Here is a 115343-nt window from a genome sequence, read left to right on the forward strand (position 1 = left end):
GAGTTTTTCAACACAATCGACCCATTGCGGACATTAGGTGATTGGAGCACTCTGGCCGGATGCGCGGACTGGTCGTCGTTATCTGCATGACAGTAGCTGCTATCATCGGAGGCCTATGGTGGGCCGATGAGCGCTCGTTGAATGACAGTGAACGGGATCTTTTTGATCGGCTAGGGAGCGTCATTGGAAAAAGCGCCCCGTCTTCATCTCGCATCATGAGTGCGTTCGAGCTGCCAGCCAAATGTAAAGAATTGACATGCTTTTTTAGGTATCCGGAGTTTCGTAGCCCCAGTTCCCCGGCCGGGAATCTCCGCCCCGATCAAGACGGATTAGTTTTCGTGCTAGAAAAGGCTCAGGGGGAGTGCATTCGTCTCGATAAGGCCAGGAGCCGATTCGGTCCAGGCGAGGTCGTGCAGGCATGCGCTCATGGAGGGTGCTGGTACTTGGAGGCTCAGCATGACTGGGGCATATTGGCGTTCGGGATCGAGCAGCGAGACGCGACGTGTATAAGCTCGGTCGTGATAAACAGTCTGCCGTATCAGCGTCGCAAGAACGTCATGTGATAGGCCATTCCTGTTGCCCGCTTTCCACCCTTTGTGGACATTAGCCATCTTCGGGAGGGAGCGTTTGGCTGGAGGCGTAAGCCGCCACTATCTCGACTTCCTTCGCTTCCGTCGCGACGTGCACAATCACAGTGTCGCCCAGTTCGATGTGCGGGTGGAACGCGTTTTGACCCGCAAACCACATTGCCTCTGACAGCGGTTCGCCAGCGTGCCAAGTCGTCATGACGAACCTGTCATCTGGAATATCACCGAAGTCGAACTCTTCAAGGTTGGTCCAGTCCACGGTGTCGTGCCAGTTTTCACATTCAACACCCCAAGCGACCAAGTAGAGGCATCCGCTCTTTAACAGCCAGTGAGCAATGCGATTACGCCACTCCTGTGCGACCTCAACTTCCGAGATAATCAACGCACGAAACGCACCGCACCGTAGCTCGGGGGGATGTTGGTCCGGCGACAAATGAAGATACGTTAGTCCCATGAAGTAAAGCTTACGGAGAATGTTCCCAGCGGCAATGGCAATGTCCGGTTTCACTCGTTCGAGACATTCCCTGGCGTCACAGCTCCCCACTTGGCCAAACTCTGTTCGTGGACCTTTGAGCTGCTGCCGGTCTGATGGACGCTGAGATAGGCTACGCTACCTCAGACTGTTTCTCGAAGTCGATGGGGCTGAGGTACCCCAAGGTCGAGTGCCGGCGCCTCGGATTGTAGAAGCGCTCGATATAGTCGAACACATCGGCCTGGGCCTGGTCGCGTGTGCGATAGACCTTTCTGGCGACGCGCTCGGTCTTGAGCGAGGAGAAGAAGCTCTCCATCGCCGCATTGTCCCAGACGTTGCCGGAGCGGCTCATCGAGCAGGTGACGCCGTTATCGGCCATCAGCCGCTGGAACTGCTCGCTCGTATATTGGCTACCCTGGTCCGAGTGATGCAACAGGGCATCGGGCTTGCCNCCCTGAGCCTCGACGCCGCCGACACGGACTCGCGCAAGGGCATCTGCCGGTTGTTGACGGCGACCCGCCCCGACACCCCCGAAGCACGAGCCGCCTGCGGCCATTGAGGCGCGCGGGGGTAAGGCGCTCCTCGTCGGGGCAGGCACCCGAAGGCTCGATCCGTTCAAAATTGAGTAGCTAGACCTTGGCCCGTTAGAGAACATAGTCGAGCCATTGCAGACCTTAGCCGGGCAGTAGGATAGTGGGGATGACAAGCGCCGTTCACTCCTGGAAGCAGATTGGGCGGGCCTTCATTTGGCAATACCCGCTGCACAAGAAGAAGCACCGAGGTTGGCACTTTACCTGTGACGATGCCGCTTGCGACAGTCTCACCATGCTCATGGAAGCCATGCGGACCGAGGGTGCGCCGAGTAAGCGCAGCATTTCGCTAGCCCGCGTAACGCCCGAGGTGTGGGCGGTCCCTAACTTCGGCGCGCCACTTCGAGAGAGCTATCAAACGATGGTACTCGAATACGACCCGAACTTTAGTGATTTGCGTCTGAATGAGGACGAGGGTCGCCTTTGGCTTCATGTCGGGGATGCGAGCGCGACCACGCTGGTTAAGGCTCTGGCAGATTTGAAGGCAGGAGGCGGAGACTATTCCCTGCCGTCGAAGGACACGGACGCCCCACCAATCTGGATTTGGTGGATGCTACGGTCGAAACAGTAGTATCCTGGTCGCCGCAACACAGCTTCCAACACCGCCTACCCGATCGACAGCGCCCGACAAGACCTCCACGCATCACCTGTCCCCCGACGGGATCAGGCCCCGCGCCGACCTGGCGATCCGCCGGAGCGGTTCGGTGAATCTCCATGATCTGCTCCGGACGATCGCGTCGAAATCCCTCCTTGCCTCCTGGCGGATCCGTTCCTCCTGCGCGCGCGCCCTATCCTGTGCCGCGACGGCGAAGCGGAGCAGGGCGTCCCGGTGCAATTCCTCGGCGGGCCATTTCAAGGCCGCGGGGGCAGGGGCGAACCGGTCGTCGATCGCGCCCGCGCGGAAGAAGGCCAGCGGCCGTTCGGTACAGGTCAGCACGATCAGGCCGCCATCGGGTGAAATGTCGATCCCCTTGGGGCCGCCTTCGACATGATTGTAATTGCCGCGATCATAGGTGGCGTCGTCCATGATCGGGATCGACCTTGCGGGCCGCTGCCGATCGCACCAGCCATCGTCGCCGCTATCGAAGACGTGGAGCAAGGGCGCTCCCGCGTCCGCGACCAGCAGCGAAGCTTCGTCGGGCGTGAACTTCAAGCCGTGGGGATAGCGAATGCCGTGGAGCGTCGCGTCGGGCGCGCGGCTCGGACACAGATGCCTGTCGTTGCGGTAGAGGAGCACGGCCTGCGCTTCATGATTGCTGACGGCGATCCAGCGGCCGGACGCGCTGTGCGCGACACCGTCGGGCAGTCTCAATCCCTCCATCAGCAGGATCTCGCTCGAAAGAGCGGAATAACCAGCCCGGCCGTCGAGCAGGTGGCGCGACAGGGTGTTCGCATAATTGTTGCAGACCAGCAGCTCCACCAGCCCACCGCCCAGGCCGATGGCCGATACCGATCCGGGCGTGTGGATCGGCGCATGCGCCGCGCTTGCCAGCACGGCCGTGGGTTCGAGCCCAACCGGGGAAACCGGATGCCCGCGCGGCGGGACTTCGAACAGCACGATCCCGCCCGCCCTGTTCGCCACGACGAGCATGCGGTCGTCGATCCAGCAAAGGCCGTGCGGATGCGCCAGATGGTGTGAATGGGCTTCGACGCAATGGCTCACAGCCAGCTGCTCTGGCAATTTTTCCGGAAACTCTCCTGCCTGCCGGTCGAGGTCGAGAAGCAGGATCCTGTTTTCCAACAGGCCGGCGATCGCGATCCGGTCGCCGGATGGCGAGAAGCCTATGTCTTCGGTGCGCCCGATCCGGGACAGCGCGTCGCGGACCAGCGGCGGCGCGGAAAAATCGATCTCCATTGTCCGGATTGCTACCCCATCTCGTTCAAGGCGAAAGCTTCGAGCGGCCTGCTTCCCTGCGATGGATTTGCCCAACATGCCGCGCGCTTACGGGGAAGGGGCGAACAGGCCCTGGCGCGCATGCCACCTGGCGCTTCGATCCCGAACCGCAGTGGCCGCGAGAGGGCGTCGATCCCCGCATCGTGACTCGCACCTTGTACCGGGCGGAAGTTCCGGCGGGGGCCGGCCGATCGGCTTCTGCCGGAGGGACTCGGTGCGGTCATGCTCCGGACCGGAAGCGCCCGGATTTCGGCATGGTCGTTTCGCCGCCGCATCGACGCGCGTCCGATTGACCATATCCGCATCGGTCTGCCGCAGAAGGCACTCCCATTAACCATATCCCGCCCCGCATGGCCGAAGTCGTTCATCTGCGCGAAAGCTTTGGCTCAACACGTCAGCCAGTTCCACGGCGGCCAGGTGAAGCGACATATCGCGCATCTGTTGACGTCGCTTGGAGGGGTTCCGGCAGCCGGTCACAAGGGTGGCGGTCGGACGAAAAGCTGCAATCACGCAGGCCCGACCAGACGAGTTCGAAGGATTAATATAGTGACTATCATTGCCAAAAGTCCAGCAATTTCCGTATTCCTCGCCATGCTTGCCGGGACGGCCTCGGTCGCCCTCGCCGCGCAGCCGCAGGACCAGTCCCAAGCAGATATGTCTCAGGCCGATATGTCCCAGGCCGATGTGTCGGCGACCGTCTATGCCGCGTCTCTCCCGGATCCGGCCGACATGACCGAAGGGCCCGAGATCGAAGGCATCATCTCCGCGCGCCACGACGGCCGGATGCAGGTGACCACCGCCGACGGCGCCGAAACCATGCTGTTCCTGACGGACGCCACGACCATCAAGTCCAGCGGCGGTTTCCTCGGCCTCGACCGCGACAGGCTCGCCCCGGATCAGCTGCTCAACGGCCTCCCGGTCAAGGTCGAGACCTTGCAGGCGGGCGATATCCTGGTGGCGCGCCGGATCGATCTCAAGAACAAGGATCTCAGGACCGCGTCCATGATCCGCACCGGCACCGACCAGCGCTTCGCCCAACAGACGGCGGCAACGGAAGCGCTGCGCGGCCGCGTGGGCGATCTCGATCAATATAATGTCAAAGCCACGACGAACGTGAACTTCGACACCGGCAAGGCGGTGCTGTCCGCCGAGGCGAAGCAGGAGCTCTGCGCGACGGCGGCCACGGCCGACGGGATGGAGAATGCTTTGTTGCTCGTCGTCGGCTATACCGACGCCACCGGACCCCAGGAATTCAACCAGGTGCTGAGCGAAAGGCGCGCCGGCAGCGTCGTCAACCATCTCCAGCAGGCCTGCGGCTGGAAACCCTATCGCATGCTGACCCCGACCGGCATGGCCGAGGCGGACCCGGTGGCGGACAATGAAACCTTCGAAGGCAAATCGCAAAATCGCCGCGTCGCGGTGAATATCCTGGTCAGCAAGGGCCTGGACGGCATCTGAGGCGTGCGGGGCGGGGTGGGCTTTGCCCACCCCGTTACGTCCTGGTGAATCGATCCTAGCCCCTCCGCCTTCAGGGGAGGGGTTGGGGTGGGGGTTGTAGTTCAATCAAAGCCGTCATTTGCAAGGCGTGGTCACGCTTCAGCATGAAAACAGGCTTCTGCTGAAACATTTGCGCGACAGGATCATTGGTTCGGAGAGCAGGCAGGGAAGGACTGCCATGTCCGACGACCAGAACAAGGATGATGGAAGCCGCGGCGGCATGAGCATGTACGTGCGCTTCATGGCGATGATCGCCACGAGCACGATCGTGATGTTCGCGCTCATGTATGTGAATACTTATAACATAGATCATGTTTTCTGGAGCGAGACGCGCTTCTGGATGGCCTTTGTCATGGGCGCGGCGATGATGGTCGTGATGCTCCTTTTCATGTGGAGCATGTACAAGAGCAACACGAAGAACTTCATCATCCTGGGCACGGCCGCCATGGTCTTCGCGCTCGGCCTATGGCTGGTGCGCAGCCAGACGACGATCACGGACACCGAATATATGGCTGCGATGATCCCCCATCATTCGATCGCCATCATGACCAGCGAGCGCGCGCACATCCGCGATCCTCGCGTGCGCAAGCTGGCGCACGATATCATCCTCGCCCAGCGGCGCGAGATCGCCCAGATGCGCTACCTGATCGACGACATCCGCAAGAACGGGGTGCGCATGACCGAGCGGGTGCCGGAGGAGGCGCAGCGATGAGGAGGCTGCAGGTCCTTTGCTTGCTGTCCATCCTCGTGGCGCTTTCCGGGTGCAACCGCAACGCATCGTCGGGCAACGACCGCGAAGCGCGGCTCGACGCCGTGCCCACCGCTTCTCCCAGGATGGGAGCAGCCGCCGCGCTTCAGAACGTCGCCCCCGAAGCGATCAAGCCGGAAACCATGTCCCAGGCGGACATCGCGTCCTTGGGTGGCCTGGCCGGAAAGTGCGCTCTCCGGCTCACCGAAGTCGCCCACCCGACATTCATCTACCAGGAGGGCCGAAGCGGCGCCATCAAGCTCAACGGCAAGCTCATCATGCTTCCGTCGACGCGGGACGATCGCTTCGCCGAGGACGGCCTCAGCGTCACGCTTTCTCCCAAGGGTGAGCGAGGAGACGCGGGATTGCGGGGCATCGACATGATCATCGTCTTGCCGGGGGCGAAGGACGAACTCGGATATTCGGGGTTCGTCGACTGCCGCGAGGGAGACGCGAAATGACCTCCACCGTCAAACATGTGCTGATCGGCGCAGTCGGCGCGCTTCTGCTGCTGCTTCTCGTCGGTCTGGCTGTCATACTGTCGGGCGGATATGATGTTGCCGCGACCGAGAGGCACACCAGCTTGGGGGCGTGGGCGCTCGACACCAACTTCAGGAATTCGATTCAGGGACATGCGGAAGATGTGACCGCGCCCGAACTGACACCGGCAATGGTCTCGGCCGGGGCCCCGGAATATAAGGCGATGTGTGCCCATTGTCATGGCGGGGTCGGAGAGAGCCGCGCCGAATGGGCGGAAGGAATGCGCCCCAAGCCGCCTGCTCTCGCCGCCGCCGCCAGGGAGTGGAGCGCCGCGGAGATCTTCTGGCTGGTCAAGCATGGCGCGAAGATGACCGGCATGCCGGCTTTCGGGCCGACCCACGAGGACCGCAAGATCTGGCACATCGCCGCCTTCGTCAAAGCCATGCCGGAAATGACCCGGGACCAATATGCCGGTTACCGCGCCGAACATGGCGAAGACGCTCACAGTCACGCTGGGGACGGCGGGGCGTCCGCTCCGGAGCATTGAAGGGCCGGTCGAACCGATTGATCGCTGCCGGACAATGCCCTCCGGGCCTATAGATCATTCGCCCTGTCATTCGGAAGCACGATCACAGCTTCCTCCTCGTCGATCATCAGCAGACGTGGTGGCTGCGGCAGGCGCAGCTCCGCCGCCATGGCGTCTTCCGCATCGCGCAGCTCGCGCGCAGCCAGCTTCAGGCGCCGGCGGACGAGGGGCTTCAGGTCCGTGAACCGGTGCTGATCGTGCCGGCGCGTCAGCATTCGCTCGATCCAGTGCATCATCCTCACCATCCGGCTCGATGGAAAGGAAGAATGAGGAAGGCCACAGCCTGGATCAGGAGCGACAAGAGGATGAGACGCAAGGCCCAGGTCCGCCGTCGGGCGCTGTCCGTATTGCCTCTCAGATACTGTTCATAGGCAACGGCGTAGCTGGCGACCAGCAGTCCGCGGATGCGAGCCTCGGCGTCGGCCTCCCCATCTTCTTCCGCATGGTCGAGCAGGTCCGGAACGCGAGGGGGATCATGATAGACGAACAGCCATTCCGACATCACGACCTGGTAGGCCGAGGTGAACAGGGCAAGCACGGCCGCCGTCTCGAGCAAGATCAATGTCAGGGCAGACCATTGCCGCCAATGCTCGACATCCATCTGGACCGAGAGGCTGCTGAGCGCGAACACGGCGAAGGAGATGGCCGCCACGGGCGTGCTGAGGCTGGCGCGCATGCTTTCACGCCGGGACCGTTCACTGAGGAAGAGATTCCGGGCATGCTCCAGATGAAGTTCGGAGATATGCGTCATGACGCGGATCTGCTCATCATTCTATCCGCCGCGCGTGACGAAATCGAGCGTAGCGGTTCAGGAGGTCGTTGATGAGCTGGTCGAGGTCATAGCCCGTCACGTCGTGAGATTGATCGCTGTTCGAGGAGGAGGCCACGGCGCGATAATGCAGGCGCTCCGAATCCTGCGCTCTGCGCGTCTCTGCCCAGACGAAGCTCGGTGCCCGGAAGCTGCGCATGCGGATCGTGTAATGATACGCCCCGCGTGCGGCGTGGGGAACGATGAGGGCGAGCCGGTCTTCTTCCTGCTCGACAGCCGGTGTCAGGCCGCGCGCGCGCATCTGGTCCGCGACCGCGTCGAGCGCCTTCCGGGCGGTGCCGCCCAGGAAGTCGGCGACTTCTTCCCGTTCATGATAGCGCAGAATGCTGCCGAGCCGCTGCTGCCACCCCACTTCGTCGTCGGCGCTCGCAATATCGGCTTCCGAAATATCGATCGGGCTACCCTTGCTCTCCATTTGAAGCGCACGAAGCAGGCCATAGCAGACGAAGATCATGACGAGCGTGAATGGCAGGGCGCTGGCGATCGCCGCGGTCTGCAGCGCTTGAAGCCCGCCGGCGAGCAAAAGCACGGCCGCCACGACGCCAGCCGTGACGGCCCAGAAGACACGCTGCCAGACCGGCGAATCCGGAGCATCCCCGGACGTGATCGTATCGATTACCAGCGCACCTGAATCCGCCGACGTGACGAAGAAGGTGATGACCAGCAGTGTCGCCATTCCCGATGCGATGAACGAAAGCGGCAGATTCTCGAGCGTCTCGAACAGCGCCACCGGCATGTTGTTCACGGCCACCGCGGCAATGTCGGCGGCGCCGCTCAGGTCCATCTGGATTGCGGTGTTCCCGAAGACCGTCATCCAGAGGAAAGTGAAGAGCGACGGTACCAGCAGCACGCCCGTGACAAATTCACGGATCGTGCGACCCCGCGAAATGCGGGCGATGAACATGCCCACGAAGGGTGACCATGAGATCCACCAGCCCCAGTAGAACAGCGTCCAGTCGCCGAACCAGGCGTTCGGCTCATAGGCGTACATGCGAAAGGTGCGCTGAACGAGACTGCCGAGATAGGCGCCGACATTCTGCACATAGGCCTGCAACAGGAACACGGTCGAGCCGGCGATCAGTACGAAGAGGAGCAACCCCACTGCCAGGATGATGTTGAGTTCCGACAGTCGCTTGATGCCCTTGTCGAGCCCCGCGACGGCCGAGAGCGTAGCCATGCCGGTGATGACGGCGATCAGCACGATCTGAACCGTTGCATTCGTTGGCATTCCGAACAAATGCGCGAAGCCGGCATTGACCTGCAGGACCCCGAAGCCGAGCGAGGTCGCCACGCCGAACATCGTGCCGATCACTGCAAAGATGTCGATCGCATGGCCGATCGGACCGTGGATGCGCTTGCCGATCAGCGGATAAAGCGAGGAGCGGATGGTGAGCGGCAGGCCGCGGCGGAAAGCGAAATAGGCCAGCGCCAGCCCCACCACGATGTAGATCGCCCAGGCGTGCAGTCCCCAGTGGAAGAAGGTCAGCACCATGGCCTGACGTGCGGATTCGATCGTGCGGCCCTCGCCGACGGGCGGCTGGGCATAGTGCTGAATGGGCTCGGCGACACCGAAGAATAGCAGGCCGATGCCCATGCCTGCGCTGAACAGCATCGCGAACCAGGACAGGTAGCCATATTCTGGCTCGCAATCGTCCGGCCCCAGCTTCACATCGCCGTAGCGGCTCATCATCAGAAAAAGCACGAACAGCAGGAAACCTGCGACGGCCACGACGTAGAACCACCCGAAATCGACGATGATGAGTGCCTGAGTGGCGGCAAACAGCCCCTCCGCTTGCTCTGCGAAAAGCGAGCCGAACAGCACGAAGCCGAGGATCAGAGCCGCCGACACGAAGAAGACCGGCGGGTTGACCTGCATCCTCCATCCGTCCCGGGGTGCTGCGGGTATTGGCGTGGGGTCGATCTTTGCCTCCTGCCGATCACGGTGAATCAATGCGCCGTCCCAAGCAACGTGCCGGAACGGCGAGAGTTGCCAATCTTGCGTTGGCCTTCGAAGGCAGATCGCAAAATCGCCGCGCCGCGGTGAATATCCTGGTCAGCAAGGGGCTGGATGGCATCTGGGGCGTGCAGGGGGGCGTAACCGGCGGCTCGCAACGCGTCTTGTAAAGGCATGGTGACGAGAAGATCGTCCTCGGCCAACATGATGGCGATGGCCGCTTACAAACCCTGCGCCGACTGTCAGGCGCCCATTCGGTTGTCGGTTGCCCATGAACTCGTCTCGTGACCGACGCTGATCGCAGAGCGCGGAACGCCGGATGGGCCGTCGCTCTCCGTGCTTGAAATTATCTGCGACGACAGGATCGAGCAAATACATGCCTCCCTGGCGTCTTCCGCATGCTTGAAGGCCATCACCGCCGCGAAAGGAACTTCGCTGATCGGCCGTCCTTCATCATCGGCCAGAATGATCGACTGCCGAAGATCAATCGCACCCTCGATCACGTCCGCCGCAAGCAGGTGCCGCGCGATACGCCTGCATTCCGCGAGAGCCTGGTCCAACGTGTCGTGGTCCGCTCCCTCCTCATCGAGCAGAAGCTCCTCCCGGCCTCGAAGATGAAACAGGAAATGGGGCATAACCTATGTTAACCTCCTGAACTGAAAAGGTTTTGTAGATCAGCCGCCTTCGCTTTGCGAAGGGTCCAAGATTGGCCTAACATCGGTCAGGCCATGGGAGAGTCCAATATTGGACCCTTCTGCGAACGTGCCGAACAGCTAAACCATTCACCACGTTCAACTTTATTGTGTCGCCCCGGCATCGATTCACAACCGCCGCCTAGGGTAGGACATACCGTCGGGGATGAGGAACGAGCAAATAATGTTCGTAGATTGCTTGCACTGCCCCTTGCGATTGTCTGCCGCTTTTCGCGATATGTCGCACGACGAGCTTCAGTTCGTGCGCGCCATCAAGACGGGCGAGCGGCTCATACCCGCTCGGGCCAATATCATGGCCGAAGACGATCCCGATCCTGGGATTTCCACCATCTTTTCGGGCTGGGCCATTCGCTACAAGACGATCGGCCATGGCCGGCGTCAGGTGCTCGACATCCTGCTCCCCGGCGACCTGATCGGCCTTCAGTCGGAGATGACGGGCAAGATGCGACATTCGATACGGGCCGTGACGGAGGTTAGAGTCTGCAGCCTGAACAGCGCACGCTTTCACGACATGTTCACGGTCCAGCCGGCTTTGTCCGAGGCGCTCGTGGCGACGCTGCTCGTCGAAGAGCATCGTGCGGATACGCGCCTGCTTCTTCTGGGGCAGCAACGGCCGACGGAGCGTTTGGGCTGGTTCCTGCTGGAGCTTCGTGAGCGTCTCCAGCGACGTGGCGAGATGGTGGACGAAGGGTTTGATCTTCCTCTTTCCTATGAACAGCTTTCCGACACGATCGGCGTGTCGCGATCGCAGATCGGCGCCAGCTTGCGGGATATGAAATCACGCGGATGGGCGCGCCTCCAGGATCGAAGGCTGACCTTTGTGGACGCTGCCAAGATGACTCGCGAGTGCGAATATTCGGAACTTCCAGATCCTTCCACGAGAACATTGATCTAGGATCCGGACCCTGGCAGCCTGCTGAAACATCCCGCAATCCAGCGAGGTCTTCATGGCCTTCGGCGGTTTGGCGGGGTCGGCCGTGAAAAGTCCGCAGCGCTTGCCTGCAACTCAGGACATGGCCGTGCGTCTCCGCGACCGGCGATTTCGAACGCGACGCTGCTAAAACACCCATCCGGGCGCGCTCCGGCGCCCCGGAAAGGAGGGCCTCAGCCTGCCGCCAGCTTGACCATGATCGGCAATTTTGTTCTACCTCCGATACCTGAGAAACTGGGCGACTTCATGAATGCGCTCGAAGCGAATTTCAGCATTGCCGAATTTTCCGAAGGGATGCAGCAGTCGAAGGACTTTTCGGAACGCTGGGACAGCCTGGTGAAGCATCTTGGTGCCTATGGCGCTGACCAGATCAATTACGGTGTCCTCGATAACATAAGCTTCAAGATGGCCGAGGCGCCTGTCACCTTCATTTCGACGATGGATCCGGAATGGATCGGATATTATGGCGAGAGCCGGTTCGACCTGCATGATCCGCATGTCAATTTCGTACGTCAGGGACGGCTGGCGCCATATAGATGGAGCGAGGAAATTCTGCCGCGCATCGATGATGATCTCGCGCGAGATGTCGTCGTGCAGACGGTCGATGCGGGCCTGCGGTCGCAGATCAACATGATTGCGCCCGACCCGTTGGGAATATCCAGCCCCATTGGAGGCATGACGATCGGCTCCTCGTTGCGATCCCGGGAGTTTTTCGGATGTGTTGGCGGTGGGGATCTGATGCTGGTGACAGCCGCATCGATCTTCCATCATCATTCCATCGGTGAGATGCGGCGGCAGCAGGTCGGTGCGAGGCCGCTCTCGACGCGCGAACGGGACTGCATGTCCTACATCGCCCTGGGGCTGAGAATAACAGGGATCGCGGACAAGATGGGGCTGAACGCGGTGACCGTGGAAATGCATCTGCGAAATGCCCGGAAGAAGCTTCGTGCGAAGACCACGCCGCAGGCCATCGCCCGTGCGATGATGTTCGGCGACATCGCACTCTGAGGTGAATGTCGATGGCCGGCCCTCCGACAATGACCAATGCGCTGAACGGCTTCCTCGAGGCGCTGCAGGCAGCTGACGGCCTCGACATGAAATGGGGGCGTTTGACGGAATTCATGGGCGGATATGGCGCCGATGTGATCAACTATGCGGTATTGAATGTGCTGGAGGTTTCCCGAGAGGAAGCATCGGTCACCCAGTTTTCGAACATGTCTTCCGAATGGATCGACTATTATCTCGATCAACGCATGGACTTGTCCGATCCCCATGTGCGTTACGTTCGCCGGGGTGGCATGGCGCCCTATCGGTGGAACGAGCAGCGCACCATCGCGCTGACGAGCGACGACGAACGAAAGGTCCTCCTGCTCGCCAAGGAAGCCGGCTTGCGTTCCCAGATCAGCATGGTTGCACCAGATCCACTGGGATTGGCGGACCCGATCGGAGGAATGACGATCGGCTCGTCGTTGAAAGGCGGCGAATATTTCCGTGCCGTGACCCGGAAGGAAGATATGCTCGTCGCGGCCGCCATGTTGTTTCACAATCATGCGATCGGCGAAATCGGCAGGCAGCAGGTCGGCGCAAGGCCGCTGACCGATCGCGAACGGGATTGCATTGCCTATGTCGCATCCGGGTTGAGGACGGCACGGATTGCCGAGAGGCTGGGCGTGAGCGAAGTGACCGTCGAAATGCACCTGCAGAACGTCCGGAAGAAACTACGCGCCAGGACCACCCCGCAGGCGGTTGCCCGCGCCATGATCTTCGGCGATATCAGCTTGTGACCATCCTCCAGAGCGCGCTGCGTTAGACGTGACGCAATTCGCACGCTCTAAACCTTTGTCATCGCATCGTGAAAAGCTGAAAGCCGGTACCCGCTTTTCAGCACGATGCTTTAGCCGTAAGGGCTGATGGCCCCCTTTCGTATGGCGATGGCGACGGCTTCGGCGGTAGTGGAGGCGCCTAATTTGGCGCGCACATTCTTGAGGTGAAGTTCCACCGTCACGGGAGCGATCAGCAGGGCAGAGGCTATGGCTTGCACGCGCTTTCCACGCGCTATCCCTTCGAGACATTCCCGTTCTCGAGCAGAAAGTATCGGTTGATCAAGCATAGAAGTTTCGCGAGTTCCAGAAGGTAGGCCGGAAGGCAGGAAAAGTTCCCCAGCCCGGCCGGTTGATATGCCGGGGCAGGGCGGCCCGTTCCACCTATGGATATCCATAGATTGTCGCACGCGATCTACCTTCGCTAATGCCCCATAATCAAAGGAAATCGCGCTTGCGGGTTGGCGCGCAAGGCTTGCCTTTCAGTGGGGGACGACATGAATCGGTTTCGTAATAGGTCGCGTCGCGCGGTCGTGGCGGGAATTAGCATCTATGCGCTGTCAGTCGCCCAATCTGCAATGGCTCAGTCGACATGCGGCGACGGCAGTCCAGGTCCGGTCTGCCAGATCACCAACACCGGTGCGAGCGGTCCGATCGTCGGGACGGCGGGGACGGCGACGATCATCACCAATAGCGGTTCGATCACCGGATCGCCTGCGATCGGCCAGGGTCAATCCGTCGCGCTCTACATCGACAACCAGGAAAATGGCACGATCGAAGGTGCTGTCGAAGGCAATTCGCTGTTCCTTTTCGGTGTCCGCAATGCCGGAGAAATCAACGGCTCGGTCGTGGTCAACGATACTTCTCCGAACGTCTTCACGGGCAAGGCGATTTACTACATCGCCGATGGCGGGACCGTGGACGGCGCGGTCCAGCTTGGCACGACCGGCTATACTACGGCGAATTTCATACAGCGCGGCGTCGATGATGGCGTGTCGGGGAGCATTACCGCCGGCAGCGGTCTCGACATCTATACGAAGAGCTATGCCGCGACCCAGTCGGTCGAACTGGGGCAATATTCCCTTCCGGCGACCTTCGAACTCGAAGGCTATGAGATCCTCGGAGAGACTAACACCCTGACGCTCACCGGGACAGGCGAAACGATCGTCCTGATGGGCGACGGCCATGTCGTGAACGAGGCCGAGATCAACCTTGTCGACACGACGAATGTCTATCCCGTCGAGGTCGTGCCGGCAGCGGTTTCGACCTACAATATGCAGTTTGCGACCTATCAGCGGCAGAACCCGCCACAAGGCCAGCCGGGCTTATATGCCATTCCGGTCGGCAATGAGCTTGCGAGCTTCACGAATGATGGCGTGATCAACGGAGATGTGCGGGTGGCGACCGCCAGCTTCACCAATAATGGCGAGGTGAATCTCCTCAGCCATGCGCCGGGCACGGTCATTCGCAGCGCGGCCGACCAGGATTTCCTGTTCCGCAACAATGGCTCGATCGTCATGACCGACAACGGCGCGCGACTTGCCCAAGCCGCTATCGAGGACGAGTTCGAAGGTGGAACATTTGGCGCCGTCCGCCTGACGACGGCCGTGGATGCCACGGGACTGAACGGGGTCGTGATCGAGAATGGCGAAAATGGCCTGATCTCGGGCGGTCTGCACTTCGCCGGCGTCGCCTCGGATTTCACCTTCACCAATGATGGTGAAATCGAGATCGGCGACAATCCATTCGAGATCGACCGCGCGGTCGCGATCGATCTCGGCAATTTCGAGGTCGCGCAGAACCCCGCCTTGCGCGAAGACGCCGTTGCCGACAGCGTGACCATCACCAACAATGGCACGCTCGACGGCGGCATCGAGGCCGAAGTCACGACCCGCACGCTCAGTTTCACCAATAACGGTCATATCAACGCGGATGTGACCGATGCGCAGGCGGCGGCCGTCGAGCTGGCGACCGACGATTGGGCGGACACGCCGGGCGGTGCGGACGTGAATGATGCGGAGAGCGTCACTTTCCTGAACAGCGCCAGCGGCACGATCGACGGATCGGTCGAGCTGGAAGCCAAGGCCAGCTTCGTCTCGATCACCAACGACGGATCGATCACCCAGGCGCTCCGGTCCGATCACGGAGTGACGGTCGGCGCAAATGCCGAGGGCAATCTTGCCGAGGCTCTTTCGGTCCGGCAGGAGACGGCGCTGGGTGCAGATCTCGTCTTCAGCAATACGGGCACGATCAACAATGCGGATTATGCGGGCGGCGCTGTACATCTGGAACTCGAAGCCGGCGACATAAGCTCGGGCCTGCCCGGCGCGGCCGATGCGGATGCGAGCGTCACGGTCAACAATAGCGGCTCGATAACGGCTTCGGGCGGGAATTATCTGACGTTCCCGCCGGCGGTCGGCTTGACGCAGGGACAGGTGGGTATCGACTTCAGCACCGCTCTTGTGGTGGCGGCTGAAGCGGAAGGAACTTCCACCGTCACGATCAACAACCAGCAGGGCGGTCTGATCGACGCGCGCGGTACGGCGCACATGTGGACCGGCAGTGTCCAGGTGGTGCCCGATCAGCAGCCGAACAGCGGCGGCATTGCGATCGCGGTGGCAGATGCCGCTGCCGTGACGATCGTGAACGACGGAACCATACGCGGCGGGCCAGGCGGTCCGCTTGTCCTTCCCAACGGCAACACGCTGGTGCCCATCAACGCCGAAGCCGATTTCGAAGGCGTCTGGGGTGGGGCGATCGATACGTTCGGCGCCGGCGCAGACAATGTCACCAACTCCTCGACCGGCGTGATCGAGGGGGGCGTCGCCTTGCGCTCCGGCGACGACCGGTTCGAGAATTACGGCACCATGGATGGCAATCTGTATCTGGGCGAGGGCGACGATACTTTCGTCCAGGCCTGGGACGCGACCTTCACCGGCACGGCCGATGGCGGGTCCGGCACCGATACCTTCGTGCTGGATCTCGATGGCAGCACAGCCAATGACACGGTGGATCTGGCGATCTACGATCAGCTCGTCAGCTTCGAGATTCTGCAGACCCAGGGCACCGGTGGCGGCGTCACCGGCGGATCGGGCGACGACAATGTCAACAATACCGGCACGCTCAACGGCCCGGTCGACCTTGGCGAAGGCGACAATCAGTTCACCAACGCATCCGGCGGCACGATCAACAATAATGTGACTGCCGGTTCCGGCGATGATGCCGTCGGGAACCAGGGGACCATCAATGGCGCGGTCGATCTCGGCGAAGGCGACAACCAGTTCGCCAATGCGGGAGGCGCCACGATCAACGGCAATGTCCAGACGGGTACCGGAAGCGATGCGGTCGATAACCAGGGCACGATAAACGGCTCGGTGGATCTGGGCGACGGCGACAATCAGTTCGCCAACGCCTCCGGCGGCACGATCGCGGGGGACGTCGCGACGGGCACCGGAAATGACGCGGTCGACAATCAGGGGACGATCGACGGCTCGGTAGATCTGGGCGACGGCGACAATGAATTCGCCAATGCCTCCGGCGGCACCATCGCGGGAGACGTCGAGACGGGTACCGGAAATGACGCGGTCGATAATCAGGGGACGATCGATGGTTCGGTAGATCTGGGCGACGGCGACAATCAATTCGCCAATGCCTCAGGCGGCGCGATCGCGGGAGACGTCCAGACCGGCGCCGGCAATGATGCGATCGACAATCAGGGCATGGTGGAAGGCGATATCGTGCTCGATGGCGAGAGCGCCGCGCCTCCTGTCCAGACCTTCTCGCTGCAGGCCGCATCCAGTGCAGCCGCTGTCGTCCCGGCTCCCACCGGAGGGGATGATGTGCTCGCCAATGATGGCAATGTGATCGGCAGCATCTACGCGGGCGGCGGCAACGACGTGCTGACCAACAGCGGCAGCGTCGGGGGAAATGTGGATCTCGGCGACGGCGACGATCGGCTGATTCTCGAAGGCGACTGGACCATCGGCGGCGGGGTGAGCGGTGGCGACGGCGTCGATGCCGTGCAGGTCACCTTTGCCGATGCCGCGTCGGAGACGAATCTTCCGGTTCTCGACCTGTCCGGCTTCACCGGCATCGAGCAGTTCCAGGTCGATGGCGGCACCGGCAAGGTCGGTGGCGAAGTGACGTTCGATGAAATCACCATCACGTCCGGGCGCCTGATCGGGGCTGCGGCTTCCGTCATCACCGCGGATGTGAACGTCGGCAATGGCGGCACGTTCGGCAGCGCGGGGACCGTGATCGGCGATATCGCGATTGCTTCGGGCGGCGGGCTTTCGCCCGGCGCATCGCCGGCCGTGATGCGCGTGGTGGGCGATGTCTCGCTGGCCGGCGGCTCCACGACCACCTTCGAATTCGTGCCCGCGCCGGGCCAGAGCGACCAGCTGCTCATTGATGGCGATCTTGCGATCGCGCCGGGCGCTGTCCTCAATATCGAAGGCAATCGGCCGCCGGCGCCGGGCGTCGCCTACGACATGATCGTGGCGGACGAGATAGATGGCGAATTCACGATCGGCACCTGGGACCATGCGGCGGTGGCCGGCTTCCTGCGTTATGTGGACGGGCCGACCGAAGACCGCCTTCAGCTCCTCGGCACCTTCCTGGCCGCCGATGATGCTTCACCGCAAACGGCACTGGGCATCGGCTATGTCAACGCCCTGCTGATCTCCGGTGAGGCAAGCAACGCATTGCTCGGGTCGATCCCCACCCTGCTGGATGCGAATGGCTATGCAAGTTCCGCAGCCTTCGCCCGTATCTTCCCCGAACCCTATGCCGGCGCATCGCAGCTGGGCGTGGAGAATGGTCTCAGCCTCGCCAGGACGATCCGGTCCGGTATTGCCGTTCCAACGCACAGCGATCCCGCGCTCTTCGCGTTCGGCAGCGCCAGCGGCACCTGGCGCGCATTGGGATCGGATCGCGACACGGGCACCTCTCGCGCCAAGAGCAGGAGCTTCGGCGTCCTCGGCGGGCTGGGTTATGGCAGCGACAGCGCGTCCATCGCGGCCTTTGTCGGCCATCTCGACGGCAGGCAGCGGATCGCGGCGCTCGACGCGCGGACCGATGCCGATGGCCTTGTCGGTGGCGTCACCGGTCATGTGGCCGCTGGCGGCTTCGATCTCAACGCGCTGATCGCCTATGACTGGAGCGATGCGAAGACCATGCGTGCCGTTCCCGGCGCAAATGTCACGTCGTCGGAATATGATCTGCGCAGCCTGACGCTCGACGTGTCGGCCGCTTATGCCTTTGCGCTGTCCGAAGCCTGGGCGCTCCAGCCCGGGGTCGGCCTCACCCATATCTCGAACCGGCGCGGCTCTGCCTCGGAGACGGGCAGCACCGCCTTTGCGCTCGATGTCGAAGGGCGCCGGACGAAGGCAACCTTCGTGGACGGTTCGTTCGTCCTTCGCGGCGGGCAGAACGAAGGCGCGACGATCCGTCCCTTCGTGCAGCTGGGCGTCCGGCACCAGCTTGCAGGCGATCTTGTTCATGCCACCGGCAGCTTTGTCGGCATGGGGACGCGCTTCACTGTCCTGGGCGCGCCGCGCAAGGAAACCATGATCACGGCCGGGGCTGGCTTCAGCGCGGAGATTGCGCCCGGTATCGGCTTGTTCGCCGCCTATCAGGGCGAATTTGGCGGTGGCGGCGGCACCCTGGTCAATGCCGGATTCCGGATCGGGTTCTAAAAGCATCGTGCTGAAAAGTGGGCACCGGTTTTCAGCTTTTCACGATGCGGTAACGAAGGTCTAAAAGCATCGTGCTGAAAAGTGGGTACCGGTTTTCAGCCTTTCACGATGCGATAACGGCGGTCCGTTCAGTCTCCCTTGTCAGAAACTGGCGTGCCGGGCGGCGCTTCGACGCCCGCGAGTCGATCGAGGTTTGCGATCAGGCGCGTGAGTAGGGCAATGAGCTGCGCGGCTTCCTCGTCCGTGAAGTCGCGCAGTGCCTCATGATTGCCTCGGAGTAAGACAGCAAGCGCGTCCGGCAGGCGCGCTTCTGCCACCTTTGTCAGTGTGATGCGGCTGCTACGCCCATCCACCGGGTCAGGCACGCGCTCAATCAGCCCGTCTCGCTCCATGCGGGCGAGCATCTGCGCCATCGGCGGCTGCTCGATCTTGGCGAAACGGGCGAGATCGCGTTGCGTGCTTGCCCGGCCATCCTGAAGCGCCACCAGCACAGGCAATTGTCCAACGCCGAAGCCAAGCGGCTTGAGCCGCGCTGCGCTGAGCTGGACGAAGCCGCGCGCCGCGAGGCTGATCAGGTGCCCAGGCGTCGAGAGCACATCCAGGTCCATCGTATTTCATCCCTTGCGTCCAGCATTGCCTGATATATACGCACATATATAAATGCGTCGGCCTTCAGCGCAACATCCGTATTGTTCAAGGAGAGGTCCAGTGGACGATGACGTCAAAGTCCTCGAACGCATCTATGATCGCTTTAACGCGCGGGACATAGACGGCGTGATGACCGCGCTCACCGACGATGTCGCTTGGGCCAATGCTATGGATGGCGGCTACGTTCACGGGCGCGAGGCCGTGCGCGACTATTGGACGCGCCAGTGGGCCATGGTCAGTCCGCACGTCGAGCCTGTGGGCTTTTATCCAACTGCGGATGGCGCGATCATCGCAGAAGTCAGGCAGACCGTCCGCGACCTGGAAGGCAAACCGATCCAGGGGCAGACGCACATGCTTGAAGACAAGACGGTCGGACACGTTTTCCGTCTTCGAGAAGGCAAGGTGGCTCGTTTCGACATCCAGGATGCTACCTAGAGCCAAAAAGTGCCGACCCGGCCGAAGAAGCTTCTCCCGCCTGATGGCGTAAGCCCGCTGCCTGCGCTAGGAAGCGAAGGATGAAGGCGTCTGCAGCGGTCGAACGTGCGTTCAATCTTGCTCGATCGGGGCAGTGCCGCAGCGTCGCGGAGATTATCCGGCGGCTGCCCGAAGCGGATCGGCCGGCGGTGGAAGCCTATCTGGATGGCCCGTCGGCACGACGGGAGCTGATCCTGATATGCAGCGACGCCTGGCTGGCGGCGCGATAAGCGCCGCCCGCTGCCAGGCCGAAGCTCAAGCCGCCTCTAACCGTCGCACCGAACCCTTCCGGCGCAGAAGCTGGAGCAGCTCGTCCAGCGGCATCGGCCGCCCGTACAGATATCCTTGTGCACAGCCGACGTGCAGGCCCTTCAATATTCGCTCCTGCCGCTTCGTCTCTATGCCTTCGGCTATCACCTGCAGGTTCAGGTCCTTGGCGATCTCGATGATCCGAGCGGCAACCTGGCTTGTCGGGGAATCCGTGCCGAGCGCCTGGACGAACAGTTTGTCGATCTTGAGATAATCGACATGAAGCTGGGCCAGATAACCCAGGCTGGAATAGCCGGTGCCGAAATCGTCTATCGCCACCCTGATTCCGGCCGCGCGCATCTGCCGCATCGTCTCGCCCGCCAGGTTGACGTCGACCAGGCTGCGTTCGGTGACCTCGATCACCAGATTGTCGAGCGCGATGCCCGATTGTGAGGCGAAGCGGCGCACCTCCTCGACGACGCCAGGGCGATGCATGTCGCCTGCGGAGAAATTGACCGCGAAGTGGAAGAACGGCCTCTCGCTCAGTATGTGCGGGGCGTCCTCGGCCAGCAATCTGAACACGCGCGCGGTGATCAGCGATATGATCCCGGCCTGTTCCGCTACGGGTATGAAGGTCTCCGGAGGAACGAAATCCTTTCCGTTGCGGCGCCAGCGGATCAGGGCCTCGACCCCCATCATCGTTCCGGACGAAAGATCGACCACAGGCTGATAGAGGAGATTGAATTCCGATCCTTTCAGCCCGTTGCGGATCATCGTCGGCATCGACATTCGGGTACGGACGACGAAAATGAGGATGGCGGAAAGCAGCAGCCCGACGAATATGCCGATCGGGATGAGGATGATTGCGGATTCACGGATGAAACCGGATGAGAAAGCGAGCGGAAGGGCAGCCATTGCGCCCTGGTCGTAGCGGCTGGATCGCACGATCGCGACGATATGGCTGCCGGTGCGAAAGACAATATCGCCATCAGCCTCGGCGCGGAACCAGCGGGAATCTATATTCCCGCGGCTGATGAGTGGCTGTCGATGCGACCATGAGAAGATGCTGAAGCCCAGTCCGGGCGTGTCATCGAGGAAACTGAGCGCCAGATCCTTGTGGACGATGCCGACAAATGCGCCGCGGGAAACCGCGAGATAGGGCAGATCGGGATCCAGCAGCCGCACGTCGGTGCGGATCGCGGCATTGGTGCGCGACTGGAAATCGGGCAAGCCGAGATTCCGCGGCTTGTTGCCGCCGAATGACGAGCAGATCATGACATCGCCCTCGATATAGCCGGCCGCCTGCAACAGGGTCGAGCTGAGGTCGATTCGACGCAGCAGATCGATTCCCTCGTCCGAACATGCCTGCTGACGTGTCAGTCCCCCCACCAGCCGTCCCCCTGCGCTCAGCTGGTCGGCGGTTATCTCTGCTCTTGAAAGGGCGGCGCGGGCAAGGCCGGTGACATGCGCGTCCTCACGCTCGAGGGCCTGTTGGCGCACGAGGGCGATCGCCGCCAGGATCGGCAAAGCGGTGGTCAAGCACACGCCAATGATGATGAACGCCGTCAGGCGATCGATGATCTTCATCCACGCTCCCCATCCACACCGTGGCATGAGAAGGCGACTTTTTAGTTAAGGCGTAACCTGGACATTTGCATGGAGCCTGATTGGGCGGCGGCGTCATAGGCGCGCAGACGCCATGGCTTGGTCATGTCTGCTTCTTCCTTCGACACCCGGGGATCGGCTTTCATCCGCGGTTATTTGCCGCCTGAAGCCTCCTCCACCAGAAGTTCGTCGAGCATCGTCACGAGTTCATCCCGCGTCAGGGCATAAGCCGGCTGGCTGGCATTGAGCTGCGCGATCCGGCGCAGCGCCGCGCGATAGACCATGTCGACCGTCTTCTTGTCGGGGGACGCCATGTAACGGACGCGCGGCGTGTCGCTGGTGAGGAAATGATAGACCTGCTCGGCGACTTCGATCGGTTCCTTTCTCTTGTCTTCCGTCGCCCGGACCCCGGCGATGATCTTTTCCTGCTCGGGGGTGAGCTTGGCGTTGAGATCCCATTCTCCGGTCAGCATCTTGATCGCGACCCTCTCCCGGCCGCGCGCGCGAAACGAGCCCGGGTCGACGATCCCGGCCTTCACGCCTTCGCCCGCCAGCTCCATGGCCAGCGTCTCCGCATAGGCCTCGGTGGCGAATTTGGTCATGCTGAACGCACCGCCCCCCGGGCCGGTGACGAAACCTGAAAGCGACCCGATCACCAAGGTTCGCCCCTTGCTCTCCTTCAGCAGCGGCAGGAAGGCGCGATCCACGCGCATCGCGCCCAGTATATTGATGTCATGCTGCCAAAGGATATCTTCCTCCGAAATCTTCATCAGCTCGCCGACGGCCGCGACCCCGGCATTGTTGACGACGCCATGGAGCCCGCGGCCCTGGGCCCTGACGAAGGCCACCGCCGCGTCGATTTCCGCCTGCTTGGTGATGTCGAGCCGCACCGCGCTGACATTGTCCATCGCTTCGAGGCGCTTCAGATCTTCTTCCTTGCGCGCGCCCGCATAGACATAGAAGCCGCGCTGGGAGAGATATTCGGCGAGCGTCGCGCCGATGCCCGTGCTGGCGCCGGTCACCAGCACTGCCTTCTGTTTCCCTGGCGCCTGCGCCAGTGCGGCCTGCGAAAAAAGCAGCGCGGCGATCGTGAATATGAACAGCTTCACTCTATGCATTGGAGCACGTCCTTCAATGTGGCTGAAAATCATGTTGTGGCAGAGGTCCGCCCAGCGGGCATTTCGTCGAATTTCTTTAAACGATTGGCCATGACCATATTGTCTACGCCGAAGCACGTCGGATGCACAACGCTCCCGAAGGCGGAGCATGGCGCGCTCGATCTCGATCCAAGCCTCTCTGGCAATGGGGCCGATCTCGGGTTGGCGGGGAAGGGCGGACAAGGGGTGCTAGCGGTCCCGGATCAGGCCCCACCCAGCCAGCCCACACCCGAGCAAGAATGCCAAAATGCTGATAAGAACAAATACGTGTGTTCCTCGAGAGCCTATGGCTTGCTCGAAATGCTTTTTCATGGTCGCTTCGAGGACTTCGATACGGGGACCATCATTAGCCACAGACAACCAGTAGGCCAGCATCGTCCCAGCGCCGGCGGTCACGCGCTTGAAGGAGAAAAGCGACCAGCATCCCGCTCCGATGGCCGCCAAGATGCCGATTAGAAAAGCTGAGGCGCTGCCCAGCTTTGCTGCCGGCGCGAACTTGAGGGAAAGCATTGAAATCGCCGCCGCTCCATTGATTGCCACGAGCGTTGCCAGGAGCCAGCGGGAGAGGCTCCCTGCTTCCCGGAGACCATCGTGGAACGCTTCGACCATCATCGGCATGAAGGTTTCCGCTGCCAGCCGGTTGGAGGCGCTCTCCTGCTCGTCATCCATGCACGCCATTCCCCTTTACTCGACAAACTGGGTGAGCGGCTTTCCCTTGACCAGCACGTAGGTCGCAAGCTCGGCAGCCGGGACGCTGCTACGGTTGCGGGCGGCATGCACCCCGCCATCGGGCACAAAAAGGACATCACCCTTCTTCAACATGATCCAGCCCTTGCCCGGGAGCTCATATTCCAGCGTTCCTTCGATGACATAGATGATTTCTTCACCGGGATGTTTGTGGCGCGGGAACGATGAGCCGGGTGCGAAGTCGACGCGCGCCTGCAGCACCTCGCGGCCTGAGGCACTGAGATCATGCCGCTGGAGGTCGCTACGGGTTGTGCCTGATGGACGGGGCTGCGAGGGTGCCGGGCCCACGATGACGAAGAGCCCCACGACTGCGGCCGCGCGTAGGATGGTGTTGGACGACATACAGCCTCCTCATTTGGACATGAACGACAAGGCGGAGCGGCGAATTGCACGCCGCTCCGCCCTAGGCAGTCAGATGCGAACCGACTTGAACGCGGTCCTTAGTTCGTCGACCAGCAATTGCGGCTGCTCGAAGGCGGCAAAGTGCCCGCCTTCGGGCTTCTGGCCGTAATGAATGAGCTTGGAATAGGTTCGTTCTGCCCAGCTGCGCGGCACCGGGTAAAGCTCATCGGGGAACTGGCTGACGGCGGTTGGAACATTGACGCCGAACGGCTCGAAGAAGTGGACGTTATTGCGTTCTATGCCGAAGCCGGACGAGGCCCGCGGCATCGCCTCCCAGTAGAGCCGGGCCCCAGAGATGGCCGTATTGGTAAGCCAGGCAATGGTGATATTGTCGAGCAGGTCGTCGCGCGACATGCCCTCTGGCTCGCCGTCGATGGCCCGCACGATCATGCGGTAACTCAAGATGTCATGGTCCATGAACCAGGCGGCGAGCCCTACAGGGGAATCGGCGATTCCGTACAATGTTTGCGGGCGGTGGCCCATCTGGTTGGCATATGCGAGGCCGTGGACGAAAAAGGTCTCGAGCCGCTCATAGGCGCGCAGTTCCTCGGCCGACAGGTCGGCAGGTGGGCCGCTGCCGTCCCGCAACGCCTTGTAGATTTCCGGCGGCACCGTGGAGGGCATATTGGTGTGTATGGCGAGCAATTGCGGGGGAGCCATGACGCCGAGGATTTCGGTCATGAGCGCGCCCCAGTCGCCGCCATGCGCGAGGAAGCGATCATAGCCGAGGCGCTTCATCAAGGTCAGCCAGGCTTGAGCGATCCTGGGCGGACCCCATCCTGTCTCCGTTGGCCGGCCGGAAAACCCATAGCCAGGCATGGAGGGGATGACGACGTCGAACGCGTCCTGCGCGCTTCCCCCAAACGCCGTTGGATTGGTCAGCGGCTCGATGATCTTCAGCTGCTCGATTATCGATCCCGGCCAGCCATGGGTGATGATGATCGGCAAGGCGTTTTCATGTTTCGACCGGACGTGGATGAAGTGAATATCGAGTCCGTCGATGGTGGTGACGAAATTGGGGAAGGAGTTCAGCCGTTCCTCGATCTTCCGCCAGTCATATTCGTTGGCCCAATAGTCGGCGAGCTTCTGCATGGCGGCCAGCTGGACCCCTTGAGAATCATCATCGACCGTTTCGCGGTCGGGCCATCGGGTCGCCATGATACGACGCCTGAGGTCCGTCAGATCCTCCTCGGAGGCCTTGTAATGGAACGGACGGAGGGCTTCGCTTTCCTCCGGAATTACGATGAGCGTCTCCGTCGGCTCCAGGTCGACGAGAGTGGTTGAAGATCCAGGGGAAGGCTCGGACGACGGCTTTGAAATTGGCGTTGTGGTGCTTCCTTGCGACATGACATGACTCCTCATCTGAAGAGTCGGCAGCCTGCCCACACTCAGACGGTATAGGGTCCGGCCGTCAGGGTCGGCGCTGCTGTTTCGATAGTCAAAATGGCGGGCGGTACACGTCCGTCGAAGCAACTCGACTCGGTCGCGAAACGAAAGACTCGCTACGCCTTTATCGAGCGTGTCACCAGCATCAACTGAGGTCGCTCAACGAGCATTTTGTCGAATTCTTTGATGCGATTGGCATGACCATATTGTCTTCGCCGAAGCGCGTCGGATGCACAACGCTCCCGAAGTAGGAGCATGGTGCGCGTCTGGACTGCCGTCCGTTTCGTGGCGCGCGACCATCTCTCTCGGCGGCCCGCTTATGACGCAGGCTCAGGTTTCTACTGAAATCGGCTGGATGGCAGCTGTGCGCCAATCGCGGTAGTTCAGGGCGCGATCTGCTCATCCCAAAAGCGGACACTTGCGGGCACGCGCCCTTGACCGACATGCGCCCTATGCAGCCACCCGCCTTCGCCTGGCCAGCGACGGAACTTGGAATGGCAATCACATTGCACGAGATAAATGAGTCATAGCTGATATAGGTCACTGCCGGGGTTGTCACGGACGCAAGCCAGACGTGGCGGCAGGTGATGCCTACATGAGAGGGGTTGGTCTAGTGCGCACAATCGGTTTCCACGCTTCTAAAGGAACCGTAAGGTTCGTTGTTCTTGAAGGCCAGACTTCAAGCCCTGTCGTTGTTCAGCACGAACGTCGACCTTTGACGTTGATCGACGATCGACCAGAGTTCATTCAAAATGCGAGAAATCTTTTCGGAAACGTAATATCGACATACTCGCCCGATCGTCTTGCATACGTGCTTAGCATGAATGCTGAAACTCATGACCAAGTAGCGGGGATTGTTCTTCCATTTGGAGCTCTGAATGTCTGTGCACGGGACAGCTCTCTGTCGTGTGAAGAATTCATCGCCCCGAACTTCTCAAAGACTTTCTTCACGAACCGAGGCACCAGTTGGCTTACGAACCGCTACAAAAGCGCTGACGCGGTACTAGGAACCCACCCACCCAATTGGACCGACAGCGAGCGACTGGCAGCCCTTGCCGCCTGGGCCGTGCTGTGAGCCGGCCGGATTTAAGCGGCACGACGGTCGGCGGACATTTTGCCCTCAAAAAGCGCCTTGGAAGCGGCCACTTCGGCGATGTTTATCTGTGCGACAACACGATGATGGCGCACATATCCGCTCTGAAGGTTGTCCCGATTGACCCAGCCAATAGCAACGCTCCGGAACTTGAAGCGCAATTACTCAACCTTTCCCATCACGCGCACATCGTTGCAGTGCGATCCGCGGCGGTTTGGGAGGACAGCGCAGGACACAAATACCTTCTTATCGAAATGGAATACGTTCCTGGCGGCAGTTTGGAGGATGTCATCAAGAAAGAGATTCCACTCGGCGAACTGGTATCTCTGATGAAGAACGTTTTGTTCGGGCTCGATCATGCTCATCCAAGGGTCGTCCACCGCGACGTTAAGCCAGCCAACATTCTCTTGGGCGGCGGTGGGCAGCTTTCCGACTTCGGAATTGCGATGGTCGTCGCCACTGGTGCGTCCGTGAGTAACCTCCAGTATGTGCTAAATCGCGCGCCCGAGTGCTTTCCGCCAACGCCAACGTACGACGTGTCGACTGACATTTTTGCGGCAGGTCTGACACTATTCCGTGCTCTCAACTTGATCGCCAATTGGAAAGCGACCCTGCTTACCGCCTTCGGAAGTCCGGGGGGCGTGCTCAGTCGAATGCAGGCCGGCACTTTAGTGGACGGCTTGGGGTTCCATCCACGAGTGCCGAAACGGCTGCAAAAGGTGGTGAAGACGGCATGCGCTAAGCAGCCGTCGAAGAGATACCCCACCGCGGCTGCGTTCCGCGATGCCCTTGAGGGACTTAAGATCGCTCGTGACTGGCGAAGGATTGCCCCAGACACGTGGGAGTGCCTTTACAACGGATCGTCTGAGCAATTGATCATCACTTCGAAGGGCACGACTTGGGAGGTCGACTATAGGAGAAATGGTCGACGCAAGACAGCAAGTCATCGAACTGGTTTGAGTCAAAGCGATGCGCTCAAGTACGTGTATCAGCTCATTGCCGAGACTACCTTGTGGGCCTAGGATCTGCTCCTGAGCGGCAGCTACGGGCGTCAAGCAGTCGCGACGGGTAGCGCTCATAGCAGCCACCGCGCTCATCGGAATTGCGGCTAAGGGCGCATGCCGGACGACCGATCATGACCGAAGAAAGGTCCGCTTGCGCAGTTTGGCTGCGGAAAGCGGCCAGTCGCCTTCCGGCCCACAATCAGCCATTTAGCTGCGCCGGCGACGGCACTAACATAATTGCTCACTATCGCACAGCGGGGGCGTTTGTCCGGCGAACGGGAATGCTTGACGATCCCGCCAAGCCGCTGATGGGGGAAGCGGCGGACGGCTAGAAAGGAAGTTCCAAATGCTTGGCGCTCCGCACCACCTAGCATTGCGCGAGCGTGCCGAGCGCGGTGAGATCGTGTCTCCACGACTCTATACATCCGGCCCTTCGTTCAATGGCAACAGCGTCGCGACGCCTGCAGATGGTCGCCGGATGGTCGCCGAACAGAAAGCGGCAGGCTATGATTTCCTGAAAATCCATCCTGGCCTTGATCGTGCCCGCTACGACGCGATCGCCAGCGCAGCGAGAGAGGTCGGCATACCCTTCGGCGGCCATGTTCCCGTTGAGGTAGGCCTGAACCGCGCCCTGGAAGCACGCCAGGCGACAATTGATCATCTCGATGAGTTCGTGACGGCCCTTCTGCCCGAAGGCGCTGCGTCAGCCGGGCCCGGAGGCTTCTTCGGCATCAAACATGTCGATGCTGCCGACGAGGCACGTGTCCCGATCTTGATCGAGCGCATCCGCGCTTCCGGGGCATGGAACGTTCCAACCGAAAGCCTCATCCATCAAATGCTTCTCCCCAGTCCGACGACAGAGCAACTGCTCGCGCGCCCGGAAATAGCCTACATTCCGCCTGCCATGCGAGCCGAGTGGGCCAAGGCGCGCAGCGGCCTTCAGGCCCAGCCTGAACATAATGCGGCGGACGTCCGGCGCTTCGTCGAGCTTCGCGCACGATTGATCCGGGCATTACATGACGGGGGCGCCGGCCTTCTTCTCGGCTCCGATGCGCCGCAGATCTTCCAAGTGCCGGGCTTCTCAATTCATCACGAGTTGCGCGTGCTCGTTGCGGCCGGTCTGAGCCCCTATCAAGCGCTCGCCACCGGAACGGGCAATGTTGCAGCTTTCCTTGGCGAACAAGGGCATGCTGGCACGGTCGGTGTCGGCCACCGCGCTGATCTCATCTTGCTCAACGGCGATCCGCTTGCGGACGTCGCGAACGTTCAGCGGCGCGCGGGGGTGATGGTAAATGGTCGCTGGCTTTCCGAAGAGGAGATCCAGAAGCGCCTCGCGGCGATCGCAGCGCGCCATCGGGGATTATCCCCTGCCTCTTGACCCGATCAGCCGATTGCTGGCGATACAGAACCCGAATTCAAATCAGCCCGCACAACCTTCACATAACTGTTCTCGTCATTGCACGCCGGGCCATTTCCTATAAGGTCGCTCAGCGCCCCTTAACTCACTTCGTCTACTCAGCTTTTTCCGGCGGACCCGTCGTCTGGCAAGACTGCCGTAAGCGAGCCCCCGCCGACAGCAACCGCTAGCGCGGCGGTTTTCTCGGTCAGACCGGCGATCAGGACGTTCACTTGCTCCAAGAATGGTGTCGTGAGGGGCAGCGCTGCCTTCCCGCGATGATCATCGGCACGATATTCACGACCTCGGCGTCGTCGTTTGGTTCAGAATGGAACCAGAACGGCTTGTGCGCCATCGCGTTTCGGAGGGTCCGTAGTTCGCTCAGGTCGGCCTTGAGAAAAGGCCCAACTCTTGCCTTACCGCTCCAGCCGGGCGCGTACGGCGCCGAAGCGGCCGGCGAACAAGGCGATGTCGCGATTGGGACCGATCGCCACGTCGACATTGCCGAGGAAGGCGCGCTGAAGGGGCCGCGCGGCGGACTCGCGCTCGCAGGCTTCGGCGGGCCTGTCCGGGCCGAAGCGGACGGCGCCGTCCGGTTCACCCGGAGCTGCCCGCCAGCGCCCTTGGGTGACACCGCAGGGCTGGGTCAGGCGGAACCGGCTGCCGGGCAGGATCGCCAGCGTGCCGCCGCCCTCGTCCAACAGGGTGAAGCGCATGCCGGGCAGGAGGCGGGTGGTGACGCCGCCCGTGCCCGGCGGGACGTCGCCGGTGCGGCGCAGGCGGATCGCGCCGGCCGGCGAGGACAGGAGGAGACCGCCGGGGATGCGGCCGATCCGCGGCTCGGCAAGGACCATGCGCTTGAAGTGGGCGTCGTCGCGGCCGGGCAGGCAATTGGCCAGCGTGGTAAGGCCACTGCCGTGGAGGAACAGCTGCCGCTCGAAAGGGATCGCCAGCCCTTCGGTGCGATTGCAGCCGTCCCAAAGATAATATGCGTTGCGGGTGAGAATGAGCTCGGCCGCCTTGGCGCCTTCACGCTGCGCCGGGGCGGGCCCGCCTTCGACCTCGTAGCGGCCGGCGAGTGCCGCGGCCTCGCTGCTTCCGCGTCGGACGAGGTCGCCCACCATCCAGTGCCCGCCGCCGGCGAGCAGCATTTCGCCATTGGGGCCGTTGCTGTAGCGCAGTGCCCCGCGCATCGCCTGGGACCAGGCCTCGCTCTGCCCGCGCGAGATGGGATTGCAGGTGCGCGAGATGGAGCGTTCTGGTCTCAGGGTGACGGCGCCCGGGCCGGTCTGGGTCCAGCTGCCTTTCATGGTGAGGCAGGGCGTTTCGAGGGTGAAGCGGTCGCCTTCGACCGTCAGGGTCGGTCCGGAGCGCGCCCCCGGCATCTCGATCGGCCGTCCGTCGAGCGCGCCGAAGCTCCAGGCCGTGCCGATCAGGGGGATGGCCGGAGTGACGGAGCGATCGCGGGGCAGCGGTCCGGTGCGCTCGAGCTCAAGCCGCTGATCGGGAGCGACCAGGGCGAGCCGGTCAGCGCCCCGCCACTGAACGCGCGGGGCGCCGGCCAGCAGGCGCTGAACCGCCGCCTCCTGTCCGTCGAATGGTTGCCCACAGGCCATGGCTGTGGACATGGCGAAGCCGCCGTAGAAGCGGCCCTCGTGGGCTAGCCCCTGCCCACCAAACCCGTTGCACCCGGCATAGCCACCATAGCCATTCTCGTCGAAGGTGATCACGGGCGACCTGCCATCCCGCCCTGCGACCGGGGCTCGGCCATCCAGCGCGGTGATCCGCCACTTGCCGAGCAGGTCGGGTGAGGCTGCCTCCCGCGAAGCCGGTTGCGATGGGGCAGATGAGCAGGCGGAGGCAACGAGCAGCAAGGCGGCGAAGCGAAACATCATGACATAACGCCTGAAGGCAGCCGAACGCCGCCTGAACGACAGCGACCGCTTCGGCGCGGGTCGCTCATTCGGTTTAAGGGTGGAGATTGGATGGAAAACGGACACTGGGCCCGCCAGATCACGCTCCTTCAAGCAGCCGGACCAATGCTTCCATGCCGGGTCCTATCGCAGCCCGATTGCGTTCCCGGAGCTTGCGGACTTTTGGACTTTGATCGGAGTTCGCTCGAACGGCCATGCGAGTAAACTGGTCGAGACGTGACTCGACGAGCCATTCCAGCAGTTCGGGATACTGGCGCCATGCAACTGCATTGAGTTGCTTATTATAGAGCATCGACAGGATATCTGCCGGTCGATCCGGGATCGGCACCGGTCGGCACAATGCATTCTTTGACTTGTCGTCCTCGAGCATCAACTCGATCTTTGCGATCAATGCGCCGCTGAACGTGGGAGCGCATTGTCGCACATACTGAGGCACGATCCTGTTTTCCTGGAAGACCGGCTGCCCCGCCATCCTCGGGATCCCACATGCCGAACAATCGACGAAAACAGTGTCTCCGGAGGTGCGGAATTCACCGCGCTCGAGCGTCACCTTGCCATTCTCGATCCTCTTGACTCGGCCCAACCGGATGACGTTCTGAATCTGCTTGACCAGCGCATACTCTCCGTCGCTGACGATAGCGCAGCGGTACATGGTCGGGAGGATCGAGGAGTCGAGACGGCGGACAAACCCTTCACGTTCAAGACAAAGGAATATGTCATCGGCATTGTCAGCTCGGCTGCAAGCCTCCCACTGGGCGGCGAACCATCCGAATGTAGGTTCGAAGAAGCGATAGTCGGGCTGGACTGTGGCGCGATTGAGCAGCCACGCGTCACGGGGACGAACCCAGCTTATCGAGTCGGGGTCCGCTCCATTCTCCAATAGCCATGTCACCGCATCGAGTGCTGTCTTGCCGCCGCCGATGATGACGATCATGTCTGGCTTCTCAGACAATTCGGTCAGATCGTTGAGCGGAATCAACCGGACTCCTTCGGACACTTCGAATGCCGGGGGGCAACGCGAGGGCACGCGGGTATCCGCGACGGTTGCGTCGATCAGCTTGCGCCTCCACCGCAATGTCGAGGACCGACCAGTCACCATCGACGTCGCTTCGCCGCCTTCCTTCATGTCATGCATCGGCAGGTAGTGGACTCGACCGCTTGGCAGGAGCTTCTGCCGCATGACCTGATCGAGATAGGAACGGATCTCGTCTCCCGTGGCGAGTTCGAACAGTCCTTGGTTAAGGCCTGACTCCTCGATGCGGTCATTGCCAAGATGGAGCGAATTCACGCCGTAATTCGCCGAAGGCCCGTGTAGTCTCACGAACGGATAGGCATCATGCCAATGTCCGCCCGGCTTGTGCCTTCGATCAACAATCGCGACGGTACGATTGCTATCGCTTATCAGCGTGTCGGCTACAGCCATGCCTACCGCGCCGGCTCCCACGATCACGTAATCGACGTCTATCTTTGGATTTGCGTTCATAGCTGCTCTCCACCCGGAGATACTTGCCGAAATCAGGCTTGACTACGCACTCGCACTAAACATCGCGGCCGTGGGGGAGCAGGTATACACGCGGCCATCTTCGAAAAAACTAGTGGTTTCCAGCGGTGCTTCTTGGGTCGCTTGGTACGCATCATGGCCGGAAAACCGAGGATGTCTAGTGCCGGCACCGGGACAGTGGCGGTCCGCGACCATCTCTCTCAACAGCCCGCTTATGACGCAAGCCCAGGTTCCACCGACATCGAGCTGGGTGGCAGCTTTGCGCCACCGGCGGTCATTTCCCGATGAACGAGAGGCCCCAAGAAGCAGGCGCACGATTCAGAACGCCTCAACACCCCTAGGCTGCTGTTGCGCCGGAGAAGAGATCCATAATGCTTGATCTGACTTAGGCGTTCAGTCAGCCTCGCGCGCGAGGAGATGGAATGGCGGATCCGCTGGATCGGAGCGTAAGGGCACGTTTGCTGCATTATTTGCAGGCGCGTACCCGCGTGGCCGATGAAGCCGAAGACATAGTCCAAGAAGCATACCAGCGTCTCGCCGCTTACCCTCGCCCGGCTGAGATTCAGGATGGTGAACGCTTTCTGTGGCGCACGGCGTTCAACTTGGCCTCTTCGCTGGCTCGAAGGCGCCGAGTGCGCTCTGACGCCCACTCCGATCTGGCGCTTATCGAACATCTTTATCCGCACCAACCTCCACAGGATGAGGTGCTGACCATGCGCGAGCGTCTACGATTGGTGGAGCAAGCGATCGCAGACCTTCCCGACCGGGCACGTGAGGTTTTCGTGGCAATCAGGATTGGGGGTATGACCTATAGCGAAGCCGCGCGACATTTCGATATTTCGATCAGCGCCATCGAAAAGAACATGGCACGTGCGATCGCTCTGATGACGATCAAGGTGCACGGCCTTGACTGAGTCGGTTCATCATCAACCTTTGGGATCAGACGCAGTGGCCGAGGCGGCCGTCTGGATTGCGCGACTCCAATCCGATCGGCGCGACTCAGGTCTTGAGGCCGATTTCCGCGCATGGCTTTCGGCAAGTGAGCGAAACCGCGCTGCCTTCGAAATGACTAGTGAGACCTGGGAACTTGCCGGCGGCATTACGGCCCCGCCCAGGAACCGCCAGTCGCATCGTCCCGTACCGATCGCGGCAATGGCTATCAGTTTCGTATTAATCGCCGGCCTGGTGGGGTGGCAGATCGACCGCGGTGATCCCATCGACACTGCTGTCGGGGAGCAGCGGTCGGTCAAGCTTGCCGACGGTTCGGTTGTCACTTTGAACACTGCGACAGAGCTCAGTACCCATTTTAGCGCAGATCGCCGACTGGTTCGGCTGGACGAAGGCGAAGCTTCGTTTGACGTCGCCAAGGACAGCTTGCGGCCATTTATCGTCGAAGCGGGTGACGCGCGTGTCGTCGCCGTCGGCACAATATTCGATGTTCGTTATATGCAAGGCGTACTTGCCGTGACCCTTGCCGAGGGCAGGGTTCGCGTCGTCGACACCCAAAGCGCGGAGGGCAATGCGCCCGCGGAGGTCGATATGAAGCCCGGTCAGCGCCTCGTCCGGCTGACAACAAATGCACCGGCCCGCGTCGCCGCGGTCAATCTCCAGAATGCGCGTGCCTGGCGATCGGGGCAGGTGGTGTTTGCCGATACGCCGTTGGCCGCTGCCGTCCGGGAAATGAACCGCTACACCGACTCTCCCATCCGTATCGCAGATGACAGGATCGGATCGCTTCGAATCAGCGGTTCTTTTCGCGCGACTGATACCGCCCAATTCGCACGCGCGGTCGCGGACATTTACGCGCTTCGCATCGACGGCGGGAACAATGCCATGATCCTAACCGAGGCGCGACCGGGCAGGCCTTAGAAAATATGCATTCCCAAAAAAGCGGGGTGGGGTGATCCGCAAGCTACCGCGTCTATGATCGACGGCCCGACAAGAGGCCGCCGGCAAAGCGCAGTTTCGAACGGGGGAATCATGTTTCAGCGGGCACCTAAAATGGCATTGATGGTTTCGGCGACCGTCATGATTGTGGCAGCACCGGCGTCGGCCGCCGACCAGGCAATCGCCTTCAACCTTCCCGCCCAATCGCTGGAAGCGTCGCTCAAGACCGTTTCGAGCCGTACCGGCGCCAACATTGTCTTCGCCCCCGCAACCGTTGCGGGCCACAAGGCGCGCGCCTTGAAAGGCAGCTTCACCGCCGGCCAGGCCGTTTCCCGGCTCATCGCCGGTTCCGGACTTTCGGCTGCACCCAATGCCGACGGAACGATTCTGGTGCGACCGGCCAAGGTCAGAAATTCCTCAGCGACAGCCCAATTTCAGGCCAATGCGCCGCAAACCGATAATCTTGCTTTGGCTGGTCAAGACGAGGGGCAGGCCTCGGACGGCGACGCCGGTGTTTCGCCCGATATCGTTGTCACAGCGAACAAACGTTCCGAACGTCTCCGAGATGTACCCGCCGCCGTGACAGCTTTGACGGCGGATACCCTGACCCAGTTGAACGCGGTTCGATTCGAGGATTATGCGGGCCAGGTTCCCGGCCTTAACATTGTTCAGGAGCGCCCGGGCAACGTTCAGATCAACCTTCGGGGCGTGACGACGGGTGCGACGCAGCCTTACGCGACCGTGGCCATTTATGTCGACGAAACCCCATTCGGATCGAGCACGTCCGTCGCCGCCGGTTCGGTGCTCACGCCCGATCTCGACACGTTCGACCTCCAACGTATCGAGGTGCTGCGGGGACCCCAGGGAACTCTCTATGGGGCCGGCGCACTCGGCGGCCTGGTCAAGTTCGTTACGATCGAACCGAATGCGCAGGAATTCTCCGGACAGATCCGGCTGGACGGTTCGACGACGGAAGGCGGCGGCGACGGTTATGGAGTCCGGGCCGCATTCAACTTGCCATTGGTCCGCGACAAGCTCGCGGCAAGGATCAGTCTCTACAACCGACGCGATCCAGGCTTCATCGACGATGATGGCCGCGGCGTTCATGACGTCAATTACACGGAAGTGACGGGTGGCCGCCTGTCGCTGAGCTGGAGGCCCACCCAAGATTTTTCTGTTCGGGGAACCGTGACCGTACAGGATCTGAAAAGTGGCGGCACACCCGTCGAGGAAGTCGATCTCGATGTCGTCAACAGTCGCATACTCGGGCCCACGTACGGCCCCTACCAGCAGCGCCGCCTCTTTTCCGAACCGTCCAAGATCGAATATCGCATCTACGATTTGACCGCGAAATGGGACCTGGGTGCAGTCAATCTCGTTTCGGCAACCAGCTATTCGACGCTCGACAATGTCACGGATGCCGACATTTCGGGGGCCATTCTGCCGTTCATTCCGTTCTTTCCCGATCTTGCCGGATTTCCGATCGCGGGTGCCAAGAATCCAACCATCACGCGCCAGGAAAAGTTCACCCAAGAATTGCGATTGTCGTCCAGCCTGGGCCGCGCGCTCGAGTGGCAATTGGGCGCCTTCTACACCCATGAAACGGCCTCCAACCAAGGCCTGTTATACGGCGTCGATCAGAGCGGTGAGACCATCGCGGGCCTCGCGCTCTTGTTCAACACCAGGGTTTCGTCGCGCTATGACGAATATGCGGTGTTCGGTAATATCGACTATCATTTCTCTGACAGGTTCGATGTCAGGCTTGGGGCCCGTTATTCAACCAACGCCCAGGACGTAGATGACCTGTCTTCGGGCCTTCTCAACTCGGGGGTCGTGGTCAGTTCGGAGAGGGATGCGGAGGACGACAGCTTCACCTTTCTCGTTAATCCGCGTTTCAGGATCAATGACGACATGATGATCTATGCCAATATTTCATCAGGATATCGTCCGGGCGGTGGCAATACCCAGCCTCCGATCGGGCCGGGCTTTACGCCGGTGCCGGACACGTTCCAGCCGGCATCGCTCATCAATTATGAACTCGGGTTCAAATCGTCATGGTTCGACCGACGGCTGAACCTTGAACTTGCGGCCTTTCTTATCGATTGGCGCAAGGCTCAGATCCCGACCCAGTCGACGACGACCTATGTGAAGACTGCGCCTGCGCGCATCCGCGGAGTTGAGGCCTCTTTCTCCGCGATCCCCGCCGAAGGCCTCACCCTTTCGGGCCAGTTCACCTATCTCGATGCCGAGCTGCGCACTGACGAACCCGGATTTGGCGGATTCCGCGGCGACCGTCTTTCCTATGTTCCCAAATGGAGCGGCGCTTTGAATGCCGACTATGAACGGCAGCTCTTCGACAGGGTTTCCGGCTTTGTCGGCGCCACGTATCGCTACACCGACGATCGATTGTCGGATTTCAGCATTTTCGGGTTACCACCGTCGCCGCTGCCGCGATTGACGATCCCTTCCTATGACGTGATCGACCTGCGGGCCGGCATCAACAGAGATGAGTGGAGCCTGAGCTTCTTCGTGAAGAATCTGGCGGACAAGCGAGGGATCAATCGCATCAACACCTTGTCACCGCTGGGCTCCAACGCGTCGATGATCCAGCCGAGGACATTCACCCTTTCGCTCGCGACGCGGTTCTAGACCGACCGACTCATTTGCCGAGGAGGCCGCCGTGGATCATTGGACCATATTCGCGCTCATCTCCGTGGCCGGCCTCATGCTCGGTGTGGCCTGGCCATTCCCGTCAATTTCGTCCGACCCAGTCGCCCGGGTCTCGCGCATGTCGTGGTTCAAAACGGCCTGGCTGGCCGAGATAGGCCTGTTCGTCGCGTGGATCGGCCAGGTCTTCTACTTATTGTCCAATCCCGCGCTGGCCATGTCTGGGGCCGGGGACATGTTGCGATGGGGCCTGGGATTCCTGGCCGGTTTGGCGGCGATTCTCGCATTTCCCTACGTCGCCTTTCGCTGGCGGTCGGGACAGGGCCGGCCACTCATGGCGCTTGCCGTTCTTTGCAGTCTCTATCTGGCTGCATTCATCACCCGTTACTGACCTCTCGCGATGGCCGCCATTCGGCCGAAAGGAAATGCCGTGCGGAGTGCCGCGATCTTGTTTATCGGCCTGCTGTCCTTGCCGGCCTGTTCGTCCGCGCCAGCGCCCGGCCGCCTTGTAGACGTTGGCGGGCACAAGCTTCACATTGCTTGCAGCGGCAGCAGGCAGGCAGGGCGTCCAACAGTCGTGATCGATTCAGGCGCCGGAGTGACGAGCCCGGCTTATCACTGGCTGCAGGAAGGTGTCTCCGACACGACGCGCATCTGCTCCTATGACCGCGCCGGGATCGGTTGGAGCGAGACCTCCGATCAATCTCACGATGCCGTCTCCGCCGCCGATCAATTGCATATGTTGCTGGAACGGTCGGGCGAACACGGACCTTATATTATCGCGGCGCACTCGATTGCCGGATTATATGCGCATGTGTTTGCGGCCAGGCATCCAGACAGCATTGCCGGATTGGTCCTTATCGATCCCAGTCACCCAAAACAGCAGGCAGCATTCAACACCAGGCTTTCGCCGGATCAGGAAGATCGCGCTGATCGGATGACACGTTATCTGGGTTTCCTGGCCGGGACTGGCCTGACCCGCTTTTATCATCCGCTGTTCAACATGAAGATGGTGGCATCGCTGCCAACGGATGTTAAACGGCAGATCGAAGGTCTTTCCCACCGCGCTGACAGCTATCGCTCGACCTACCAGGAAGCGCGGGCTTTCGACCAGTCCGCTCGCGAGGCCATCGCCGCCGGCCCGTTGGGATCAATTCCCCTGATGGTGATCAGCGCGCAGTCGATCGCAACCGACGGCGACCCGATGTCGCAACAAATGGCCAAATTCGATGCGATCAAGATCGGCCTTCACACGGACCTGCTCAACCTCTCCACGCAGTCGAAGCACATTGTCGTGGCGGGCGCAGGTCATATCACTCTGGTCCTGGAAAAGTCGCATGCCGCGAAGGTCGTCGCCGCGATCGAGAGCTTGGTCCTGGCTTCTCGTTCCGGAGGCTGGCCGGACGACCGAGCGACAACCTCCGGACGCGATCGGGCTGGTTGAACCGGGGCTGTCGTTACGAACCGGGCGGACAGGAAATAGCGGAGGCAGAGTTGGCACATTGGATAAAAACCGTCACGGCAAGTCTGGCGTTGTTCGTTGGGAGTGCGCTTTTCCCGACCGGCGGCGTCTCTGCGCAAGGGGATGAAAAGCCCGCGCCCGTAGAGCGAAACGGCACGGTCAACATCGCTCCTGCCGCCATTCCGTTTTCGGATCTGGCGAGCGAACAACTTCGCGACGCCTTCGTTCGGCGCACGTTCGTCGACACCTATCCAACCCTCGCCGGGCCCATCACTGCACCCGGGGTGATCGCAAAGCTCCGGAAAGATCTCGACGAGACGTTGTTCAAGCCCGCGCTCGACGGCATCAAGACCCTATATCCGGTCGACATCGCCGCGGCGAAGATTGCCGGCGTGAGCGTGGAGATCATCACCCCAAAAGGTGGTGTCGATGCCGGCAATGCCAACCGGGTGCTGATCAGTCTGCACGGCGGCAGCTTCATGGTGGGAGGTGGCTTGGGCGGAAGGCTCGAGGCCGTGCCGATCGCGAGCGTTGGCAAGATCAAAGTGATCTCGGTCGATTATCGGAAATGGCCGGAACATAAATTTCCGGCTGCCAGCGAAGATGTCGCCGCAGTCTATGCGGAGCTGCTGAAGTCGTACAAGCCTGGATCGATCGGAATTTTCGGATGCTCGGCGGGCGGAATGCTCACGGCGGGATCGGTCGCGTGGTTTCAAACGCATGGACTGCCGGCGCCGGGGGCGATCGGAATTTTTTGCGCATCGGCTGGCAATGATTTCGAACCCACCGGAGATTCTCGCTATTTCGCCTCGCTGCTCAACGGCTATCCGGCACCGCCGCCACCGGCGGTTGGAAAGCCTGTCCGCCAGGATGGGTATTTTGAAGATGCAGACACTTCGGGCCCGCTCATTTCACCAATCAATTGGCCGGACGTGTTGAAGCGCTTCCCGCCCACTTTGCTTCTCACCGGAACCAGGGCAGTGGAATTGAGCGGGGCGATCAACACGCACAACAAGCTCATAAGGCTTGGCGTCGAAGCAGATCTGCATATCTGGGACGGCGCTGGCCATGCCTTCTGGAGTGTGCCCGACACGCCCGAGATAAGGGAATCGTATGATGTTGCCGTGCGCTTTTTCGGCAAGCATCTTGCCCGCTAGTGATGCCTGTCAACGATGGGGCAGGGCAGGGGACGATGCTGCACGCATGAGGCCTGTGGCCATTCCGCGCCTTGGACTCATTGCAAAAGCGGTTGGTCGAGGCCTTTCGCCGTCAAATGTCCATTATGAGTGACGGCCTGAACCAACGGTCGGGAAAATAGCGTTTGGCGGTCGGGAAGGTGACATGTCTATGTGTCTTCGGCTGGGCCGTCATTTTCTCTGACCTCGCACAGATCCAATCCCCGTGCAGCGGGTTCGTGAATCGGCTTAACATCAGACGGCAAGGCCGCTTCGATAGCGGTGATCGATGCATGAGCGGCGTGGTGTCGCGCAGTCTAAAGGCCACCGCTAGTCAGACGCGACACGCCCCGCGACGGCCCGATGCGGGGGAGAACGGCAGTGCCCGTCACGGTTCGATCCACATCCTGCCCACATAAAACAGGCATCGCCGCTCTAGACGTTCTTGATATGTTCTCCATTTTCTGCTACATGCCCGCCGGATGGAAGAAACCACTTTCACGGTCTCGTTGCCGTCCCTGGCGGAAGGCGATCGCACCTCCGCATCTCCCGCTCCCACGCTCGCCTTCGATCCCGTCGCGCTGGAATATCGGCACGACGGCTGGACCCCCGAACGCCAGCGCGCCTTCATCGAGGAACTGGCCGATTGCGGCATCGTTCGGGAGGCCGCCGCCCGCGTCGGCATGACCGAGCAAAGCGCCAGCCGCCTCCGCCGCCGCGACGAGGCCGCCTCCTTCCGCATCGCCTGGGACGCCGCGATCCGCATGGGCGGCGAGCGGCTTCGCTCGGTCGCCTTCGATCGCGCGGTCAACGGCACGCTTCGCCGGCATTATTATCATGGTGCTGTGGTCGACGAGGAACGGGTCTACGACAATCGGCTTCTCATCTATCTGCTCGGCCGCCTGCCGTCCCCGGGCCTCCCGCCCCCCTGGAACGGCGATCGCTTTCTCGCCCTTGCCGATCATGGTCTGCCGATGCCCGAAAGCTTCGACAAGCCGGTCTGGCGCGAGGCGGAGCGCGGATGGCGCACATCCTTCCCGCCGCCCGATGGCTTCGCGGGCGACGAACATGGTTGCTTCGGCGACCCGGATTATGATCGCGCCCTCACGCCCGAGGAACAGGCCGCCGCCGATGCCCGGATCGCCCGCAAGCGCGAGCAAGCCGCCCGCGCGCGCAATCTCTATTTCGAACATATGGGCTAGTTTTTTTCGTCTATTGGGAAGCCGAACCTTCTGAACCTTCGGCGTCCCAAAACGCTCTTTCTCACTGTCGGTACGAATATGGCCTGATGGTCGAGGGGATGAGGTGACTTGGCCTCATCCCCTCCGGCAGGCAGGGTCGGGCGGCGTCATAATCCGGGGTCGCCCGCAACCTCGCGTAATTGCATCCGAAGGCGTCTTCACGACCGATGGACTTGGTCATTTGATAGACTGGGTTCATTCGATAGACGGAGCTCATTGCCCTTCCGCATCGTCGCTTTTCGCGGACAACCGCTTGCTCGCCCAATCGCTCAGGCTGTCCAGCACTTCGGTCGGGACACGCATCGACGGGAGGAAGCCGTAGCCGCGCCCCCGGCCATCCGGGTCACGAAGGAATAGATGGTTGAGGATCGGAAAAAGCCGGACGGAAACGTCTTTATTCCCGTTTGATTGAAATGCGGCGGCCAGTCGCGACGCACTGAACGGCGGCACCTGGCGATCGGTCGTCCCTTGCAGGAGAAGGACCGGCACCGTTACACGCCGGGCATTGGGAATGCTGTCGAGGCGGATGATCGCGCGGGCGCGCGGCGATGTATATTGCTTCGCCAGCGTCGCCGCCGCTTGAGCCTCACGATCCTCGCGCGCGATTGCGGGGTCCCGATCCACCTCGTATCGGATTTGATAATCCACCGTCTCGCGACCGGTCGCCGGTGCGCACATCAGGACCAGCGCCGCGACGTCAGGATCCTCGGCCGCGATCAAGGGCGCGATCATGCTTCCTTCGCTCCAGCCTAGCAGGGCGATCCGCTTGCGATCGATGTCCGATCGGCCGCGCAGATATCGAAGCCCCGTCTTGATGTCCGCCGCTTCGTCATAGGTGGTGGCGATGTCCCAATTCCCGCTCGATCCGCCGACACCGCGATCGTCCAGCCGCAGGACCGCGATGCCGCGGTTGGAAAGGGCGTCGGCAATCTGCCGGAATGGGCTGCTGGGCGAGGAAGCGGATGAAGAGGCGTTCCGGTGGCTCTTGCTCGACCCGGTAATCAGGATCATCGCCGGCACGCGATCCCGTCTGTCGAGCGGCATCGTGAGCGTGCCGGCGAGCACATGGCCTTCGGGCGCGGGGATGCGAACTTCCTCGGCCGTGTACCGGGCGCCGGGCTTGCTGCCATAAGCTTCCCAATCTGGATAGGACTCGCGCGGAAAACGCCCCAGTCTTTCGATGGTGAGGCCATAATCGGGAAGCTGCCCCGAAAGGACTCGCCCTGTCTGGTCCACCACCAGTTCGAAGAGCTTGCCGCCGATCTCGGCTCTGGCGCGATCGGTCCCGATGAAGGAGATTGTCGCCGGGATGCTCTTCTGATCCACCCATCGGTACACCTTCGTGGTCACGACCGGCGTTCCCTGCGTCCTCGCAAAGCGGATAAGCTGCTCCAACATTCCCACCGGCGCCTGGTCGAAATAGAGTGCCACCCCTTCCTTCGCATCCTGAGGCGCCGTCTTGGACGATTGCTGCAGCGGTGTGACCAGCCGGATCGGCGCGCTGCCGGGCTGGGCAATCTCGATCGCCACTTTTGTAACCATGCCGGAGGCTCCAAGGTCGAGCGTGTAGGCGATCGGCGAAGACTCGTTGACGATGATCGTTCCGGAAGAGGCGTCCGCCGTGCGGCTATTCCACTCCGCCGAAACGATGTCTGCGCCCTGCCGCATCAGGAATACCGTCTCTTCGCCGGGCGTGACGCCGGGGGCCGAGACCGAGGCCGATGGTCGATCAGAGGCTGCCGCGAGTTGCGACGCGCATGATGCCAGACCAAATGTGATCGCTGCGAGGAAGATGGCGCCGCTCGTCCGAAGCATTGTCCCGATTCAACCTTTCCTGTCTGCTGGCGTCGGCTTCGCCGGTCGTCGAGCCCGATTTCGCCTTTTCACCTTGGCTTTCTAGCATTCCGTACGAAGGGGATCCCACTATTTTCGCTAGGTTTTTCACTGCTATTAGAGCTGACGGGCAAATATTGCCGCGAATGTGAGGGAAAACGCTATGGACAGTTTTGACCGGGCAATACTTGCGGTGCTCGCGCAGGATGGTCGCATCAGCTGGAAGGATCTCGCGCAGCAGATTGGTCTGTCCGAGACGCCTACCGTGCGAAGGGTCAAGGCCCTGGAGGCCAGAGGCGTGATCGACGGTTATTCCGCCAGGATCAACGAAGCTGCGGCCGGCCGCCCGATCAGCGTCTTCGTCTCGGTCTCGATGGACCGGCAAAACCAGCCCGAACTCAACACTTTCGAGGCCGCTATCGCAGATTCGCCGCTGATCCTGAGCTGCTTCATGCTCGCGGGCGATGTGGATTATCTGTTGCGTGTGGCCGTCGCGGACATTGCCGAATTCCAGCGCTTCCTTGACGAGGTGTTGCGGCCTATTCCCGGGATGAGAACGATCAGTTCCAGCTTCGCGCTGAAGCCGGTCATTCAGAGAAGCCTCTCGGTCGGGTGAAGTCGTTCCGCCACTGCCCAACGATTCGGTCCTGCCTCGACGGCAACGTCCGACGGGAAAAATGTAAGAGGGCGACTTTTACGAGAGCATGGGAAATTTGCGCGCACTCAAACAGGCTATTGCGACTTAATCGCAAGAGTGATAGGTCTTGCTCCCATGATCGTTTGTGTCTGCAACGCATTACGCGAATCCGACGTCCGCAAGGCCGCTAGGGAAGGGGCGTCCTGCCCGACCAGCGCTTATGCCCGTTGCGGGCGGCGCGCGCGGTGCGGCCAATGCTTCTCATTCGCACGCCAGATCATCGCCGCGGAACGTGTGAGCGCCTAGCAATAGCAGCTTCATTTTTCGCGGAATTCTGCGACTTTTAGCCCCTTTGGAGGGTTCCTTTCCGCCGCCTCATTCGTTAGACAGGCGCCGAACAAGGAGGCCGTGATGAAGGGTGACGATCGGGTAGTCGAGCTGCTGAACGAAGCGCTCAAGAATGAGCTGACCGCGGTCAACCAATATTGGCTTCATTACCGACTGCTCGACAATTGGGGCATTTCCCGCCTCGCGGATTTCGAGCGGCACGAGTCGATCGACGAGATGAAGCATGCCGATCGCTTGACCGAGCGGATCCTGTTCCTGGAAGGCCTGCCGAATTTCCAACTGCTCGGGCGGCTGCGCATCGGCGAGAATGTCGAGGAGGTGCTGCGCGCCGATCTCGATCTGGAATATGAGGCGGTGGGCCAGCTCAAGGGTGCGATCGAACATTGCGAGACGGTGCGCGATTATGTCAGCCGCGATCTCTTCACCGAAATCCTCGCCAACGAGGAGGAGCATGTCGACACGCTGGAGAAGCAGTTCGACATGATCGAGAATATGGGGCTGCAAAATTATATCCAGCTCCAGTCGAAGCCGGCCGAGGACTGATTTCGGCGCCGGCCGCAGGGATTATGGCAACTACCGGCGCCGGCCCCGGTCGCGGCTGAACGGCGTCCTTCCCTTCATTCGTCCAGCCAGCGAAAGGCGCGCCGCAGTTCGGCCGCGCCGTCGTGATCGTACCAGCGGCCGTGGGCGAGGATGATCCGTTCGGGATTCCATGCGATCATCTTGTCGATCGCGGCCCTCAGCTGCGCCCGCCTGCCGGCAAAGGTGAGGCGCATGTCGCGGGGCATGCTGCCATGCGGATCGCGGACGCCGCCCAGGCGGGTGAGCAATCGCATCACCGGATTGCGAAGGCGCTTCGGCTCGAAATTCTCGATGAGGTCCGCGACGATCAGGGTCGCGGTCGGCCGGTGGAAGAATATCACCTCCGTCATGTAGCGGCTTTCGATGGGCAATGTGTCCATCCAGCTGTCCCAGGGCCAGCCACCCTGGGGACAACCGCCATCCCGGTCGAGCCGGTGGAAGGGAAAGTCGACGGGCTTTCCCCTCTGCGCCTCGATGCCGGGGGCGAGATAGGCTTCGCTCTGCGGGAACGCCTTCATCCATTCGCCGATCCAGGCATGATGGATGCGGTTCGGCGCAACGATCCAGCGCGGTTCGCCTATGGCCTCGATTTCCCGGCGGAGCTCTTGTGTCGGCGGCGTCGGGGAATGGATGAAGAGATCCCGCTTTCCCGACCGGACGATCGTCATTCGCGTCGGAAACGGCAGTTTCGGCCAAGGCATGCCGAAGCGGATGATCGGCCCGTCGACGATCCACAGATTCTCGCAGACCGGCTTGAGCCGGTTCAGCGGCGGATAGGTGAAAGGCGGGTCCTGTCGGTCGTTCATGGCCCCGTCCGGCCTCCGCGTGCTCTGGCGCCTATCGGCCGGCCGCAGCTACAGCCGGGCTTTCTTCCGGTCTTCTTCGGCGATCTGCTGGCCGCGCGCCTCGGCGGCGCCGAACAGCAGGCGGTGGGAGGTCTCGGCCGCCGCTTCCGGCGTCATCGTCACCGCGACGCCATCGGGGCCGTCGACATTCACATGCCCGTCCTCGGCGCCGACCTCGCTCGGCTTGTCGTGGATTTCCCGATCCATGCACAGCAAACATATCGTCGCCGGCCTTGTTCCCGCATGTCGCCATTCGCCCCCGTCCCATTGCGGCGATCGAGGCAGCACCTTAAGCGGCAGGCGGCAGGACAAAAGGAGCGAGGCCATGCATTTCGTCGTCATCGGCAAGGACAAAGCGGACGGGCAGGCCCGCAAGGAGCGGCGCGCCGACCATCTCGAATTCGTCGCCGGCGCGCAGGACGGGATCGTCTATGCCGGCCCGCTGCTGGACGAAGGGCGGATGATCGGCAGCCTCTTCGTCTTCGACCTGCCCAGCCGGGACGCGCTGGACGCGCATCTGGCCAGGGATCCCTATTTCGCGCCGGGCATGTTCGAAACGGTGGAGATTTACGAAAGCCGCTGGATGGCGCCGGAGCGGGAAAAGGGCTTCCTTGCCGAAGAGGCGAGGAAAATGCGGGCGGCGGACGCCTGAATCGTTCGCATCAGAGTTCGCATCAGAGATCGACCAGCGGCGCCGGCGGCGGAAAGGCGAAGGCGCGGGCCCGGATCCAGCGGGAGGCGATGAACTTTTCGCCGCTTGTGACCGGCAGGCCGGCATGTTCGGAGAGCGGATCCGCGCGGCCGTCGGCGCCGACATTGGCGAACAGCAGCGCATCGCCGGTCCGGCCCTTGTAGCAGAGGCCGGTGCGGACGAAGCGGGTCTCGCCCCCTTCATAATCCTCGTTGAGATGGACGAGCAGGGTGGCGATGCGCTGGTTCGGCTCGCCGGGAAGCGCATCCATATGGGCGCGATATTCGCCGCCGGCCTGGTAGCGGAGGAGCTGCAGCGGTTCCCCCTGGCCGGGCTCGGTGCCACTGGCCGCGGCGATGCGGCGGTTGAGGGCGTGGATGGCGACATCCTCGGCATAGAGGCCGAACATCGCCGCATCGGAGGCGCGGACCGGATGCGGGACGGTCCGGCCGCTGGCGGGATCGACGACCAGCGACGGCTGCAGGACAGGGCGGCCGGCTTCGATCAGATAGGCGCATTCCTCCGGCGTCATGAAACCGGGAATCGCGACGACGTCCGGCGCGTCGCTCAGCCGGCGCGGGGTCGGGAGAGATGTTGGGGCGCCGCGAGCGTCGATCTCCATTTGCCCGATCAGGCCCAGCTGGCGGGCCGCGTGGGGATAATGCGGCGCCAAAGCGCGCAGTTCGGCCAGCGCGCCGGGCCAGTCGGCCTGGCCGCCGACGCCCGCAGCGAGGAAGGCCGTGTGCAGCAGCGCCGCCGCTTCATGTCTCTTGGCGGCCGCGCCCTGGAGGAGCGCACGGGCAGCGGCGAGATCGCGGCGGACCAGATCGCCGCCGATGCGCCAGTCGGCCAGCTCGACCATCGCCGTCCGATCCCCGGCCGCGGCGGCGTCGATGAGGCATTGCGCCGCCTCCGCGAACCGACGCGCGCCGATCAGGGCGTTCACCCGCTCGATCAGGGCCTGCCATGCCATCGTTCAGCCATTAAGCCCGATGGCCGGAAAAGAAAGAGGGGGTTTCAAGGGCTTGGCCGAAGACTTTGGTCAGGACGTGGTGGCGGGGCGGCTTGCGCTTCGCTGTTGCCGGGCCTAGCCGAAGGCCATGAAGGTGATCGGCCGCTATCAGGAAGATGGCTATGCCCATATCGAGGGCCTGGTTCCCGTCGAGATCGCTTTGGCCTTTCTCCAGGGGCTGAAGGAGCAGATCGGGCCGGGCGCCATCCCGCTCAGCCGGGTGGAGGATTTTCCCAACCTCCTCGATCGGCCGGCCTTCGAGATTTACGGCCATCATTACAAGCCGATGCTTCATTTCCTGTGGGGCCTGACGCCGATCGTCAGCCAGATCGTCGGGCGGGACCTGCTCCCCACCTACGATTATTTCCGTATCTATCGGGAGGGCGACGTCTGCCGCGTCCATTCCGACCGACCCTCCTGCGAGCACAGCCTTTCGCTGGCGCTGGATTATAGCGACGGCGAGATCTGGGACCTGGAGATCGGCAAGACCCGCCATCCGGCGCCCTCCGCCCAGGTGGATGCGGATTTCGGATCGGAGCCTTTCGCCGCGATACCGCTCGCGGTCGGCGACGCCTTGCTCTATCGCGGGGTCAACCACCGCCATGGACGGACCAGGCCCAATCCCAATGGCTGGTCCGCCCACCTGTTCCTGCACTGGGTCGATCGCTTAGGTCCCTATCGGGATCAGGCCTTTGACGGGCAGATCCGGCCCGCGCCGGTCAATTTCAGCTTCGCCTGACCCTTTCGGCCCTTGCTGGCGCGCGTCAGCCCTTGAACGTCACCATGCCGTTCGCGTCGATCGGCCAGGCGGCGTTCCAGGCGATTTCCCACGCATGATCGTCGGGATCGGCGACATAGCCGCGAAGGCCGCCATGGGGAGGCGTGTCGGCAGGGCGGAGCATGCGTCCGCCGGCCGCGACGAGCCGATCCATCAGCGGCGCCACCTGGTCGGCGGTGCGGACATTATGGGCCAAGGCGAAGGCGCCTTGCCGGGCGAGGCCGGGACGGTCCATGTCCTTTTCCAGTTCGGGCTGGAGCCAGGTGCCGAAGACGAAGCCGTTCATCTGGTAGAAGGCGATTTCCGCGTTCTCGAACACGGGCGACCAGCCGAACCCTTCGACATAGAAATGGCGCGAGCGGGAAAGATCGGAGATTCCCAATGTGACGACGGCGATCTGCTGTTGCATGTCATTCCCTTTCCATCGCCGACGCGTTGGCTGCGCCGGCGTTCAAGGGCCGCGGGTCTCGGCAGGCGCCGGACAGAGCTTCGAGAAGCGGACGGGCCAACCTGACCGTCCTGTCTTTTTCGACCGGCTCGATCTCTAACCCGGTGCCGTCCGCGTGGCAAACGGCCTGCCTTCCCTCGCCGGAAATCTCAGCCAGGCCGGTCTTTTGCTTCGGCCGCCTGGGCAAATGTGTCGGCAAGGATGGCGCACCAGCGCCCGACGCCCTCCGGGTCCGCCAGATGATCCTGCCTGATCTCGATCTCGGCATAAAGGCGGCGGTCCGGATAGGCGTGGACCGGGATGGTGTGATCGACATCGTCCATGGCATAAGGCTGGTTGTCGCCCACGACGAGATCGGGCCGGTCTCGGAGCGCGGCCAGCAGGGACGTGGCGAAACGCGTGTCGCCGCCGGCATGGAGCACGCCGATGTCCCAGGGCCGGTCGAAGCCCAGCATCCAGGGCGTGAAGCTGTGAAGGGCGATCAGGATGGTCTCGCGGCCCTCGGCTTCGCGGCGGGCGATCATTTCGGCGATGGCGCGCTGATAGGGCGAATGCACCTCTTCGATGCGCATCCGGCGCTGGCCTGGCGTGAGGTTCTCGTTGCCGGCAATGACGGTGCCGTCGCTGATCGCGGGGATGGCATCGGCACGATCGGGATCGCGGTTGCAGTCGATCACGAGCCGCGAATAGGTCTGCCGGACGAACACGGCGTCGAGGGCGGAGGCGAGCGCTTCGCCAACGGCGCCGACGCCGATGTCCCAGCCGATATGCCGGTCGAGATCGGCTTCGCCGAGGCCGAGCGTTCCGAGCGCTGCGGGGATCGCCCGGCCGGCATGATCGCCCAGCAGCAGGAACGATGCGCGTCCCTTTGGGTTGAACACCCGCACGGCCGGCGGATCATCGGCGGTGAGCAAATTTCCTGACGCGGATTCCCGATGCCTCTGCTCAACGTTTCTCATATCACCACCTATACCTATCGCCAGCCGGTGGCGTTCGGCGAGCACCGACTCATGGTGCGCCCGCGCGAGAGTTACGACCAGCATCTCGTCGATGCCAGACTCCGGATCGAGCCGCGACCCTCGGGCCTGCGCTGGGTCCAGGACGTGTTCGGCAATTCGGTGGCCATCGCCACCTTCGACAAGAGGGCGAGCAGCCTGGTGGTCGAAAGCCAGGTGAAGGTCGATCACCACCCGGCCGAGATCCAGAAGGTCAATATCGAGGATTATGCCCGCCTCTATCCCTTCACTTATGCCGCGGAGGAAATGCCCGATCTCCTCCGCTCGATCGAGCGTCAGCATCTGGATCCGCTGCGCCAGGTCGACAGTTGGGCGCGGCAATTCCTGCACCCGTCGGGCAAGACCGAGACGCTGGCGATGCTTTCGGGGATGACCGAGGCGATCAAGCGCGACTTCACCTATGTCTCGCGGGCCGAGAAGGGAACCCAGACCCCGATAGAATCATTGACCCGGATGAAGGGGACGTGCCGCGATTATGCGGTGCTGATGATCGAGGCGGCGCGCGCCCTGGGCTTCGCCGCCCGCTTCGTGTCGGGCTATGTCTATAATGCGACGGCCAGCGAACGTCGTACCGGGGGCGGAAATACCCATGCCTGGGTCCGCGTCTACCTGCCAGGTTCGGGCTGGGTCGAGTTCGATCCGACCAACGGCATCGTCGGCAATCGCGGCCTGATCCGTGTCGCGGTGGCGCGCGACATCTATCAGGCCGTGCCGGTTTCCGGGACCTGGAGCGGCTTTCCCGGCAGTTTCCTCGACATGGAAGTCAGCGTCGACGTGAGGGTCGACGGCCAGGTCAAATCGCCCAGCAATGCTGCCGCCGGCGGCACAGGAAAGAGATGAAGATGCTGATCCGCGCAGGATATGACATTTGTTACGAAGCCGACACCGACACGCCGATGATGGCGATGCTGAACCTGCATCCGTCCCGCAACAAGGATTTGAGGACGCCGCAGCGGATTTTCGTCGATCCCGACATCCCGATCTACGATTTCCTCGATGCCTATGGCAATATGTGCACCCGGCTGACCGTGCCGAAGGGCGGGGTGACCCTGTCCTGCGATTTCACCATCGAGGATAGCGGCCTGCCCGATCCCGTCGCCCGCGATGCCGTGCAGCACCGGATCGAGGACCTGCCCGATGATGTGCTGATGTTCCTGCTCGGAAGCCGCTATTGCGAGACCGACCGGCTGTCGGACACGGCCTGGTCGCTGTTCGGTCATATCGACAATGGGTGGGACAAGGTGCAGGCGATCGTCGACTTCACCCACAATCATATCAGCTTCGGCTATCAATATGCCCGGCCGACCAAGACCGCCTGGGACGCCCATCAGGAACAGAAGGGGGTGTGCCGGGACTTCGCCCACCTGGCCATCACCTTGTGCCGATGCATGAACATACCGGCGCGCTACTGCTTCGGCTATCTGGGCGATATCGGCGTCCCGCCCGCCGATGCGCCGATGGACTTTTCGGCCTGGTTCGATGTCTATCTGGGCGGCGCCTGGCACGCCTTCGACGCCCGGCACAACCGTCCGCGCATAGGCCGCATCCTGATGGCCCGCGGCCGCGACGCCACCGACACCGCGCTCACCACCAGCTTCGGCCCGACCAGGCTGGTGCGGTTCGACGTGCACACCGACGAGGTGACCGAGCCGCGTTAGATCCTTGCTTCCATGGGAAAGGATTGGAAACCAATGCCTTCCGGCCCATATATTGGGTCAGGCATGACGAACCTCGGAGGATAAGATGGCCGGCGGTTGGACGCGCGACGGCGCGGTTCAGGAGCAGATCGACGACACGGTGAAGGACGCCGTGCTGAGCGCGCGCGCGGCGATGCTGGCCGGGGCGGGCGCGGACCATTGCGACGATTGCGGCGAGCTTATACCGGAGCCACGCCGGATCGCCTTGCCGAGCGCCCGGACCTGCGTCACCTGCCAATCGGCCCGTGACGGCCGCAAGGTCGCTGCCGGCATCAACCGCAGGGGCAGCAAGGACAGCCAGTTGCGGTGAGGGGCTGCCGTGGCACGTGCCGCGGAACGACAGATCGCCTTCGCCATTGGCGGCCTTAATCCAGATCAACGACGTCGGCTTTCCGTTGCTGCTAGGTTACCCGTTCAACCTTGGGGGACCGGCAACTGCGAATCGAACGGGCCTGTATGGCGCTCGAAAAGGGCTGCTGCCTGGAGCTTTATTATGACGGCTGGAGCCGGGTCGTCGAGGTTTACGCCGTCGGTTTGGATTCCGAAGGCCGGGAAGTGATCCAGGCGTGGCAGCCGCAAGCCGACATCAACGGGCCTGGCCGGCCGGGATGGAAGCTGCTCTACCTGGACGAAACGCGGAAGGTCGCGGTATCCGGTTATTTCGCCGAAGCGCCCCGGCCGGATTATGTCCGCGACCCGGCGATCGTGAAAGTGCTTCGCGAGATCGCTCCCTTGGAAACATCCCCGCAGGAATGATCCGGAACGCGGGCTTCAATGCACGCCATATTCGGTGCGCGGCGGGCGGGGAGCAAGCGGCGCGGGCGGCCTTCCGGATTCGGCGTCCATCCAGTCCTTGACCAATTGCCTTTGTCCCGCCGCCATGATTTCGGCGCCGCCGGGCATGGTCCGCAGGGCGGAGAAGGTCGGGTCCCTGAGCGACATGGCGAGGACGCGGATGATCGGCATCGCGCCCCGATAGGCATCGTGGAAATTGTCGGCCCGGAAGGTGACCGAATTGTCGCGATAGTCGATGCCCGGAAAGCCTTCGAGGACCGCAAGGTTCGCGGGCGGTATGGCTTTCACAGTGACTTCGGCCGGGGCGTCGAGCTTCATGAGCTTCGCCGATTCCAGCCCGCGCACAGCTGCTGCGGCCTCTTCCACCATCGCCTTGTGGACGGCTTCGACGGGAACCAGCTTCGCCGTGCGGGCATCGGTCGATTGCTTGACCTCGACATAATGAAGCCAGGGCATGCCCGACAGATCCTTCCGCAATTTGTCGTCGCCGGCGGCGAAGATGACGGGGATCCCAACCTCGCCGAAACTCAGAGCGACTATTTCGGTCTCGGTGATGTTCCTGCCGTCGAGGCTGAGATCGACGCCGATCGTGTAGGTATGGGCGGCGAAGCCGAGGCTGCCGTTCTTGGCGTGCATGCCGACGACGGCAACGGCATCATAAGCGCCGGCTTTGGAGAGCGCGATATAAGGATCGAAGCTGGTGTCGCGGCGAACGAAGACGGCCCTCGGATCGAGCCGGTCGGGTGAAAGATCCGGGGCCTGGTTGCCGCTGCCATGGGCATCGACCACGTCGACGGCCGTCGCGCCGCCCTTGAACAGGCCGTCGACCACCGCATTGACGTCCGCGACCAGGCGGTTCTGCGCTTCGGGATAATCAGGATCGCCGAAAAGGAAGCTGGTCGGATTGTCGACCCCCGACAGGCCTTCCATGTCGTAGAGGACGAGGATTTTGATACTGTCGGCGCGGTCGACCTTGGCGGGGCTGATCGTCCAGGGCGCCGGGGGGGTCTGGGCCGGGGCGGCTACGGACGGAACAAGAGCCGCCAATGCGGCCGCGGCGGCGAGATGGAGTGTCCGGAACGTCATGGTCATCCTTCGGCGATAAAGTCTGTCCGATCCATGTCCGTTGAAGAGACCGAATCGGTGCCCGCTTGCGATCCATGCAAGCTGACAGCCCGGGCCGGCCTCCGCAATCGCGCAGGCGCGCTATCCTCCAATGACGAAGGTACGTGATTTGCTGCCGCGTCAGCTCTCGCCGCTGATGGGTTCGGCCTGGGCGCGATGCATTTCGGCTGCAACGCCGCCGCCGAGGACCTTGGCGCCGGCCACCTGCAGCTGGTTCATGAGGCCGTGAACGACGCTGCGCTGACCCTTTTTCATCGCTTCCCAGCCGGTCTTGGCGACATCGGCCGGATCATCCTTGTCGGACTGGCCGACCTTCGTGTCCTCCATGTTGGCGCGCTCGAAGAATTCGGTGTCGGTGGGTCCGGGCTTGAGGCAGGTGACCGTCACTTCCGTGTCCTTGAGCTCGTTGCCGAGCGCGTCCGAGAAGCTGTCTATGAAGGCCTTGGAGCCGTTATAGACGGCCTGAAAGGCGCCGGCGACATGACCGGCCACCGAGCCGGTGATGAGGATGCGGCCCCGGTTCCTCGCCACCATCTCGCGCGCCACCTTCTGGATCAGGTAGACCGTGCCGGTAATGTTGGTGTCGACGACGTGGCGCCATTCGGCCGGATCCTGATCGAGGAAAGCGTGACCCAGACCGTGTCCGGCATTGGCGACGAGGACGTCGACCGGACGGCCGCCGGCGGCTTCCAGAAGCCGGTCCACTCCTTCGAAGGTCGACAGGTCGGCTTCGACGTTGTGAACCTCGACACCAAGGTCCTGGAGCTGGCGGCTCGCGTCGATCAGCGGCGTGTCCGCGACGACGAGCAGATCATAGCCGTCGGCGGCGGCAAGCCTGGCGAGTTCCAGGCCGATGCCGGTCGATGCGCCGGTGACGATGGCGAATTCAGGCTGCGGCATGTTCGGTCTCCCTGGAGGGGGTCGTGGAGGCCATGCCGGGCTTCAGGACGATCTTCGTATATTCGTTCTGGTCGTCGTGCCAATGCTTGTACATGGCGGGCCCGTCCTCGAGACTGGCATGGTGGGAAATGAGGAAGGTGGTGTCGACCTGCCCCTCGCCGATCATGTCGAGAAGCTGCTTCGAATATTTCTGCACATGTGTCTGGCCGGTTTTCATCGTCAGGCCTTTCTCCATGAAGGCGCCGATCGGGAATTTGTCGGCCATGCCGCCATAGACGCCAGGAACGGAAACGCGTCCGCCCTTGCGGCAGGCGAGGATGGCCTGGCGGAGCGCCGCCGGCCGATCGGTGCCAAGGAAGGTGTGGGCCTTTATCGTATCGACGATATTGTCGATGCCGAGCCCATGGCTTTCCATGCCGACGCAGTCGATGCAGGCATCCGGACCGATGCCGCCGGTCATTTCGAAAAGGGCCTCGCGGATGTCGGTGTCGCGATAGTCGAGGATCTCGGCGCCCATCTGCCTGGCGAGGGCCAGGCGGGCGGGATAATGATCGATCGCGATGACCCGGTGCGCGCCCATGATGAGCGCGGACTGGATCGCGAACAGCCCGACCGGGCCGCAGCCCCAGACGGCCACGGTATCGCCGTCCTCGATCTCCGCATTTTCCGCGGCCATCCAGCCGGTCGGCAAGATATCGGACAGGAACAGGACCTTGTCGTCCTCGAGCCCGTCCGGAATGACGATCGGACCGATGTCGGAATAGGGGACCCGCAAATATTCGGCCTGGCCGCCCGCATAGCCGCCGGTCAGGTGCGCGTAGCCGAAGGCCGAGCCCATCGGATAGCCGTAAAGCGTCTCCGACATGTCGGACGTGGTCGCCGGATTGGCATTGTCGCAGGCGGAATATTGCTGCTTTCCGCAGAAGAAGCAGGAGCCGCAGGAAATGGTGAAGGGGATGACGACGCGCTGGCCGATTTCCAACGTGCTCTTGGGCCCCACCTCGACGACTTCGCCCATATTTTCATGGCCGAGGATGTCGCCCGCCCGCATGGTCGGGATATAGCCGTCATACAGGTGCAGATCCGACCCGCAGATCGCAGTCGACGTGACCTTGATGATGGCGTCACGGGGATTGACGATTTCCGGGTCGGGAACGCTGTCGACACGTACGTCGTGGCGGCCGTGCCAGGTCACTGCGCGCATGATTTCTACTCCTATAGGGCTTGTTCGGTGGGAGATTCGGACCGGCGTGCGGAGGGGCTCGCCGAGCTGCTGATCTCGCCGGTCTCGAGGAATTGTTTCAGCCGCCTCAGGTCGCGCCGGGCCTGGAGATTGGGCTCGCGCTGAAACAATTTGGCAATCCATTCGCCGATCAGTCCGCCCGGCGGATCGTAAGCAAGTGTCGCGCGGACCATCGTTCCGCGGCCCGGCGCGGCATCGAAGAACTCCACCCGGCCGGAATGGCTTATGTCGGACCCTTCGACCGACTGCCAGGCAAGCAGGCGTCCGGGCTCGTCCTCCGTGATCACCGCCTCCCACTCGAAGCTCTTGCCGCCGGGGCCTTTGACCAGCCAGCGGGAGCGGCGATCATCGACGAGATCGATCCTCTCGATATTCTCCATCACGCCGGCAAGATTGGGGAGGTGCCGCCAGAAGGCGTAGATCTCGTCGCGAGGACGGCCGATCGTGACGGTGCGGCCCACGATCGCATCCTCGTCGCGACCTGCCTCCTGCCGCTGCACGTCGTCGTCGCGGGCCGTCGTGGCCGGGGCATCGTCATAGTCTCGCGTGCGATCGTCGCTGGGCATGATTCGGGGCTCCTCGAAATATCGGGCCGGAGGCAAGGTTGGTCCGGAAGGACAGGCAAGGAACCCCGGAAAAAGCGTTCGAGTTCCGAGGCTTCTTATTGATCCAGGTAAGGGCGCATCGGATCCGGACGGATGGTTGGCGACCGGCCGGTGCCGGTGATCCTGGCGCCGGGCGTCAGAAGGGCCAGCCGCCGCAGACGATCGTTCCCACGCGCTTCTCGCGGTTCGCGAGGTGAGCGGTGGCATCATCGAGCCGCGCATAAGCATCGCCATGATCCTCGAGGAACCGGGCGCGCGATCGTTCGTCCGCCCAGATGTCGAGCGTGACGAAATGGCCGGGCGTGTCGCAATCCTCCAGAAGCCGGCTCTCGATGAATCCACCAGCCCTCCGGAACAGCGCCGCCCATTCCCCCGCTTCGCCGTAGATACGGCGAAATTCCTCGCGCTTTTCCTCCCGCACCTGATAGCGCCAGATCACGACGTGCATGGCGGTCTCCTGCAAGCGGAGCGCATATTACGTCATCGGGCCCTCTCCGGTCCAGTCGCCCGGACGGGAGGGAGCTTGTCGCCGTCGAAGAGATGAAGCATCGTCGTCACGCCGGGCAGAAAGAGGCGAAGGTGACGCAGATCGAGGAAAGCTATGTCTGCGGGGCCAGCCAGGCACCCCTGCTGTACAAGACGATCGGCCGGGCGCTGGACGAGGCGGCGGCCGCGCATGGCGATGCGGAAGCATTGATCGTCCTCCATCAGGGCATAAGATGGACCTATGGCGAGTTGAAGATGCGGACCGACCGACTGGCCGCGGGGCTGCTGGCGCTGGGCCTGCTGCCCGGCGACCGGGTCGGCATATGGGCACCCAATGGAGCCGAATGGGTGCTCACCCAGCTTGCCACAGCGAAAGCAGGGCTGATCCTGGTTTCGCTCAATCCGGCCTATCGAACCTCCGAGATCGCGCATGCGCTGAACCTGGTAGGTGTGAGGGCCCTGGTGATCGCCGAGCGCTTCAAGACGAGCGATTATGTGGCCATGCTCGCCGAGGTCGCGCCGGAACTGGAACGGGAGCGGGAAACGAGGCTTTCGCTCGGCGCGTTGCCCGCGCTGGAATGGATCATCCAGATCGGCCGGCCGAGGCTGCGTTCGATGATCGATTTCGCGTCGATCGCCGATGCCGAAACGCCGGAAGGGCTGGAGGCGCTCAGATTGCAGGAAGCGCGCAATTCGCCGGATGATCCGGTCAATATCCAATTCACCAGCGGCACGACCGGCCTCCCCAAGGGCGCGACGCTGACCCATCACAACATCCTCAATAACGGCTATTTCGTGGGCGAGCTGATGGGTTTCGGCGCCGGCGACCGGCTCTGTATTCCCGTGCCGCTCTATCATTGTTTCGGCATGGTGATGGCGGTGCTGAACTGCGTCACCCACGGCGCGGCCATGGTGTTCCCGGCCGACAGTTTCGATCCGGCCGCGGTCCTTCGCGCCGTCGAAGCGGAACGATGCACTGCGCTGTTCGGCGTGCCGACCATGTTCATCGCGGAGCTGGCGGAGGCGGATTTCGCGCAATTCGACCTGACCAGCCTGCGCACCGGCGTCATGGCCGGAGCGCCTTGTCCGGAGCCCGTCATGCGCAGGGTGATGGGCGAGATGCATATGCGGGACGTCGCCATCTGCTACGGCATGACGGAAACGAGCCCGGTCAGCTTCCAGACGCGGCGGGACAGCGGCCTGCAGGCGCGCGTGGGCAGCGTCGGCACGGTCCATCCCTTCATCGAAGCAAAGGTGGTGGGCGAAGACGGGGCGATCCTGAAGCGGGGAGAGACGGGCGAGTTGCTGGTGCGCGGCTACAGCGTCATGCGGGGCTATTGGGCGCAAGCGGACGCGACCGAGGCCGCCATCGACCAGGCGGGCTGGATGCACACCGGCGATCTTGCGACGATCAGCACGAGCGGGGAGGCCCGCATCGTCGGACGGTTGAAGGACATGATCATCCGCGGTGGTGAAAATGTCTATCCGGCGGAGATCGAGAATTTCCTGATCCAGCATCCCGACATCATCGATGTCGCCGTGTTCGGGATAGAGGATGAGAAATATGGCGAGGCGGTCTGCGCCTGGCTACGTACCAGCCGGCCGCTCGACATCGAGGATATCCGCGAACATTGCCGGGGCAAGATCGCCCATTACAAGATCCCCGCCGTCATAAGATGCGTCGAGAGCTTCCCGATGACGGTCACCGGCAAGATCCGCAAAGTCGAGATGCGGGAGATGATGGCGGAGGAAGCGACCCAAGATTGATCGCCGCATCAATCATGCTCGACATCGTTTAGGGCGTCAGGCCCTTGAGGCTGTAGGCGGCCGGGACCCAATCATAGGCCTGGCCTTCTGCACGCAGCCGGCCGATGCCCGGAAAGGCGATATGCGGCGCCGCCACCCAATAGGATTTGTCGGCGGCGTCCCGAAAGGCGGCGGCGCGCTGGCCGATCGCGGCATCCTGGTCCGTGTCGTAGAGGATCGCGATGCCCGGAGCGGCGAATTGGATGTCGGCGACATGAATGAGGTCTCCCCAGAAGTTCATCCGCTCGCCTTTGCTTTCGATCGCATAGACGGCGTGGCCCGGCGTGTGCCCTGGCGTCGGCTCCGCCCGCACGCCCGGAACGATATCGACGGCGTCGGCGAAAGTCCGGAGCTTGCCGGCGTCCTGATAGGGACCGAGCGCGGCGCGCGCGGCGGCGAACAGTCCTTTCATGCCTTCAGGCGCCTTGCGCTCCTCGTCCGGGCTCAGCCAGTGCGCCACCTCCCTCGCATGGGCGTAGATGGTGGCGTTCGGAAACAGGCGTTTGCCCTCCGCCGCAAGGCCTCCGCTATGATCGGAGTGGAGATGGGTGATGAGCACGGCGTCGACCTGGTCCGGCCGATAACCGGCGGCGGCGAGATTGCGGGCGAGCCGGCCGGCGGCGGGCCCGAAGGCGCCGCCCGCGCCGCTATCGACCAGCACCAGCGACGTCCCGGTGTTGACGAGGAAGGCGTTGATCGAGGTTTCCACGGGGAAGGTGAGGAAGCGCCGCTTCGCGAGCCGCTCCAGTTCGGCCGGCGCGATCCGGGTCAGCAACTTGTCCATGGGCTGGTCGGCAATGCCGTCCGACAAGGCCGTCACTTCGAATTCGCCGACCATCATCCGGTAGAATCCCGGCGCCTGGGTGCGATGCGGCGGTGTCTCGGCGGCACTCGGGGCAGCGACGCCGGCGAGCGTCAGGCCTATAGCCGCGAGGACAAATTTCTTCATTTCTCGATGTCTCCAATCCAGGTCGACCCGTAATGAAATCGACATTGCGCAATGTCGAGATGCTGATCGTCGCCTTCCTCGACGCACACACCGCGCGAGACATCTTCCTTCCTTCGCCAAATGCTATAGAGACAGAGGCAAGGGCCGCTCGTAGCTCAACCGGATAGAGTATCGGGCTTCGAACCCGAGGGTTGGGGGTTCGAATCCCTCCGAGCGGGCCATTATCCACGACATTCGATCGAGACACCTCCTTCTCCCGTAGCGGGAGAGGAGGTGTCTCGTCGTGTCATTACTTGACCGGAAAGCCTCGCTTCTTGAGCAAGGCGTTCACATCCGGGTCGCGGCCGCGGAAGGCGCGATAGGCTTCGGCGCGGTCCGTCTCGTTGCCGGTGGCCAGGAGGGTTTCGCGGAAGCGGTCCGCAGTGGCCTTGTCGAACGGATCGCCCGCCTCCTCGAAGGCTGCCCACGTATCCGCGTCCATCGTTTCCGACCAGAGATAGGAATAATAGCCGGCCGAATAGGCGTCGGACGAAAAGAGGTGGCCGAACTGGGGCAGGCGGTGCCGCATCACCAGCTGATCCGGCATGCCGATCTTTGCGAGGGTCTCCCGCTCGAAACTGTCCGGATCGATCGCCCCATTGGGATCCATGTGCAGCATCATGTCGACGATGGCCGAGGACAGATATTCGGTGGTACCGAATCCCTGGTTGAACGTGTCCGCCTTCCTGATCTTGTCGATAAGAGCTTGCGGGATCGGCTGACCGGTCCGGTAATGCTTGGCGAAGCGGCTGAGCACAGGCTGGGTCAGCAGCCAATTCTCGTTCACCTGGCTGGGATATTCGACGAAGTCGCGCGGCGTGCTGCCGAAGCTCGGATATTTCACGTCCACCAGCAGATAATGAATGGCGTGGCCGAATTCGTGGAAGAGAGTTGCGGCATCGTCGAGGCTGATCAGAACCGGCTGGCCGGGCGCGGGCTTCACGAAATTGTTGTTGTTGGAGGCAAGAACGATATCGTCGCCGAGCAGTCGCGCGCGGCTGCGATAGGTGGTCATCCAGGCGCCGGACCTCTTGCCCGAACGTGCATAATCGTCGCGGTAGAAAAGACCGACCTGGCGGCCGTCCTTGCGATCGGTGACCGAATAGACCCGGATGTCCGGATGCCAGACCGGGACCGTCCCGGTGACTTCCTTGAAGTCGAGCCCGTACAGCTCACCGGCTGCCCAATAGGAGGCCTCGATAATATTATCGAGTTCGAAATATGGCTTCACCTCATCCTGGGTGAGGTCGTAGCGCTGCTTGCGGACCTTCTCCTGATAATAGCGATAGTCCCAAGGCTCGATGCTGATCTTGTGACCGAGGCCGTCCGCGATCGCCTGCTGATCCCGGACTTCCTCCTTCACCCGCGCGATGGCGGCCGGCCAGACGCGCATCATCAAGTCCATGGCCTTGGCCGGCGTCTTGGCCATCGTGTCCTGCATCCGCCACTCGGCATGGCTGGCGAAACCCAGCAAGCGGGCGCGGTCCGCACGCAATTTCACGATCCTGGCGATGAGGGCATTGGTATCGTTCGCATCGCCATTGTCGCCGCGGTTGACGAAGGCCCGCCAGACCTTCTCGCGGAGCGCGCGGTCGTCCGCGAAAGTCAGGACCGGATCGACCGCCGAACGGGTGTTGACGATGGCATAGGAGCCGGCGGGAAGATTGCGCTCCCCCGCAGCCGCGGCGGCTGCCGCCTTCACATCGGCCGGCACGCCCTTCATCTCGGCTTCGGTGGCGGCGATGTGGGTCGTCTCGTCCGCGAGCAGCTTCTGGTTGAACTCGGCAAAGGCGGCGGCGAGCTGCTGATTATATTCGGACAATTGCGCCTTGCGCGCCGCGTCCAGATTGGCGCCGCGGCGGACGAAGCTGTCGTAAAGCCTGGTCACCAGCCGCTGCTGGATGGCGTCAAGACCGGACTCAGTGCGGGTCTCGTAAACCTTCTTCACGCGTGCGAACAGCTTCGGATCGAGCGTGATCTCGTCGCTGGCCGCGGACAGCTTCGGCGACCATGTGCGATCGATCGCCTGGATTTCCGGGTTGGCCATATTGCTGGACATGACTCCGAACACGGAAAGGACCCTGTCCAGCCTCTCGCCGACCTTTTCCAGGGCCTCGACCGTATTGGCAAAGGAAGGTGCGGCCGAGTTGTCCGTGATGGCAAGGACTTCGCGCCGTTGTTCGTCGATCGCGAACTGCAAGGCCGCGGGGAAGAGCGCGGGCTCGACCCGATCGAAAGGGGGTATGCCGCCATAGGGCCCACGCCAATCCTCGAGCAGGATATTGTCGGCTTGCCCGGCCGTTACGGTCGCGGCGGCGGCGCTGCCGATATTTGCATCATCCATGACAGGGTAACCGCCCAGCGCCAACGCGGTTGCGGCGGTCAAAAATATTGCTTTCACGCATCATCCTCATGTCTCTGCCCCCGGCCGGACGCGGCCACTTCAATGGCGCCTCCATAAGTTCGGCAGGGGATCGCCTGCAATCGCGCGTATGCAAAGTGCGGGCCCGGCGGCTCAAATAGTTCTTGATGCTTTGGTCGACAACCGTATTATCTTACCAAGACACTGAAAATGTGAACGGCAGAAGCGACATGTTGCATCTGGCGCCACCCTGTATTATCGTTACAATACACTTACCTGTCGGGGGATAGAATGGAGAAGAAATTCGCGCTTCTGGCGGCGTTCGTCGCAATAGGGGCCAGCTGGCCTCTCATGTCGCAGCAGCAGGTGCCGGTCGCTCCGCTGGCGCCGCCGACGACCGCCCAGATCGAGCAGGCGACTGGCCCCGATGTGGCGGCGGCGACGTCGCGAACGCTGGAAGCAAAGGATCTCGAGACCTGGCTCGACGGCTATATTCCGGCCTCGCTGGAGCAAGGCAAGATCGCCGGAGCCGTGATATCCGTCGTCAAGGACGGCCAGCCGATCCTGATCAAGGGTTATGGCGACGCCGACATCGCCTCGGAAAAGCCGATGGACGGCCATCGCAGCCTCGTCCGGATCGGATCGACTTCGAAATTGTTCACCTGGACCGCGGTGATGCAGCTGGTCGAACAGGGCAAGATCGACCTCGATAGAGACGTCAACGCCTATCTCGACTTCAAGATTCCGCACAGGGACGGGCGTCCCGTCACAATGAACGATCTGATGACCCACCGGGGCGGATTCGAGGAGGGTTTGAAGGAGGTCCTGGTCAAGGATGCGTCCAAGAACATCTCGAACGAACAATATCTGAAGGAGCATCCGCGGCCGCGCATCTTTCCGGCCGGCCAGGTTCCGGCTTATTCGAACTATGGCACCTCATTGGCGGGCTATATCGTCGCGCGCGTCTCCGGCGAGTCGTTCGACGATTATGTCGAACGGCACATATTGACGCCGTTGCGCATGACCAACACGACGTTCCGTCAGCCCCTTCCTGATCGCTTGAAGCCGCAGATGTCGAGCGGTTACACAAGCGCTTCGGAAGATCCTTACGGTTTCGAGTTCATCACTACGGCACCTGCCGGCAGCGTCAGCGCGACCGCAGCCGACATGGCCAATTTCATGATCGCGCACCTGCAGCATGGCCAGTTCGGCGGTTCGCGGATCCTGAAGCCGGAGACCGCCCGCTTCATGCACAGTCCGTCGCTCGACAATGGCGCGGGTTTCGACACGATGGCCCACGGCTTCTTCCATGGCGAGCGGAACGGCCGCGTCGTGATCGGCCACGGTGGGGACACGGTCGTCTTCCACACCGACATGAACCTGATCCCCGCGGAGAATGTCGGCTTCTTCATGAGCTTCAACAGCCGGGGTGAAGGCGGCAGCGTCTACGGGGTTCGCGAACGCCTGTTCACCGATTTCATGGATCGTTATTTCCCGGCCCCGGCCGCAAAGGATCCGCCGGCGATTGCGACGGCCAAGGCCCATGCCCAGGAAGCGGCCGGGGGCTATGAAAGCTCCCGGCGCGTCGAATCCGGCTTCATCGGCATGTTCTACGTGCTCCAGCAACAGCAGGTGATCGCCAACGAGGACGGCACGATCAGCCTCGGTTCCTCGCCCCAGGAGAAGTATCGCGAGATCGCGCCTTATGTCTGGCGCGAGATTGGCGGCACCCATCAGCTCAAGCTGACCCAGGTCGCCGGCCGCAAGACGCTTATCGACAGCCGCGATCCGACCTCGGTCATGCAGGCGGTCCCAGCTGGGCGAAGCGCGAATATGAACCTGTTCATCCTGCTCGGTTCCGTGGCTGTCCTGTTGTGGATCCTGCTGGCCTGGCCGATCGGCTGGCGGTTCCGGCGGGCCTATAATGTTGCGCATCCCTTGTCCGGACGGCCGCTGCTGGCGCACAGATTGACGCGCTTCGCAGCGTTGGGCGATTTCGTCTATCTGGGCGGCTGGATCATGCTGCTGCTGCCGTTGACCCGGACGGATCTGGCATTTTACGGCCCCTCGCTCGACCCGGTGCTCCGCCTCCTCCAGATCGGTGCGATCCTGCCGATCGGCGCCGCCGCCGTCGGTTTGTGGAATGCCTGGTTGACGGTCAAATCGGACAGGAAGGTCGGCGCCAAGATCGGAAGCATAGTGATCGCGGCAGCTTTTCTCGGCATCTTGTGGATTTCCTGGCTCGGCAATCTGATCAGCTTCAACGTCAATTATTGAGTTTGAAGAGCGGCCGGTGCGCAGCGACGCCGCCGGCCGCCGATCTTCGGGAAAATCCCAGGCCATGGAAGCGCGGAGCGCTTCCGCCTCAAGCAACCAGGCTCTTGCCGCCCAGCCGAAGTGCCGTCTTCCCATCAATGGCGGCTTTGCTTATCCCGGTCGAAATCGCCCCACGGAGGGGTCGAGCGGAGATAGTCGATGGGGCAAGAGATCGATGCCGTTCCTGTCCGGTGACGGCGAGCTTGCATCGCTGATCCGATCGTTCGATTGGGCGCGCACGCCACTCGGTCCGATCGACCGATGGCCGCAGAGCCTTAAGACCGCGACCAGTATTGTCGTCGCATCGCCGGTGCCGATCGTGATGCTGTGGGGCGAACAGGGCGTGATGATCTACAATGACGCTTATTCCGTCTTCGCCGGCGGACGTCATCCGGGCCTGCTTGGGAGCAATGTCCGCGATGGCTGGCCCGAGGTCGCCGCTTTCAACGACAATGTGATGAAGGTCGGCCTCGCGGGCGGGACGCTCAGCTACGCGGACCACGAACTGACGCTCAACCGGACCGGCCAGCCGGAGCAGGTCTTCATGAACCTCGATTATTCGCCGGTCTATGACGAGGCCGGGCGGCCGGCGGGCGTAATCGCCATCGTGGTCGAGACGACGGCGGTGCGCAACGCCCGCGCCCGGACCGAAGTGCTGGTTCGACTGTCGGACGCACTGCGCGACCTCGACGATCCAGGTGAAATCGCCTTCGCCGCAAGCGGGATCCTCGGCACCGCCATGAATGCGAGCCGGGTCGGCTATGGCACGATCGAACCGGACGGCGAGACATTGCGGGTCGACCATCCCTGGGGAGCGGCGGCAATCGAACCCGGACCCCGCGTGCTGCGGCTTCGGGACTATGGATCGTTCGTGGCCGGGATGCAGCGGGGAGAGACTATCGTGGTGACCGACGTCCGCGAGGACGAGCGGACGCGAGTGGCTGCGGAGGCGCTGGAGCGTCGCGACGCGCGCTCGTTCGTCAATGTCCCTGTAGTCGAACAGGGACAATTGGTCGCCATGCTTTATGTCGCGAATGCAGCGCCGAGACGATGGGCCCCGGATCATCTGGCCCTGATCCGCGAGGTCGCCGAACGTACACGCACCGCCGTGGAGCGTGCGCGGAGCCAGACACGGCTGAGCCGGAGCGAGAAATTATTCCGCTTCCTGGATGCGCTCGGCAAAGCCATCGCCAAGACAGCCGATGCCGACGAGATCATGGCGACGACGACGCGCATGGTGGGCGAGCATCTGGCTGTTTCGATCTGCGCCTATGCCGACATGGATGCCGATCAAGACGGCTTCAACATACGCGGCGATTGGGCGACATCCGGCTCGAAGTCGATCGTCGGCCATTACCGCCTTGCCGATTTCGGCGTCCTTGCGGTGCAGAAGCTGACAGCCGGCCTCCCGCTGATCGTCGGCGATGTCGAGGCGGAACTTTCGCCCGAGGCAGCAGCCACGTTTCGATCGATCGGCATCGCGGCCACGATTTGCATTCCCCTCGTCAAGGAGGGCAGGCTGACCGCATTGATGGCGATCCACGACAAGGCGCCAAGGGCCTGGGCGACGGATGATCTGAACCTGCTCCGCGAAGTGACGGAACGATCCTGGGCGCATGTCGAGCGGGTGGGCGCGGAAGCGGAGCTTCGGGCGAGCGCCGCAGCATTGAGCCTGCTCAACGAGACGCTGGAGCAACGGGTGCAGGAGCGGACCGGGCAGCTTCTGGCTGCCGAGGAGGCGCTGCGCCAGTCGCAGAAGATGGAGGCGGTCGGGCAACTGACCGGCGGCCTCGCCCATGATTTCAACAATCTGCTGGCCGGGATCGGCGGCAGTCTGGAGATGATCCGGATGCGGATTGCCCAGGCACGCCCTGATGCGGTGGAGCGATATCTGTCCGCGGCCCAGGGGGCGGTGAAGCGCGCGGCGGCCCTGACGCACCGCTTGCTAGCCTTTTCCAGGCGGCAGACGCTCGACCCCAGACCAACCGACATCAATCGGCTCGTGGCGGATATGGAAGAGCTGGTGCGGCGGACGATGGGACCGGGGATCGACGTCGAGGTGCGCGACGCAAAGGCCCTATGGGCAACGCTGGTGGATCCCAACCAGCTGGAAAATGCGATGCTCAATCTTTGCATCAACGCGCGGGACGCCATGCCGGACGGCGGCGGCCTGACGATCGAGACCAGCAATATTTCGATAAAGGACGACGAGGCGCGCGCGATCGAACTGCCGCCTGGCGACTATGTCGCGCTCAAGGTCGTCGACACCGGATCCGGCATGAGCCCGGAGGTCGCCGCCAAGGCCTTCGATCCCTTCTTCACGACCAAGCCGCTGGGAGAAGGCACCGGTCTTGGCCTGTCGATGATTTACGGCTTTGCCCGCCAATCGGGCGGGCATGTCTGGATCGAGAGCATTTCAGGCGAGGGGACCAGCGTAACGATCCTGCTGCCCCGCCACGATGCCGAGATCCCGGCCGAGGGCAAAGACGAAACACGCGGCCCCACCTTCCCCGCCGGCGACGGGGAGGTGGTGCTGGTGATCGATGACGAGCCTACCATCCGCATGCTGGTCGGCGAGGTGCTGGCGGAGGCAGGCTATGCGGCCATCGAGGCCGCGGATGGCCCGACCGGCCTCCAGATCCTGAAATCGGATGCGCGGATCGATCTTCTCATCACCGACGTGGGCCTGCCCGGTGGCCTGAACGGCCGTCAGGTCGCCGACGCAGCGCGTGTCGCGCGACCGGACCTGAAAATATTGTTCATCACCGGCTATGCGGAGAATCAGGTCGTCCGCAACGGCCGGCTCGATCCCGGCATGTCGCTGATCACCAAGCCTTTCCAGATGGAAGATCTGGCGCGCAAGATAAAGGAGGCGATGGAGGAAGAGCCGCAGAAGTGCTGATCGAGCTTTCGCCTCGCAACGTGCCGCCACGGCCCATATCCGGTCCCGGTGCCAGCCCCGGTGGACGCGTCAGGCCGGTTCGGTGGCCCGCATCTTCGCGATCTTGTCCCGCCAGACGAGTGGCGCCAGATGGTGCACGCTTTCGCCTCTGGCATCGACCGCGACCGTGACCGGCATGTCCTGGACCTCGAATTCGTAGATCGCCTCCATGCCCAGATCCTCGAAAGCCAGAACCTTTGCATCCTTGATCGCCCGCGCGACCAGATAGGCCGCACCCCCGACCGCCATCAGATAGGCGGCGCCGTGCCGGCGGATCGCTTCGATGGCGACCGGCCCGCGCTCGGCCTTGCCGACCATGGCGATGAGGCCGGTATCGGCGAGCATCATTTCGGTGAAGCCGTCCATCCGCGTGGCGGTGGTAGGCCCGGCCGGACCCACCACCTCGCCGGCGACGGGATCGACCGGGCCGACATAATAAATGACGCGGCCGGCGAAGCTGACGGGGAGGGGCTCGCCAGCGGCGAGCAGGCTGCGAATCCGCTGGTGGGCGGCATCGCGCCCCGTCAGCATCCGGCCATTGAGGAGGAGACGGTCGCCCGGCTGCCAGGCTGCAATCTCCTCCTTCGTGAGCGTATCGAGGTCGACGCGCTTCGATTCCTTCGAGGGTTGCCATGCGACGTTCGGCCAGTCGGCGAGCTTCGGAGATTCCAGATAAGCCGGCCCGTTTCCGGTCAGAGTGAAATGGGCGTGGCGGGTCGCGGCGCAATTCGGGATCATTGCGATCGGCTTGGAAGCGGCGTGTGTCGGCCAGGTTTCGATCTTCACGTCGAGCACCGTCGTCAGGCCTCCGAGGCCCTGGGCGCCGATTCCAAGCGCGTTCACCTCATCATGGAGTTTGACGCGCAGCTCCTCGACGGGATCGGCTGGGCCGCGCGCCTTCAGTTCCGCCATGTCGATCGGATCCATCAGCGATTTCTTGGCGAGCAACATGGCCTGTTCCGCAGTGCCGCCGATGCCGATCCCCAGCATGCCGGGCGGGCACCAGCCGGCTCCCATCTTCGGAACGGTCTCGAGAACCCAGTCGATGATCGATTCGGACGGGTTGAGCATGGCGAACTTGGCCTTGTTCTCAGACCCTCCCCCCTTGGCGGCGACAATGATGTCGACCTTGTCGCCCGGCACCATTTCGACGTGGAGGACCGAGGGCGTATTGTCCTTCGTGTTGCGGCGCGCGAAGGCCGGATCATCGACGATGGAGGCGCGGAGCCGGTTTTCCGGATGGAGGTAGGCGCGGCGCACGCCTTCGTCGACCACCTGCTGGAGGCTTCTGTCGCTCTCCAGCAGGCAGGCCTGTCCCCATTTCACGAAAATGGTGACGATGCCCGTATCCTGGCAGATCGGCCGGTGGCCCTCGGCGCACATGCGGCTGTTGGTCAGAATCTGCGCGATCGCATCCTTGGCGGCAGGCGATTCCTCCTTTTCATACGCCGCTCCGAGCGCTCGAATATAATCCATCGGGTGGAAATAGCTGATGAATTGCAGCGCATCGGCAATGCTTTCGACGAGATCCGATTCGCGAATGATGGGCATCGAGGAGTGTCTCCGGAAGGCAGGTTCGCGCCCTCTATCAGCAAGGTGCGGCCATTCCAATTCGGGCGGCGAGCGGAGTCAGGAGGGGCTGGACGAGACAGGGCGAATCAAGGTTAATGAGGCGTTATCCATGAACGAGCGCCAAGAATCCGCGCGCAGGAGGAAAGATGAAGGTGTTGGGGATCTTCGTGCTTGCCGCCGGATCTCTTCTGGGCAGCGCGACGCCGCCTCCTGCGCTGCTGGACTATGATCTAGCGGGCTTGAAGGAATGGACCATGCCCTGCAGAGACCGGCCGTCGGTACGGTGCGAGGTGCTGGCGGGAGACGGCGAGTTGGAATCCGGTGCATCGGCGATCGCGGCCATTCCGGTGCTGGCGATCCAGCCGGTCCCCGACGGCGCCGACGACCGCGTGACAATGCGTGCGGCCAAGCTTGCATCCGCGGGGAAGGGGGCAGGGCCGGCGCCGGACCGCCCGCCCGCACCTGCACCGTCCCCGCCGCAGGATCCGGCCTATGTTCCCGACACTCCCATCATATCGGGCGTGCGCGTGCTTGTTTCGATCCCGGCCCAGAAGGCGTTCGTGTTCGAGAATGGCGCTTTGGTCGCGACATCGCCAGTGTCGACCGGCAAGCGCGGCCATGACACGCCGGTGGGCACGTTCCGCATCCTGCAGAAGAAGGTGCGCCACCGTTCAAACCTCTACAGCAATGCGCCCATGCCCTTCATGCAGAGGCTGACCAATGACGGCATCGCCCTCCACGCCGGCGACCTGCCAGGCTATCCCGCATCTCATGGCTGCATCCGGATGCCGTGGAGCTTCGCCAAGAAGCTTTATGCAATGACGGATTTCCAGACGATGGTAACCGTCACCGACGAGCATCCTCGCAGCGACGAAGAGGCGTTGGAACTCATTTAGGGCAGCGCTGCAAGCGGCGATATCGCGCTGGCCTTCGTCCCGGCCGTCAAGGCCGTTCGGGCCGATCGACGAATTCAATCAGGCGGACGCCTTTGTCATTGAGACGAAAGGCGATCCTGGCGAGGCACTTATAGTCTGCGCCGACGGGTTCGATGACCCTGACCGCCTTGCCCTTCGCCCATTCCTCGGCCCGCGCGTTCAATTCGGAATCCGACAAGATACGGTCGGCGAGCTGGACCCTGCATTTGCCGCGGACCGCCCGGACGACGATTTCGTCCGCCTCGGGCTCCGGCAGCCTTGGGGCAGGCTCTGCTAGGAGCAAGGCCATTGCTGCGACCTGGAAGATCATCGTTCAACCATGTCGATGACAGGCCGCCGCGACAAGAGCAGATTGCGACGAAGCGAACTCCGCGTGCACACCAACGCCAATCAAATCACAATATATTCAAATATCCTTCCTGCCGGTGCTTGACATTCGACTCGGCAAAGACGGAGATCGCCTGATCAGAAACATGGCGCAAAGCCAGAAGGGGAGGGATGCGGATGCGATCCAGATTGGTGGCAGGGCTTGCGCTGCTTGCAGCGGCGGCCGGCGCGGTGATTGCGCAGGTTCCGACAGAAGGGCCGGACGAGGCGGCCAAGGCCAAGGAAGTCGCCGAAGCGCCGGCTGTGCCGGAGACGGCGGTGCTGGACAAGAAGGATGTCGACGCCTGGCTGGACGGATTGATGCCGGCCTCCCTGGAGCGCGGCGATATCGCCGGAGCGGTGGTGCTCGTGGTGAAGGACGGACAGATCCTGACCCAGAAGGGTTATGGCTATGCCGACGTCGAGGCCAAGAAGAAGATGGACCCGGCAACGACGCTGTTCCGTCCCGGATCGATGTCGAAACTGTTCACCTGGACCTCGGTCATGCAGCTCGTCGAGCAAGGCAAGATCGATCTGGACGCAGACGTGAACCAATATCTGGATTTCAAGATTCCGCCTTATGAAGGCAAGCCGATGACCATGCGGCAGATCATGAGCCATGTTGCCGGCTTCGAGGAGGCATCCGGCGGCTTGATGGTCGATTCCGCCGACGAGGTTCCTCCGCTCGGCGAGAAATTGAAGAGCTGGATTCCGAAGCGGATCTTCGCGCCCGGGACGACGCCGGCTTATTCCAATTATGCCACTGGCCTTGCCGGCTATGTCGTCCAGCGCGTGAGCGGCGAGTCGTTCGAGGATTATACGGAGAATCATATCTTCAAGCCGCTCGGCATGTCGCAGACGACCTTCCGGCAACCGCTGCCGGCCAATCTGCAGCCCCATATGTCCAAGGGATATATGCGCGGATCGGGCAAACCGGTTCCGTTCGAGTTCGTCACCTTGCCACCGGCGGGCTCTGCGACGACAAGCGCGCCTGACGTCGCCAAGTTCATGATTTCCCACCTCAACAACGCCCAGGGGCTGCTGCGTCCGGAAACCGCCCGGATGATGCACAATTCGCCTTTCCAGGTCTTTCCGGAAGCCGCCTCCATGTCGCTGGGCTGGATCGAGGTCCGTAACCACAGCCGGCCGATCATTTCCCACGGAGGGGACACCTTGTTGTTCCATACCGGCATGGCGCTCATCCCGAGCGAGAATGTCGGCTTGGTCGTGAATGTGAACAGCACCGGCCAGCAGGGTGCGGGATCGCTCCGCGGGATCTTGCTCAGCGAGTTCATGAAGCGATATTTCACGAAGGATCCGGCACCGGCGGCGCCGACCAACAGGGAGCAGGCGCTTGCCGACGCGCGCAAGATAGAAGGTACTTATATCGCGAGCCGGCGCACCGATTCAGGGCTGCGCAAAGCCGGCCATTTCTTCTCCCAGAGCCAGGTCGAAACCGACGAGGACGGAGCGATCCTTTCCGACGACGGCCGTGAGAAGTGGGTGCATATCGGACCGCTGCTGTGGCGCAACGACAAGAGCAACGAGATCATGAGCGCCAAGGAGGAAGGCGGCAAGGTGACGATGTTCGCGCGCGGCTTCCCGGCTTCCGCGCAGATGCGCGTGGGCTGGTACGAGAATATTTCCTGGTTCCGCCCGGCGCTGATTGCGAGCCTGATCGTCCTGCTATTGGCGGCGATCGCCTGGCCGCTGGGGGCCGTGCAACGGCGCTATTATGGCGCGAACCTGCCTCAGATAGCGAAGCGGACGCGGGATGTGCAGCGCAGCACGGCCGGCCTGGCGGCCGCAACGCTGGTGCTGATCGGCATCTGGCTGAGCGTGATCATGAGCCTGAGGGTAGGGCTGCTGAGCGGCAGCATCTATCTGCTCCAGATCGCGACGATCGTCGTCATCCCCGGGCTGTTCCTGTTCGCCCTGTGGAGATTGTGGCTGGCGATACAAAGCAGGCAGCGGGTGTCGATCGCATGGAGCCTCGCAATCGCCCTGGCGGCGTTCATCGTCCTGTGGGGAGCTCTTGTCTTCCACCTCATCTTCATCGGTCTCAGCCAATAGAACAGGCCTTCGATCCAGGAGAGAAAGGCGGAGAAAGTCTTCCTTTCTTTCCTGGCGGGAAGCATGGATCACGGCCCAAGCCGGCGTTACCCGGAGGCAAAACGGACGCCTCGCCGCGACAAAGGGGAAGCACGGCGAGGCGCCGCGGGCCGGATCGCATCCGGCCCTCACCGACAGGGGACGTCAGCTTGATCTAATATAGTGAATTGGCGATCAATTTTAAGATCGGCCGGGTTCGGCGGTCTTGATCATCAGACAAGCTCGGTCCCGGTCGAATCCTGTATTCTGTCTAGAGGCCGCGGCTATCATAAGCCCATTGCAGCAAGGCCTGGCGTTGGCGAGGACGGCAGAAGGGATTGCCGGGCTCGCAATTCCTGACGATCTGGGCGATGTGACGGCGAAAGGCCCGCCAGCGCGCGATCTGCCGCGCATCCTCCTCCCCCATGCGGCGGCCCGAATAATAACGGCAATACCATTGGAACCAGCCACGGGGATCGTCGGGATGTATCCATCCCTTGGCGCGCCAGACGGCAAGCGGGGTGCCGGCCCGCACGCCGAAATGGTTGAGCGCGCAATCGGGCGGGCCATCGGCGAGCTTCGCCGTCGCGAACCAGCTTTCCGGGAATTCGTCGCGACAATCGGTCATATATTTGCCGCAGAAGACGCCGAGGGCCAGCATCTCTTTGGGTGTCAGTTCGGGGTCGAAGCCGGCCGCGAAGTTGCTGCCGGCAGGTTCCGAGCGGACGTAGCGATAATCCTGCTGCATCCGATCATCGACAATGACCATCAGGTCCTTCGCTTGCGGCACCGCCTGTCCTTCGAAATGGTTGGCGAGACAAACGCGCGCAGGCGCCCTTCAGAGTCAATTCAAACCGAGCGACGCCCTCAAAAACGCATCGCTGCGGGCAAGCATGTCGATGCGAGCATCGGAATCCTCGAGATAATGATCGAGTTTCGGATATTCGACATATTGGGAATTCGCCCCGGCATCCTTGAGCCTGTCGGCCATGACCCGGGAATGATAGACGCCGACATTGCGATCATAGCTGCCATGGAACATCAGCACCGGCGCCTTGATATCACCGGCATGCCGCGCGGGAGAGCCTTGCTCGATATGCGGGCCGTCGCCGACATAGGCACCGACCACACGATAATCGGACCAGATCTGCCGTTCCTCCTTCAGCATGTTGAGATCCGTCACAGGGGCGACTGCGATGACCGCCTTGAAGAGCCCAGGTTCCGCGACCGCCGATTGCAGGGCGGCATAACCGCCATAAGACCATCCCAGGATCGCCAACTTTCCCGGGTCAACGCCTTCGGAGATCAGCCATCGGCCACCATCGTCAATATCGCCGATCGCCGTCTTCCAATTCTGGAATCCGTTCTTTCGGAACCAGGTATCCCCATAGCCGGCGGAGCCGCGGAAATTGGGCTGGAGGACGGCAAATCCGCGGGCGGCGAAATATTGCGAGAGCCAGTCAAAGCCCCATTCGTCCCGCGCCTCCGGTCCGCCATGAGGGAGGACGAGAGCGGGGAGGCCCCGGGCGCTCGTCTTGCCGGGCGGAAGCGTGAGATAGGCGGGGATCATGGTCCCGTCGGCAGCCCGATAGGTCATCGCCTTGACCGGCGCGAGCTGGGCATTTTCCAGTTCCGCGCGCGCATCGAACAGCGGACGCAGCTGCTTGGCGACGCGATCGAACAGATAATAGCGACCGGGATTGGTGTCGCTTCCGGCCCAGATCAGCAGCTTCTTTTCATCGACGGTGGAATCGACGAAACGGATGAGCGGCAGATCCGGAATGGCCTTGGCGAGCGATGTGGCCAGCTTGTCCAGCTCCGGATCGAAATAAAGGGCCTCACGCCGATCCGTTGCATAAGTGACGCCAATGACCCGTCCGCGCCGCCCGATATGGACGAAGCCGTCGACATCGACGTCGGGGTGCGCGAACACCAGTTCCTGTTTCAACGAGCCGTCCAGCGCAACCTTATAGGCGGCGCGCCGTCCATCGAGCTTTTGCAGGCCGTAGGCCACGTCGAGATCGGGATCGACCGCGTAGGGATTGAAGCTGGTTTCCGCTTCGGTGACGATGCTGAGTGGCTTCCAATCGCGAGAATCCGACGTGCGATAGGCGTAACGCGTCTCGCCACGCTGATAGCCGCTTGCATTGATCGGGGTCGTGCCCTGGATCCGTACCTTGCCTCGGCCATCGGCTATGAACTCGGCAATGGCGTTTTTCGGCCGTTCGACCGGGGTGGTGGAGAGGTTGCGCGTATCGACCTTGACGACGCCGATGCCATCGTCGGTCTGCGCGAGATGGGTGGCGGTGGACGTTTCGGGAACGAACTCCCGCATCATCAGGACCTTGCCGTCCTCGTCCGGAAGCCAGTCTATCACCCGGCCGCCGAACAATTTGTAGCCGAGCGCCTGGCCGGCACCGCCCCTATCGAAGAGCATCTTCATGTTCTTGCCGTCGGCGTCGACGGCAATCAGTCGGGAGATATAAGCGGGATGTCCGCCTTCGATCTGCGTGATGCCATAGACGTTGCATACCAGCCGGGCGGCGGCGACCCATTTGCAATAGCCCAGCCTTTCCGGATCGCCTTCGGCCCGGAGGATCAATGCGGGTTTGGCACTTCCATCGAGAGGTACGACGTAGAGACCGCTTCCCTGTCCCTTGGTCGGCTGCAGATATGCAAGAAGGGCGCCGTCGGGCGAAAGGCTCGCATGCTCGATCGTGGCCCGCGCGCCGAATTTCTTCGCCTCTTCATTATCCGCCGAAGCGACGGACGGCAGAACCAACAGAGCAAGACAAATCGAAGTTCTGAAAAGCATGGTCCCCCCGGATCAAGCGAAGTGCTGATGATGAGAGCCTGACAAGATCGAGCCGTCCATGCAATGGAGCCCTATCCGGATTGGACGAAATGTTGCATCCACAATGGATGTAAATCGACGATCAGGGAGCGACGCGCTCCGGCCTGCCCGGCGCATTCGATCCGGGGCAGCATCCCGGACGGCGTCGCCCTCCTCACCCTGAAGCACGTGTCCCTGCGCGCACCTCGTCCAAGGCTGCGGCGAGGTCGGCCTGGCGGAAGGGTTTGGCGAGGCGCTTCAAATCGCTGGCGATGCCGTCGACCTCCGCATAGCCGGAGACGATGAGCACGGGGAGGTGGGGTTTCTGCTTGCCGAGCAGGCGGGCAAGTTCGACCCCGGTCATGCCGGGCATGAGATGGTCGGTCACCACGACATCCGGCACCGGACCATCCTTCAGCTTACGGATCGCCTTGCGGGCATTGTCCGCCTGGACCACCTCATATCCCAGATCGACGAGCATTTCGCATGTGCTGGAACGGACCAGATCGTCGTCGTCGACCAGCAATATCCTGCCACTCGCCGCAACAGGAGGCGGCGCGCCGGCGGTGGCGGGGAGCGTGGCGGCCGCTTCGTCGGCGCAGGGAAGCCAGAGCGTGATGGTCGTGCCTGAACCGGGCTGGCTCTGCATCTCCAGACCGCCGCCCAGCTGAGCGGCCAGACCATGAACCATCGAGAGGCCAAGCCCGGTGCCGCGGCCGAGCCCCTTGGTGGAGAAAAAAGGCTCGACGCTGCGCGCAAGCGTCGCTTCGTCCATGCCTACACCGGTGTCCGCAACCCACAACCGGACGTAGCGGCCGGGAGCAAGGCCTCTTCCATTGTCCGCCTCGAGATTGCCGGAGGCGGCGCCGATGGCCAGGATACCGCCGGTAGGCATGGCGTCGCGCGCGTTCACGGCCAGGTTCAGAAGAGCCATTTCGAGCTGGTTGGCATCGGCCCTGGCCGGTGCCAGGCCGGGTTCGACATCGATGTCGAGCTTGAGCCCCGGGCCTAGCGTCGACGCCAGCAGGTCGCTCATCCCTTCGACCAGATCGGCGACGTCCACGGCCGTCGTCTGGAGAGGCTGGCGGCGGGCGAAGGCGAGCAGACGCTGGACCAGGGTCTTCGCGCGCTCGGCCGAGGTCAGTGCGCCTTCGATCAGCCGGTGCATCCGGGGATCCGTTTCGGTGCGACGCTGGAGCAGATCGAGACTGCCGATGATCGGGCTGAGCAGATTGTTGAAATCGTGGGCGACGCCGCCGGTCAGCTGGCCCATCGCCTCCATCTTCTGGCTCTGGCGAAGCGCCTCCTGCGTCCGCGCCAGATCTTCGGCGGCCTCGCGTTCACGCGTCACATCGCGACCGCTGGCATAGATGTAATCGCCTTCGCGGGCCGCGCGCCAGGATATCCAGCGCCAGGACCCGTCCCTGTGCCGATAGCGGTTCTGATAGCTTTCCAGGACATCGCCAGACCTGGAGAAGGCGGCGATCGTAGTGTCCGCATCCTCCGGATGGATGAAGTCCCGGAAACTGCGCCCCAATGTTTCGGAGGCGTCGAAGCCGAGCAGCGCCGTCCATGCCGGATTGACCGCCTCGAGCAAGCCGTCGCGGGCGAGCGTGATGAGGACGTCCTGCGTATTGCGCCAGGCCCGATCCCGCTCGGCCGTGCGTTCCGCGACCCGTTGCTCGAGCGTCTCGTTCATCGCCACGAGCAGGGCTTCGGCCTCCTTCTGCTCGGTGACGTCGATCATGATGCCGTCCCACACCCGCCCCCTGCCCGGAATGTCGCGAGGCGCCGAAATGATCCGCGCCCAGCGGCGCGCGCCGTCGGCCCGATGGAAGCGGACCTGGAAATCGAACGGGCTGCCCTTCGCCTTTGCTTCATCCTCGACCCTGGCCAGAGCCTCACGGTCTTCCGGATCGAACATGGCATAGGCCTTGGCCGCATCGTCGAGGAAGCGCTCCGCCGGATAGCCGGTCAGCTTCTGGCAACTTTGCGACACGAACAGGAAGCGTCCGTCCCGATCGGGCCCGCTGGCGAGCTGATAGACCATTCCGCCGGGAAGATTGTCCGTGAGGGCGCGCAGGCGCGCCTCATTCTCCGCAATGGCAGCTTCGGTCTCGTGGCGTTCGGTGACGTCGATCGTGACCGCAAGCACGCCATAGGGTTCGCCGGACGGCTTGCGGATGACCGACACCGAATTGTTGACCCAGACGAGCGAGCCATCCGGCCGGACATATCTTTTTTCGTGCGTATAGGGCGCGCCCTCCGCGACCGCGCGGTCGAACATGGCGACGTTGCGTGGGAGATCGTCCGGATGGGTGATCTCCTGCATCCTCAATTTCAGGAGCTCGGCCCGGCTGCGGCCGGCAATCTCGCAGAAGCGGTCGTTGACCAGGGTGAAGGTGCCTTCGAGATCGACCTGGGCGAAGCCGGCGGTCGCCTGCTCCACGAACGCGGAAAGCTGTATCTCCTGCGCCGCCAAGGCCTCCTCGCTGGCGCGGACTCCGGTGGCAATGTGCATCGCCGCCCCGACCAGGGCCAGGGTCATGATCGGCGCGAACAGCGCGAAGCCGAAGGCGGCATTGTAGATGCCGAGGCCCGACCCGAGCAGGATCAGAAAGCCAAGCAGGACCGGAAGGACGAAGGCGATGGCGAGGAGCTGGCGCAGCAGGGCCTGGGCGGCGGGCGAATAAGCAAAGCCGTGCAGCCAGCCTTCGCGCGCCCTCGTCATCAGGGCGGCCGCGGCGGCGATCAGCAATCCCACAGCGGTGTGAACGGCGATGGCGGTATAGAAGCCTAGAGCCCAGAAGGCCTCTGCGCCGAAAGCATAGCCCGCGACGGCGAGGAAGGCGAGAAAAGCCGCGAGGCTGGCCAGCAGATGGGCGCCGATAATGAAGCGTCGATGCCGGACGACGGCCAGGCAGATGATCGCGCTTCCGAGCGCCACCCAGGCCGCCGCGGTCAGCGGAGACATGCGCCCCGGATGCCCCGAGCCGGTCAGCAGGCCGCGATCGGCCACGTACAGCTCATCAATGCCCATGTTCCGGCCGGCCGCATATTCGATCAGCGTCATGGCCCCGACGAGGACGGCGGAGCTGCCGAACAGGAGAGCGAGGCGGACCCTGGCGCGGTCCCCATATCCCGCAAATCCGATGCCGGCGCCGACCAGCACGAAGCCGATGGCCGTGTTCACCTTCATCGTCGACAGGCCCGGGAGCAACGACTTCAGCGCTTCGATTTCGAGGGACCAGCCGAGCAGGACCAGCAGACCGAGCAGAACGAGCAGGCCGCAGCAGAGAAGCCGGATCTTCCCAACCGTCATCGGCAACCTTTCATTGTCATCGTCGGGATCAATGCCCGACCATGGACGGGCCGCCCACCGTCCGCAATGGGGAAGGGCGGCATGTCGTGCAGGGGCGGTGCCCAATCGAATCGCCGCCGCGCGTCGGGGCGCATGAATGCGCAACACTTATGGGGCATTGATCTCATTGTTCCAAAGAAACTGGGCAGAGAGGACAGCATAAGTCGGACAGTATCAAGTCTCTGTCCACATTCTATCCACATATTTCCATGTTGCGGGAAGAACAGGCCTATTATTCGATTGACAAACCGGACTGGCTGGTGCATAGAAACCCACGATGCCGCTCAGTGCGGTCGGGGCTGCTCCTTCCGGGGGCGGCCCTTTTCGTTTCGGTCGCCGCGACTTCCCCCGCCGGCGACCGTCCCCGACACCGACATCCCACGCAAAGTTCAGACCCTGTGCTGCAAAGCGGCGGGCAACTGACGCGTATCTTATTTGGGAGCGGAGCCAGGAGCGAAGCCTCGCCCGGGAACGGATCGAGACGGACAAGGCGATGGCGTCTTCGATGATGCTGCTGGCGGCCAAGATCGACGGGATGAAGAGCTGATGTGCGACCGCACCGACGCAATGCGCGCCGTGCGGGAGGCGGCCTGCACACTCTCGGCCGCCTGCCTTGGCATCGAGACCAGCTTGTTGCCCGATGGCTGCATTTCGAGATCGCTGCCGATGCCACCGAAGGAATTTGGCGATTTGCTGAAGCGCCTCGATCAACGCACCTTCAACCAGACGTGAAGGCTCGGCGTGAGTTCGACCCGTAGCCCGTGATCGGGCGCATGCCCATTCTCCCCATAGCAGGAAAATCATGCAGATCAGTCAGCAAGGACTCGACCTTATCAAGCGCTTCGAAGGACTGAAGCTCCATTCCTACCTCTGCCCGGCCAATGTCTGGACGATCGGATATGGTTCGACGGGGTCGCATGTCGGGGAAGGAATGGCGATCGGCGCGGCCGAAGCCGAGGCGCTCTTGCGGAAGGATCTGGCGCGTATCGAACGGGCCGTCGAAGCGGCTGCGCGGGGGGCAAAGCAGTCCGAGTTCGACGCCCTGGTCAGCTTCGCCTTCAACGTCGGCACCGGAGCGTTCAGGAGGTCCACACTTTTGAAGCGCCACAATGAGGGCGATCAACAAGGTGCGGCCGACCAATTTCCGCGCTGGAACAAGGTGGGCAGACTGGTCTTGCCGGGCCTTACCCGGCGTCGCGCCGCTGAGCGCGCGCTCTATCTGTCATGAGACTTCCGTCCTGGTCCGCGAGGGATTGGCGGGCTTTCATCGCCTTATGGGCCTCCATCCTGGGCGCCGCCGTGCTGACCGGATTTTCGATCTGGGTGGTGGCGATCCTTCGCGCCTTGCCCCTTACGGCCTCGACCGCACCTTTGATCATCGGGGCGCTGGCGAACAGCAATTATGCATTGCTCGGGATCGTGGGCGCCATCCTGCTTTCGCTGGGTCTGGCCATCAACCGGCGAACATTGAAGCTGACGAGAGAGGGGTTCGAGGCGAGCGGCGGGGAGGCCGACATCGGAGCGCGATCGAAGGAGACGGGATGATAGAAAGAATATTCGCGCCGGCCGCAATGAAGATCGCCGCCGGGCTGCAACTGCTGTCGTTGGCTGCAATCGCTTTTCTTTGGCTCGCCAATGCCGGTGAAGCCCACCGGGCCGACAAATGGCAGGCAAATGCCCGCGCGGAAGCCGCCGCCCACCGGCTGAGCATAGCCGAGGTGGAGAGGGTTCGCGCGGACCAACAGGCGAAGGACATCGAGCATGTCCGCCAAGTCGAACAAGCACAGGTCCGGATTTCAGAAGAGGTTTCCAATGAGTATCAGCATGCGCTCGCCGATCTTCGCCGTCGCTATGATTCAGTCCGCCTGCAATTTGGAACGTCCGCAATTGATCAAGGTGATCGCAGAGGATCGGATCTGCCCAACGTTTCCAAGGCCGCCAGCGGATCTTATGAAACCGCCCCGCTCGGTGACAATGTTTTCAACTGCGAGGCAAATACAATTCAACTCCAGTCGCTCATCGACTGGGTTAATAATCAAATAGACTTGCCGCAATAGTGTTTAGAAAAACACTCTCAGATCGACGTGTATTTTCCTACATTACGTCGACATTTAATCTATTTCGCGTAAACAGAATATCGGTTTGATGTAGGGGCAGGCTATTTAAAGCGAATCTTGGCTCAATGCCTGACCCAGAGAGAAGGGCTTTCCACATCAGAATAAATCTATTTGGAAGGCTGTATGCCATAAACCCCATGTTATAGAACCTATTAAATATATTCTCCCATTCAGGGTTGTCCGAAACACTCGCCTCAACTTCGATGGCTAGACGATCTGAAAATAAGGAAATGTTATCGAGTATTTGAGAAACAACCGGAACCTCTCCGCCCTCGATGTCAATTTTAATGAGAGTCACTTTGGATAGTTCGTCGGCAGAAAGAATATCCGTCAGAGGGAGTGCCTTTACGCGATCGGTAGCGGGTTGACCTCGATCAGCCCTTGTTGTGGTGTGTCCGATATTTGTAGCCGGTCCTTCATACAAAGTGACTTCTCCGGGCTCGGCAGCGGCGGCGATATTTACTACGCGCACGTTACCAAGACGGTTTGCTTCGACGTGTCGTTCTACCACGGCAGCGAGCTTTGGCAGGGCCTCAATTGAAATGACCCGACCTGTCGGACCAACTAGCTTCGAAAGAAGTAACGTATAGTATCCAATGTTCGCTCCAACATCGACTACTGTATCACCTTCTCGAACTATTTCCTCAAATGTCCGGGAGACGTTTGGCTCCCATGTTCGAAAGTGAATGATCGTAGATTGAACAACATCACGAGCATTACAGTTCAGCTGTGCCCCAAAATAGGTGGTAACCGTGTGATTCGGCCAAAGGTGCATGAGAAAGCGGTTGTAGAGGCGAAGCGCCAGCTGTCTCCCAAAAGGTAGTCGGCGGAAAATCTTTATGGGCAGGCTCGGAGCGGGCTGGTAGGTCACAATGGCGCGGCATAGCAAAGCCCGTTTGAGTTGTCTGCGTTAGAAAACCGGCCCCTATGCGGAAACGATCAAACCTCACGTAGGTGATCCTGAATTTAGGTCTCGATCGCTAACCCTTTCGCGGATTCACTCGGTTTACAATCCCGATCTTGAGCCGGGTCCGCCTGAGGTATGCTCCGGTTGACGCGTTCGGCGAGGCGGCGGGCGAGTTCGGCGGCCGCTTCGGCTTCGGCTACGAGCCCTTCGGCCACGGCGGGGTTGGTCCAGGCGCAATGTTCGAGACCGATGGGCTGCACGAATTTGGCACCGATCTCGCCATTGTCGCGCCAGACGATTCGGGCGTCGACGCTTCCCACGCCGGGCACGTCCAGGGAGACCAGGCTGCCGACGAGAAGCACTGCGTCGCATCTGGCGCGGAAGCCCTGAGGGGAGAAATCCACGACGTCGACCTGCACCACGAAGCGTTCGTGCGGACGAAGCCGCGCCGGTTGCTCCACCGGATACCGAATGTAATGACGCCGTTCGATCGCCATGCCGTTCCTGCTCCTTCCAGTCTGGCCAACCACCGACATGGGGGCTAAATCCAAATGATCGGTTAAGTCCGCGCCATTCGGAAAGGGGGCTATGTCGGCCGCGGGGACATGATTTCCTTCGCGATGCACGTAAGTTCCTGACGCTAACGGCTTTTTATATTTTGCTCCCTATCGATGCCTTCATCGATGAGGAGTGAAAGAATGGCGAAGTGCCAAGGGTGCAGGGACGGGGCGGCCTTTCCCTTTCAGATTCGGACCGCATTCCAGCCGATCGTCGACATCCAGACCGGCAAGGTCCATGCCTATGAAGCGTTGGTGCGTGGACCCAATGGCGAAGGCGCTGCCGTCGTGCTGGACCGTGTGACCGAGACCAATCGCTACGCCTTCGATCAGGCCTGCCGCGTATCCGCGATACGGACGGCCGTGGCGGCCGGCCTGTTGGAAACCGATGCGCGGCTGTCGATCAACTTCCTGCCCAACGCCGTCTATTCGCCGCTGGCCTGCATCCAGGCCACCTTGCAAGCGGCGCGGGAAACGGGCCTGGATCCCGCCCGCATAACCTTCGAGTTCACGGAGAATGAGCGGCTCGATACGCGGCATGTGCGTTCGATCATCGAAGCCTATCGAACGATGGGATTCCAGACCGCGATCGACGATTTCGGGGCCGGCCATTCCGGACTGGGCCTGCTCGCCAACCTGCAGCCCGACGTCATAAAGCTGGACATGGAGCTGGTTCGCGGCCTCGACGAAAGCCTGCCGCGGCGGATCATCGTCGCCGCCATCGTCCGGCTGGCGAAGGAACTCGGCATCAAGCTGGTGGCCGAGGGCGTTGAAACGCGGGCGGAACTGGAGGCGATCCGATCGGCCGGGATCCGCTATGTCCAAGGCTTCCTGTTCGCCAAGCCAGAACTTGACGTGCTGCCAACCATCGCCGCCGGCGCTTTCGCCATCGCCAAGGCCGCCTGATCAGGCGGCTTCGGGGCGTTCCTGCCACGGCATGGGCGGCATGGCGCTTGGCCCGCGCACCGATTTCGGGGTGAGCAAGGGGGTGCCATCGGACGCCACCGCACAGCGCCAGCCCCCTGTCGCCTTGGCGGCGTAGAGCGCGCGATCGGCCTCGCCAAGCAAGGCGGGAAGATCGGCACCATGTTGCGGATAGATTGCGGCGCCGACGCTGGCGCCCACGAACACCATCTGATCGCCAACGCGATATCCGTCGCCGCAAAGCGTATCGACCATCTCCATGCCAAGAGGCGTGACCTGGTCGGGGCCGCACCCGTCGACAACCATCACGAACTCGTCGCCGCCCAGGCGGGCAACGGCCGCGCCGGGTGGGGCAACCGCCTGCAGCCTTCGCGCGGCAGCCGTCAGAAGCGCATCGCCCGCGCTGTGCCCAAGCCTGTCGTTGACCTGCTTGAAGCCGTCCAGATCGATATAGAAGAGCGCGGCGCCATTCTTTGCATCCTTGTCCCGAAGCCATGCCTCCAGACCCAGGCGGTTCAGGACCTGGGTCATGGGGTCGTGACGGGCGTTATGGTCGTTCTCACGTTCGGCCCGCATCGTCTTCACCAGCATTCGATTGAGATGGTAGGCGGCCTTGGTCATGCTGAAGAGATAGAATGGGATCTGCAATGCGACGATGAGCAGGATAGGCTGTCCCGAGACAATCGCCGCGAGGGCGCAGGGCCCGAGGCTGAGGGCGATCATGACCGCGACCAAGCGGGGCGCGCCGAAATTGCGGAAGCAGATCCCACCGACCATCGCCGCCGAGGAGAGGCAGGCGAGCGATGCAGCCACCCAGTCGCCGCTGGCAACGCTGATATAGGTGCCGTAGCCGACCGAAGCCGCCCAGAGGATTGCGAGGCTGAAGTAGAATAGGGTGGGCCCCTCACGCCCCTCGGCGATGGCTTTGCGGCCTTTGAGCAAAGCCGGCAGCCGCAATGCGGCCAAAGCGATCTCGAACGCAGCCCACAAGATGAACGGAGTCGTCGGAATGCGCATAGCAATGAGGCTGGATACGGCGACGGTGTTGAGGACGCCGCCGATGAAGATCGGCAGCGTGCCGTAGAGGCCTGCGACAAGAGACATGCGTATGTCCGGGGGCAGATCCCCGCCCGGATCCACCAGCCATCGAATCCACGAACGGGCAGGCCACTGGCCGGACCTCGCTTTTGTCATTTCAACCCCACCCTCGATTCAGAAATGCCGGATAATCGCGGAGTCTTTAATGAGCGGTTATGGCAAGGACGCCGAAACGGCGCCGTAACATTCTGGAATCGCGCCTCAACTTGCCGTTCATCGAACATATAGGTAGCCGGTGCTGAAGCTCTCTCTCGGCGCCGGTAAAGCGCGTCCAACAGGAAGGCGTGCGCAATGAAACGGAATTCGAAACGGATATACGGATTCCGGTTCGCGCTCGCCTTGCTGGCGGCCGGAGCCGCATCTTCGGCGGCCGCGCAGGACGAACCCTCGACAGCGCAGGAAGAGGAGGATCGGGTGTCGGAACTGATCGTCTATGGCGACGACCCCTGTCCGCAAGGCGAAGGCGATGAGATCGTCGTTTGCGCACGCCGCCCCGAAACGGAGCGCTACCGTATCCCGAAGAACCTGCGCGAGAATAAGGAAAAAAGGGGCGAGATGTCCTGGGGGGCGCGCGCGGCGGAAATGGAGGAGGCAAGCCGGGTGACTCGGCCCGGAGGATGTTCGGTGGTGGGTTCCCATGGCCACACCGGCTGTTTCAACCAGTTCATCAGCAACTGGCGCGCGGAGCGCCGCGCAATGGAACGGGAAGCTTCCGAAATTCCCTGAGGAGGGTGCGGTTGAGCCAGGCCGAACGCGCGATGACGCGCGCAGCAGGTGGCGGATGCGGCCCCGTCGCCCATCATCCCTGGTGGGAGGGCCGATTATGAGAGGTTTCGGGGCAGGGTTTTGCAGATTGGTCATGGCCGTTGCCGCTTTGACCATGCTGCCGGGACCGACCCACGCGGAGCCGCACAACGCATTGCCGGCGATCCCCAGGGTTCCTCCGCTCGATTACACGGCGCGGACGCTCGCCAACGGCGCGCGCGTCTATGCGATAAGCGACGAATCGGCTTCGACCGTGTCGATCAATGTCTGGTACCAGGTCGGGCAGCGGGACGATCCTCCCGGCCGAGGCGGTTTCGCGCACCTGTTCGAACATCTGATGTTCCAATCGACCCGGAACCTGCCTGACGGGGTTTCCAAGTTCGTGACGTCGATCGGCGGATCGACCAATGCGTCGACGCTATTCGATTATACCGATTATTATATCAGCGCGCCTGCCAACCAATTGGAGGCGCTGATCTGGCTGGAAGGGGAGCGACTGCGCAACCTCGTCATCGACGAAGCGGGCTTCAAGGCGGAGCGGGATGTCGTCAAGGAGGAGCTTCGCCAGCGCATCTTTGCCCAGCCATACGGCCGCATCCTCTATATGCTGCTGCCGGGCTTTACCTTTTCGACCCATCCCTATGTCCGGCCGATCGGCAGCAGTATCGCCGATCTCGACCGTGCGCAGCTGGCCGACGTCCGCGCGTTTCATGAGACCTATTACCGGCCGGACAATGCAATCTTCGTCATCTCCGGCAATTTCGAAGAAGCGAAGATGAATGCCTGGGTCGATGCCTATCTCGGGTCGATCGCAAGGCCCGACCGGCCCATTCCGCGCGACACCGCCGACGAAGGAGAGCGCATGGCGCCAGTCACGGTCGAGGCCTATGCCCCCAACGTGCCGCTTCCCGCCATCATCTTTTCCTGGCGGGCGCCCGAAGCAGCCGATGCCGATGCCGCCGGACTGGCCCTGATCGAAGCGGTCCTGACTAGGGGCCCTTCGGCGCGGCTGAGGCGGGTGCTGGTAGATCAGAAGCAGCTCGCCTCCAACATCGTCTCCTACAATCTTCCCGCCCGAGACGGCTATGCCTTCGCGCTGGTCGCGACTTTGGCGCAAGGCGCCGACATCGCGGCCGCGGAGGCGGCGCTGGCGGAAGAGATCGTTCGCCTGCGCGATACGCCTATTTCCGAGGCAGAGCTTGCCGCCGTCAAGAACGGCATGTTCGGCGACGCCCTGTCGCGGCGCGAACGGCCGGTCGACCGGGCCTTCCAGCTTGGCGGCGGTGTCGCACTGACCGGCGATCCCCGGCTGGAGGATCGGAGGCTGGAAGCGATCCGGCTGATGAAAGCAGGCGATGTCCAGAAAGTCGCCGCCCGCTGGCTGGCTGATCGCAGGCGGGTCACGATCCATTATCAGGACGAGTCACGGCGCCCGCCGGGCTATACCGGCGACGTGCCGCAGGCCGATATCGCGAAAATGGGGCCGAGCGTAAAGCCGCCTTCGCGGCCCGCCGTCACCATCGCCACCATAGCCGAGCGGCAGTGGCCGCCGGCGCCTTCCGCCGTGGTGCAGCGCACGCCGCCGGTGCTGGCGGACCACCGGCTGGCCAATGGGCTTCGGGTCATCGTCGCCAAATCCTCCGACGTGCCGATCGCCACTTTAAAGCTTGTGATCGACGGCGGCGACGCTTCGGATCCGGACGGCCGGGCCGGTCTCGCCGACCTGTTGGCCGATGTGGCGGTTCGCGGCGCAGGCGACCGCGATGCCGCAGCCATGGCCGAGGCGATGGCGGGCCTGGGCGCGTCGATCGACGCCAGCGTGGAGGCCGATTCCACCCAGTTCACGATCCAAACGCCCGCGGCCAATGCCGAAGCGGCGGGGGGCCTCCTGGCCGACATCGTGCTTCGGCCGACCTTGGCCGTGGAGGAGCTGGAGCGCGTTCGCAGGCAGCAGATCGATGCTCTCGCCGTGGCCGGTCGACAACCGATGCAGACGGCCTTGCGCCTGGTTGCGCCGACCCTGTTCCCCGACGCCGCTTATGGCCAGGTGCCACGCAAGACGAGCCTTGAGGCCGTCGGCCGTGAGGACCTGGCTGCCTCGCGTGCCACCTTGTGGCGGCCTGACCGCGCCACCTTGCTCATCACCGGCGGGATCGACGCCGAGACCGGGTTCGCATTGGCCGGGCGCCTGTTCGGCGATTGGCGTTCGAGCGGCCCTGCTCCTGCGATCGCGCGCCGTGCCGGGCCCATGGCCGCTCCCAGAATTCTTGCCGTCGACATTCCGGGCGCTGGCCAGGCGGCGCTGCTGGCGGCGGTTCCTACAGTCGGCCGCGGCGATGCGGTCTGGCCCGCGCTAAGGGTAGCCAATGCCCGGCTGGGCGGGGGAAGTCAGGGATTCCTGTCCCAGGAAATAAGGGTCAAGCGCGGCCTCAGTTACGGCGCGGGAAGCATGATCGACGCGCGGCGCGATGCGACATTGGTGATGGCGGCGACCCAAACCAAGAACGAATCCGCCGTCGAAGTGGCGGGTCTTGTCCTGGACCAGCTCAGGCGCCTCGCCTCGGAACCTGTCGACGACACGCAGGTGGAAGAAAGATGGTCGCATCTCACCAACATGCTCGCTTCACAGACCGAACGGTCGGCCGGCCTTGCGGCCTATCTCGCCTCACTGCTGACCGCCGGCATCTCGCTGGAGGTCGCGACCTCCGAACTGCTTGGCCAGGAGCCCGCCTCCCCGGCGCAGGTGCTGGCGGCCGCGCAGCATCTGACGCCTGAGAAGACGACCCTGATCATCGTAGGCGACGCGCGAAAATGGCTGCCATCGATGCGCCGGCAATATCCCGGCCTGAAGCTCGTCACGGCCGAGGGCGTCGCTGTCGAGCAGGATGTCGATTCCGGATCCGGGCCGTCCGGGCAAGAATAGGCGCCCAGTGGCGGATTGACGCATCCCGATCATCCTTCCCACGAGGAAGTGGGGAGGCGCATGTGATCAAATTGTCGAAGCTGTTGGCGATTTTCTTTGTCGTGCTGGGGCTGGCATCGGCTCCGGCCGCAGCCGAAACCAGCTTCAAGATCACCTTGCCGGCAAGCGCCAAGGGCCCGGTCACCGGACGGCTGATCGTCGTCGCTTCCAGAAATGCCACCCCGGAACCTCGCCGAAGCCTCGGCATGCAGGGGCCTCCGGGCTTCGCCATCGACGTGGAAGGCTGGAAGCCGGGCAGCAGCGCAGTCATAGACGGACGCGCGGATTCCTATCCGGTCGATCTCGCCAGCCTTCCCGCGGGCGACTATCATGTCCAGGCGCTGCTCATCAAATATACGTTCGCCAAACGGGCGGACGGCCACAATATCTGGGTTCCGATCAGCGCCCGCCGGGTCTTTTCCACGGAAATGGGCGGCAATTTGTTCAGCAAGCCCGTCAAGGTCAGGATCGATCCCGCCGCGTCCCAGCCAATTGCCCTGGCGTTGACGGAAACCGTTCCGCCGAACGAAGAGCGGGTGGACACACCATGGCTCAAGCATGTCCGGATCAAGAGCAAGATTCTGTCGGATTTCTGGGGCGTGCCGATGTATATCGGAGCCAGCGCGCTGCTGCCGCGCGGCTTTGCCGAGCATCCCAATGCCCGCTACCCGGTCGCCTACACGCTCGGCCATGGCGACGCGCCGTTCAGTTTCAGCACCGATCCCGCAGACAACAGCCCTGCCGCCCAGGCCGGCGCGCGCGATGCGAACGTCAAAACGGGCTATGAATTCGCGCAGGAGTGGCAATCCGACAATTTCCCCAGATTCGTGGCGATCACGCTGGAGGTGCCGAGCCCCTATTTCGTGGAAGCCTATGGCATCAATTCGGCCAATAACGGTCCCTATGGCGATGCGCTGATGAAGGAGCTGCTCCCTTATCTCGAACGCGAATTCCGGCTGATCCAGAAGCCCTATGGCCGCATCGTCGAAGGCGCATCGACCGGCGGCTGGGAAGCGCTGGCGCTGCAGCTCCACTATCCCGATTATTTCGGGGGCGCCTGGATCTTCAATCCCGATCCGATCGATTTCACCCGCTACCAGCTGGTCGACATCTACAAGGATCCGAACATGTTCGACCTGCGGCTGAACGACTGGTTCGTGAAGGAGATCCCGTTCCGCCGTTCCCGGGAAGGTCAGCCGCTTTACGGGATGCGGGATCTGGCGCGCCTGGAATCCCTGCTCGGGTCGAAGGGCCGGTCCTTCTACCAGCTCGGCATCTGGCAGGCGGTGCACGGGCCCGTCGGACCGGACGGCTATCCGGTGCCGCTGTTCGATCCGAAGACCGGCGTCATCGACAAGAAGGTGGCCGCCTATATGCGCGACAACGGCTATGATCTTAGTGCCCATGTCCGCAAGAACTGGCCGACGATCGGCCCGAAGCTCAGCGGCAAGCTCAATTTCTTCGCCGGCGAACAGGATGATTTCTTCCTCAACCTCGCCGTCTACAAGTTCGAGGAAATGATCCGCGAGGTGGGCGGCGCCGGTTATCCCATACGCTTCGAATATGGCCGGCCGAAAAAGGGTCATAACTGGCACCACAAGGATTGGGCGGGCGTGGTGCGTGAAATGGCCGACCATGTCCGCAGGAATGCGCCGGCCGGCGAGGACGTGAGCAGCTGGAATTATTGAGACATAGGGAGAGTGGCGAAAATGCGGATCAAGCAGATTCTGACGATCGCGGCGGCCGCCGGCTTCGGCGCGTTCGTCCCGCTGGCGTGGGTGGAGGCCGACAGCGGCAGGGAGGTCGCCACCTTCGACGAGATCAATGCCCAGCGCATCAACATCGTCGAGCCGGACGGCAAATATCGGCTCGTTCTGGCGAACAGCGCCCGCTATCCGGGGCTGTTCATGGCCGGCAAGGAATATAAGCATCACAGCCGGTCCGGCGGCGGCATGCTGTTCTTCAACGACGAAGGCGACGAAGTCGGCGGCCTCAGCTATCGCAGCAATACGGTCGGCGACAAACGTGCGGCCAGTGCGAGCCTGATGTTCGATCAGTACAAGCAGGATCAGACGGTCGGCATTCTTTATAATGAGGCGAACGGCAACCGCACCGCGGGGCTGCGGGTCTGGGACCGCCCCGATGCGTCCATCCAGCCGCTGATGGAAATGAGCGACCGTGCCGCCCGCGCCTCGTCAGATGCCGAGAAGCAGCGGATCCGGGCCGAAATGCTGGCGCACGCCAATGCCCATGGCGGCGTCGGCGCCGAGCGCTTCTTCGCGGGCAAGAATGCCAAGGAAGCGATCGTCCGGCTTGCCGATCAGGAGGGCAGGCCACGGCTGCTGCTGAAGGTCGGCACCGATGGCATGCCCAGCATCGAATTTCTCGATGAAGGCGGCAAGGTGGTGAAGCGGATCACCTCATAGGTGGATCAGGGTGGCGCATCCGACACGCTCGTCCGGCAATGTTACGGAAGTGCGACTCCGCGCTTGACGAACGGCCGGAGAACTGATGCCATCGCAGACATGGACCATGACAGCCGACTCAGATGGTTTGCGCGCGAGGTCCTTCCGCACGAGCCGCATGTCCGCAAATGGCTGACCGTTCGCCTGAGGGGCCTCGAGGCGTGCGATGTCGATGAGGTGATCCAGGAGGCCTATGCCCGGATCTGGACCGCCGATATCGATCGCATTCTCAATGCCCGCGCCTATCTTTTCGTGACGGCGCGGCACATCGTCGGCGAGCATGTTCGGCGTTCGCGCATCGTCGCGATCCAGCTAATGGCGGATTTGGACGTTTTGAACATCGAAGATGATGGGATAAGCGCTGATCGCCAGCTCAGCGGGCAAGAAGAAATTGTACGATTGCAACAAGTGATAGAGAAGCTGCCGCCGAAATGCCGCTTAGCCTTCCAGCTCAAGAAATTCGAGGAATTGTCGCAGCGCGAGATTGCGGCACGGATGGGCGTTGCCGAAAGCACGGTGGAAAAACACCTCGCCAAGGCGCTGCGTATCGTTTCCGAGGAAATGAAGGCCCTTTCCGGCGAACCGGAGGTCAGGCGCGTTGATGAAGGCCGGTTCTGGAACTGGGGACGGGGTTGAAGCCCAGGCCGCGGCCTGGGCGGTTATTTCCCGCGAGCGTGAATTAACCTCCGAAGAGCGTGCGAAACTGGATGCCTGGCTGGCCGAGGGCAGCCGGCATCTGGGCGCCTATGTGCGCGCGCAAGCGACGTGGATCGACCTGGACCGGGTGGTCGCGCTCGAAAAGGCGGGATCGTCGCCGGTGCCGGTCAGGATGCCCTGGCCACATTGGCGGCAATTCGCGGCCGCTGCCTCGATAGCCGTCGCGGTGGCAGCTGCAGGTGTCGCCCACAGCCGGCTGGCCGGGCGGATCGCCACCGATCGCGGCGACGTGCGCCAAATCGCCCTCGCCGACGGCTCGACGATCACGCTCAATGGCGATTCCGTCCTCCAGGTACGCTTCGACGACAAGGAAAGACGGATCATCTTTCGCGGCGGCGAAGCCTCGTTCAAGGTGGCCCATGACGGGCAGCGACCGTTCGTGGTCGATGCCGACGACATCGCCGTCCGGGCGGTCGGAACCGAATTCGCCGTCCGAATGGATGACGACGATGTCGAGGTGACGGTGGCCGACGGCACGGTCGCGGTGGAGGAAGGAAGCGCCGTTCCCCGGCGCTATATCCGCGCCAACGAGCAGTTCGTCGCGGCACCGGCCGGAGTCCGCAAGGCGATGCTGGACCCCCAGGAAGTCGAGCGGCGCCTGGCCTGGCGGCACAAATTGCTGATCTTCCGCGGTCAACCGCTCGGCAGTGCCGCCGAGGAAGTGAACCGTTATTCCGACGCCAACGTCGTGATCGACGATCCGACGCTCGCCCGCGCCGAGTTTATCGGCGTGTTCAGGCTCGGCGACGCGCGCGCCTTTGCCAATGCGGCGGCTTACGCCTTCAATGGCGAAGTGGTGGAGCGGGACGGCAATCTCTATCTTCGTCGCAAGCAGTATTCTCCTTCCCATTAGGAGAATGTTTCTTCGCCCGGTTTCGTCCATGTCATAATTGAGTTGTCCGCCAATGGCGGATTTTTTTCGCCCGATGCTCGTCTGCTTTGGAAGTGCCAATGACTTCCGTGAGGCAGGGGAGGATTATCCGATGAAAGACGCGCGGGCCATTCGGTTACATCAGCGGACGGCACTTCTGGGCGGCATCGCCATCGCGGTGCTGTGGGCAAATCCGGCTGCTGCGGCGGAACGCCAGCGCTATAATCTTTCCTCCGGCAATGCCGCGCAGCGGGTGCAGGCGCTGGCCGTCCAATCGGGTGTTCAGGTAATGGCGCCGCAGGAGGATCTTTCGGGCATCACCACCCGACCGGTGACTGGCGAATATACGCCGGTCGAGGCTTTCCGGCAGATGCTGGGCGGCACCGGGCTCGAGGTCGTGGCCAATGGCGAGGACACGGTCATCATCCGCCGGGCGAGCCTCGCCGCACAGAATCCGCAGTATAATGACAGCGCCGATCCCATGGCGATGCCTGGAACGGAGCAAGCCGAGGAAGCCGAGCAGGACATCGTGGTCACCGGCTCGCGCATTCGCCGTCCTGGATATGACACGCTAGAATCCACCTTCGTCACCGACAGCGAGCTGATCGAGCAGCGCGGTTACACCAATGTCGTCCAGGCCCTCGACGAGACCCCCGGTTTTGTCGCCTCGGGCGTCAATCCGACGGGTGCCAGCCAGGGGACGTTCAATGCCGGCCAGAGCTTCGTCGATTTCCTAGGCCTCGGTTCGCAGCGGACATTGGCGCTGATCAATGGTCGTCGCGCCGTCACCTCCAATTCCATTTCCGGGAGCGGCAATGCCGCGGCACCCGGCCAGCAGGTCGACCTGAACGTCATTCCGGTGGGCCTGATCGAACGGGTCGAATCCATCGCGATCGGCGGTGCGCCGATCTACGGCTCAGATGCCATTGCGGGCACCGTCAACATCATCCTCAAGGACGATTATGAAGGCGTCAGCGTCACCGGCCAATATGGCATTTCGGAACGCGGCGACGCCGAAGGCTGGTCGATCCGCGGCCTGGCCGGTGCGAATTTCGCCGACGGTCGCGGCAATATCGCCATCAGCGCCGAGCATCACGACCAGAAGGGCGTCGTGCTCGGGGAACGTTCCGGTCTCTTCTACGCCATTCCCAATTCGGGTCCGGGACCGTCGAACGTCGTCATCGAAGACCTGGTTTATGGCTATATTTCCGAGGGCGGACTCCCGTTCAATCCCAACACGTTCGACTTCATCCGCAACGGTTCGGGCCAGCGCGTGCAATTCGCGAACGGCGATCTCATTCCCTTCGTGCCGGGTCCGGTGGTCAGCGATCCCTTCTATAATGGCGGCGACGGCATGCGCATGGCCGACCATTACAGCCTGCTGTCGCCAACGCAGCGGACGATCGTCAGCGGCATCGGGCATTTCGACATAACGCCATCGATCCGCTGGTTCGGCGAAGCGAGTTATGCCCGCAGCGAGGGCAAGGAATTGAGCGAGGTGGCGGCATTCACGTCGCCCTATATCAGCGGGACCATCCTGCCGGTTTCGATCGACAACGCTTTCCTGTCCGCCGACGCCCGCAACATCCTTGCCGCCAATGGCGTGACAGGCGATTTCATCCTCGCGCGCAATTTCAGCGACTTGCTCGATCGCGGCGGACTTACCGTCAACACGGTGAATTTCTTCCGCGCCGTGACCGGCCTGGAAGGCAAGTTCAGCCTTTTCGGGCAACCGGCGGGATGGGACGTCTCGGTCAATTACGGGCGCAGCAAGGCGACCACCGAACTGAGCTATATCAACGAGAGCAAATTGCTGGCGGCGATCGATGCAGTCAGCGTGGGGGGCAATGTTGTGTGCGCGTCCGGCGGCGACTGCGTGCCGTTCAACATCTTCGGCGAGAATGCCTTCAGCGATGAAGCCGCCGACTATGTTCTGGACGATGGCCGCGCCGTCAGCCTCAACACCCAATTCATCGTCAATGCCAATCTGAACGGCGCGCTGCCGTTCCGGATCGCGGCCGAGCCGATCGAATTCAACATCGGCCTGGAGCATCGCCGCGAGAAAGGTTCGTTCACCACCGACGCCTTGCTTGCCGGCGGCACCAGCCTGCTGGGCCTTAACCTCGCCAGCCCCTACCTGCCCGGCAAAGGCAAGTTCAATACCAAGGAAGCCTATGGCGAGCTGTCGATCCCGATCGTTTCAGCTTCCCAGGACATGGCGGTCATCAAGAGCCTCAGCATCGACGCGGCTGCCCGCTATGTCGACAATTCGATTACCGGCAGCGACCTGACCTGGACCGCCGGCGGCCGCTTTGCGCCCCGCCTTCCCGGCATCCTCGACGGCCTGTTGTTCCGTGGTACCTACACGCGGGCCATCCGCGCTCCGGCGGTCACGGAATTGTTCTCGGGTGCCTCGCCGACGCGCGGCCGCCTGAACGACCCCTGCGGTGCCAATCTGTTTCAGGAAGGCGACAATCCCGCGGTGCGGGAAGCCAATTGCAGGGCCGAGCTGCAGGCATTCGGCCTCACGCCCGAAACATTCAATCCGACGACGTTCGGCGTGTCGCCGATCGGCACGATCTCCGGCAACGAAAACCTGCAGAACGAAAAATCCCGGGCATGGTCCGCAGGCGTCGTGTTCCAGCCGACCCGGCTGCCGGGCTTCCGTTTCGCTGCCGACTGGACCCAGATCAAGCTCAAGGGCGGTATCGAAAGCCTGTCGATCAATCAGGTCATGGCGGCCTGTTACGACAGCTCCGATTTCCCGAACAACCCCGCCTGCGATCAGTTCAGGCGCCTGCAATCGGGCGAGGCCGGACCGGGCACGGAGAATCCGATCCGGATCGTCGGCGACGTCGCGAATGGCTATAGCAGCGGCTACATCAACACGGCATCGCTCAAATATTCGGGCCTGATCATGGCGGGCGAATATGTGTTCGGCGTGCCGTCGATCGAAAGCGAGGGCACGATCCGCCTGGGCGCCAAGGCGATCTACAACGACACATATGAATTCCAGACGACGGCGAGCGCGCCCGTTTCGAATTCGGTCGGCGGCGTCGGCCTGCCGAAATGGTCGGGGCAATTCAATGTCGGCTATCGCGGCAGCCATCTCGATCTGTTGCTGCAGGCGCTCTACACCGGGCCCGTCAAGAACGACATCCTGGCCACGTCGGACGACATTGCCGACGAATATAATCTCATCAGTTCCTACTGGCGCTTCAACTCAACGATCGGTTTCCGGATCAACGATCGCTTCAGCGCACAGCTCGTGATCAACAATCTGTTCGATCGCAAGCCTTCCAAATCGGCCATCTTCTCCCGCAGCTTCGGCACCTACGATCTGATCGGCAGGCGCTTCCTCTTCAGCGTGACGGCGGGCTTCTGAGGAACATGTGGGGGCGCTCCGTCGGCGCCCCCACCATCAATTGGAGATGAAATTGCTGCGGATCGCGTTCGGCCTGTTGCTTTCGTTCGCGGCTCTGGTGACGAGCGCCCAAAGCGCGGTCAAAACCTACACGATCGAACAATTGATGGCTGCCGAGTCCTTCGGCGGCCTATCCTTCTCGCCCGACAACAGGAAACTGGTCACGACCAGCAACCGTACCGGCATCGCCAACATCTATGTGGTGCCATTGGACGGAGGCCCGCTCGCACAGCTCACCCATTCGACAAAGGAGACGGTGAGCGCGATCGGCTATTTCCCGCATGACGAGCGCATTCTCTATTCCAGCGACCAGGGCGGCAACGAACTTGCCCATCTCTACGTCCGCGAGGTCGACGGAAGCACGCGCGACGTGACGCCGGGGGAGCGGCATGTCGCACGCTTCGTCGATTGGTCGCATGACGGAACATCCTTCTTCTTCCAGTCGAACGCCCGCGATCCGCGCTTCTTCGATCTCTATGAGGTGACGGTCGACGATTATGTCTCGACCCGCATCTTCGACAACGACAAGGGCTATCAGATCCGCGCGATCAGCCCCGACCGCAATCTCGTCGCACTCAGCAGGATCGTCGATAATGCGACCAAGCATTGCTATGTCTATGATCGCCGGACCGCTTCTCTCAATCAGCTCACGCCGGCCGGCGGCAAGGTCTCCTGCGAGCCGCAGGCCTTCGCCGCAACCGGAACAATTCTTTTCTACACGACCGATGACGGCGGCGAGTTCAGCTTCCTGGTAAGGCACGATCTTGCCTCGAACGCGCGCAAGACCGTGTTCAAGCCGGATTGGGATGTGTCAGGCGCCAGTCTCTCTTCCGACAATCGATACCTGGTCGTCTCGGTCAACGAGGATGCCCGCAGCCGTCCCTATCTGTTCGATGCAGCGACGCTGAAGCAAATTCCCTTCGTCGACCCGGCGCAGGATGCGAGCGTCGGGTTGCGGCTGGCCAATGGTGTTCCGCTTGCGGCCGTCGCGATCACGAACGGCGCAACGCCTCAGGACATCTACATCCAGGATCTCCGCAGCGGCAAGCGGAGGCTCTTGCTTCGGGCCCGGGCGCCTGATGTCGATCCCGCCGATCTGGTCGCCGGAAAGGTGGTCCGCTTCAAATCCTATGACGGCGTCGAGGTTCCTGGAATCCTGTACGTGCCCAAGGATGCGAAGCCGGGCGATGCCAGGCCCGCCGTGATCCATGTCCATGGCGGGCCGGGCGACGAAAGCAGGATCGGCTACAAGCCGCTCGTCCAGTATCTCGTCAATCACGGCTATGTCCTGTTCGAGATCAACAATCGCGGCAGCAGTGGATCGGGCCGAACATTCTATCACCTGGACGATCATGCCCATGGCGATGCCGATCTGGACGACGTGGTCGCGGCCAAGGGCATGTTGGAAAGGACCGGTTTCGTCGATCCGGCCAAGGTCGCGATCCAGGGGCAGAGCTATGGTGGCTATATGGTCCTGGCCGGACTTGCCTTCCGCCCAACCGAGTTCGCAGCCGGAATCGATCTTTACGGCGTTTCCAACTGGCCGCGCCTGCTCGCCAATACGCCGAGCTGGTGGGAGGATTTGCGGCGCCTCCTGTTCACCGAAGTCGGGGATCCGGAAAAGGATGCGGACTATCTGCGCAAGATCTCGCCGATCTTCCACGCCGAGAATATCGTCCGGCCGCTGCTGGTCCTCCAGGGTCAGAACGATCCGCGCGTATTGCCGGTGGAATCGGAGGATATCGTCGCGAAGGTGAAGGCCAATGGTGTCCCCGTCGATTATGTGGTGTTTCCGGACGAGGGCCATGGCTTTCGCAAGAAGGCGAACCAGATCACCGCCTATCGGAAGATTCTGGAATTCCTCGATGCCCATGTGAAGAACGCGGCCTCAAACGGCGCGTTCCCCGCAGCCGGCCGCTGATGGAGATGCGTCTGACCCGGCGGGAATTGCTGGCGACTGCAGCCGTAGCGGCGGCAGCTCCCGCTTGGGGGCGGATCCAGCAATCGGAAGGGGCGAGACTCAATCAATTCTTCGAGGAGGTTTTTAGCCGGGACGTTGCGCGCAATGCCGGCATGCAATCCAGCCTTGGCACCCAGCAGGGGAAGGATCGTTGGCCCGATGTCACCGACGCTCACGCCGTGGAAGGCGCTGCGCTGGTTCGCCAGGATCTGGCGGCGCTTCGTCGTTTCGACCTGGACGAGCTCAACGAGCAGGATCGGCTGAGCTATCACCTGTTCGAATATGATGGGGAGCAGTCGCTGACAGCCTTTCGGTGGCGCGGCAATCGCTATCCGGTCTGCCAGATGCGCGGACCGCAAAGATCGATCCCGCAGACCCTGATCAACGAGCATCTGATCGCGACACGCGCGGACGCGGAAGCTTATGTCGCACGGCTCCATGCGGTGAAGCCGTTTCTTGCGGATGTGGTGGCAGGGCTCGAGCGGCAGGCGGCCAACGGCGTTCGTCCGCCAGCTTTCTCTTATCCCCTGGTGATCGGCAATTGCGAGAAATTGCTGATCGGTGCGCCGTTCGACGCGTCGGGCGCCGACAGTCCGATCCTGGCCGACTTCAGGACCAAGCTCGCCAAGCTGGATATCCCAGGACCGGCCAGAGCCAAGCTCCTTCACGACGGCATTGCCGGTCTCAGGAACGGCTTCGGCCCCGGCTTCCGCCTGCTGATCGGCCATCTGCGCAAAGGTGAACGGGAGGTCACACGCAATGACGGCGTATGGCATCTTCCGGATGGCGATGCTTATTATGCCGATGCGCTCCAGATGGAGACGACGCTGCCGACCACGCCTGCGGAAGTCCATCGCATCGGTCTCGAGGAAGTGGGGCGGCTTCACGCCGAGATGAAGGCGTTGATGCCGAAGCTCGGCGTCTCCGGGTCGCTGGCCGATCTGTTCGCCCACGCCAGGGCCAGTGCCGATCTCTATTATCCCGACACGCCGGATGGCCGCTCCGCTTATCTGGAAGCGATGCGCAGCAAGATCGCCGCGGTGAGCGCCCGCCTCGGCGAATTGACCAACCGCGTACCGAAGGCCGAGGTGATCGTGAAACCGGTCGAGCCCTGGCTGGAGGCGTCGGCCGGAACAGCCGGCTATTTCGCGCCATCGGCGGACGGGTCCAGACCCGGCATTCTCTACGTCAACACGGTCACGATGAAGAACCTGCCGATCTTCGAGCTTTCGGCTTTATCCTATCATGAAGGTGTTCCCGGTCACCATCTCGAAAAAGCGGTCACGCGCGAGCTCGGACATCTTCCCAGGTTCCGCCAATATGGCGGCTACACGGCCTTCAGCGAAGGCTGGGCCCTCTATGCCGAGCAACTGCCTTTGGAAATGGGTCTCTATTCCGATCCGTGGCAGGAGTTCGGGCGGCTCTCGATGGAGCTGATGCGTGCGGGCAGACTGGTGGTCGATACCGGCCTCCATGCGCTGCGCTGGTCGCGAGAGCAGGCGATCGCCTGGCTGGACGAGAATATATCGTCCAACCATCGCGATAATGTGACATCGGTTCAGCGCTACATCGTAACCCCTGGCCAGGCGACCGCTTATGAGATGGGCAAGCTCAAGCTGGTCGCGCTTCGCGATCGCGCCAAGGCGAAGCTCGGCAGTCGCTTCGATCTGCGCCGCTTCAACGACGTCGCATTGGGCAGCGGTCCGCTGCCGCTGCCGATGCTCGACGCCAATGTCGAAAACTGGATCGCGCGGGGAGGAATTTCATGATCACGCGGCGCCGGTTCGGACAGGTCCTTTGCGCATCTCTTCTCGCCACCATCGCCGGGCCTCGCATTTGGGCGGCACCGAACGATGCAGATGCGCAACTCGATGAATTTTTCGAAGCGATCTTCCAGCGGGGCCTGGACCGGAGCCCGATCCAGCAATCGCGGCTCGGTCTCTATCGCAATCAGGACAAATGGGACGATCTGAGCGAAGCGCGCCGTCTGGAAAGCCATCAGCTGGCCATGCAGGATCTGGCGGCGCTGCGGCATTTCGACGCGGCCAAGCTGTCGCCCCAGGCCCGCCTCAGCTATCGCATGTTCGAACGTTTCACGGAAGAATCCCTGCGCAACTGGCGCTGGCGACGGCACGATTATGCGGTCACGCAAATGGGCGGCATGCATACCAGGGTACCCAGCATTTTGCTCAACAGCCACCCCATTTCGACTGCGGCCGATGCGGAGTCCTATATCCGCCGACTGGAGGGCGTGGCAGTCTTGATGGCGCAGGTCGTCGAGGAATTGGTGCGACAGGAAGCCGCCGGCATCCGGCCTCCTCGCTTCGTTTTCCCGCTGGTGATCGAGCCGTGCGAAAACATGCTGAAGGGTGCGCCTTTCGAAGCGGGGGCGGACAGCCCCGTCTTTGCGGATTTCAAGGCAAAGCTTGCCGAGTCAGCCATTCCTGCGAGCGCGCGCGCGGCCCTTGTCCAAAGGGCGGCCGGTGCATTGAAGGAAGGCTTTGCCGCCGGCTATCGCCATCTCATATCGCATCTTCGCGCATCGGAAGCGAAAGCTGACGATGTCGCCGGGGTCTGGAAGCTGCCGGACGGCGCGGCTTATTATGACGCGCAGCTTCAATCCTACACCACGCTGCCGGTGAAGGCGCCCGACATCCATTCCCTGGGCCTCGTCCAGGTCGCGCGCATTCACGATGAGATGCGCGCAATCATGAAGCGCACCGGCTTTGCCGGCGATCTCCAGGCATTCTTTCAGCATATGCGCGAAGATCCGCGTTTCTATCATGATGATAGCGACGCGGGCCGCGCCGCCTATGTCACCGAAGCCGAGAAACTGCTCGCCGAGATCCGCACCTATCAGGATCGCATGTTCAAGGTCCTGCCCAAGGCGGATGTGGTCGTTCGGCCGGTCGAGGCGTGGCGGGAGAAATCGGCGCCCAAGGCATCCTATACAAATCCGCCGCAGGACGGATCCCGTCCCGGCATCTATTATATCAACCTCGCCGACATGAAGGCGCAGCCGCGTTACCAGCTTCCGGTCACGCTCTACCACGAAACCATTCCCGGCCATCATATCGAGACCTGCATCGCCCACGAGATGCAGGGCCTGCCGAAATTCCGGCGCTTCGCCAGTATCGCCGCGTTCAGCGAAGGGTGGGGGCTTTATTCGGAGCGGTTGCCCAAGGAACTCGGACTCTATGCCGATCCCTATGACGATTTCGGGCGGCTGTCGCTGGAGCTGATGCGCGCTTGCCGGCTTGTGGTCGATACCGGCATCCACGCGATGAAATGGACGCGCAAGCAGGCCACGGACTATCTCGACCGCAACATGCCGAGCAGCCATTACGACAATCAGCGCGAGATCGACCGCTATATCGTGCTGCCGGGCCAGGCCACGTCATATTATGTCGGCATGCAGAAGATATTGGAGCTGCGCGAGCGGGCGCGCACCAGGCTGGGCCCGGCGTTCGACATGCGCGCCTATCACGACATGGTGCTCGGCGATGGCCCGCTGCCGTTGCCGTTGCTGGAAGAACAGGTCGATCACTGGATCGCCGCCGGCGGCAAGGCGAGGATGAAGACATGATGCGCCTGCTGTTCGGCTTGCTGATGCTGTTCGCTGGGGCCGCCGCGGCGGCGGAGCCGCCTCACTATGTGATGGAGGCGAGATTCGATCCGCAGGGAAATCTCCGCGCCGACGTCACCGTGATGCTGACCGAGGCATTGTCGGAGAAGGCCTTCCTTCTTTCAAAGCGCTTCACGCTCCAGCCGATGCAATTGCCGCCCGGCGTCACGATGACGCGCGAGGATTCCGAAGAGCCGATGGAGGCGCTGAACAAATTCGTCTTCCGCTTCGCGCGACCGACGGTGGAGCCGGTGAAGCTCAGTTTTCGCTACAGCGGCCCCATCCTGACCGAGCATGACAGCGGCAACAAGCCGCTTCGTCCGGAAGGTTATGAATTGTTCATCGACCATATGTGGTTTCCGGTCGGCGCCGACATCCAGACCCGTTTCACCGTCGACGCGACCATCGACGGGCTGGCGCCGGACCTTGTCGTGGTTGCGCAGGGCGATGTGACGCGGACGCCGACCGGCGTCAGGATCGAACGCGATTATGTCGATATTGACCTGCCGATGGTGGCGATGCGGGGCCTGGAGAAAGCGGGTGTCCCCGGCGTCGAATTCTACGCGCGGGACCTCGACACCCGCCTGGCCCGCTTCCACGTCAAGCATGCCGAAGCCGCCGCGCGCTACTTCCAGGCATGGTTCGGTCCGCTTCGCCAACCCGTACGGATGGCAATGGTGTGGCGCGAACGTTCGATGGGCTATGCACGCACCGGCTACACCGTGCTTTCCGAAGGCGGGCGCGGAGCGCCTGACATCGCAGAGGCGGGTCCCGCCGGCTATGTCGGCCATGAGGTCGCCCATGCCTGGTGGATGCTGGCCAGTCCGCTCACCGAGGATTTCTGGCTGGTGGAATCGGTCGCCGAATATCTGTCGATGCGTTACGTCGAAACGGCGCTGGGGATAGAGGCGGTGGAGAAGGAATTGGCCGAAAAGCGAGAGGCTTCGGCCGATGCCGGCCCCGTGATGGGCCACGGCAGGCCGAACCGGGTCCAGCTCTATCAGAAGGGGCCCCTGCTTCTCATCGATCTCGAGAAAAAGATCGGCCGGCCGGCGATGGACCGCCTGCTGAGGGAGATGGCGCGCGAGCCCGTCCATACGACACCGGTTTTCATGAAGCATCTGAGCGCAATTGCCGATGCCGATACGGCGGTCGCATTCGAAGCGGCGCTGAGAAGCTGAGCTCGTGACGATATCCGTCCTGCCACCGACGCGGCGCGCATTTCTGGCGGGTGCGGCGGCGATGGCCTGCGCCGGGACAGCCAGCGCGCGCGCCTTCGGCATCGAACGCTATCGGGCCGTGCCGGTGATCGATGCATTGGGATCGCTCGGCAATCTCGACGTGAAATCACCCCGCATCGCGGAGCAGCTCGCCGCCTATCGCGCCTCGGGCCTCACCGCGATCAACCAGACGGTGGGCGCAGGCGGCAACAGTCCGGGCCGCTTCGAAGAAACGCTGCGGCGGATCACACGCTATGCGAACTTCATCCAGGCCTTTCCCGATCGGCTGATGCAAGTCCGCACCGCCGCCGATCTGGAGACCGCCAAGGCAGCGGGCAAGCTGGGTGTCATCTTCGGCTTCCAGGACAGCGTGCCGCTTGAAAGCGAGATCCAACGGCTCGATCTCTTCCACAATCTCGGCGTGCGCATCGTCCAGCTCACCTACAACAAGCGCAACCTGCTCGGCGACGGCTGTCTCGAAAGCGGCAATGGCGGCCTCAGCGAGTTTGGCCGCGAGGTGGTCGCCGGTCTCAATGCGCGCCATATGATGGTCGATGCCAGTCACGCCGCCGCCCGCACCATCGCCGATGCTATCGCATCGTCGGCCGCGCCGATCGCGATCAGCCATAGCGGCTGTCGCGCCCTGGTCGACGTGCCGCGCAACACCAACGATCGTGAGATTCGAGCGCTCGCCGACAAAGGCGGCGTCATCGGCATCTATTTCATGCCTTTCCTGAGGAAGAGCGGCCAGCCCCAGGCGGAGGACGTGCTCCGCCATCTCGAACATGCGGTGAAGATTGCCGGCGAGGATCATGTCGCGCTCGGCACCGACGGCGGAATTCGTTCCCAGGCCAATGATGCCGCGGCCCTCGAAGCGCAGCGTCTGTTCTATGAGGAGCGAAAGGCGCAGGGGGTCGCTGCCCCTGGCGAAGCGGCGGACGTGCTCAACTTCGTCCCGCAATATAACGAACCTGCCCGCTTCCTCCGGCTCGCCGACGATCTCGCCGCGCGCGGCTGGAGCACTAGACGGATCGAGAAGATCCTAGGTGGCAATTTCGCGCGACTTTGCGGCGAAGTCTGGGGCGGCTGACCTCTCTCCGGGTTCGCATCATCTTCTCGCCGGCAAGGGCCCCATCTCGTGCGCGGGAAGATGGGAGCCCGATGAATGTTCATGGCCAAGGCACGCAATTGCACGTCTTGTACTCGACAGGGCGAGGCCGCTGCGCCATGCGGAGCCATGCTGACCTTGCTGCTCCTGTTCGCCGCGGGCGTTTGGGCGGGCGCGCAGAATGCCCTTGCCGGCGGCGGCTCGTTCGTCACCCTGCCGGCCTTGATCCTGGCCGGGCTCGATGCGAAGCTCGCCAACATTGCATCCACCATCGCCATGTTCCCCGGACAGGTGGTGAGCGGCGTTGCCGGCCGGCGGATGATCGAGGACGTGCCAGGTCTTAAATTCCGGACCCTGGCCGTCATCAGTCTTGGCGGCGGCGCGGCGGGGGCCCTGCTTCTGCTCTACACATCGTCGGGAACGTTCAACCGGCTGGTGCCATGGCTCGTGCTGATCGCCACCGGCATTTTTGCCTGGGGCAATTTCGCTCCCCGAAGCAAAGGAAGCAAGGCGCGGATCGGGCCGGTGGGCGCGGCCGCGCTCCAGGGCGCGGTCGCGGTCTATGGCGGCTATTTCAGCGGCGGCATCGGCTTCCTGATGATGGCTTTGCTGACCATGTCCGGCATGGCCGTGCGCGCGGCGGGGGCTGCCAAGAATATGCTGGCGGGCATCATCAACGCGTCTGCCGTCATTCTCTTCCTGGCGACCACCAGGGTTCCGTTGATGGAGGTTATCGTGCTCGGGTCGGGCGCGGTCGCAGGTGGCTTGTGGGGCGTCTGGCTGCTCAGGCGGATCAATGAATCCTGGCTCAAGATCGGGATCCTCATTCTCGGGCTTGCCTTGTTCGCCGGGCTGCTGCTTCGTGCGCAAAACGGGTCCTGATCCGAAGGCTCGGGGCGTGGAGGTTATGGAGATGCTGGACAGACGGACGATCATCGCGGGATTGGGCGCTGCCGCCGGAGCGCTGGCGCTGCCTTCCCGAGGATTCGCCTCGGCTGCGGCGCGGGGCAAGGCGCTGCGCAAGCCGCCGCGCCTTCGTCCCGGCGACACGGTCGGCCTGGTCGAACCAGCCGGTTTCACGGACGACGAATATGATCTCGCGCTCGTTCTCGAGAATATTAGGGCCATGGGCCTCGTCCCGAAACCCGCGCCGCATCTGGCCACGCGTTACGGTTATCTGGCCGGCAAGGACGAGGAGCGGGCCGCCGATCTCAATGCCATGTATGCGGACGACAAGGTGCGCGCCGTGTTCGCCGTCCGCGGTGGCTGGGGAAGTGCGCGCATGCTCCCCTATCTGGATTTCGACCGGATTCGCGCCAATCCGAAACTGCTCATCGGGTTCAGCGATATTACCGCTTTGCACATGGCGTTTGCCGCGCGCGCCGGCTTCACCACCATTCATGGCCCGACCGCTGCCGGGTCCTGGGGAAAGTTTTCCTGGGATGCGTTCCGCAGCCTCGTCTTCGACGCCGCGACACCGCTCTACGCAAACCAGCAAAGCGCGGAGGATCGGCTCGTCCAAAGAGGTGGCCGCATCCGCACTTTTCGTCCCGGCAAGGCGTCCGGCCGGTTGCTTGGCGGCAATCTCACCGTCATCAGCACCTTGATGGGGACACCCTATCTTCCTGAATTCGACGGCGCGATCCTGTTTCTGGAGGATGTGTCCGAAGCGGAGTATCGGATCGATCGCATGCTCACCCAGCTGAAGCTCGCCGGCATTCTGGGGCGCGTCGCAGGCGTGGTGTTCGGCCAGTGCACCGGCTGCACCAACCCCGGCCCGTCATTTGGCGGCTTCACTCTGTCACAGGTGCTGAAGCAGCATCTGGAGCCGCTCGGCGTCCCCGCTTTCCAGGGTGCACAGATCGGCCACGTCGCCAACCAGTTCAGTCTTCCGGTCGGCGTGCCGGCGGAGATCGATGCCGCAGCCGGCACGATCAGGATCCTGGAGCCGGCCGTGGCCTAGAGTCTGATCGTCCGAGGAGGAAGCGCTTCGCGTTTCCGCGGATGACGTGAATCAGGCCCGTTGCAATTTCTGGCTCCAGGCCGAACGCATTCTCTGCCGGAAGGGCCTCAGCGGGCCGCTTCGCGCGCCGCGATCCGCGCCATGCGGGGTGGCCGCTGCGGGTCCGGGATGGCCGGAGCGGTCGTCCAGCCGAAATGAGGCAATGTGACAGATCTCTTGCCGGACAGATCGGTGCGGCAATGGATCAGCCCCTTTTCCTCGATGAAAGACAGCATGCGCCTGGCCCGCCCACCGGATGTCGTTCCGTAGAGGATGGCGAGTTCCGCATCCTCGGGGCAGGGGGCGCCTTCCCGGGCGGCGCGGGCAAGCCCGAGGAAGGGCGCGAGCATCTCTTCGGGCAAGGAGGCGGCGAGCGCGATCACGTCGTCCCAGCCTTCGCCATCGACGATCCCGGCGCGGGCGAGGGCAAGACGCCGGTTGAAGGCGGCCATATCGAGCGTGACGGAGGCGCCGCGCATTCGGCAGCGCGAGATGAAATCCTGAAAGACCGAAGCCGGCGGCTGGAGGCCGGCTTCCGCTGCGATCTCGGCAAACACCGATACCATCACCTCTTCCTGCGCCTGGTCGGACAGCACCGGTGCGTCGGGTACCGGCGCCAGGGTCCGGTCGCTGATCGTGCGCAGGATCTGGTCGGTCGAAACCGGCGGCGGCGGAGGCGGGGGCGGCGCCACGTCTTGGGCGCCGGGCGAAAAGAGCAGATCCTCCATATCTTCCAGTCCTTCGGACGGTAGCGGGACAAGCTTGGGGCTGGCGCTACGCGCTGCGGTGCGGACGTCGCCGATATGGATGCTGATCGGCCTCCGCGAGATTGCCGGGCCGAGTGCCAGGAACTGTCCGCGCGACAGATCGCGTATCACTTCGGCCTGTCGTCTTTCCATGCCCAGCAGATCGGCGGCGCGGGCCATGTCGATGTCCAGGAAGGTACGGCCCATCAGGAAGTTCGAGGCTTCGGCGGCGACATTCTTGGCGAGCTTGGCGAGACGCTGGGTCGCGATCACCCCGGCCAGCCCCCGCTTGCGGCCACGGCACATCAAATTCGTCATCGCGCCCAAGGACGTGCGCCGCGCCTCGTCCGAAACCTCGCCGGCGACGGCCGGGGCGAAGACCTGGGCTTCGTCGACGACCACCAGGGCCGGATACCAATGTTCGCGTGGGGCATCGAACAGCGCGCCGAGGAAAGCGGCGACGCACCGCATCTGCCCCTCCATCTCCAGTCCTTCGAGATTGAGGACGACGGAGGCGCGATGGGCACGGATCCGGGCGGCAATACGGCCGATCTCCGCCAGGCTTTGGTCGGCGGCGTCGATCGAGACATGGCTGAAGGCGTCCGACAAGGAGGTGAAATCACCTTCCGGATCGATGACGATCTGCTGGACCAGGCCGGCGCTCCCTTCCAGCAGGCGGCGCAGCAGATGCGACTTGCCGGAACCGGAATTGCCCTGGACTAGCAAGCGCGTCGCCAGCAATTCCTCCAGATCGATTGCGGCTCGCTGGCCGCTTCCGTCCGTTCCCATGTCGATGCCGACGCTCACCCTGCGGCAATGGCCGACCTTGGGGCTGCCCGGCAAGGGCGATGCGATCAAATGTGTGGACAAAAAAGATCCTGATCGGTCGCGTCCGTATCGATCTTTCAATGGCCACGGACTCGCCTTGAGGGCCGCATTCAGGCATCAGCATGATCTGCAATCGAAAGGAAAGTACCTTGATCCGAGCACGCTGGGCGTCTCTCTTGCTCCTGCTTCCGACCGTTCCGGCCTCCGCGCAGGTCATGCCCTGGATCGAAGCCAATCGCGCGAGAATCCTCGCCGACTATGTCGAACTTCTCACCATTCCCAACGTCGCCGGCGACATTCCCAATATCCGCCGCAATGCTGATCATATCGTCGGCATGATGAGGGCGCGCGGCCTTTCGCCGCGGCTGCTGGAAACAGGCGATCCTTCCGCAGCGCCTGCCGTCTATGGGGAATGGCTCGTGCCTGGCGCCACGCGAACTTTGGTCCTTTATGCCCATTATGACGGACAGCCCGTCGCGCCCGAGGATTGGAAGAGCGGCCCGCCCTTCACGCCGGTGCTGCGGTCGGAGCGCATGGACAAAGGCGGGGAGGTCCTGGAATTGCCGAGCGAAAGCGCGGCGATTCGTCCGGAATGGCGACTTTATGCCCGGTCCGCCTCGGACGACAAGGCCGGGGTGATGGCCATCATCGCGGCCGTGGATGCGCTCAAGGCCGCTGGCAAGCGACCGAGCTTCAATCTCAAGATCTTCCTGGAAGGGGAAGAGGAAGCTGGATCCCCTAACCTGGCGGCGATGCTCGCCAAGCATCGCGAACTGCTTCGATCGGACGGCTGGGTGATCTTCGACGGGCCGGATCATCCGAGCGGCGCCGGGCAAGTGGTGCTCGGCGTCCGTGGCGTGGTCGGCGTCGATCTCGCCATATATGGGCCGGTGCGCCCGCTACATAGCGGCCATTACGGCAATTGGGCCCCCAACCCGGCAATGATGCTGAGCCGGTTGCTCGCGTCGATGAAGGACGAAAAAGGCCGGGTGGCGGTGGCCGGATTCTATGACGACGTCGTCCCGCTGACCGATCGGGAACGCAAGGCGGTCGAAGCCGTGCCCTCCGTCGACGATCGCCTTCGCGAGGATCTCGGCCTTGCCGCCACCGAAGGAGACGGGCGCAGCCTGGCCGCGTTGATCCAGGAGCCGTCACTCAACGTCGGCGGCATCCGCTCCGCCGACGTCGGGGAGAGTGGTCGGAACGTTATCCCAACCATCGCCGAGGCACGGCTCGACCTGCGCCTGGTGATGGGCAATGATCATGTCCGGCAGGTGCAGAAACTGGTCAGGCATATCGAGGGCCAGGGCTATAAGGTTCTCGATCGGGCGCCCACCATGGCGGAGCGGCGGCAGTGGCCGATGATTGCCACAGTCAAGGCAGGCTCCGGTTACAACGCGGAACGAACCTCACTCGACGCGCCGTTGGCGACTAGCGTCATCGCCGCGACCCGGGATCATGGCGCCACCGTGATACTTCCGACCATGGGTGGAAGCCTTCCGCTCTTCGTCCTGCGCGAAACGCTCGCCGTGCCGAGCGTCGGTCTCGCTCTGGCCAATCATGACAACAACCAGCATGCCGAGGACGAAAATCTGCGGCTCGGCCATTTGTGGCGCGCGATCGACGTCGCCGCCGCCGTCATGACGATGCGGTGACGGCTTTCCCTATCTTCTCGATGATCGTTGCAAGTATTTCCGGCGACGTGGCGAAATTGAGCCGCGCAAAGCCTGCACCCGATGCTCCGAAGCTCGGGCCTGAAGACAAGGCGACCCGTGCCTCCTTGAGGAAGAATTCGGCCGGGTCCTCGAAGCCGAGGGCGCGGCAGTCCAGCCAGGCGAGATAGCCGGCATCGGGTTCGTGATAGCGGATCTCCGGACAATGTTCGGCCAGGAGCTCGACCAGCCGACTACGATTGGCTGCGAGCTGGGCCATGCAGGCGTTCAGCCATTCCTCGCCTTCCACGCTCCAGGCGGCGAGCGCCGCGCGGATGCCGAGCGCCGAAAATGCGGTCCAGCGATTGGGCGACAAAGCGGCGAGGGGCGCGCGCAAGGCAGGCGGGATGACGCAGACCGCGAGCCTTAGACCCGCCATGTTGAAGGCCTTGCTCGGCGCGTTGAGCGTCACCGTCCGCTCGGGCGCTATCATCGCCATGGGAATGTGCGGATGCCCCTCATAGCTGAGGTCGGCATGGACCTCGTCCGAGAGGATGACGAGGTCGCGTCGCTCGGCCAGGGCCGCAATCGCTTCCAGGTGATCGGGGCGGAAGCGGCGACCCCACGGATTGTGCGGGTGGCAGAGAAGGATCATGCGCACCCCCTCCCGGGCCGCTGCTTCGGCCATCTTCGCCACATCGATCTCGCCGTCCGCCATCTCGACCTCGATCGGCCGGCGTCCGGCAAGACGGACCGCTTTGGTCAGTGAGGGATAGAGCGGCGTATGAAGCAGGATGGCGTCGCCGGAACGGGTGAAGGCATCGAGGACATTGTCGACGCCGCTGATGATCTCGGGCATCAGTTTCACGTCTTCGGGGTCGAACCGCCAGTTCCAGCGCCTGGCCGCCCAGGCGGCGAACGCTTCCGGTACGCCGGTTCGCGCCGCAACGGGGCCATAGCCGAAATCGCCGAGCATGATCGCCTCGCCGATCGTCGCGCTGATACCGGGCGCGACGTCGAAATCCATGTCGGCGACCCAGGCCGGAATGACATCGTCCGGATAGTCGGACCATTTTCGGCCAATCCGTTGCCGCATCTCGCCGATAGGGGGCGTCCGGATCATTCCGGGCGGCTCTGGTTGATGCGCTCGCTCCGCCGCCGCAGCAATTCGGCAGCACCGAGCAGTGCGGCGGAAGCGATCACCAGGAGCGTCGCCGCGGCAGTGATGGCCGGGCTGATCTGCTCGCGGACGCCCTCCCACATCTGCAGCGGCAGAGTGCGCTGGTCGGGGCCTGCGATGAAGAGGGCGACTACGGTCTCGTCGAACGAAGTCATGAAGGCGAAGACGGCACCGGCGGCGATGCCCGGTGCGATCAGGGGGACAAGGACGCGATACAGGACGGTCGTCGGGCTGGCGCCGAGGCTGGATGCGGCCCGAAGCACCTCGAAATCGAAATCCTGGAGGGAGGCATGGACGACGATCACCACGAAGGGAGTGGCGAGGACGGTGTGGGCGATGACGAGGCCGGCAAAGCCGTTGACGAGGCCCAGCGGCGCAAAAAGGAAATAGAATGCGATGGCGACCACCACCACCGGCACCACCAGAGGTGCGGTGAGGATGGCGACGACTAGCGGCTTGGCGCGAGACTCCATGCGGGCGAGGCCGATCGCGGCCAGGGTGCCGAGCGGCGTCGCCACCGCCGTCGTCGCGATCGCCACAGCCAGCGAATTGCGCAAGGCGCGCATCCAGGCCGGGGAATCGATCAGGGCCTCATACCAGCGCAGCGAGAGGCCGTCGGTGGGCAGAACGAGGAACGCCGTCGGATTGAACGACAGGGGAATGACGATCAGGATCGGCAGGACCAGGAAGGCGAATACGATGGCACAATAGAGGATCAGCGCGATTCTTCCGCCGCGCTGCGCCGCCGAGCGATAGGGCGAGACCGCGCTCACACCGGCACCGTCCGGGTGAGATAGCGCCCGGCGAAGATCATCAGCACAAGCGGTGCCAGCAGCAGCATGCTGAGCGCGGCCGCCATGCCCCAATTGAGGGACTGGTTCGTGTAGAAGGCGATGGCCGTGCTGATCATCTGGTCGGCCCCGCCGCCAACCAGGGCCGGCGTGATGTAATAGCCAAGCGACAGGGTGAAGACGATGATCATGCCGGCCGCCAGGCCTGGCAGCGTCTGCGGCAGATAGACTTTCAGAAAGGCGCGCACCGGTCCTGCGCCGAGCGAGCTGGCCGCTTTCATCGCCGAAGGCGAGATGCCGCGCATCACGCCGTAGAGCGGCAGCACCAGGAAGGGCAGCAGCACGTGGGTCATGGCGATATAGACGCCGAGCCGGTTGTAAATGAGCGCAAGCGGCGCATCGATGAGGCCGATCCGTTGCAGCATGTCGTTGATCAGGCCGTTGGTCTGCAGCAGCACGACCCAGGCCGTGGTTCGGACGAGAGCCGAGGTCCAGAAGGGCAGGAGCACCAGGATCAGCAACGGATTGGCCTTTCTCGGCGGCAGCGTCGACAGCAGATAGGCCAGTGGATAGCCCAGCAAGGCGCAAAGCAGGGCCACGACCGCGCTGATCTTGAAGGTGCGCAGCAAGATGTCCACGAATACGGCCTGTTCGGGCGCGACCTGCACGACATTGTCGTCGACATCGACCCGGCGGTCGAGCGCGGCCCAGAAATAGAAACTGGTCGTTGGCCCGGCCGCATGGCGGATCGCCGCCCAGATCGCGCGATCGCCCCAGCGTTCGTCTATGTCGGCCAGGTCGGCCACCGATCGGACCGGCGCACCCGCCTGCAATCTATCGGCCGTCTGGTAGAGCAGGGTCCGCGATCCGACGACATCGTAATTCAGCCGGTTGGCGACAAGATTCAGGGTTCCGGCTCGCCGCGAGGCCAGGATCTCCCGTGCGGCCGTGCGGGCGGTGGCGTCGTCCGGCAGGGTCCTGCCATCCCATTGGCCGAGCAGCGCCGTGGTCTGCGGCCAGTTCGTCCGGAGTTCCTGGTCGGTGACGCCCCGCGCCAGCATCATCAGCACGGGAACGATGAAACTCCCGATCAGGAACAGCAGCAAGGGTGCGACCAGGGCAAAGGTCCACCAGGGCGTGGGACCTTTCCGGGCGCTCGCGGAAGAGCCGGATCGGATGCGGCCGGCGCCGCTCAGGTCAGCGCGCAACCCAGGCATTGAAACGCTGCGTGAGCTGGTCGCCATATTCGACCCAGAAATTGCCGTCGAGTTCCAGGGCGTTCCTCATATTGGCGGGATCCGAGGGCGTGTCGAGCTTCAGCTTGGGGTCGATCAGCGTCCCGGCTTCCTTGCTGGTAAGGCCGGTCGGTATGAAGCGGGGCAGGCGTGCCTGATTTTCCGGCCGGGTCATATAGCGGAGCAGTTGCTCGGCTTCGGCCTTGCGCGGGCTGTTCTTCAAGATAACCCAATAATCGACCGCATAGATATTGTTGTGCCAGTTCACCTTGAAGTTCCGGTCCTCGGTGCGATTGGCGACGATCAGCCGGCCAGGGCTCGTCACCGACATGACGACTTCGCGCGATCCCAGCAGGTCCGGCACCTGGCTGATGGATGACCACCACACGATGAAGGGCTTGAGTTCGTCCAGCTTGCGGAAGGCACGGTCGACGCCGGCCGGAGTCCGCAAGGTCGGATAGACCATGGCAGGGGAAACGCCGTCGGCCATGAGCGCGAATTCCAGCGTATATTTGGGCGTCTTGCGCATGCCTCGCTTGCCCGGGAAGCGCTTTACGTCCCAGAAATCGGCCCAGCTTGCGGGTCCCGGTCCTTTTATGCGGTCGCCGTCATAGCCGATCAGATAGGACCAGAGCATCGCGCCGACGCCGCAATCGTGGACTGCCGTCGGGATGAAAGCGGTGCGGCCGCCGAGCGATGCCCATTCGAGCGGCTCGAACAGGCCTTCCTCGCAGCCGAGTATGACATCCTCGGTCTCCACCTGGACGATGTCCCAGCTTGCGTCGCCGCCGATCACCTTGGTCCGGATCACGCCCAGTCCGCCGTGCCATGTGTCCTCACGAAGCTGAACACCGGTTTCGCGGGTGAACCTTGTCCAATATGCATTGCGGTGCGCGTCTTGCGACGATCCGCCCCAGGCGACGACCGTCAACGGCCGGGGTTCGGATTGACCGGTGCAGGCCACGGCTCCGGCGAGAATGGCGAGCAGAAATGTGAAGCCGATCCAGGGCAGCGGCGCCTTCATTCCGACTCCCCGGCCGGATCGAAGCCAGGACCGGATGCGGGGAACGCGAAGCAACGCTCCGCGCACCAGCCCACCTGGAGACTGTCGGACCGGCTGAGCCCCAGTCCTTCCGGAGCCCGGATGGTGAGCGTCGCACCCCCGGGCAGGATCGCCCGCACCTGGCTGTGGTCGCCATGATAGATGAGGTCGTCAATCGAAGCCGTGAACCGATTGCAGGGATCGGGAATGCCTGGTCCCGAAAGGACATATTCGGGGCGGATCGTGGTCATCACCTGATCGCCGGCGGCGACGTCGCCGACCGGCGTCGCCTGCACCATCAGGCCCCCGTCGATGCGCACGTCGCACGACTTGCCGTTGCGGGCGACCACCGTGCCGCCGATGCCATTATTCTCGCCGACGAAGCCGGCGACGAATGCGGTCGCCGGGCGTTCGTAAATCGCTTCCGGCCGATCCACCTGCTGCACTCTACCCGAAGCAAACACCGCGATCCTGTCCGACAAGGTTAAGGCCTCGATCTGGTCGTGGGTCACATAGACCACGGTCACGCCGAGCTCCCGCTGGATTCGCTTGATCTCATTCTGCAGCCGTTCGCGCAACTGCCGGTCGAGCGCGCCCAACGGCTCGTCCATCAGGACGATATCGGGCTCGAAGATGAGGGCGCGGGCGAGCGCGACCCGCTGCTTCTGGCCTCCCGACAATTGGTCCGGACGGCGATGGCCCAAGTCCTCGAGGTGCACCAAAGCCAAGGCGTCGGCGACCTTGCGATCGGCAGCTGCACTCTTGATCCCCCGGACGTTCAGCGGGAAAGCCAGATTCTCGGCGACGCTCATATGCGGGAACAAGGCGTAATTCTGGAACACCACGCCCATGTTGCGGCGATGCGGCGGCTTGCCCGCCAGCGACCGGCCATGAAGCAATATGTCGCCCCGGGTCGGCGCTTCGAAGCCGGCGAGCATCATTAATGTCGTCGTCTTGCCCGATCCGGAGGGGCCGAGCAGGGTCAGGAATTCTCCTTGCCGTACCTCCAGATCGAGGTCCGCCACCGCAGGGGATCCTGAATCATAGACCTTTTCGACGCCGACGAACTGGACGAGGGCGGCGGCGTCCGCAGTGGGCGAAACGTGCTGCATCAGGCGGCGACGGGCTCGTAGATGCGGGCCAGCCGCGATACGCCTTCGTCGATCTGTTCGGGCGTCGCATAGCTGTAAGACAGCCTGACATGGTTTTTCGGGCTGATCATGTTGCGCGGGAAGGCGCCGCCTGCACTCGCGAAGAATTTACTGCCGGCGATCAGGTTGACGCCGGCCGCCGCGGCTTGCGCGGCGAACGCATCCCCATCCATCTGCGGTGGCAGCTCGATCCAGACATAATATCCGCCTTCGGGAACACTCAGGCGAACGCCTGGCAGGTTGCGCCGCACGGCGGCCACCATCCGGTCGCGGCGCCGGCGATATTCGTCCTGCACCCGCTGTATGTGGGCGGGGAAGGCGGGGGAGGAGCCGAATTCGTAGATGATGCGCTGCATCAAGGGTGATGAGCCGCCGTCCGACTTGAGCTGGATCAGCCGCGCGATCAGGCTTGCCTCCGCCGCGACCCATCCGATCCTGAGCCCCGGCGCAACGAGCTTCGAGAAGGTGCCGACGTGGAAGACGCCGCCGGACGCATCGAGCGCCTTCAGCGACGGGATGGTCTCGCCTTCGAAGCGGACGCGCCGATAGGGGGTGTCTTCGACTACGAAGATGCCGTCGGTCTCCGCCAGCGCGATCAGGTCGCGCCGCCGCTGCGCGCTCATTGTCGCACCGGTCGGATTGTGGAAATCGGCGACATTATAGATGAGTTTGGGAGTCTTCAGCCCCTCGGCGCGGCGGCTGACGAGCACCCGCTCAAGTTCCTCCACCAATATCCCGTCGCCATCCTGGGCGATCTCGATGAACTCGACGCCGAAGCTGCGAAAGATCGGGATCGCCGTGAAATAGGTCGGCGCCGTCACGACGATGGCATCGCCTTCGTCGAGGAGCAGCCGGCACACCAGTTCGAGCCCATGTTTGGCGCCGTTCACGACCAGGATGTTCTCGGCCGTGAGGGCGCAGCCATCCTCGTTCATTAGGCCGGCAATCCAGCCGCGAAGCTCCGGCTGGCCTTGGGTGGCGCTATATTGCAGCGTTTCCTCGCGATGCCGTGTCAGCGCATCGACTGCGAAGCTGGCGAGATCGGGGAGGAGCTGCGGTGCCGCGAAGCCTGAATCGAAGGGTATCGTCCCTGGGGCAAGCTCGGAAGGGAAATGGGGCGCAGGAAACGAGGTTGAAAGCGACGCAGCACGCCGCGCAAAACATTTGTCATTCACCTTATATCGTCCCCGCTACGACGGCCCCCAAAACATGGCCTGCCTGCTGCTGACGATGGTTCGGCCTGGGAAATCCTCCACCCGCCGGCCAGGATTATTGGAGTGGCGGATTCCCCTTGGCCGGGCCTCTTATCCGGTAGCGGGCGCGACTGGGACAGGGGGGCCGATTGCTGAAACGGGATCGAAGGGGATGGATGGGGCTGGTCTTCGCCCTGTCGTCAGCCACGCCGGTTCCGTCGGCTGCGCAGCCGGTCACCAATCCATTTCCGAGCACTTATCGGCCCACCGTCTCCGCGCCTCTCGCTATCACCGGCGCGCATATCCTGACAGGGACGGGGGCGGAGTTCGTCCGCGGCACTATCCTAGTCCGCGACGGAAGGGTCGAGCAGGTCGGTGAGGCGATCGCCGTCCCCGAAGGCTATGTGCGCATCGACGGAAGCGGCAAATGGGTAACGCCCGGCATTATCGATGCCCATTCCCATCTTGGCGTCGGTCCAGCGCCTTCGACACCCTCACACCAGGATACGAACGAAGCCGTTTCTCCCAATACTGCCGAAGTCTGGGCGGAACATTCGGTCTGGCCGCAGGACCCCCAGTTCCGGCTGGCGCGGGCGGGCGGCGTCACCACCTTGCTGGTCCTGCCAGGTTCCTCCAACCTCATCAACGGCCGTTCCGTGACGCTCAAGAACGTGCCGGCCACGACCACGCAGGAAATGAAATTCCCCGAGGCGCCTTACGGTCTGAAGCTCGCCTGCGGTGAGAATCCCAAGCGCACCTATGGCAGCCGGGGCCGATCACCGGCGACGCGTATGGGTGTCGCTGCGGGTTTCCGTAGGGCGTGGATCGATGCCGCCGCCTATGCACGGCAATGGGACAAATGGAAGCAAGACGGTGCCGATCCGGCAGCCGCGCCCAAGCGCGATCTCGCGCTGGACAGCCTGGCCGGTGTGCTCAATGGCGAGATATTGGTCCAGCAGCATTGCTATCGCGCCGACGAAATGGCGACGATGATCGACATCGCCCAAGAATTCGGCTTCAGGATCCGCGCTTTCCACCATGCCAGCGAAGCCTACAAGATCGCGCCCTTGCTCGCGGCCGAGGATATTTGCGTCGCGACCTGGGCGAGCAGCTGGGGCAGCAAGATGGAGGCGCTTGACGCGATCGAGGAGAATGCGCCGATCATCCAGCGGGCCGGCGGCTGCGCCATCATCCATTCCGATGACGGACTGCTCGGCCAGCGGCTGAACCAGGAGGCCGGCATCGCCATGACCGCGGGCCGCATCGCCGGGATCGACACCAGCCGCGCCGAGGCGATCAAGTGGATCACCGCCAACCCAGCCAAGGCGATGGGGATCGCCGATCGCACCGGCACGCTCGAACCAGG

At 62.7% G+C, this 115343-nt stretch carries 98 protein-coding genes, 1 tRNA gene and 2 pseudogenes (1 of these 101 running past the window's edge); 56 read left to right on the plus strand and 45 right to left on the minus strand.

Annotated features, from left to right (window positions below):
* Positions 1-603 precede the first annotated feature (603 nt).
* Together RQX22_RS14810 and RQX22_RS14815 are read right to left on the minus strand one after the other, a co-directional pair.
* Positions 604-1095, minus strand: coding sequence for a DUF7684 family protein (locus RQX22_RS14810; protein ID WP_315727332.1), 492 nt, complete (start codon positions 1093-1095; stop codon positions 604-606).
* A 97-nt stretch (positions 1096-1192) separates the two neighbouring features.
* Positions 1193-1510 (minus strand): annotated as a pseudogene (locus RQX22_RS14815) (IS3 family transposase); the annotation flags it as partial.
* Between the two features lie 248 nt (positions 1511-1758).
* On the opposite strand from RQX22_RS14815, the gene RQX22_RS14820 reads away from it, so the two are divergent.
* Positions 1759-2220 carry a hypothetical protein gene (locus RQX22_RS14820; RefSeq protein WP_315727333.1) on the plus strand — a complete coding sequence of 154 codons (462 nt, stop codon included), beginning with the start codon at positions 1759-1761 and terminating at the stop codon, positions 2218-2220.
* A 72-nt stretch (positions 2221-2292) separates the two neighbouring features.
* Here RQX22_RS14820 and RQX22_RS14825 read toward each other — a convergent pair whose 3' ends face one another.
* Positions 2293-3504, minus strand: coding sequence for a YncE family protein (locus tag RQX22_RS14825; RefSeq protein ID WP_315727334.1), 1212 nt, complete (start codon positions 3502-3504; stop codon positions 2293-2295).
* Positions 3505-4089: 585 nt separating this feature from the next.
* Here RQX22_RS14825 and RQX22_RS14830 point away from each other — a divergent pair.
* The 4 genes from RQX22_RS14830 (at position 4090) to RQX22_RS14845 (ending at position 6815) form a co-directional block, all read left to right on the plus strand.
* Positions 4090-5001: an OmpA family protein gene (locus RQX22_RS14830; RefSeq protein WP_315727335.1), complete on the plus strand. Its 912-nt coding sequence runs from the start codon at positions 4090-4092 to the stop codon at positions 4999-5001.
* Between the two features lie 217 nt (positions 5002-5218).
* Complete coding sequence (locus RQX22_RS14835) at positions 5219-5752, plus strand: DUF305 domain-containing protein (RefSeq protein WP_315727336.1); 534 nt, start codon at positions 5219-5221, stop codon at positions 5750-5752.
* Complete coding sequence (locus RQX22_RS14840; RefSeq protein ID WP_315727337.1) at positions 5749-6249, plus strand: DUF6692 family protein; 501 nt, start codon at positions 5749-5751, stop codon at positions 6247-6249. Before RQX22_RS14835 ends, RQX22_RS14840 begins: the two co-directional genes overlap by 4 nt.
* Entirely contained in the window at positions 6246-6815 is a 570-nt protein-coding gene (locus tag RQX22_RS14845) for a c-type cytochrome (protein WP_315727338.1), read from the plus strand. Before RQX22_RS14840 ends, RQX22_RS14845 begins: the two co-directional genes overlap by 4 nt.
* 47 nt (positions 6816-6862) lie before the next feature.
* Here RQX22_RS14845 and RQX22_RS14850 read toward each other — a convergent pair whose 3' ends face one another.
* The 5 genes from RQX22_RS14850 to RQX22_RS14870 all read right to left on the minus strand — a co-directional run bounded on the left by RQX22_RS14850 (position 6863) and on the right by RQX22_RS14870 (position 10272).
* Complete coding sequence (locus RQX22_RS14850) at positions 6863-7090, minus strand: hypothetical protein (protein ID WP_315727339.1); 228 nt, start codon at positions 7088-7090, stop codon at positions 6863-6865.
* A 2-nt stretch (positions 7091-7092) separates the two neighbouring features.
* A complete protein-coding gene (locus tag RQX22_RS14855; RefSeq protein WP_315727340.1) occupies positions 7093-7605 on the minus strand; it encodes a hypothetical protein in 513 nt (170 codons plus the stop codon).
* Between the two features lie 16 nt (positions 7606-7621).
* Complete coding sequence (locus RQX22_RS14860) at positions 7622-9559, minus strand: BCCT family transporter (RefSeq protein WP_315727341.1); 1938 nt, start codon at positions 9557-9559, stop codon at positions 7622-7624.
* A 71-nt stretch (positions 9560-9630) separates the two neighbouring features.
* A complete protein-coding gene (locus RQX22_RS14865; RefSeq protein WP_315727342.1) occupies positions 9631-9843 on the minus strand; it encodes a hypothetical protein in 213 nt (70 codons plus the stop codon).
* Between the two features lie 36 nt (positions 9844-9879).
* Positions 9880-10272: a DUF6894 family protein gene (locus RQX22_RS14870; protein WP_315727343.1), complete on the minus strand. Its 393-nt coding sequence runs from the start codon at positions 10270-10272 to the stop codon at positions 9880-9882.
* 295 nt (positions 10273-10567) lie between these two features.
* Between RQX22_RS14870 and RQX22_RS14875 the strand changes: the two genes are divergently transcribed.
* The 3 genes from RQX22_RS14875 to RQX22_RS14885 all read left to right on the plus strand — a co-directional run bounded on the left by RQX22_RS14875 (position 10568) and on the right by RQX22_RS14885 (position 13065).
* The gene (locus tag RQX22_RS14875) at positions 10568-11245 is read left to right on the plus strand and encodes a Crp/Fnr family transcriptional regulator (RefSeq protein WP_315727344.1); all 678 of its coding nucleotides are present in this window, start codon (positions 10568-10570) and stop codon (positions 11243-11245) included.
* Positions 11246-11527: 282 nt separating this feature from the next.
* Complete coding sequence (locus RQX22_RS14880; protein ID WP_315727345.1) at positions 11528-12289, plus strand: helix-turn-helix transcriptional regulator; 762 nt, start codon at positions 11528-11530, stop codon at positions 12287-12289.
* A gap of 11 nt (positions 12290-12300) precedes the next feature.
* Positions 12301-13065 carry a helix-turn-helix transcriptional regulator gene (locus tag RQX22_RS14885; protein ID WP_315727346.1) on the plus strand — a complete coding sequence of 255 codons (765 nt, stop codon included), beginning with the start codon at positions 12301-12303 and terminating at the stop codon, positions 13063-13065.
* 110 nt (positions 13066-13175) lie between these two features.
* Here RQX22_RS14885 and RQX22_RS14890 read toward each other — a convergent pair whose 3' ends face one another.
* The gene (locus RQX22_RS14890; protein ID WP_315727528.1) at positions 13176-13499 is read right to left on the minus strand and encodes a response regulator transcription factor; all 324 of its coding nucleotides are present in this window, start codon (positions 13497-13499) and stop codon (positions 13176-13178) included.
* A gap of 180 nt (positions 13500-13679) precedes the next feature.
* Between RQX22_RS14890 and RQX22_RS14895 the strand changes: the two genes are divergently transcribed.
* Positions 13680-18797 (plus strand): autotransporter domain-containing protein, encoded by a 5118-nt coding sequence (locus RQX22_RS14895; RefSeq protein ID WP_315727347.1) that lies wholly within the window; start codon positions 13680-13682, stop codon positions 18795-18797.
* 128 nt (positions 18798-18925) lie between these two features.
* On the opposite strand, the gene RQX22_RS14900 is transcribed toward RQX22_RS14895, so the two are convergent.
* Positions 18926-19405, minus strand: coding sequence for a MarR family winged helix-turn-helix transcriptional regulator (locus RQX22_RS14900; protein ID WP_315727348.1), 480 nt, complete (start codon positions 19403-19405; stop codon positions 18926-18928).
* A 100-nt stretch (positions 19406-19505) separates the two neighbouring features.
* On the opposite strand from RQX22_RS14900, the gene RQX22_RS14905 reads away from it, so the two are divergent.
* Positions 19506-19880 (plus strand): nuclear transport factor 2 family protein, encoded by a 375-nt coding sequence (locus RQX22_RS14905; RefSeq protein WP_315727349.1) that lies wholly within the window; start codon positions 19506-19508, stop codon positions 19878-19880.
* Positions 19881-19960: 80 nt separating this feature from the next.
* Positions 19961-20149, plus strand: coding sequence for a hypothetical protein (locus RQX22_RS14910; RefSeq protein ID WP_315727350.1), 189 nt, complete (start codon positions 19961-19963; stop codon positions 20147-20149).
* 25 nt (positions 20150-20174) lie between these two features.
* Here the strand turns inward: RQX22_RS14910 and RQX22_RS14915 are convergent, their stop codons facing one another.
* The 5 genes from RQX22_RS14915 to RQX22_RS14935 form a co-directional block, all read right to left on the minus strand.
* On the minus strand, positions 20175-21755 hold the full coding sequence (locus tag RQX22_RS14915) for an EAL domain-containing protein (RefSeq protein WP_315727351.1): 1581 nt from the start codon (positions 21753-21755) through the stop codon (positions 20175-20177).
* 170 nt (positions 21756-21925) lie between these two features.
* Entirely contained in the window at positions 21926-22891 is a 966-nt protein-coding gene (locus RQX22_RS14920; protein ID WP_315727352.1) for an SDR family NAD(P)-dependent oxidoreductase, read from the minus strand.
* Between the two features lie 228 nt (positions 22892-23119).
* A complete protein-coding gene (locus tag RQX22_RS14925; protein ID WP_315727353.1) occupies positions 23120-23599 on the minus strand; it encodes a hypothetical protein in 480 nt (159 codons plus the stop codon).
* Positions 23600-23614: 15 nt separating this feature from the next.
* Positions 23615-24019, minus strand: coding sequence for a cupin domain-containing protein (locus RQX22_RS14930; protein ID WP_315727354.1), 405 nt, complete (start codon positions 24017-24019; stop codon positions 23615-23617).
* 69 nt (positions 24020-24088) lie between these two features.
* The gene (locus RQX22_RS14935; RefSeq protein ID WP_315727355.1) at positions 24089-25426 is read right to left on the minus strand and encodes an epoxide hydrolase family protein; all 1338 of its coding nucleotides are present in this window, start codon (positions 25424-25426) and stop codon (positions 24089-24091) included.
* 1110 nt (positions 25427-26536) lie between these two features.
* Between RQX22_RS14935 and RQX22_RS14940 the strand changes: the two genes are divergently transcribed.
* On the plus strand, positions 26537-27580 hold the full coding sequence (locus tag RQX22_RS14940) for a serine/threonine-protein kinase (RefSeq protein ID WP_315727356.1): 1044 nt from the start codon (positions 26537-26539) through the stop codon (positions 27578-27580).
* Between the two features lie 328 nt (positions 27581-27908).
* A complete protein-coding gene (locus RQX22_RS14945; RefSeq protein WP_315727357.1) occupies positions 27909-28940 on the plus strand; it encodes an amidohydrolase family protein in 1032 nt (343 codons plus the stop codon).
* Positions 28941-29374: 434 nt separating this feature from the next.
* Here RQX22_RS14945 and RQX22_RS14950 read toward each other — a convergent pair whose 3' ends face one another.
* A complete protein-coding gene (locus tag RQX22_RS14950; RefSeq protein WP_315727358.1) occupies positions 29375-30853 on the minus strand; it encodes an META domain-containing protein in 1479 nt (492 codons plus the stop codon).
* A 118-nt stretch (positions 30854-30971) separates the two neighbouring features.
* A complete protein-coding gene (locus RQX22_RS14955) occupies positions 30972-32336 on the minus strand; it encodes an NAD(P)-binding protein (RefSeq protein ID WP_315727359.1) in 1365 nt (454 codons plus the stop codon).
* A gap of 479 nt (positions 32337-32815) precedes the next feature.
* Between RQX22_RS14955 and RQX22_RS14960 the strand changes: the two genes are divergently transcribed.
* The 8 genes and pseudogenes from RQX22_RS14960 (at position 32816) to RQX22_RS14990 (ending at position 40786) form a co-directional block, all read left to right on the plus strand.
* A complete protein-coding gene (locus tag RQX22_RS14960; protein ID WP_315727360.1) occupies positions 32816-33307 on the plus strand; it encodes an RNA polymerase sigma factor in 492 nt (163 codons plus the stop codon).
* Positions 33308-33341: 34 nt separating this feature from the next.
* Positions 33342-33446: pseudogene (locus tag RQX22_RS19350) on the plus strand (DUF4880 domain-containing protein); the annotation flags it as partial.
* Positions 33447-33458: 12 nt separating this feature from the next.
* Complete coding sequence (locus RQX22_RS14965) at positions 33459-34262, plus strand: FecR family protein (protein WP_315727361.1); 804 nt, start codon at positions 33459-33461, stop codon at positions 34260-34262.
* A 159-nt stretch (positions 34263-34421) separates the two neighbouring features.
* Complete coding sequence (locus RQX22_RS14970; protein WP_315727362.1) at positions 34422-36929, plus strand: TonB-dependent receptor; 2508 nt, start codon at positions 34422-34424, stop codon at positions 36927-36929.
* A 31-nt stretch (positions 36930-36960) separates the two neighbouring features.
* The gene (locus tag RQX22_RS14975; RefSeq protein ID WP_315727363.1) at positions 36961-37338 is read left to right on the plus strand and encodes a hypothetical protein; all 378 of its coding nucleotides are present in this window, start codon (positions 36961-36963) and stop codon (positions 37336-37338) included.
* A 9-nt stretch (positions 37339-37347) separates the two neighbouring features.
* A complete protein-coding gene (locus RQX22_RS14980) occupies positions 37348-38391 on the plus strand; it encodes an alpha/beta hydrolase (RefSeq protein WP_315727364.1) in 1044 nt (347 codons plus the stop codon).
* 50 nt (positions 38392-38441) lie between these two features.
* Positions 38442-39566 (plus strand): alpha/beta hydrolase, encoded by a 1125-nt coding sequence (locus tag RQX22_RS14985; protein WP_315727365.1) that lies wholly within the window; start codon positions 38442-38444, stop codon positions 39564-39566.
* A gap of 500 nt (positions 39567-40066) precedes the next feature.
* Positions 40067-40786 carry a hypothetical protein gene (locus tag RQX22_RS14990; protein ID WP_315727366.1) on the plus strand — a complete coding sequence of 240 codons (720 nt, stop codon included), beginning with the start codon at positions 40067-40069 and terminating at the stop codon, positions 40784-40786.
* A 252-nt stretch (positions 40787-41038) separates the two neighbouring features.
* Here the strand turns inward: RQX22_RS14990 and RQX22_RS14995 are convergent, their stop codons facing one another.
* Positions 41039-42640 (minus strand): alpha/beta hydrolase family protein, encoded by a 1602-nt coding sequence (locus RQX22_RS14995; protein ID WP_315727367.1) that lies wholly within the window; start codon positions 42638-42640, stop codon positions 41039-41041.
* Positions 42641-42821: 181 nt separating this feature from the next.
* On the opposite strand from RQX22_RS14995, the gene RQX22_RS15000 reads away from it, so the two are divergent.
* Both RQX22_RS15000 and bfr read left to right on the plus strand, forming a co-directional pair.
* Positions 42822-43274: an Lrp/AsnC family transcriptional regulator gene (locus RQX22_RS15000; RefSeq protein ID WP_315727368.1), complete on the plus strand. Its 453-nt coding sequence runs from the start codon at positions 42822-42824 to the stop codon at positions 43272-43274.
* Positions 43275-43706: 432 nt separating this feature from the next.
* The gene (gene bfr, locus RQX22_RS15010) at positions 43707-44186 is read left to right on the plus strand and encodes a bacterioferritin (protein ID WP_315727370.1); all 480 of its coding nucleotides are present in this window, start codon (positions 43707-43709) and stop codon (positions 44184-44186) included.
* 74 nt (positions 44187-44260) lie between these two features.
* Here bfr and RQX22_RS15015 read toward each other — a convergent pair whose 3' ends face one another.
* Entirely contained in the window at positions 44261-45031 is a 771-nt protein-coding gene (locus RQX22_RS15015; protein ID WP_315727371.1) for a DUF4336 domain-containing protein, read from the minus strand.
* 48 nt (positions 45032-45079) lie between these two features.
* Positions 45080-45277, minus strand: a complete 198-nt coding sequence (locus RQX22_RS15020) for a hypothetical protein (protein ID WP_315727372.1) — start codon at positions 45275-45277, stop codon at positions 45080-45082.
* A gap of 118 nt (positions 45278-45395) precedes the next feature.
* Here RQX22_RS15020 and RQX22_RS15025 point away from each other — a divergent pair, with 118 nt between their 5' ends.
* Complete coding sequence (locus RQX22_RS15025) at positions 45396-45722, plus strand: YciI family protein (RefSeq protein ID WP_315727373.1); 327 nt, start codon at positions 45396-45398, stop codon at positions 45720-45722.
* Positions 45723-45744: 22 nt separating this feature from the next.
* Here the strand turns inward: RQX22_RS15025 and RQX22_RS15030 are convergent, their stop codons facing one another.
* Positions 45745-46734, minus strand: a complete 990-nt coding sequence (locus RQX22_RS15030; protein WP_315727374.1) for a 2OG-Fe(II) oxygenase — start codon at positions 46732-46734, stop codon at positions 45745-45747.
* Positions 46735-46861: 127 nt separating this feature from the next.
* Here RQX22_RS15030 and RQX22_RS15035 point away from each other — a divergent pair, with 127 nt between their 5' ends.
* Positions 46862-47512: a hypothetical protein gene (locus RQX22_RS15035; protein ID WP_315727375.1), complete on the plus strand. Its 651-nt coding sequence runs from the start codon at positions 46862-46864 to the stop codon at positions 47510-47512.
* A 25-nt stretch (positions 47513-47537) separates the two neighbouring features.
* Here the strand turns inward: RQX22_RS15035 and RQX22_RS15040 are convergent, their stop codons facing one another.
* Both RQX22_RS15040 and RQX22_RS15045 read right to left on the minus strand, forming a co-directional pair.
* Positions 47538-47960, minus strand: coding sequence for a VOC family protein (locus RQX22_RS15040; RefSeq protein WP_315727376.1), 423 nt, complete (start codon positions 47958-47960; stop codon positions 47538-47540).
* Positions 47961-48148: 188 nt separating this feature from the next.
* On the minus strand, positions 48149-48913 hold the full coding sequence (locus tag RQX22_RS15045) for an N-formylglutamate amidohydrolase (RefSeq protein WP_315727377.1): 765 nt from the start codon (positions 48911-48913) through the stop codon (positions 48149-48151).
* A 21-nt stretch (positions 48914-48934) separates the two neighbouring features.
* On the opposite strand from RQX22_RS15045, the gene RQX22_RS15050 reads away from it, so the two are divergent.
* The 4 genes from RQX22_RS15050 to RQX22_RS15065 all read left to right on the plus strand — a co-directional run bounded on the left by RQX22_RS15050 (position 48935) and on the right by RQX22_RS15065 (position 51468).
* A complete protein-coding gene (locus RQX22_RS15050) occupies positions 48935-49855 on the plus strand; it encodes a transglutaminase family protein (protein WP_315727378.1) in 921 nt (306 codons plus the stop codon).
* Between the two features lie 2 nt (positions 49856-49857).
* Positions 49858-50673 (plus strand): transglutaminase-like domain-containing protein, encoded by an 816-nt coding sequence (locus tag RQX22_RS15055; protein ID WP_315727530.1) that lies wholly within the window; start codon positions 49858-49860, stop codon positions 50671-50673.
* Between the two features lie 85 nt (positions 50674-50758).
* On the plus strand, positions 50759-51022 hold the full coding sequence (locus tag RQX22_RS15060; protein ID WP_315727379.1) for a DksA/TraR family C4-type zinc finger protein: 264 nt from the start codon (positions 50759-50761) through the stop codon (positions 51020-51022).
* Between the two features lie 146 nt (positions 51023-51168).
* Positions 51169-51468: a hypothetical protein gene (locus RQX22_RS15065; protein ID WP_315727380.1), complete on the plus strand. Its 300-nt coding sequence runs from the start codon at positions 51169-51171 to the stop codon at positions 51466-51468.
* Positions 51469-51483: 15 nt separating this feature from the next.
* On the opposite strand, the gene RQX22_RS15070 is transcribed toward RQX22_RS15065, so the two are convergent.
* The 5 genes from RQX22_RS15070 to RQX22_RS15090 form a co-directional block, all read right to left on the minus strand.
* Positions 51484-52593 (minus strand): M55 family metallopeptidase, encoded by a 1110-nt coding sequence (locus RQX22_RS15070; RefSeq protein ID WP_315727381.1) that lies wholly within the window; start codon positions 52591-52593, stop codon positions 51484-51486.
* Positions 52594-52752: 159 nt separating this feature from the next.
* The gene (locus RQX22_RS15075) at positions 52753-53532 is read right to left on the minus strand and encodes an SDR family NAD(P)-dependent oxidoreductase (protein ID WP_315727382.1); all 780 of its coding nucleotides are present in this window, start codon (positions 53530-53532) and stop codon (positions 52753-52755) included.
* On the minus strand, positions 53519-54736 hold the full coding sequence (locus tag RQX22_RS15080; RefSeq protein ID WP_315727383.1) for a zinc-dependent alcohol dehydrogenase: 1218 nt from the start codon (positions 54734-54736) through the stop codon (positions 53519-53521). The genes RQX22_RS15075 and RQX22_RS15080 overlap by 14 nt, the downstream gene beginning before the upstream one ends.
* 11 nt (positions 54737-54747) lie before the next feature.
* The gene (locus RQX22_RS15085; protein WP_315727384.1) at positions 54748-55341 is read right to left on the minus strand and encodes an SRPBCC family protein; all 594 of its coding nucleotides are present in this window, start codon (positions 55339-55341) and stop codon (positions 54748-54750) included.
* A gap of 175 nt (positions 55342-55516) precedes the next feature.
* Positions 55517-55828, minus strand: a complete 312-nt coding sequence (locus RQX22_RS15090; RefSeq protein ID WP_315727385.1) for an antibiotic biosynthesis monooxygenase — start codon at positions 55826-55828, stop codon at positions 55517-55519.
* A 92-nt stretch (positions 55829-55920) separates the two neighbouring features.
* Between RQX22_RS15090 and RQX22_RS15095 the strand changes: the two genes are divergently transcribed.
* The gene (locus RQX22_RS15095) at positions 55921-57633 is read left to right on the plus strand and encodes an AMP-binding protein (RefSeq protein WP_315727386.1); all 1713 of its coding nucleotides are present in this window, start codon (positions 55921-55923) and stop codon (positions 57631-57633) included.
* A 28-nt stretch (positions 57634-57661) separates the two neighbouring features.
* Here the strand turns inward: RQX22_RS15095 and RQX22_RS15100 are convergent, their stop codons facing one another.
* Positions 57662-58621 (minus strand): MBL fold metallo-hydrolase, encoded by a 960-nt coding sequence (locus RQX22_RS15100; RefSeq protein ID WP_315727387.1) that lies wholly within the window; start codon positions 58619-58621, stop codon positions 57662-57664.
* Between the two features lie 144 nt (positions 58622-58765).
* Here RQX22_RS15100 and RQX22_RS15105 point away from each other — a divergent pair.
* Positions 58766-58842, plus strand: a tRNA-Arg gene (locus tag RQX22_RS15105).
* A gap of 68 nt (positions 58843-58910) precedes the next feature.
* Here the strand turns inward: RQX22_RS15105 and RQX22_RS15110 are convergent.
* Positions 58911-61061, minus strand: coding sequence for a M3 family metallopeptidase (locus tag RQX22_RS15110; RefSeq protein ID WP_315727388.1), 2151 nt, complete (start codon positions 61059-61061; stop codon positions 58911-58913).
* A 252-nt stretch (positions 61062-61313) separates the two neighbouring features.
* On the opposite strand from RQX22_RS15110, the gene RQX22_RS15115 reads away from it, so the two are divergent.
* Together RQX22_RS15115 and RQX22_RS15120 are read left to right on the plus strand one after the other, a co-directional pair.
* Positions 61314-63299 carry a serine hydrolase domain-containing protein gene (locus RQX22_RS15115; protein ID WP_315727389.1) on the plus strand — a complete coding sequence of 662 codons (1986 nt, stop codon included), beginning with the start codon at positions 61314-61316 and terminating at the stop codon, positions 63297-63299.
* 214 nt (positions 63300-63513) lie between these two features.
* Positions 63514-66240, plus strand: a complete 2727-nt coding sequence (locus tag RQX22_RS15120) for a GAF domain-containing protein (protein WP_315727390.1) — start codon at positions 63514-63516, stop codon at positions 66238-66240.
* A 69-nt stretch (positions 66241-66309) separates the two neighbouring features.
* Here RQX22_RS15120 and RQX22_RS15125 read toward each other — a convergent pair whose 3' ends face one another.
* Complete coding sequence (locus RQX22_RS15125) at positions 66310-67830, minus strand: fumarate hydratase (RefSeq protein ID WP_315727391.1); 1521 nt, start codon at positions 67828-67830, stop codon at positions 66310-66312.
* Positions 67831-67997: 167 nt separating this feature from the next.
* Here RQX22_RS15125 and RQX22_RS19355 point away from each other — a divergent pair, with 167 nt between their 5' ends.
* Complete coding sequence (locus tag RQX22_RS19355; protein ID WP_410001647.1) at positions 67998-68747, plus strand: L,D-transpeptidase family protein; 750 nt, start codon at positions 67998-68000, stop codon at positions 68745-68747.
* A 46-nt stretch (positions 68748-68793) separates the two neighbouring features.
* Here RQX22_RS19355 and RQX22_RS15135 read toward each other — a convergent pair whose 3' ends face one another.
* On the minus strand, positions 68794-69096 hold the full coding sequence (locus RQX22_RS15135) for a hypothetical protein (protein WP_315727392.1): 303 nt from the start codon (positions 69094-69096) through the stop codon (positions 68794-68796).
* 194 nt (positions 69097-69290) lie between these two features.
* On the opposite strand from RQX22_RS15135, the gene RQX22_RS15140 reads away from it, so the two are divergent.
* Positions 69291-71225: a serine hydrolase domain-containing protein gene (locus RQX22_RS15140; protein WP_315727393.1), complete on the plus strand. Its 1935-nt coding sequence runs from the start codon at positions 69291-69293 to the stop codon at positions 71223-71225.
* Between the two features lie 289 nt (positions 71226-71514).
* Here the strand turns inward: RQX22_RS15140 and RQX22_RS15145 are convergent, their stop codons facing one another.
* From RQX22_RS15145 to RQX22_RS15155, 3 genes are all read right to left on the minus strand, one after another.
* Positions 71515-72033: a hypothetical protein gene (locus RQX22_RS15145; protein ID WP_315727394.1), complete on the minus strand. Its 519-nt coding sequence runs from the start codon at positions 72031-72033 to the stop codon at positions 71515-71517.
* Positions 72034-72087: 54 nt separating this feature from the next.
* Positions 72088-74025: an alpha/beta hydrolase family protein gene (locus RQX22_RS15150; RefSeq protein WP_315727395.1), complete on the minus strand. Its 1938-nt coding sequence runs from the start codon at positions 74023-74025 to the stop codon at positions 72088-72090.
* A 226-nt stretch (positions 74026-74251) separates the two neighbouring features.
* Complete coding sequence (locus tag RQX22_RS15155) at positions 74252-77398, minus strand: hybrid sensor histidine kinase/response regulator (RefSeq protein WP_315727396.1); 3147 nt, start codon at positions 77396-77398, stop codon at positions 74252-74254.
* Between the two features lie 585 nt (positions 77399-77983).
* Between RQX22_RS15155 and RQX22_RS15160 the strand changes: the two genes are divergently transcribed.
* The 4 genes from RQX22_RS15160 (at position 77984) to RQX22_RS15175 (ending at position 79494) form a co-directional block, all read left to right on the plus strand.
* Positions 77984-78169 carry a hypothetical protein gene (locus tag RQX22_RS15160; protein WP_315727397.1) on the plus strand — a complete coding sequence of 62 codons (186 nt, stop codon included), beginning with the start codon at positions 77984-77986 and terminating at the stop codon, positions 78167-78169.
* 70 nt (positions 78170-78239) lie between these two features.
* Positions 78240-78665 carry a lysozyme gene (locus RQX22_RS15165; protein ID WP_315727398.1) on the plus strand — a complete coding sequence of 142 codons (426 nt, stop codon included), beginning with the start codon at positions 78240-78242 and terminating at the stop codon, positions 78663-78665.
* The gene (locus tag RQX22_RS15170; RefSeq protein WP_315727399.1) at positions 78662-78982 is read left to right on the plus strand and encodes a hypothetical protein; all 321 of its coding nucleotides are present in this window, start codon (positions 78662-78664) and stop codon (positions 78980-78982) included. Before RQX22_RS15165 ends, RQX22_RS15170 begins: the two co-directional genes overlap by 4 nt.
* Positions 78979-79494, plus strand: coding sequence for a hypothetical protein (locus RQX22_RS15175; RefSeq protein WP_315727400.1), 516 nt, complete (start codon positions 78979-78981; stop codon positions 79492-79494). Before RQX22_RS15170 ends, RQX22_RS15175 begins: the two co-directional genes overlap by 4 nt.
* A gap of 37 nt (positions 79495-79531) precedes the next feature.
* Here the strand turns inward: RQX22_RS15175 and RQX22_RS15180 are convergent, their stop codons facing one another.
* Together RQX22_RS15180 and RQX22_RS15185 are read right to left on the minus strand one after the other, a co-directional pair.
* A complete protein-coding gene (locus RQX22_RS15180; protein WP_315727401.1) occupies positions 79532-80425 on the minus strand; it encodes an FkbM family methyltransferase in 894 nt (297 codons plus the stop codon).
* A 95-nt stretch (positions 80426-80520) separates the two neighbouring features.
* A complete protein-coding gene (locus tag RQX22_RS15185) occupies positions 80521-80958 on the minus strand; it encodes a PilZ domain-containing protein (protein ID WP_315727402.1) in 438 nt (145 codons plus the stop codon).
* A gap of 201 nt (positions 80959-81159) precedes the next feature.
* Here RQX22_RS15185 and RQX22_RS15190 point away from each other — a divergent pair, with 201 nt between their 5' ends.
* Positions 81160-81924, plus strand: coding sequence for an EAL domain-containing protein (locus RQX22_RS15190; RefSeq protein ID WP_315727403.1), 765 nt, complete (start codon positions 81160-81162; stop codon positions 81922-81924).
* Here RQX22_RS15190 and RQX22_RS15195 read toward each other — a convergent pair whose 3' ends face one another.
* Positions 81925-83046 (minus strand): GGDEF domain-containing protein, encoded by a 1122-nt coding sequence (locus RQX22_RS15195; RefSeq protein ID WP_315727404.1) that lies wholly within the window; start codon positions 83044-83046, stop codon positions 81925-81927. It lies immediately after the preceding gene.
* Between the two features lie 285 nt (positions 83047-83331).
* Here RQX22_RS15195 and RQX22_RS15200 point away from each other — a divergent pair, with 285 nt between their 5' ends.
* The 14 genes from RQX22_RS15200 to RQX22_RS15265 all read left to right on the plus strand — a co-directional run bounded on the left by RQX22_RS15200 (position 83332) and on the right by RQX22_RS15265 (position 104120).
* Entirely contained in the window at positions 83332-83766 is a 435-nt protein-coding gene (locus tag RQX22_RS15200) for a hypothetical protein (RefSeq protein ID WP_315727405.1), read from the plus strand.
* A 154-nt stretch (positions 83767-83920) separates the two neighbouring features.
* On the plus strand, positions 83921-86728 hold the full coding sequence (locus tag RQX22_RS15205) for a M16 family metallopeptidase (RefSeq protein ID WP_315727406.1): 2808 nt from the start codon (positions 83921-83923) through the stop codon (positions 86726-86728).
* Between the two features lie 62 nt (positions 86729-86790).
* Positions 86791-88455 carry an alpha/beta hydrolase-fold protein gene (locus RQX22_RS15210; RefSeq protein WP_315727407.1) on the plus strand — a complete coding sequence of 555 codons (1665 nt, stop codon included), beginning with the start codon at positions 86791-86793 and terminating at the stop codon, positions 88453-88455.
* Positions 88456-88476: 21 nt separating this feature from the next.
* Positions 88477-89193 carry a hypothetical protein gene (locus tag RQX22_RS15215; RefSeq protein ID WP_315727408.1) on the plus strand — a complete coding sequence of 239 codons (717 nt, stop codon included), beginning with the start codon at positions 88477-88479 and terminating at the stop codon, positions 89191-89193.
* 99 nt (positions 89194-89292) lie between these two features.
* A complete protein-coding gene (locus RQX22_RS15220) occupies positions 89293-89868 on the plus strand; it encodes an RNA polymerase sigma factor (protein WP_315727409.1) in 576 nt (191 codons plus the stop codon).
* The gene (locus RQX22_RS15225; protein ID WP_315727410.1) at positions 89834-90802 is read left to right on the plus strand and encodes a FecR family protein; all 969 of its coding nucleotides are present in this window, start codon (positions 89834-89836) and stop codon (positions 90800-90802) included. The genes RQX22_RS15220 and RQX22_RS15225 overlap by 35 nt, the downstream gene beginning before the upstream one ends.
* Before the next feature lie 130 nt (positions 90803-90932).
* Positions 90933-94205, plus strand: a complete 3273-nt coding sequence (locus RQX22_RS15230; RefSeq protein WP_315727411.1) for a TonB-dependent receptor — start codon at positions 90933-90935, stop codon at positions 94203-94205.
* Positions 94206-94251: 46 nt separating this feature from the next.
* The gene (locus tag RQX22_RS15235; protein ID WP_315727412.1) at positions 94252-96165 is read left to right on the plus strand and encodes a S9 family peptidase; all 1914 of its coding nucleotides are present in this window, start codon (positions 94252-94254) and stop codon (positions 96163-96165) included.
* A gap of 5 nt (positions 96166-96170) precedes the next feature.
* The gene (locus RQX22_RS15240; RefSeq protein ID WP_315727413.1) at positions 96171-97973 is read left to right on the plus strand and encodes a DUF885 domain-containing protein; all 1803 of its coding nucleotides are present in this window, start codon (positions 96171-96173) and stop codon (positions 97971-97973) included.
* A complete protein-coding gene (locus tag RQX22_RS15245; protein ID WP_315727414.1) occupies positions 97970-99790 on the plus strand; it encodes a DUF885 domain-containing protein in 1821 nt (606 codons plus the stop codon). The genes RQX22_RS15240 and RQX22_RS15245 overlap by 4 nt, the downstream gene beginning before the upstream one ends.
* Positions 99787-101010, plus strand: a complete 1224-nt coding sequence (locus tag RQX22_RS15250) for a M1 aminopeptidase family protein (protein WP_315727415.1) — start codon at positions 99787-99789, stop codon at positions 101008-101010. The genes RQX22_RS15245 and RQX22_RS15250 overlap by 4 nt, the downstream gene beginning before the upstream one ends.
* Before the next feature lie 4 nt (positions 101011-101014).
* Entirely contained in the window at positions 101015-102139 is a 1125-nt protein-coding gene (locus RQX22_RS15255; protein WP_315727416.1) for a dipeptidase, read from the plus strand.
* Between the two features lie 75 nt (positions 102140-102214).
* Complete coding sequence (locus tag RQX22_RS15260; RefSeq protein WP_315727417.1) at positions 102215-103039, plus strand: sulfite exporter TauE/SafE family protein; 825 nt, start codon at positions 102215-102217, stop codon at positions 103037-103039.
* A 31-nt stretch (positions 103040-103070) separates the two neighbouring features.
* Positions 103071-104120 carry a S66 peptidase family protein gene (locus RQX22_RS15265; RefSeq protein WP_315727418.1) on the plus strand — a complete coding sequence of 350 codons (1050 nt, stop codon included), beginning with the start codon at positions 103071-103073 and terminating at the stop codon, positions 104118-104120.
* Between the two features lie 107 nt (positions 104121-104227).
* Here RQX22_RS15265 and RQX22_RS15270 read toward each other — a convergent pair whose 3' ends face one another.
* A complete protein-coding gene (locus RQX22_RS15270; protein WP_410001652.1) occupies positions 104228-105712 on the minus strand; it encodes a helicase HerA domain-containing protein in 1485 nt (494 codons plus the stop codon).
* 170 nt (positions 105713-105882) lie between these two features.
* On the opposite strand from RQX22_RS15270, the gene RQX22_RS15275 reads away from it, so the two are divergent.
* Entirely contained in the window at positions 105883-107388 is a 1506-nt protein-coding gene (locus tag RQX22_RS15275) for a M20/M25/M40 family metallo-hydrolase (RefSeq protein ID WP_315727419.1), read from the plus strand.
* On the opposite strand, the gene RQX22_RS15280 is transcribed toward RQX22_RS15275, so the two are convergent.
* From RQX22_RS15280 to RQX22_RS15305, 6 genes are read right to left on the minus strand one after another with little or no spacing between them, the layout of a single operon-like run.
* Positions 107372-108508, minus strand: coding sequence for a MalY/PatB family protein (locus tag RQX22_RS15280; RefSeq protein ID WP_315727420.1), 1137 nt, complete (start codon positions 108506-108508; stop codon positions 107372-107374). The genes RQX22_RS15275 and RQX22_RS15280 overlap by 17 nt on opposite strands.
* Positions 108505-109338, minus strand: coding sequence for an ABC transporter permease (locus tag RQX22_RS15285; RefSeq protein WP_315727421.1), 834 nt, complete (start codon positions 109336-109338; stop codon positions 108505-108507). The genes RQX22_RS15280 and RQX22_RS15285 overlap by 4 nt, the downstream gene beginning before the upstream one ends.
* Entirely contained in the window at positions 109335-110564 is a 1230-nt protein-coding gene (locus RQX22_RS15290; protein WP_315727422.1) for an ABC transporter permease, read from the minus strand. The genes RQX22_RS15285 and RQX22_RS15290 overlap by 4 nt, the downstream gene beginning before the upstream one ends.
* Positions 110554-111615: a polyamine ABC transporter substrate-binding protein gene (locus RQX22_RS15295; RefSeq protein ID WP_315727423.1), complete on the minus strand. Its 1062-nt coding sequence runs from the start codon at positions 111613-111615 to the stop codon at positions 110554-110556. The genes RQX22_RS15290 and RQX22_RS15295 overlap by 11 nt, the downstream gene beginning before the upstream one ends.
* Entirely contained in the window at positions 111612-112745 is a 1134-nt protein-coding gene (locus RQX22_RS15300) for an ABC transporter ATP-binding protein (protein ID WP_315727424.1), read from the minus strand. The genes RQX22_RS15295 and RQX22_RS15300 overlap by 4 nt, the downstream gene beginning before the upstream one ends.
* Positions 112745-113959 carry an aminotransferase-like domain-containing protein gene (locus tag RQX22_RS15305; RefSeq protein WP_315727425.1) on the minus strand — a complete coding sequence of 405 codons (1215 nt, stop codon included), beginning with the start codon at positions 113957-113959 and terminating at the stop codon, positions 112745-112747. Before RQX22_RS15305 ends, RQX22_RS15300 begins: the two co-directional genes overlap by 1 nt.
* 194 nt (positions 113960-114153) lie before the next feature.
* Here RQX22_RS15305 and RQX22_RS15310 point away from each other — a divergent pair, with 194 nt between their 5' ends.
* Positions 114154-115343 carry the 5' portion of an amidohydrolase gene (locus RQX22_RS15310; protein WP_315727426.1) on the plus strand. It continues 166 nt past the right edge of the window, so only the first 1190 of its 1356 coding nucleotides appear in the window; the start codon lies at positions 114154-114156; its stop codon lies off the right edge, out of view.

Source organism: Sphingosinicella rhizophila (assembly GCF_032378825.1).
GTDB lineage: Bacteria > Pseudomonadota > Alphaproteobacteria > Sphingomonadales > Sphingomonadaceae > Allosphingosinicella > Allosphingosinicella rhizophila.

Bases quoted from the DNA above. Each gene is read 5' to 3' on its own strand.
- RQX22_RS14820 (WP_315727333.1), top strand. From the start codon at position 1,759: ATGACAAGCGCCGTTCACTCCTGGAAGCAGATTGGGCGGGCCTTCATT.
- RQX22_RS14825 (WP_315727334.1), bottom strand. From the start codon at position 3,504: ATGGAGATCGATTTTTCCGCGCCGCCGCTGGTCCGCGACGCGCTGTCC.
- RQX22_RS14835 (WP_315727336.1), top strand. From the start codon at position 5,219: ATGTCCGACGACCAGAACAAGGATGATGGAAGCCGCGGCGGCATGAGC.
- RQX22_RS14840 (WP_315727337.1), top strand. From the start codon at position 5,749: ATGAGGAGGCTGCAGGTCCTTTGCTTGCTGTCCATCCTCGTGGCGCTT.
- RQX22_RS14845 (WP_315727338.1), top strand. From the start codon at position 6,246: ATGACCTCCACCGTCAAACATGTGCTGATCGGCGCAGTCGGCGCGCTT.
- RQX22_RS14850 (WP_315727339.1), bottom strand. From the start codon at position 7,090: ATGATGCACTGGATCGAGCGAATGCTGACGCGCCGGCACGATCAGCAC.
- RQX22_RS14855 (WP_315727340.1), bottom strand. From the start codon at position 7,605: ATGACGCATATCTCCGAACTTCATCTGGAGCATGCCCGGAATCTCTTC.
- RQX22_RS14860 (WP_315727341.1), bottom strand. From the start codon at position 9,559: ATGCAGGTCAACCCGCCGGTCTTCTTCGTGTCGGCGGCTCTGATCCTC.
- RQX22_RS14865 (WP_315727342.1), bottom strand. From the start codon at position 9,843: ATGTTGGCCGAGGACGATCTTCTCGTCACCATGCCTTTACAAGACGCG.
- RQX22_RS14870 (WP_315727343.1), bottom strand. From the start codon at position 10,272: ATGCCCCATTTCCTGTTTCATCTTCGAGGCCGGGAGGAGCTTCTGCTC.
- RQX22_RS14875 (WP_315727344.1), top strand. From the start codon at position 10,568: ATGTCGCACGACGAGCTTCAGTTCGTGCGCGCCATCAAGACGGGCGAG.
- RQX22_RS14880 (WP_315727345.1), top strand. From the start codon at position 11,528: ATGAATGCGCTCGAAGCGAATTTCAGCATTGCCGAATTTTCCGAAGGG.
- RQX22_RS14885 (WP_315727346.1), top strand. From the start codon at position 12,301: ATGGCCGGCCCTCCGACAATGACCAATGCGCTGAACGGCTTCCTCGAG.
- RQX22_RS14890 (WP_315727528.1), bottom strand. From the start codon at position 13,499: ATGGATATCCATAGGTGGAACGGGCCGCCCTGCCCCGGCATATCAACC.
- RQX22_RS14895 (WP_315727347.1), top strand. From the start codon at position 13,680: ATGGCTCAGTCGACATGCGGCGACGGCAGTCCAGGTCCGGTCTGCCAG.
- RQX22_RS14900 (WP_315727348.1), bottom strand. From the start codon at position 19,405: ATGGACCTGGATGTGCTCTCGACGCCTGGGCACCTGATCAGCCTCGCG.
- RQX22_RS14910 (WP_315727350.1), top strand. From the start codon at position 19,961: ATGAAGGCGTCTGCAGCGGTCGAACGTGCGTTCAATCTTGCTCGATCG.
- RQX22_RS14915 (WP_315727351.1), bottom strand. From the start codon at position 21,755: ATGAAGATCATCGATCGCCTGACGGCGTTCATCATCATTGGCGTGTGC.
- RQX22_RS14920 (WP_315727352.1), bottom strand. From the start codon at position 22,891: ATGCATAGAGTGAAGCTGTTCATATTCACGATCGCCGCGCTGCTTTTT.
- RQX22_RS14925 (WP_315727353.1), bottom strand. From the start codon at position 23,599: ATGGATGACGAGCAGGAGAGCGCCTCCAACCGGCTGGCAGCGGAAACC.
- RQX22_RS14930 (WP_315727354.1), bottom strand. From the start codon at position 24,019: ATGTCGTCCAACACCATCCTACGCGCGGCCGCAGTCGTGGGGCTCTTC.
- RQX22_RS14935 (WP_315727355.1), bottom strand. From the start codon at position 25,426: ATGTCGCAAGGAAGCACCACAACGCCAATTTCAAAGCCGTCGTCCGAG.
- RQX22_RS14945 (WP_315727357.1), top strand. From the start codon at position 27,909: ATGCTTGGCGCTCCGCACCACCTAGCATTGCGCGAGCGTGCCGAGCGC.
- RQX22_RS14950 (WP_315727358.1), bottom strand. From the start codon at position 30,853: ATGATGTTTCGCTTCGCCGCCTTGCTGCTCGTTGCCTCCGCCTGCTCA.
- RQX22_RS14960 (WP_315727360.1), top strand. From the start codon at position 32,816: ATGGCGGATCCGCTGGATCGGAGCGTAAGGGCACGTTTGCTGCATTAT.
- RQX22_RS14965 (WP_315727361.1), top strand. From the start codon at position 33,459: ATGACTAGTGAGACCTGGGAACTTGCCGGCGGCATTACGGCCCCGCCC.
- RQX22_RS14970 (WP_315727362.1), top strand. From the start codon at position 34,422: ATGATTGTGGCAGCACCGGCGTCGGCCGCCGACCAGGCAATCGCCTTC.
- RQX22_RS14980 (WP_315727364.1), top strand. From the start codon at position 37,348: ATGGCCGCCATTCGGCCGAAAGGAAATGCCGTGCGGAGTGCCGCGATC.
- RQX22_RS14990 (WP_315727366.1), top strand. From the start codon at position 40,067: ATGGAAGAAACCACTTTCACGGTCTCGTTGCCGTCCCTGGCGGAAGGC.
- RQX22_RS14995 (WP_315727367.1), bottom strand. From the start codon at position 42,640: ATGCTTCGGACGAGCGGCGCCATCTTCCTCGCAGCGATCACATTTGGT.
- RQX22_RS15000 (WP_315727368.1), top strand. From the start codon at position 42,822: ATGGACAGTTTTGACCGGGCAATACTTGCGGTGCTCGCGCAGGATGGT.
- bfr (WP_315727370.1), top strand. From the start codon at position 43,707: ATGAAGGGTGACGATCGGGTAGTCGAGCTGCTGAACGAAGCGCTCAAG.
- RQX22_RS15015 (WP_315727371.1), bottom strand. From the start codon at position 45,031: ATGAACGACCGACAGGACCCGCCTTTCACCTATCCGCCGCTGAACCGG.
- RQX22_RS15020 (WP_315727372.1), bottom strand. From the start codon at position 45,277: ATGGATCGGGAAATCCACGACAAGCCGAGCGAGGTCGGCGCCGAGGAC.
- RQX22_RS15025 (WP_315727373.1), top strand. From the start codon at position 45,396: ATGCATTTCGTCGTCATCGGCAAGGACAAAGCGGACGGGCAGGCCCGC.
- RQX22_RS15030 (WP_315727374.1), bottom strand. From the start codon at position 46,734: ATGGCATGGCAGGCCCTGATCGAGCGGGTGAACGCCCTGATCGGCGCG.
- RQX22_RS15035 (WP_315727375.1), top strand. From the start codon at position 46,862: ATGAAGGTGATCGGCCGCTATCAGGAAGATGGCTATGCCCATATCGAG.
- RQX22_RS15040 (WP_315727376.1), bottom strand. From the start codon at position 47,960: ATGCAACAGCAGATCGCCGTCGTCACATTGGGAATCTCCGATCTTTCC.
- RQX22_RS15050 (WP_315727378.1), top strand. From the start codon at position 48,935: ATGCCTCTGCTCAACGTTTCTCATATCACCACCTATACCTATCGCCAG.
- RQX22_RS15055 (WP_315727530.1), top strand. From the start codon at position 49,858: ATGCTGATCCGCGCAGGATATGACATTTGTTACGAAGCCGACACCGAC.
- RQX22_RS15060 (WP_315727379.1), top strand. From the start codon at position 50,759: ATGGCCGGCGGTTGGACGCGCGACGGCGCGGTTCAGGAGCAGATCGAC.
- RQX22_RS15065 (WP_315727380.1), top strand. From the start codon at position 51,169: ATGGCGCTCGAAAAGGGCTGCTGCCTGGAGCTTTATTATGACGGCTGG.
- RQX22_RS15070 (WP_315727381.1), bottom strand. From the start codon at position 52,593: ATGACGTTCCGGACACTCCATCTCGCCGCCGCGGCCGCATTGGCGGCT.
- RQX22_RS15075 (WP_315727382.1), bottom strand. From the start codon at position 53,532: ATGCCGCAGCCTGAATTCGCCATCGTCACCGGCGCATCGACCGGCATC.
- RQX22_RS15080 (WP_315727383.1), bottom strand. From the start codon at position 54,736: ATGCGCGCAGTGACCTGGCACGGCCGCCACGACGTACGTGTCGACAGC.
- RQX22_RS15085 (WP_315727384.1), bottom strand. From the start codon at position 55,341: ATGCCCAGCGACGATCGCACGCGAGACTATGACGATGCCCCGGCCACG.
- RQX22_RS15090 (WP_315727385.1), bottom strand. From the start codon at position 55,828: ATGCACGTCGTGATCTGGCGCTATCAGGTGCGGGAGGAAAAGCGCGAG.
- RQX22_RS15095 (WP_315727386.1), top strand. From the start codon at position 55,921: ATGAAGCATCGTCGTCACGCCGGGCAGAAAGAGGCGAAGGTGACGCAG.
- RQX22_RS15100 (WP_315727387.1), bottom strand. From the start codon at position 58,621: ATGAAGAAATTTGTCCTCGCGGCTATAGGCCTGACGCTCGCCGGCGTC.
- RQX22_RS15115 (WP_315727389.1), top strand. From the start codon at position 61,314: ATGGAGAAGAAATTCGCGCTTCTGGCGGCGTTCGTCGCAATAGGGGCC.
- RQX22_RS15120 (WP_315727390.1), top strand. From the start codon at position 63,514: ATGCCGTTCCTGTCCGGTGACGGCGAGCTTGCATCGCTGATCCGATCG.
- RQX22_RS15125 (WP_315727391.1), bottom strand. From the start codon at position 67,830: ATGCCCATCATTCGCGAATCGGATCTCGTCGAAAGCATTGCCGATGCG.
- RQX22_RS19355 (WP_410001647.1), top strand. From the start codon at position 67,998: ATGAAGGTGTTGGGGATCTTCGTGCTTGCCGCCGGATCTCTTCTGGGC.
- RQX22_RS15135 (WP_315727392.1), bottom strand. From the start codon at position 69,096: ATGATCTTCCAGGTCGCAGCAATGGCCTTGCTCCTAGCAGAGCCTGCC.
- RQX22_RS15140 (WP_315727393.1), top strand. From the start codon at position 69,291: ATGCGATCCAGATTGGTGGCAGGGCTTGCGCTGCTTGCAGCGGCGGCC.
- RQX22_RS15155 (WP_315727396.1), bottom strand. From the start codon at position 77,398: ATGACGGTTGGGAAGATCCGGCTTCTCTGCTGCGGCCTGCTCGTTCTG.
- RQX22_RS15160 (WP_315727397.1), top strand. From the start codon at position 77,984: ATGTGCGACCGCACCGACGCAATGCGCGCCGTGCGGGAGGCGGCCTGC.
- RQX22_RS15165 (WP_315727398.1), top strand. From the start codon at position 78,240: ATGCAGATCAGTCAGCAAGGACTCGACCTTATCAAGCGCTTCGAAGGA.
- RQX22_RS15170 (WP_315727399.1), top strand. From the start codon at position 78,662: ATGAGACTTCCGTCCTGGTCCGCGAGGGATTGGCGGGCTTTCATCGCC.
- RQX22_RS15175 (WP_315727400.1), top strand. From the start codon at position 78,979: ATGATAGAAAGAATATTCGCGCCGGCCGCAATGAAGATCGCCGCCGGG.
- RQX22_RS15185 (WP_315727402.1), bottom strand. From the start codon at position 80,958: ATGGCGATCGAACGGCGTCATTACATTCGGTATCCGGTGGAGCAACCG.
- RQX22_RS15190 (WP_315727403.1), top strand. From the start codon at position 81,160: ATGGCGAAGTGCCAAGGGTGCAGGGACGGGGCGGCCTTTCCCTTTCAG.
- RQX22_RS15195 (WP_315727404.1), bottom strand. From the start codon at position 83,046: ATGTCTCTTGTCGCAGGCCTCTACGGCACGCTGCCGATCTTCATCGGC.
- RQX22_RS15200 (WP_315727405.1), top strand. From the start codon at position 83,332: ATGAAACGGAATTCGAAACGGATATACGGATTCCGGTTCGCGCTCGCC.
- RQX22_RS15205 (WP_315727406.1), top strand. From the start codon at position 83,921: ATGCTGCCGGGACCGACCCACGCGGAGCCGCACAACGCATTGCCGGCG.
- RQX22_RS15215 (WP_315727408.1), top strand. From the start codon at position 88,477: ATGCGGATCAAGCAGATTCTGACGATCGCGGCGGCCGCCGGCTTCGGC.
- RQX22_RS15220 (WP_315727409.1), top strand. From the start codon at position 89,293: ATGGACCATGACAGCCGACTCAGATGGTTTGCGCGCGAGGTCCTTCCG.
- RQX22_RS15225 (WP_315727410.1), top strand. From the start codon at position 89,834: ATGAAGGCCGGTTCTGGAACTGGGGACGGGGTTGAAGCCCAGGCCGCG.
- RQX22_RS15230 (WP_315727411.1), top strand. From the start codon at position 90,933: ATGAAAGACGCGCGGGCCATTCGGTTACATCAGCGGACGGCACTTCTG.
- RQX22_RS15235 (WP_315727412.1), top strand. From the start codon at position 94,252: ATGAAATTGCTGCGGATCGCGTTCGGCCTGTTGCTTTCGTTCGCGGCT.
- RQX22_RS15240 (WP_315727413.1), top strand. From the start codon at position 96,171: ATGCGTCTGACCCGGCGGGAATTGCTGGCGACTGCAGCCGTAGCGGCG.
- RQX22_RS15245 (WP_315727414.1), top strand. From the start codon at position 97,970: ATGATCACGCGGCGCCGGTTCGGACAGGTCCTTTGCGCATCTCTTCTC.
- RQX22_RS15250 (WP_315727415.1), top strand. From the start codon at position 99,787: ATGATGCGCCTGCTGTTCGGCTTGCTGATGCTGTTCGCTGGGGCCGCC.
- RQX22_RS15260 (WP_315727417.1), top strand. From the start codon at position 102,215: ATGTTCATGGCCAAGGCACGCAATTGCACGTCTTGTACTCGACAGGGC.
- RQX22_RS15265 (WP_315727418.1), top strand. From the start codon at position 103,071: ATGCTGGACAGACGGACGATCATCGCGGGATTGGGCGCTGCCGCCGGA.
- RQX22_RS15280 (WP_315727420.1), bottom strand. From the start codon at position 108,508: ATGATCCGGACGCCCCCTATCGGCGAGATGCGGCAACGGATTGGCCGA.
- RQX22_RS15295 (WP_315727423.1), bottom strand. From the start codon at position 111,615: ATGAAGGCGCCGCTGCCCTGGATCGGCTTCACATTTCTGCTCGCCATT.
- RQX22_RS15300 (WP_315727424.1), bottom strand. From the start codon at position 112,745: ATGCAGCACGTTTCGCCCACTGCGGACGCCGCCGCCCTCGTCCAGTTC.